The organism is Actinomycetospora sp. 2LY8.5 (assembly GCF_057180585.1).
The window spans coordinates 1-113088 of the sequence record NZ_JBXUHE010000001.1 but is presented as its reverse complement, the minus strand read 5'-3'; the positions used below and the strand labels follow the sequence as shown (position 1 = coordinate 113088).

Sequence of the window (113088 nt, the reverse complement as noted above, 5' to 3'; positions counted from 1 at the left end):
GACGGCCCGGGAGCCGGTGCGCCGCAGGTGCGCCGCGCCGAGACGGATCGCGGCGTTGAGCCCGTCGCCGTCGTCGTGCACGACCTCGCGAGGCTCGCCGGCGTCGCCCAGGCGCTCGGCGGACTCGGTGGTGACGACCACCAGGCGCCCGACCCGCCGCGTCGCCCGCGCGGCGGCCAGCGTGTCCCGGGCCAGCGCCAGCGCCAGGGCGCGATGGGCCTGCTCACGGCCGGCGTCGTCACCGGGCAGGCCGGCGACGGCGGGGGCGAGGCGCGACTTCGCGCGGCGCAGCTCCTTGACCGGTACCACCAGGTCGACCGCGACGTCCACCACCCCATACTGCCCCCGTTCGGCCGAGCGGGGTGACGGTGGCGGGGTTCGCTGGACCGGTCGCCGGAGGCGGGAGAGACTGCGCCGGACCGAACGGATGTGCCCGGACCGAGGCGGAGGTGGCGACCCGGTGGCACCGGCGCGCGAGAAGGGCGGGCCGGCGGTGGCGCTCGCGGCCGTCGTCTTCTACCCCCTGACCCTGCTGCTGGCGAAGCGGCGGATGGAGGGGCTCGAGCACATCCCGGCGCAGGGGCCGGCGCTGCTGGTGTGCAACCACGTCTCCTACCTCGACCCCGTCTACACCGCGGTCTTCGTGCATCGGGCCCGGCGGGTGCCGCGGTTCCTCGCCAAGGCCTCGCTGTGGAACGTCCCGCTGTTCGGGCGCGTCCTGAAGGGCAGCCGGCAGATCCCGGTGAGCCGAGGGTCCGCCGAGGCGGGCGCGAGCCTGGAGGCCGCGCGCGCGTCGTTCGCGGACGACGGCGTCGTCGTGATCTACCCCGAGGGCACGATCACCCGCGACGAGACCGGGTGGCCGATGGCGGCCCGCTCGGGGGCGGCACGCCTCGCGCTCGACGTCGACGTGCCCGTGATCCCGGTCGTGCACTGGGGGACGAAGTCGGTGTACGACCACTACGAGCGCCGCTTCCGGCCGTCGCGGCGCACGACGATCACGGTGAAGGCCGGTCCGCCGATCCCGATGGACGACCTGCGCGCCCGCCTCGCCGACCGCGGCCCGCGGCCCCTGCTGCGCGAGACCACGGACCGGATGATGACCGCGGTGCGCGAGCTGCTCGGCGAGGTCCGCGGCGAGCCCGTGCCCGAGGTGACCCGCGGGACGCGGGGCGGCGAGAAGTGAGCGCGGTCCCCCCGGACGGCGTGCGCCCCCTCGAGCGGGTCGCGGTGCTCGGCGCGGGCTCGTGGGGCACGACGTTCGCCAAGGTCCTCGCCGACGCCGGGACGCCGGTGACCCTGTGGGCGCGCCGGGCCGAGGTCGCCGAGACCGTCGCCCGCGAGCACCGCAACCCCGAGTACCTGCCCGACGTGCCGCTGCCGGCCGAGCTCGCGGCGACCGCCGACGCCGACGAGGCCCTCGAGGGCGCCCAGGCCGTCGTGCTCGCGCTGCCCGCCCAGAAGCTGCGCGGGAACCTCGAGCACTGGCGCCCGCACCTGCCCGACGGCGTGACGCTCGTCAGCCTCGCCAAAGGCGTCGAGCGCGGCACGCTGCTGCGCATGAGCGAGGTGATCTGCGAGGTCACCGACGCCGCCCCCGACCGCGTCGCCGTGGTGTCCGGGCCGAACCTCGCGGGCGAGATCGCCGCCGAGCAGCCCACGGCGACGGTCGTGGCGTGCAGCGACCACGAGCGCGCGATCGCCGTGCAGCACGCCTGCTCGACCGGCTACTTCAAGCCCTACACCAACACCGATGTCATCGGCTGCGAGCTCGGCGGGGCGTGCAAGAACGTCATCGCGCTCGCCTGTGGCACGGCCGTCGGCCTGGGCTACGGCGACAACACGATGGCCTCGCTGATCACACGCGGGCTCGCCGAGATCTCCCGGCTCGCGGTGGCGCTGGGCGCCGAGCCGCTGACGCTCGCCGGGCTCGCCGGTATGGGCGACCTGGTGGCCACCTGCTCCTCGCCGCTGTCGCGCAACCGGCGCTTCGGCGAGGCCCTCGGCCGCGGGCTCACCGTCGCCGAGGCCGAGGAGGCGAACCACGGGCAGGTGGCCGAGGGCGTGAAGTCGTGCGACGCGATCAGCGAGCTGGCCCGGCGTCACGGCGTCGACACGCCCATCGTCGACGCCGTGCGGCGGGTGTGCGACGGCGAGGTGTCGGCCAAGGAAGTGGGCGACGAACTGATCAACCGCGAGCTGAAGGTCGAGTGAGTCGTCTCCACGGGTCGAGCTCCCCTCATCGGCGTGCTCGTCCGGGGCTGCTTGGTCTCCCGACTCTCACGTTTGCTCCGTCCGGCCCCGGGAACACTCCTCGCGATGGACGTGCTGCAGCGGATGGGCCCGAGGACGGCGCCGGCCACGGCGGTCGCGCCGCTCGAGCTGTGCGCTCTCGCCACCATCGAGAACGCCGCCGGCCTGCGCCGGCGCTTCCGCTGCTGGGTCGGTGAGATCACCGACGTCGACACCGCCGACGACCTGGCGCTCGCGGTCTACGAAGCCCTCGCCAACGTCGTCGACCACGCCTACGTCGAGCACGGCACCCCGGGGCTCATGACGCTCTGGGCCGCCGTGTCCTGCCCGCTGCTGACCGGTCGCGACCTGGTCGTCACCGTCGTCGACGAGGGGGCGTGGCGCACCAGCAGCAGCCCGGGCTGGCGTGGTCGCGGGCTGTCGCTGATGCGCGAGCTCATGCACGCCACCGCCGTCCTGCCCGGCGACACGGGCACCACGGTGCAGCTGCGCCGGCGGGTGCCGGTGACCGCCCGCCGGGAAGCAGCGCTGGTCTGAGGAGCCCGGTCGGGGAGGTCTAGGAGGCCGCTCGCGGGACGTGCGCCGGCACCGGCGTGTCCTCCGGCAACGCCGGGCAGGTCGTGACCTCGGCGACGCGGGTCTCCAGCCGGACCACTCCGGCCCACCGCTCGTCGCCGTCGGCGACCGCGTCGCCGTCGCCCGGCGGGCCGGTGCGGGCCTTGACGCTGGCCTCGGTGAGGTCGATCGCGACGACCGAGGTCGCGGCCATCTCCTTCGTGCTGGGCGCCGCCGCGTGGTCCTCCTGGCCGGGGGCGACGTGGGTGACGAGCGCGCGGAGAGCGGCCATCGCCTCGTCGGGATCGGTGACCTTGCGGGCGTGACCGCGCACGACCGCGCTGCGGTAGTTCGCGGAGTGGGTGAACCAGCGGCGCGCGTAGACCAGACCGTCGATCAGGGTGACGGTGACACAGACCGGCTCGCCGCCGCGCAGGCTCGCGGCGCCGCTCGACCCGTGCAGGTAGAGGACCTCGCCGATCCGGGCGTGCATGGTCGGCAGCACCACGGGCTCGCCGTCGACGACCCGGCCGAGGTGCGCGACGAGGGCCTCGTCGAGCACGGCGTGCAGCTCGGCCCGGTCGCTGCGCTGGCGGTCGCGGTGGCGGCGCACGCGGGAGCGGTCGGTGGGAGAGAGCTCCGTCGGCGAGGTGGCGGTCATGGCTCCCATGGTGGCCGTCGAAGTGGCATCCTCGAACGGCCACTTCCGGCCGAGTTCAGGAGGCCACTCGTGCGCGGTGTGTCCCCGGAGCTGGCGCTCCCGCTCGACCGCGCCGCGGTGACGCCGCTGGCGGTGCAGCTCGCCGAGGGCCTGCGCGCCGCCGTCTCGCGGGGCGCGTTGCGGGTGGGCGACCGTGTGCCGTCGACCCGGGCGCTCGCCGACGAGCTGGGCGTGAGCCGCACGGTCACCGCCGCCGCGTACGACCAGCTCGTCGCCGAGGGCTGGCTGGGCCCCCGCCGCGGCGCCGGCACGTACGTGCTGGCCACGGCCCAGGCGAGCGACCTTCCCGGCGACAGCCGGGAAGGCCGCGCCCCTACCCCCGAGATCGACCTGCGGCCCGGCTCGCCGTGCCTCGCGGTGCTCGACCGGTCGGCGTGGCGGCGCGCCTGGCGTCGTGCCGGCGACGTCGAGCCCGCCACCCGCCCCGAGCCCGCCGGTGTCCCCGCGTACCGCGACGCCGTCGCGCGCCTGCTGCTGCACCACCGCGGGCTGGCGGCCACGCCCGACGACGTGCTCGCGACCTCCGGGACCACCGACGGCTTCGCCGAGATCGTCGCCGTCCTGCGCGCGCGGACCGGCCGGGCGCCGCGCGTCGCGGTCGAGGAGCCGGGCTACGGGCGGGCCACCGCCCTGCTGCGCGACGCCGGGGCGGACGCCGTCGGGGTGCCCGTCGACGACGAGGGCCTGCGCGTGGAGGACGTACCGGCCGGGGTCGACGCGATCTACCTGACCCCCGCCCACCAGTACCCGCTCGGCGCGCGCCTGCCCGTCGCCCGCCGCGCGGTCCTCGTCGCCCGCGCCCGCGCCGAGGACCTGCTGCTCGTCGAGGACGACTACGACGGCGAGCTGCGCTACGACGTCGCCCCGCTGCCCCTGCTCGCCGGCCTGGCCCCGGACGTCACCGTGCACCTCGGCACGACGAGCAAGATCCTGAGCCCGGGGCTGGGCGCGGGCTGGATGGTCGCGCCGCCGCCCTGGCGCGAGGCGGTGCTCGCGCGCCGACGGGCCACGAGCGTGCGGCCGGGGCCGGCGGGCCAGCAGGTGGTCGCCGCCCTGCACGACGACGGCGCCCTGTCGCGCCACCTCGCCCGGCTGCGCCGCGAGCTCGCGGCCCGCCGCACCCGGGTCGTCGACGCCGTCACCGAGGTCGGGCACGTCGTGCGCGGCGACCGGGCCGGCGCGCACCTCGTCGTCCCGCTGCCCGACCGCACGGACGAGGACGCCGTCGTCGACGCCGCCGCCCGGGCGGGCGTGCGGGTCAGCGGCCTCGCCGGGTACCACCTCGACCCCGACGCGCCCACGGCGGCGCACGGGGTGATGGTCGGCTGGGCGGGCCCGGGCGCCGCGGAGCTCGACGGGGCGCTCGGACGCCTGAGGAGGATCCTGGCGTCATGACCGAGCCCCTGACCTACGGGCGCTACCTGCACCTCGACGCGCTGCTCACCGCGCAGGCACCGCTCTCGCGCCCCGAGGCCCACGACGAGCTGCTGTTCATCGTCCAGCACCAGACCTCGGAGCTGTGGCTCAAGCTCGCCCTCCACGAGCTCACCGGTGCGTGCGGCGACCTCGCCGACGACGACCTCCCGCTCGCCCTCAAGCGCCTGGCGCGGGTCAAGCACGTGCAGAAGCAGCTCATCGAGCAGTGGACGGTGCTGGCGACCCTGACGCCCACCGAGTACCAGCGCTTCCGCGGCTTCCTCGGGTCGTCGTCGGGATTCCAGAGCTACCAGTACCGCGCGGTCGAGTTCACCCTCGGCGCGAAGGACCCCGGGATGCTGGACGCCTTCGCCGACGACGAGGCCGCGCGCGCCCTGCTCACCGCCGCGCTGGACCGCCCGAGCCTCTACGACGAGTTCCTGCGCCTGCTCGCCCGCCGCGGCCACCCCGTCCCGTCCGAGGTGCTGGACCGCGACGTCCGTGCGTCCCACCGGGAGGACGCGCGCCTGGTCGAGGTCTTCCGGGCCATCTACGACGCGCCCGAGCAGCACTGGGACGTCTACGAGACCTGCGAGGAGCTCGTCGACATCGAGGACAACCTGCAGCTGTGGCGGTTCCGCCACCTGAAGACGGTCGAGCGCACCATCGGCCTGCGCACCGGCACGGGCGGGACGAGCGGGGCGTCGTTCCTGCGCCGGGTCCTCGACCTCACCTTCTTCCCGGAGCTGTACGCGGTCCGTACCGCCCTGTGACCGCCGCGTAGGCTCCGCCGGCATGACGGGCCCGGGAGACGGAGCGCAGCGGAGCTCGACCCCGCGGGGCTCCGCGCGCCCCCGTGTCGTCGTCCTCTTCGGGGGACGCAGCAGCGAGCACAAGATCTCTTGTCTGTCGGCGGGCAGCGTGCTCGCCCAGCTCGACCCGGCCCGCTACGACGTGCTCCCCGTCGGCATCACACCCGAGGGCTCCTGGGTGCTGGGCCCCACCGACCCGGGCGAGCTGCGGCTGAAGGGTCGCCAGCTGCCCGAGGTCACCGCCGGGCGCCCGGTCGCGCTGCCCGCCGACCCGACGCGCCGCGAGCTCGTCGCCCTCGACGACGGCAGCTCGCTGGGCCGTGTCGACGTCGTCGTGCCCGTCCTGCACGGCCCCGGCGGCGAGGACGGCACCGTGCAGGGCCTGCTCGAGACCGCCGGCGTGCCCTACGTCGGCGCCGGGGTGCTCGCCAGCGCGGCGTCGATGGACAAGGACGTCACCAAGCGCCTGCTGCGCGAGGCCGGCCTGGCCGTCGGCGACGTCGTCGTGCTCACCCGCGACCGCGCCACGCTCACCGAGGACGAACGCGAGCGCCTGGGCCTGCCGGTGTTCGTCAAACCCGCGCGCGCCGGGTCGTCGGTGGGCATCACCCGGGTCGCCGACTGGGCGGACCTGGACGCGGCGATCGCCACCGCCCGCGCCGAGGACCCGAAGGTGCTCGTCGAGGCGGCGATCGTCGGCCGCGAGATCGAGTGCGGGGTGCTCGAGCATCCCGACGGCCGCGTCGAGGCGAGCGTGCCGGCGGAGATCCGCGTGGTCGGCGGCGGTGCCGACGGGGCCGGCTGGTACGACTTCGACACCAAGTACCTCGACGGTTCGGCGAGCGGAGCGACGGGCGACGGAGGCGGCGCCTGCGAGCTCGACGTGCCCGCGAAGCTCGACGACGAGGTGGCCGAGGCGGTGCGCGCCACGGCGGTCGCGGTGTTCCGGGCGATGGACGTCGAGGGCCTCGCGCGCGTCGACTTCTTCCTCACCGGCGACGGCGGTGCGGAGCCGCAGCATGCGGGGGAGCGCGCCGACGGGGGAACTCGACCCGGGTGGAAGCTCGTCGTCAACGAGCTGAACACGATGCCCGGGTTCACGGCGACGTCGCTGTACCCGCGCATGTGGGCCACCGCGGGCGTCGACTACCCGACGCTGCTCGCGACGCTGGTCGAGACCGCCCTCGCGCGGCGGTCACACCTCACCGGCTGACCAGCGCGATCTTGACCCCGCGCGAGATGTCCTGAATGGGTCCGGTGCCGATGTCGTCGGGGACGGTCAGGCCGACGTAGACGGCGCGGTCGATGGTCACCCAGGTGCTGCTGCCCGGGACGCCGTCGTCGACCTCGATCCAGTCGACGCCGTTGACCACGGTCCGCGACCCGCCGCCGGCGAGCTCCGCGGGTCGGGGCAGGCCGCAGCGCATGACGACCGGCGTGGTGCCCTGCTCGCCGCCCCACGCGACGGTGCCGGGCGGCACCGGGTCGGCGAGCACGCGGCGCGGCAGCATCCCGCGCTCCGTGACCATCTCGCCGGGCAGGCCCGACAGGAGCCGCGAGCAGTCGGCGCTCGCCGCGGCCGGCGTGGGGACCGCCGAGACCTTCAGACGCACGGTGTCGACGTCGGGCACGGGCTCGCGGACCAGCACCACCGACGCCACCATCACGCCGCCGACCAGCAGCACGGGCACGGTCAGCGCGAGGGCCATCATCAGACGTGGGAGCACGCGAGGGAGCCGGCGCACCACCTGTGGCGCGCGGGAGTGGACCATCCGGGGCTACTCGGTGGAGACGACGGGACAGGTGAGCGTCCGGGTGATCCCCGGGACCTTCTGCACGGCGCCGACGACATCCCGCCCGAGCGTGTCGACGTCATCGGCCTCCGCGCAGACGATGACGTCGTAGGGTCCGGTCACGTCCTGGGATCGGGTCACGCCGTCGATACCGGCCACGTCCGAGGCGACCGCGGCGGCACGACCCACCTCGGTCTGGATCAGGATGTAGGCCTGGACCACGAACGTGCCTCCTCGGGGGAACGGGGCCGACGACGACGTCGGTCAGGGTGGCAGGGAAGGTACCGCAGGGAGTCGAGGGGTGAGCCGGACGGCGAACGGACGTGGGGGACACGGACGATCCGGAGGGTCCCTCCGAGGGAGCGTGGGCGCGCCGGGCGGGGGAGGATCCGCCCGGGCGGAGCCTGCTGCCGCGGAGACGGCCGCCGAGCTCGGTGAGTTCGGCGTCATCGAGCGCCTCACCGGTGAGCGCTTCCAGCCCGAGCCCACCCTGCTCGGACCCGGCGACGACGCGGCGATCGTCGCCGCCCCCGACGGTCGGGTCGTCGCGACCGTGGACACGCTGGTCGAGGGCGTGCACTTCCGTCTCGACTGGTCCGCGCCGGAGCAGGTGGGGCGCAAGGCCGTGGCGGCGAACCTGGCCGACGTCGCGGCGATGGGGGCGGTGCCGACGGCGCTGCTGCTCTCGCTCGCGTGCCCCGGATCGACGCCCACCGAGGTGCTCGACGGCCTCGCGGCGGGCGTGTGGGACGCCGCCGCGGACGCCGGCATCGGCGTCGTCGGCGGCGACACCGTGTCGTCCGACACCATCGTGGTCTCGATCACGGCGCTCGGTTCCCTGGAGGGGCGCGAGCCGGTCACGCGGTCGGGCGCGCGGCCCGGGGACGTCGTCGCGGTGCGGGGCGTGCTCGGGTGGTCGGCGGCCGGGATGGCGGTACTGCGCCGGGGGTTCCGCTCGCCGGTGGCGATGGTCGCGGCCCACCGGACCCCGCGCCCGCCGTGGCGCGAGGGGCCCGTGGCGGCGCTCGCCGGGGCGACATCGATGATCGACACCTCGGACGGGCTGCTCGCCGACCTGGGGCACGTCGCCGCCGCCTCGGGCGTGCACATCGACCTCTCGTCGCGGCTCGTGCCCGTCGCCGACAAGCTGCGCGACGTCGCCTCGGCCCTCGGCGGCGACCCGATGTCCTGGGCGCTCACCGGCGGCGAGGACCACTCGCTGGTCGCGACGTTCCCGGAGGAGGGCCGGGTGCCCGCCGGGTGGGTCGTGTGCGGCGAGGTCCGCGCCGGGACCGGCGTCACCGTCGACGCCGACCGCTGGGGCGGCGCCGGCGACCCGGGCTACCTGCACTGGCGCTGAACCCATGTGAGCACTTTCCGGGCCAATAGACCCGGAAAGTGCTCACAGAGACCGGTCAGCCCATCTCCGGCGGCCGGACGCCGCGGATGGAGGCGTCGACGAGCTGGATCGGGTGCAGCATCGGCAGCTCGCCGGAGAGGTACTTGCGGATCTGCAGCAGGCAGCCCGGGTTGGCGGTGACGAGGACGTCGGCGCCGGTGCCGCGGATGTTGTCGGCCTTGCGCCGCCCGAGATCGCCCGCCGCCTGCGGCTGCAGCATGTTGTAGATCCCCGCCGAGCCGCAGCAGATCTCCGCCTCGGGCAGCTCGGTGAGCTCGACGCCCGGGATCGACCGCAGAACCCTCCGCGGCTCCGACCGGATCTTCTGGGCGTGCCCCAGGTGGCAGGCGTCGTGGTAGACGACCTTCGCGTCGACGGGGTGCCTGCGGGCCCGCGGGTCGGCGAGGGTCTCGTCGACGACCTCGGAGATGTCGCGCACCTTGGCGGCGAAGGCCGTCGCGCGCTCCGCCCACGCCGGGTCGTCGGCCAGCAGCTCGCCGTACTCCTTCATCGACGACCCGCAGCCCGCGACGTTCGTGGCGATCGTGTCGACGTCGGCGGCCTCGAAGGTCGCGATGAGCTTCTTCGCCCGCTCGATCGCCTCCTCCTCGCGCCCCGCATGAAGCCCCAGTGCCCCGCAGCACGTCTGCTCGCGCGGCGCGATGACGTCCCAGCCCTCGGCGGCGAGCACGCGCACGGTCGCCTCGTTGACCGGATGGAAGAACACGTCCTGGACGCACCCGGTCAGCAGGCCGACGCGCCCGCGGCGTGCACCGATCGCGGGTGTGCGCGCAGGGATGCGGGCGAACGCCTCGCGGACCCGCACCGGCGGCAGCAGCGACTCCATGGCCACGAGGCGCTCGAGCCGCGCCGGCAGGCGGGCCATCAGCTTGTCCATGCTCTTCGGGCGCACCTTCTGGTACAGCGCACCGCCGATCGACGCCGCGCGCAGCCGCCGCCGGTAGGGGAAGAGCGCGAAGATCGCCTCGCGGAACAGCCGATCGGCCCGCGAGCGCGGCACGTTGCGCTCGATCTGCGGCCGGGTCGCCTCGAGGAGACGGTCGTACTGGACGCCCGACGGGCACGCCGTCACGCACGCCATGCAGCCCAGGCAGCGGTCGATGTGCGTGGTGAACGCGCCCTCGAGCGGGATCTCGCCCTTCTCGGCCATCTCCATGAGGTAGATGCGCCCGCGCGGGGAGTCCATCTCCTCGCCCCAGAGCGCGTACGTCGGGCACGTCGGCAGGCAGAAGCCGCAGTGCACGCAGTCGTCGAGCAGCTCCTGGGCCGGCGGGTGGTGGTCGTCGAACGAGCCGACCCCGGGCGACGTCGCGGCGCCCGACAGCAGGTCGGCGCGCTCGGGCGCGGGCGTCTCACCGCGCTCGGAGGAGAAGTCGGGCTGCCACAGGGGATCGGGGGGTCCGGTGGTGGGGTGGCTGGTCATGCGCTCACTCCGGTCGGCTCGTCGGTCGGCAGCGGCACCCAGGGCGCGAGTCGTCCGCGGCCCAGGCGCTGGTCGGGGTCGAGTGATGCGGCGACGGCGCGCAGCACGGCCGCCGACGCGGGCGCGGGCCCGAACGCGGGCAGCTCCACGCCGGGCGGGCGCTGGCGCAGCGTCGACGTCCCGCCGGCCTCGGCGACCCGGCGGTGCGCGGCGGCGACGACGTCGGCGTCGGCCGGGAGGGACACCGTCGCCACACCGGTGCGCGGCGAGGTGGTGACGTCACCGATCCCCGCGATCCCCGCGATCCCCTCGATCCCCTCGAGGACCCCGGTCAGCGCCGACGGGACCACGCCGAGGCGCAGCACGGCCCGGTCGGCGTGACGCCGGCGCACGGACGCCGCGTGCGCCTCCCAGGCGGTCTCGGCGTCGTCGGGGGCGAGGAGCTCGCCGGCCACCGCGTCGGCCAGCCGGCGGGCCCGGGCGTCGGCGCCGCTCTCGGAGCCCTCGACGACCGCGAGCAGGCGGTCGTCGTGCCACTGGACCGCCACGGCCTCGGCCGGGCTGTCCGCGATCCGGCGCGCGAGGTCGCCGGACGCGGCCCGATCGCACGTCACGGCGACGGTGGCGGTGGCCTGCGGGGTGGGGTGCAGGCGCAGCACCAGCCCCGCGATCACGCCGAGCGTCCCGTGGGCGCCGTGCAGCACCTTGGTGAGGTCGTAGCCCGCGACGTTCTTGATGACGTGACCGCCGGAGCGGGCGACGGTGCCGTCGGCGAGCACGATCGTCGCGCCGATGACGACGTCGCGCAGCGAGCCGTACTGCAGCGCGCGGGGCCCGGAGTCGGCGGTCGCGAACAGCCCGCCGAGCGTCGCGCCCTCGCCCGCGCGGGCAGGGTCGACGGCGACGCGCTGGTGGTGCTCGCCGAGCTCGGACTGCAAGGCGGCGAACGGCGTGCCGGCCCGGACCTCGACGGTCATGTCGCCGGGGTTGTGGGTGACGATCCCGGCGAGACCGGTGACGTCGAGGACCGCGTCGGCGGGGGCGGGCGTGCCCGCCCAGTCGGCGGCGGTGCCCGTGCCGGCGACGCGCAGGGTGCCGGGGCGGTCGAGGACGGCGTCGCGCAGCTCGTCGAGCGTGGTGGGCGCGAGGGTGGTGGTCACAGTCGCTCGATCACTCCGGCTTCCTCGAGGGGGTGGGGCTGGTACTTGCCCGGACGCTCGCCGCACAGCCGGGGCGTCGGGAAGAGCTTGCCGGGGTTGCACCGCGACTCCGGGTCGAACGCGAGCCGCACGCGGTGCATGACGCCGAGGTCGTCCTCGGAGAACATCGCCGGCATCGAGCACGCCTTGTCGGTGCCGATGCCGTGCTCGCCCGACAGCGACCCGCCCAGCTCGACGCAGAGCTCGGCGATGTCGGTGGACAGCTTCTCGGCGGCGTCGTGCTCGCCCGCGGCCTCCGAGTACAGCACCAGCGGGTGCAGGTTGCCGTCGCCCGCGTGGAAGACGTTGGCGACGCGCAGCCCGGCGTCGCGTCCCATCTCGGCGATGCGGGTGAGCACCTCGGCCAGCCGGGTCCGCGGGACGACGCCGTCCTGGACGATGTAGTCGGGGCTGATCCGCCCGACCGCGGCGAACGCGGCCTTACGGCCCTGCCACACCTTCCGGCGCTCCTCGGCCTCGGTCGGAACGTGCAGGCGCGTGGCGCCGTGGCGCTCGCAGATCGCGGTGAGGTGCTCGAACTGCGCCTCGACGTCGTCGGCGGGGCCGTCCAGCTCGACGATCAGCGCGGCGGGGGCGTCGACGGTGAGCCCGGCGCCGGTGGCGGCCTCGGAGGCCTCCATCGCCAGCGAGTCCATCATCTCCACCGCGGCCGGGATGATGGCCGCGTCGACGATGTCGCCGACGGTGTCGCCCGCGGCCTCGATCGACGGGAAGTCCGCGAGCACCGTGCGCACCGTCTCCGGGGTCTGCAGCAACCGCACGGTGACCTTGGTGGCAACGCCGAGGGTGCCCTCGGAGCCGATGAACAGCCCGCGCAGGTCCGGACCGGCCTGCTCCCCGGTCGGGCCGCCCAGCGTGACCACCGAGCCGTCGGCGAGCACGACCTCCATCTCCAGCACGTGGTTGGTGGTGAAGCCGTACTTCAGGCAGTGCGCGCCGCCGGAGTTCTCGGCGACGTTGCCGCCGATCGTGCACACCTGCTGGCTCGACGGGTCCGGCGCGTAGTACAGCCCGTAGGGCGCGGCCGCCTTGGAGATCTCGAGGTTGTAGACGCCCGGCTCGAGCACCGCGCGCCGGTTCTCGACGTCGATCTCGAGGATGCGGCGCAGCTTCTGCAGCGAGATCACCACGCCGTCGGCGACGGGCATCGCCCCACCCGACAGCCCGGTGCCCGCGCCCCGGGCGACGAACGGCATCCGGTACTTCGCGCAGAGCCGGACGGCACCGGCGACCTCCTCGGCGTCCCGCGGCAGCACGACCAGCGCGGGGATCTGGCGGAAGCCCGTGAGCCCGTCGCACTCGTAGCTGCGCAGGCCCACCCGGTCGGTGATGACCCCGTTCTCCGAGAGCAGGTCCGTGAACTCCCGGACCATCGCGGTATCCAGCATGGGTTACCTCCCCGGTTCCGCTGCGTGACGATCCTCGCGCGCCGACCGCACCACCGCCACCAGACGGCCGGGGTCGGCGAGGTCGTCGAAGACGTGCTCGGCGCCCGCGGCGTGCAGCTCCCGCACCGACGAGCGCCCCGTCGCGACCCCGACCGCGACCGCGCCGGCCCCGTGCGCGGCCACGACGTCGCGCGGGGTGTCGCCGACGACGACCATGAGCGGCGCCTCGCCGTACCGCTCGGCCAGCGCGTCGCGCGCCTGCTCGACCACCCGTACCCGTTCGCCCGGCCCTTCGCCGTACCCGCCGAGCCCGAGGTCGATCGGGCCGTCCGCGAGCCCGACCGCGGTCAGCTTCGCCGTCGCGCCGGCGCGTACGTTGCCGGTGGTCAGCGTCTGGACGACGTCCGGGTCGGCGGCGAGCGCGGCGACGGTCTCGCGGACGCCGGGCAAGGTGCGGGAGACGGCGACGAGGTCCCCGGCGCGGCGGTGCCAGCCGTCGGTGACCGCGGCGATCATCGCGTGGCCGAACGCGTCACCGCGCGCCGTGACCGCTTCGGCGTCGTCGGCGTCCAGCGCGTCGCGCAGCGCCTCGCCGATGAGCCAGTCGGTGTGCCCGCCCATCCGGATCGCCCCGAAGCGCGCGGCGTGGCCCGTGACCTGCGTGAACGCGTCGCCGAGCACCTCGACCCCGATCGAGCCGCCGAGCAGCAGCGTCCCGTCGACGTCCCAGCAGACGGCGACCTTCGGTGTGCGCGGCGTCATCGGTCGGCGTCCTCCTCGGGCAGTCCGGCGAGCTCGACGCCGAGCCGGGCGGCGGCAGCGACGACCGTCGGCCCGGCGTGCTCGGCGTCGGCGGGGGAGAAACGCGCGGCCGGCCCGGAGACCGACACCGCGCACGGGGTGGGCGCGCCGGGCACGGGCGCGGCGACGCAGCGCACGCCGACCTCCTGCTCGCCCTCGTCGAGCACCCAGCCGCGCTCGTGGGCGGTGACGAGCTCGGTGGCCAGGCGCGCGGGATCGGTGATCGTCGCCGGCGTCCGGGCGGGCATGCCGGTGCGCGCGAGCAGCGCGTCGACCTCGCCGGGCGGCATCGCGGCCAGCAGCGCCTTGCCGACGCCGGTCGCGTGCAGCGGCACGCGGCGCCCGACCTCGGTGAACATGCGCATCGGGTGCGGCGAGGCCGCCTGCGCGAGGTACACCGCCGCGTCGCCGTCGAGCCCGGCGAGGTTGGCGGTCTCGCCCGTCGCGGCGACGAGCTCGCGCAGCAGGGGGCCGACGCCCTCGCCGAGCACGTGGCCGGCGACGTCGCCGAGGCGCACCAGGCGCGGCCCCAGCGCGTAGCGCCGCCCGGCCTCGCGCCGCACGTGGCCCTGGGTGACGAGGGTGGCGAGCAGCCGGTGCACGCTCGCGGCGGGCAGGCCCGAGGCGGCGGCGAGGTGCGAGAGCGTCGCGCGCCCGCCGGCGTCGGCGAGGTGGTCGAGCAGGTCGAGCGCCCTGGTCAAAGACTGCACCGACGGCATCGGGGCCCTCCTCGACGGGGACGCCGGCAACACGAGCTGTGAGCCACTCCATCATTCCGCATTGCGGAAGTCAACTTCCATAATGTAGAAAGTTGCCAGCACCAGAGCAGTTCGTCGTGAGGAGCGCTTGACCATGAGCACCGGTGTCGAGGTGTCGGGTTACACCGTCGATCGCCAGGAGGAGGTGCTCACCGACGACGCGCTCGCGTTCCTGGCCGAGCTGCACCGGCACGCGCAGGGCACGCGGCTCGACCTGCTCGAGCGCCGCAAGCAGCGCCGCGTCGAGATCGCGCGCACGGGCACCCTCGACTTCCTCCCGGAGACGCAGCACGTGCGCGAGGGCGACTGGCAGGTCGCCGAGGCGCCCGCCGACCTGCGTGACCGCCGCGTCGAGATGACCGGCCCGACCGACCGCAAGATGACGATCAACGCGCTGAACTCGGGTGCGAAGGTCTGGCTGGCCGACTTCGAGGACTCGCACGCGCCGACGTGGGAGCTCGTGGTGGCCGGGCAGGTCAACCTCATCGACGCCCAGTCCGGCGACGGCAAGCTGACCTTCGACAGCCCCGAGGGCAAGCACTACGAGGTCTCCGCCGACGAGCAGCCGACCGTCGTGCTGCGCCCGCGCGGGTGGCACCTCGACGAGAAGCACATCACCGTCGACGGCGAGAAGATCGCCGGCGGGCTCGTCGACTTCGGCCTCTACTTCTTCCACAACGCCAAGAAGCTGGTCGAGCGCGGCAGCGGGCCGTACTTCTACCTGCCGAAGCTGGAGTCGCATCTCGAGGCGCGGCTCTGGAACTCGGTCTTCGTCAAGGCGCAGGACCTGCTCGGCATCCCGCAGGGCACCGTCCGGGCCACCGTCCTCATCGAGACGATCACCGCGGCGTTCGAGATGGAGGAGATCCTCTACGAGCTGCGCGACCACGCCTCGGGGCTCAACGCCGGGCGCTGGGACTACCTGTTCTCCATGATCAAGAACTTCCGCGAGCAGGGCCAGGACTTCGTCCTGCCCGACCGCAACTCGGTCGGCATGACGGTGCCGTTCATGCGCGCCTACTCCGAGCTGCTCGTGCGCACGTGCCACAAGCGCGGGGCGTTCGCGATCGGCGGCATGGCGGCGTTCATCCCGTCGCGCCAGGACCCCGAGGTCAACGAGAAGGCCATGCAGAAGGTCCACGACGACAAGGCGCGCGAGGCCGGCGACGGCTACGACGGCTCCTGGGTCGCGCACCCCGACCTCGTCGAGATCTGCCGCGAGGAGTTCACCGCCGTTCTCGGCGACCGGCCCAACCAGCTCGACGAGAAGCGCGAGGACGTGAAGGTCGGCGCGGCCGAGCTGCTCGACGTGCGCTCGACGCCGGGTGACGAGACCGAGGCGGGCCTGCGCAACGACGTCAGCGTCGGCCTGCAGTACCTCCAGTCCTGGCTCTCGGGCACCGGGGCGGCCGGCATCTTCAACATGATGGAGGACGCCGCCACCGCCGAGATCTCGCGCTCACAAGTCTGGCAGTGGATCCACAACGACATCGAGCTCGACAACGGCCGCCAGGTCACCGCCGACTACGTCCGCGCGATCGTCGACGAGGAGCTCGAGAAGATCAAGGACGCCCTCGGCGAGCAGGCCTTCGAGACGGGTCGCTGGCAGGAGGCGCGCGACGTCTTCGAGTCCGTGGCGCTCGCGGACGACTACGTCGAGTTCCTCACCCTGCCCGCCTACGAGCTCATCGACTAGAAAGGTCGCGTGTCGACCGAAGGGCCCCCTCGCTCGGAAGGATCGAGCGAGGGGTCCGTTCGCTCGGGACCGGCGGGTGTCGAGTTCCGCGTCGCCGCGTACGACGACCCCGAGAGCTTGCGGTTCGTCGACGCGGTGCAGGCGTTCTACGTCCAGCGCTACGGCGGCGCCGACCGCACGCCCGTCGATCCCGCCGACTTCGCGCCGCCGCGCGGGATCTTCCTGCTCGGCAGCCTGCCGGGCACCGGGCCCGTGTGCTGCGGTGGCTGGCGGCGTCACGACCGGTCGACGATCGACGCCGGCGACGAGGACGTCCTGCACCCGGGCGACGCCGAGATCAAGCGCATGTGGGTCGACCCCGCCCACCGGCGCCGGGGGCTGGCGACGTCGGTGCTCGACGCGCTCGAGCGGGCGGCCCGCGACGCGGGTTGCGCGCGCACGGTCCTCGAGACGGGCACCGAGCAGCCCGAGGCGGTCGCCTTCTACCGTGCCCGCGGCTACGCCCCGATCCCGCGCTTCGGCGTCTACCGCGACGATCCGTCGAGCCTGTGCTTCGCCCGCGAGTTGCCCGAAGCGTGATCAGGGCGACCTCACCCACGTCGGGCCGCGTGGCACGCGCGTGGCTCCCGTGATCTCTCCCCGTGATCTCTCCCCGTGCTTTCCCCCGGCGGCCGGGTGGGGTGCGGGACGACCGCCCTCGCGCGCTAACGTCGCCGTGTCCGACCGACGTCCCGTGGAGGATCGACCGTGGCCCGTCCCCTCAGCGAGTCGATCGAGGCCGGCTGGGCCGAGGCGCTGGAGCCGGTCGCGGACACGGTCGCGGCGATGGGCGACTTCCTGCGCGCCGAGGTGGCCGAGGGCCGCCGGTACCTGCCGGCCGGCGCGAACGTCCTGCGGGCCTTCCAGCAGCCGTTCGAGAGCGTGCGCGTGCTGGTCATGGGGCAGGACCCGTACCCGACGCCCGGGCACGCGGTCGGGCTGTCGTTCTCGGTGGCGCCGGACGTGCGCCCGCTGCCGAAGAGCCTGCAGAACATCTTCCGCGAGTACTCCAGCGACCTCGGCCACCCGCCGCCGAGCACCGGCGACCTCTCGCCGTGGGCGGCGCACGGTGTGCTGCTGCTCAACAGGGTGCTCACCGTGGGCCCGGGGGCGCCGGGCTCGCACCGCAACAAGGGCTGGGAGAAGGTCACCGAGGCCGCGGTCGCCGCGCTCGTCGCCCGCCCCGACCAGCCGCTGGTCGCCGTGCTGTGGGGCCGCGACGCGCAGACCGTCAAGCCGTTGCTCGGCGAGGACGTGCCGACCGTCGAGTCGGCGCACCCCAGTCCGATGTCCGCGGACCGCGGGTTCTTCGGCTCTCGACCGTTCAGCCGGGTCGACGAGTACCTGACCGAGCTCGGCGACGAGCCGGTCGACTGGCGGCTGCCCTAGGGGCTCAGAGCCGTCCCCACCGGCGGCGCCTGCGGCGCACCGGCGAGATCATGCCCCAGCTGTGGGGCGGGGTGGTCTCCGGACGGTGCCGCCCGGCGCGGCGGCGGGAGAACACGAGCCGCCAGATGTCGGACAACCGGCGACGGGGACGCGGGGCCACGACCGGCAGCGGGGGCCGGGGCGCGACGACCGGCGCGAGCGGGGATGCGGTCGGGGGTGCGGCCGTCGCGACCGACGTGCCGCTCGGCATCGCGGTCGAGGCGGGGCCCCAGCCGTCGCCGGCGGGCGTGACCGGCACCGGACCGGTGGGCGTCGCGGGAGGGGCCAGGGTTGCGTCGTTCGGGGGAGCCGATACGTCCGAACGGGCCTCGTCCTCGGTGAGTCGCTCGGAGACGACCCGGAGTGGCGCAGCAGTACGCCCCAGAGCCCCTGGGCGTCCCGGCTGGCTCACGTGGACCTCCGTTCGTCGCTCTCCCCGACGTCGGCGACGACGTCGATCCTGACCGACGTACTGTGCAGATGCAAGAACATCTGCACCGCCGAGAGCCGTTGCACGACCAGGGGGAGGTCGCATGAACGAGCCGACGGACGCCCGCGACGCGCCGAGAGACGACGTCGCGTGGCGCAAGAGTCGCCGCAGCAACCCCAAGGGGAACTGCGTGGAGGTCGCCCCGCTGCCCGACGGCGGGGTCGCCGTGCGCAACTCGCGTCACCGCGACGGGCCGGTCCTCGTCTACACGCGCGCGGAGATGACCGCCTTCCTGCTGGGCGCCAAGGACGGCGACTTCGACGACCTGCTCGCCGAAGGCGCCTGAGACAGGCTGCACCTCCCGTCCGGACCGGGACCGACTGTTAGGGTCGGTCCCGATCCGGGCGCGCTCCCACGCGCGCCGCGTTGCTGGTGGAGGTGCCGGCGTGGTCCCACCCGGGGAACCCGCAGGTGCGGCCGTGCCGCGCGACATCCGTGACGCCCCCGGCGGTGGCCCCACGGTCCTGCGCATCATGCTCGGCCAGCAGCTGCGGGCCCTGCGGGAGCGCGCGGGCGTGACGCGCGAGACCGCGGGCGACCGCATCCGCGGCTCCCACGCCAAGATCAGCCGGCTGGAGAACGGGCGCACCGGGTTCAAGGAGCGCGACGTCGGCGACCTGCTGTCGCTCTACGGCGTCGACCACCCCGACGAGCGCGACGCGATGCTCGGGCTCGCCCGCCAGGCCAACGCACCGGGGTGGTGGCACCAGTACTCCGACCTGCTGCCCTCGTGGTTCGAGACCTACGTCGGGCTCGAACAGGCCGCGACCCAGATCCGCACCTACGAGCCCCAGTTCGTGCCGGGGTTGCTGCAGACCGAGGCGATGGTGCGCCACGTGACCGCGCTCGGGCACGTGTCGATGTCCGACGACGAGGTCGAGCGGCGCGTCGAGCTGCGGCTGCGGCGCCAGGAGGTGCTCGACCGGGACGACGCGCCGACGGTGTGGGCCGTGCTCGACGAGGCGGCGCTGCGTCGGCTGACGGGCGGCCCCGCGGTGATGCGCGACCAGCTCGACCACCTGATCGACGCCTCGGAGCGTCGCGGCGTGGTGGTGCAGATGGTGCCGTTCCATCTCGGCGGGCACGCCGGGGCGGGCGGCCCGTTCAGCATCCTGCGGTTCCCGCGGGAGTCCGCGGTGCCCGACGTCATCTACCTCGAGCAGCTCACGAGCGCGCTGTACCTCGACAAGCGCGCCGACGTGGACGACTACCTCGCCACCATGGAGCTGCTGTGCGTCCAGGCGCTGGCGCCCGACGAGACGCGGGACGCCCTGCGGGCGCTGCGCGCCGAGCTCGGCTGAGCCCCGGCGGGCCTAGCGGGCGACCTTGCCGGCCTTGAGGCAGGAGGTGCAGACGTTCATCCGCTTGCGGTTGCCGTTGTCCAGCCGGGCGTGGACGACCTGCACGTTCGGGTTCCAGCGGCGGTTCGTCCGCACGTGCGAGTGCGACACCGACTTCCCGAACCCCGGGCCCTTCGCGCACACGTCACACACGGCACTCACGGCTGAACTCCTCGACACGCTGACGATTTCCGCGACGGCGCACCCACACCGTCTCCGGTGGCGCGCTCCTGGGCCCAGGGTAACGGAGTCGCGCGCCCGGCCCGTCCGGCGGGGTCCCGGCGAGGCGCGCACCGCCGCTGTCGGTGCGGGATGACATTCTCGAGGGCGTGGTCGGGATGGACACGGCGCTGCGCACGGCGCTGGGCGACAAGACCGCGCGGCCCCTCGCGCGACAGCTCGGGCTGGAGACCGTCGGCGACCTCCTGCGCCACTACCCGCGTCGCTACATCACGCACAACAGGCTCACCCACTCCACCGACCGCGAGGACCAGCGGTTCCGCGCCGGCCAGCACGTCACGCTGCTGGGCACGGTCGAGAACGTCAGCGGGCGCCGGATGCGCCACCGCAAGGGCCACGTCCTCGAGGTCACGGTGTCGGTGGGCGGCCAGCGTTTCACGTGCACGTTCTTCAACCAGCCCTACCGCGAGCGCGACCTGCAGCCGGGCACGACCGCGCTGTTCTCCGGGGACCTGGGCCGCTACCGGGACACGTGGCAGCTCACGGCGCCGGAGTTCATCGTGCTGGGCGAGGGCAACACCGACCTGCCGGGCCTCATCCCCGTCTACCCGGCCAAGCGCAAGCTCCGGTCCTGGGTGATCATGATGGCGGTCCGCCAGGTGCTCGACCTGCTCGACGACCCCGAGGACCCGCTGCCCGACACGCTCCGGGCCGCCCACGGCCTGGTCTCGCTCGGCGACGCCCTGCGCCGGGTGCACCTGGCCGACACCTGGGACGAGCAGGAGGCGGCCCGCCGGCGCCTGGTGTGGGACGAGGCGTTCGGCCTGCAGCTCGCCATGGCGGGCCGGCGCGCGAGCGCCACCACCCGGCCGGCGCCCGCGTGCCCCCACCGCGACGACGGCCTGGCGGCGGCGTTCGACGCGCGCCTGCCGTTCACGCTCACGGGCGCCCAGCAGAAGGTCGGCGATTCACTGGCCGAGGCCCTCGCGGGCGAGGAGCCGCTCAACCGCCTGCTGCAGGGCGACGTGGGCTCGGGCAAGACGATGGTCGCGCTGCGCGCGATGCTCCAGGTCGTCGACGCCGGGCGGCAGGCGGTGCTGCTCGCGCCCACCGAGGTGCTGGCGGCCCAGCACGCCCGCTCCCTGCAGGCGATGCTCGGGCCGCTGGGCCGGGCGGGCGAGCTGGACGCCGACCCGGATCACGCCACCCGGGTCACGCTGCTCACGGGCTCGCTGGGCGCCAAGGCCCGGCGCGAGGCGCTGCTCGACGCGCAGTCGGGCGCCGCGGGCATCGTCGTCGGCACCCACGCGGTGATCCAGCAGAGCGTCGGGTTCGCCGATCTCGGCCTCGTCGTCGTCGACGAGCAGCACCGCTTCGGGGTCCACCAGCGCGACGAGCTGCGATCCCGCCCGGGTCCGACGACGCCGCACGTGCTGGTGATGACCGCGACGCCGATCCCGCGCACGGTCGCGCTGACGCTCTACGGCGACCTCGACACGTCCGTGCTCGACGAGCTCCCGGCGGGCCGGCAGCCGATCGCCACCACGGCCGTGCCCGCGGGCGTCAAGCCCCGGTGGCTCGAGCGGGCGTGGGAGCGCGTGCACGAGGAGGTCGCCGCCGGGCACCAGGTGTACGTCGTGTGCCCGCGGATCGGCGAGGAGGGCGGCGAGCCCGGCGAGACCTGGCCCGAACCGCCGGCCGACGACCTGCTCGACCCGGAGGCGCCGGGGCCCGACGAGTTCGAGCAGGCCCTGCGCACGCTGCGCCCCCCGGACGAGGAGGAGACGCAGGAGGAGGCCGCCCGCCCGCCGCTCGCCGTCACCGAGATCGGCCCGATGCTCGCCGCGGGCCCGCTGGCGGGGCTGCGCCTCGAGATCCTGCACGGCCGCATGCCCACCGACGAGAAGGACGCCGTCATGCGGTCGTTCTCCGAGGGGACGGTCGACGTGCTGGTCGCCACCACCGTGATCGAGGTGGGCGTCGACGTCCCGAACGCCACGATGATGATCATCATGGACGCCGACCGGTTCGGCGTCTCGCAGTTGCACCAGCTGCGCGGGCGCGTCGGCCGCGGATCGGCGCCGTCGTCGTGCCTGCTCGTCACCGAGGCCGTCGGCGGCTCGCCGGCCCTCGAGCGCCTCGAACGACTGGCGGCGACCCCGGACGGGTTCGAGGTCTCCCGCATCGACCTCGAGGTGCGCGACGAGGGCGACGTGCTCGGTGCCGAGCAGTCGGGGCGGCGATCCGGGCTGCACATGCTCTCCGTGCTCAAGCACGGCGACCTCGTGGCCGAGGCGCGCGACGAGGCGCGGTCGGTGGTGGCGGGCGATCCGACGCTCGCGCATCACCCGGGCCTGGCCGGGCTCGTGCGCTCGGTGGTCGGAGAGGACGAGGCGGCGTTCCTCGATCGGCTGTAGGCCGGGGGCGGCCACCGCTCGTCCGCCCGCGCGTCGATGACCCGCGGTGAGCACAGCCGCTCGTCGTCACCGATTCGGGGGAACATCGCGGCGAGCGGTTCTCCGGCCACCGTCACCCTGCCGATGAGCGCGGTGCGACGACCGGCGAGCGCGCTGTGACGGCGTGGCGTGGCGCCCGATGGTCACGGATCGGTTACGTTCTGGTGGTCGCTCGGCATCAGCTTGGCGGCGCGCTCGGCCGCTTCGTCCGACTCCCCGTCCGGCGGCCTCCCCGGAGCGCACGACCTCCCAGGACGGGGCGGGTGACCGACGTCGCGCCGCAGCTCCCCAGCGGCTCGCCGTCCGCGGACCCGGACCGTCCCCACGGTCCAGGCCTGCTGCAGCGCCGCCCGACGGGCGTGGAGTTCACGCATGACCGCTGTGCTGCCCGAGATCGAGGTCCCGCCTCGCGCCGGTCAGGCGGGCCAGGCCCCGCGTCCGCAGGGCCGTCACCGTGCCCCCGAGGACGCGACGACCGGCTCGATGGGCGTCATCCCCGCGGACCGCCGCACGCGGTCCGGTCACGGGCGCCACGGCCGTCCGGAGGGTGCACCCCAGACGGCCCCGGCCCACCCCCTCTCGCGCGCCGCGAAGACCGCCGGGCTCTCGCTCGCGGCCCTCGGTGCCGTGGCGACCGCAGGCGGCGTGGCCACCCACGGCCTCGTCGGCGGCGACGAGCCGCAGGCCACCGGCGAGCACGCGATCGACCCGCAGCTCGCCTCGGCGAACCTCGCGATCGCGCCCGCCGCGCAGGACTCGGCCGCCACCTCGTCGGTGCTCCCGGTCGTCAACAACGCCGCGCCCGCCGCCTCGTCGATCAAGCACGACTCGCCGGACTCCCGCGCCGCGGCCGCCCGCACGGCGCAGCAGACGCAGGAGCGCCAGGCCGCCGCGTCCTCGCAGCGTTCGGAGAAGAAGGAGCCGCAGGCCTCCAGCGCCGGCTCGTCCGCAGCGCAGCAGGCCATCGCGGCCGCGCGCAGCCAGATCGGCGTGCCTTACGTCTGGGGCGGCACCAGCCCGGACGGGTTCGACTGCTCCGGCCTGACGCAGTACGCCTTCGAGAAGGCCGGCATCGAGCTTCCGCGCACCTCCCGCGCCCAGGCCCAGGAGGGCCAGGAGGTCAGCGAGAGCAGCATGCAGCCCGGCGACCTGATCTTCTTCAACAGCCCGGTCAGCCACGTCGGCATCTACATCGGCGGCGGCAAGATGATCGAGGCCCCGCAGACCGGCTCCGACGTCAAGATCTCCGACGTCGAGCGGCGCATGGACGACCTGAACACGATCCGGCGTCTCGGCTGAGCCGACACGCCCTCCACACGTGAAGGGCCCGGGCCCGTCGCCCCGAACGACAGGCCCGGGCCATGTGGTGCGCGGAGGCTCCCCAGCTCCCACTCACCAGGTCCGTGAGCTGTGGATAACCCCGTTGCCCGCGACACAAACCCGGATCCCGGGCCGATCGGTCGATGTCGTGCGCTCGCCGGTGGTCGGGCGGGTGATCAGGGGAGCGAGGTGGACCTCGCGCGGCCCGGTGAGGTGTTCGTGGCGCTCCTGATCTCCTGATCGGCCTCGCCACCGCGTGATCAACGGGGATGTCGTACGCGTAGAAGCAGCGAACCGCACGTTCGCTGCCATCCCGGGGGCCGCCTCCGTCAGGCGCGGAGGCGGTCGCGCAGGTCGCGCGCCCCGCGGACGGCGGCGCGGCGGACGGCGTCGGCGGCCTGGGTGTACTCCGACCCGGGCGAGTCGACGCGCGGGGGAGCGGGGTCGACGGCGCGGGTCTCGCGTGCCTCGGGGGCCCGCCGCGACTGGGCGAGCCCCTCGGCGACGCGCTGGGCGTCCTCCCACGCCGACGCGGCGCGGTCGACGGCGGCGGCGAACTCGGCGCGCCGGGGTCCCGAGGGCTCCTCGTCGGTGGCGAGGAACTCGGCGTCGCCCATGGCCTGCACGAACCGTGCGGTGGCCGGGACGGTGACGTCGGCGAGCGCCGGACGGGCGGCGACGGCGCGCTGGTCGGCCTCGAAGGCGGCGTACTCGGCCTGCAGCGCGGCGAACCGGTCGCGGGCGAGGTGCCAGCGCGCCGCGTCGTGCTCCGCGAGGCGCCCGACTCGGCCCCGCGGGTGACCGTGCACCACCGTGCGCACCCGGGTGACGCCGCGGCGCACCGCGATGACGGTGGCGACGACGGCGGCGATGATCGCCGCGACCAGGTCCGTGACGGCGGCCAGCAGCGCGACCCCGAGGCCCTCCATGTCGCCCGCGGCGACCCAGACGGCCAGGAAGATCACGGGGGAGAGGAGAGCGAGCAGCCCGGCGAGGCCGTACAGCCAGGGCGCGGCGGAACGTCGGGGTCGATCCACGGTGTCCTCCCGGCCTGTGTCGTCTCCCTCCTTGATACCGCACGACGCTGCCCGGCAGGAGGAGTACCGCGGTAGCCTCCGCCGGCCCGGGAGCCGGGTGGCGCAGGCAGGAGGGGTTCGCTCGATGTTCCGCAAGGTGCTCGTCGCCAACCGTGGCGAGATCGCGATCCGGGCCTTCCGGGCCGCCTACGAGCTGGGGGCGGCCACCGTGGCCGTGTTCCCGCACGAGGACCGCAACTCCGAGCACCGGCTCAAGGCCGACGAGGCCTACCGGATCGGCGAGGTCGGCCACCCGGTCCGGGCGTACCTCTCGATCGAGGAGATCATCTCCGCGGCGAAGCGCTCGGGCGCCGACGCGGTCTATCCCGGCTACGGCTTCCTCTCCGAGAACCCGGGCCTGGCCACCGCGTGCGCACAGGCCGGCATCACGTTCGTCGGCCCGCCCCCGCGCGTGCTCGCGATGGCCGGCAACAAGCACAAGGCCGTCGCCGCCGCGTGGGACGCGGGCGTTCCGGTGCTCGATTCGTCGGACCCGTCCGACGACCTCGAGACGCTCCTCGCGGCGGCCGGGTCGATGACCTACCCGCTGTTCGTCAAGGCCGTCGCCGGCGGCGGCGGGCGCGGGATGCGCCTGGTGCGGGAGCACGGCGCCCTGCGCGACGCGCTGGCGGCCGCGATGAACGAGGCCTCGAGCGCGTTCGGCGACGCCACGGTGATCCTCGAGCAGGCCGTGGTCGACCCGCGCCACATCGAGGTGCAGATCCTCGCCGACGGCGACGGGCACGTCATGCACCTCTTCGAGCGCGACTGCTCGGTGCAGCGGCGCCACCAGAAGGTCGTCGAGATCGCGCCCGCGCCGCACCTGACCCCTGAGCTGCGCGAGCGGATCTGCGCGGACGCGGTGAAGTTCGCCGAGGCGATCGGCTACGTCAACGCCGGGACCGTCGAGTTCCTCCTCGACGCGGACGGCAACCACCACTTCATCGAGATGAACCCGCGCATCCAGGTGGAGCACACGGTCACCGAGGAGGTCGCCGACGTCGACCTGGTCGCCGCCCAGATGCGCATCGCGGCCGGCGCCACGCTCGCGGACCTCGAACTCTCGCAGGACTCGGTCGCGCTGCACGGGTTCGCGATCCAGTGCCGCATCACCACGGAGGACCCGGCCAACGAGTTCCGCCCCGACATCGGGATGATCTCGGCCTACCGGTCGGCGTCGGGGTCGGGCGTGCGGCTCGACGGCGGCACCGCGTACGCGGGCGCCGAGATCAGCGCGCACTTCGACTCGCTGCTGGTCAAGGTCACGTGCCGCGGCCGCGACTTCACCACCGCGGTGCGCCGCGCCCGCCGCGCGCTCGCCGAGTTCCGCGTCCGCGGCGTCGCCACCAACATCCCGTTCCTCATGGCCCTGCTCGACGAGCCCGACTTCCGCGAGGGCCGGGTGACGACGTCGTTCATCGCCGAACACCCGGAGCTGCTCGCGGCGCGGGCGCCGGCCGACCGCGGCACCCGCCTGATGACCTACCTCGCCGACGTCACCGTCAACAAGCCCTACGGCGAGCCCCCGCGCCTGGTCGACCCGCGCGAGAAGCTGCCCGCGGTCGACCTGACGACGGCCCCGCCGGACGGCTCGCGGCAGCGGCTCGGCGAGCTCGGCCCCGAGGGCTTCGCGGCGTGGCTGCGCGAGCAGACCAGCGTCCCGGTCACCGACACCACGTTCCGCGACGCCCACCAGTCGCTGCTCGCGACGCGCGTGCGCACCCGCGACCTCACCGACGTCGCGCCGCACGTCGCGCGCACCACCCCGGAGCTCCTCTCGCTCGAGGCCTGGGGCGGCGCGACCTACGACGTCGCGCTGCGCTTCCTCGCCGAGGACCCGTGGGAGCGCCTGGCGCGCCTGCGCCAGGCCGTCCCCAACCTGTGCCTGCAGATGCTGCTGCGCGGGCGCAACACCGTCGGCTACACGCCCTACCCGACCGAGGTCACCGACGCGTTCGTCGCCGAGGCCTCCCGCGTGGGCATCGACATCTTCCGGATGTTCGACGCCCTGAACGACGTCGGGCAGATGCGCCCGGCCATCGACGCCGTCCGCGCGTCCGGCGGCGCCGTGGCCGAGGTGGCGCTCTGCTACACCGGCGACCTCTCCGACCCGGGCGAGACGCTCTACACCCTCGACTACTACCTGCGCCTCGCCGAGCAGATCGTCGACGCGGGCGCCCACATCCTGGCGATCAAGGACATGGCGGGCCTGCTGCGCCCACCGGCCGCGCGCACGCTCGTCACCGCGCTGCGGGAGCGTTTCGACCTGCCCGTGCACCTGCACACCCACGACACGGCGGGCGGCCAGCTGGCGACGCTCACCGCCGCGATCGACGCCGGGGTGGACGCGGTCGACGCCGCCGTGGCGAGCATGGCGGGCACGACGTCGCAGCCCTCGCTGTCCGCGCTGGTCGCGGCCACCGACCACAGCGAGCGCACGACGGGCCTGAGCCTCGACGCCGTCAACGCGCTCGAGCCGTACTGGGAGCTCGTCCGCAAGGTGTACGCGCCGTTCGAGGCCGGGCTCGCGTCGCCGACCGGGCGCGTCTACACCCACGAGATCCCGGGCGGGCAGCTGTCGAACCTGCGCCAGCAGGCCGTCGCGCTGGGGCTGGGCGACCGCTTCGAGCAGGTCGAGGACGCGTACGCGGCCGCCGACCGGATGCTCGGCCACCTGGTGAAGGTGACGCCGTCGTCGAAGGTCGTCGGCGACCTCGCCCTGCACTTCGTCGGCGCCGGCGTCGACCCGGCGGCGTTCGAGGCGGAGCCCTCGAAGTTCGACATCCCCGACTCGGTGATCGGCTTCCTGCGCGGCGAGCTGGGCGACCCGCCCGGCGGCTGGCCCGAGCCGCTGCGCACGCGCGCGCTCGAGGGCCGCCCGGCAGAATCCAACTCCGGGCGCGCCGGCCTCGCCGAGCTCACCGACGACGACCGCAAGGGCCTCGAGGTCGACCGCTCCTCGACGCTCAACCAGCTGCTCTTCCCCGGCCCGACCGAGGACTTCCGCGAGCACCGCAGCGCCTATGGCGACACGTCGGTGCTGCGCAGCCAGGAGTTCTTCTACGGGCTGGAGTCCGAGCGGGAGTACGCGGTCGAGATCGACACCGGGGTGCAGCTGCTCATCGAGCTCCAGGCGATCTCGGAGCCCGACGAGCGCGGCATGCGCACCGTGCTGATGTCGCTGAACGGCCAGCTGCGCCCGCTGTCGGTGCGCGACCGGTCGGTCGACACCGACGTCAAGGCCGCCGAGAAGGCCGACCGCAGCGACCCGGGCCACGTGCCGGCGCCGTTCGCCGGGGTGGTCACGCTGCAGGTCGCAGAGGGTGACCGGGTCGAGGCAGGCGCCACCGTCGCGACGATCGAGGCGATGAAGATGGAGGCCTCGATCACGGCGCCGAAGGCCGGCACGGTCGAGCGTGTGGCGATCGGCTCGGTGCAGCAGGTCGAGGGCGGCGACCTGGTCGTGGTCCTGTCCTCGTGACCCGGATCATCGGCGGCTCGGCCGGTGGGCGGCAGATCGCCGTCCCGCCGACCGGCACCCGGCCGACGTCCGACCGGGTGCGCGAGGCCCTGTTCTCGGCGCTGGACGCGCGCGGGGTGATCGAGGACGCCGAGGTCCTCGACCTCTACGCAGGCTCGGGCGCGCTGGGGATCGAGGCGCTCTCGCGCGGCGCGTCCACCGCGGTCCTCGTCGAGCGCGACCCCCGGGCGTGCGCGGTGATCCAGAGCAACGTGGGCGTCGCGGGCGTGCACGGGGCGCTCGTGCGGCGCAGTGCGGTGGAGGCATACCTGAGGAAGACCCCTGGTCCCGTCGACCTCGTGTTCGTCGACCCGCCCTACACCGACGCCGTCGACGACGTCCTGGCGCGCCTGCCGCGGTGGACGCGGAAGAACGCCGTGGTGGTGGTCGAGCGCGACTCGCGGTCCCCCGCCCCGGCGTGGCCCGACGGCCTCGAGCCCGACGAACCCCGGACCTACGGCGAGACGACCCTCTACCTCGCGACCTCCGCGGGCTGAGGCGGCGTGTGAGCGATGCGGCATCGCTGGCGTCTGACGCCAGGATCGCCACACGCTCGCTGACGCGACACGCCGTGCCGGTGTCGTGTCAGTCCGCGTCGATCCAGGAGGCGATGACCTCGTCGATCCGGATGTCCTCGTAGGTCACGTGCGAGTCCACCTCGTCCGGGAGGTTCGTGCGCCGGCTCCCCGAGCGCGTGGCGTCGACGCTTGAGCAGGTTGAGGACCTCGGCCTGCAGGGAGACCTTCGCGCGCAGGTCCTTGGACCTGGAGGCCGAGGTGCTCGACCTCCAGCTTCGGCACGTCGAGGTAGACGTCGGGCCGCCCGCCCGCCGCCTGGCGTCCGCTCGCCGTCCCGGACGCGCGGCGCCGGCCGGCGGGGCGCTCGTCCTGCCGGCGGGCCGTGGTCTTCTCGGCGCGCCCGTCTCCGTCGCCGTCGGACGTGCTCGGTCGCCGGGTGCGGCGTGGGGGACCGTCAGCCATGCGTGCCTCCTGTTCGGTGCCGGGAGGGTGGCCGCACGAGACGGCGCCGGAAACGAGCCCGGTCGGCGCAGCCGGCCCCTCCCGACGGCGCAGAACGCCGGCGGTGACCGCTCTGACAGCATCGGCCGATGCGGCGGAACGCCCTCGTCGGGCTCCTGGTGGCCGGGCTCGCCGTGGGCGGCTGTACGCCCGGGGTCGAGCGCGCGCCGTCCGGACCGCCGACCGCCGAGCAGGTGGACCGGGCCCTGCGCTTCGCCGCGCTCGCGCGACTGCCCGCCGGCGGTGTCGTCACGCGCCTCGAGACCCAGAGCGGCATCGACACACGCGTCGTGCTGACCGTGCGCCTCGCCGACGTCGCGGCCTGGCGCGCGGCCTCGGGGATGGCGCCCGACGGCGCCCAGCAGCGGATCGTGAACCCCGACGGCGCGATCGTGTACCGATCCGCGACGTCGGTGCCGGGCGAGCTGACGGTCACGGCGTTCACCACCTGACGCGCGGCCCACCCGGCGCCGATCTCAGCCGCCGATCGCCGCCAGGAACGCGTCCGCGCCCTCGACGTCGACGTCGCGCAGGCGCTTCTTCCGCCACGCCGAGGCGGTCACCGCCGCGTGCACCTCGACGACGTTGTCGCTCCCGGTCTCGCGGTGGGTCTCGCGGTAGCCGCACGCGACGCTCACCCGGCGCGACGCGGCGTTCCCCTCGGCAGCGGCGGTGACCGCGCGCGTCATCCCGAGCGGACCGAACGCGAGCTCGAGCAGCATCAGCCGCACCCGCGTCCCCAGCCCGCGGCCCTGCTCGGCGCGCGCGAGCCACGACGAGGTGCGCGCCGTCCCCGCCGGGTCGTCGACCTCGTGCGCCAGGACCGCGAGCCCCAGCGCGCGGCCCCCGTCCAGCACCGCCAGCGGGACGCGCCAGCGTGCCGCCGACGGTGCCTCCCGCAGCCGCCACGCCCACTCGAGGAACCGGCGCGCGGCGGCCGCGCCCTCGTCCTCGGGCCAGCCCAGCAGCTCCCCGGCGCGCCCCGGCTCGACGATGCCGCCGGGCTCGGCGACGATCTCGGCGAGCTCGAGCAGCTCCTCGTCGGTGGGCCCGAGGAGCACCGTGCCCCGGTGCGCCACCCGCAGCCCGTACTGCGGGTAGAGCGTCGCCAGGTCGGCCCGGAGGAGGTCGGCGTCCACGCCGGGCATCGTGCCGCGTGGCCGGGTCGAGCTCGCGCTCCGCTTCGTCACCCGGATGACATGATCGGCCCATGGCGATCGCGGTCTGCCCCGGCTCGTTCGACCCGGTCACGCTCGGGCACGTCGACGTCGTCACCCGCGCCGCGGCGCTGTTCGACGAGGTGGTCGTCGCGGTCGCGGTGAACCCCGCGAAGCAGGGCATGTTCACCGTCGAGGAGCGCCGCGAGCTGCTGGCCACCGCGCTCGCGGACGTCCCCAACGTCCGCACCGACGCCTTCGAGGGCCTCGTCGTCGACTACTGCACCGCGATCGGCGCCGCCACGCTGGTCAAGGGCCTGCGCACGGCGGTCGACTACGGGTTCGAGGAGCCGATGGCCCAGATGAACCGCCACCAGACCGGCGTCGACTCGACCTTCCTCATCACCGACCCCCGGTACTCGTACGTCTCGAGCTCGCTGGTCAAGGAGGTCGCGCGTGGGGGCGGGGACGTCTCCGCGTTCCTGCACCCCGAGGTGCACCGGCGCCTGCTGGAGCGTCTCGCCTGAGTGCGGCGACACGCCGGTGGGGACGCGCAATCCGGGGACGCCGTGATCGGCGGCGGCACACTGACGCCCGTGTATCGCGTGTTCGAGGCGCTCGACGAGCTCGTGACCCTCTGCGAGGAGGCGCGCGGGCTCCCCATGACCACCAGCTGCGTCGTGCCGCGCGGCGACGTACTCGAGCTCCTGGACGACGTGCGCGAGGCGATCCCGGGTGAGCTCGACGACGCCCAGGACGTCCTCGACCACCGCGACAAGCTCGTCGCGGACGCGACCGAGGAGGCCGAGCGCACCCGGACCGAGGCGCAGACCGAGGCCGACCGCCTCCTCGCCGAGGCCCGGGAGCAGGCCCAGCAGATGATCGCCGAGGCCGAGCACGAGGCCGAGCGCACCGTGGGCCGCGGGCGCCGCGAGTACGCCGAGCTCACCGAGCGCGCCGAAGCCGAGGCCGAGCGCATGGTCGAGGCCGGTCGACAGAACTACGAGCACTCCGTCGCCGACGGGCGCGCCGAGCAGGCCCGGCTCGTCGAGGCGCACGAGGTCACGCGCGCCGCGCACGTCGAGGCCGAGCGTATCGTCGACGCCGCCACCGACGAGGCCGACCGCCGCCGCGCCGAGTGCGACCACTACGTCGACGGCACGCTCGCCGACTTCTCCGAGACCCTCGAGTCGGTGCTCGACACCGTCGGGCGCCACCGCCACGAGCTGCGCATGAGCGGCCCCGCCGGCCAGGGCGCCGCCGGGCCTCCGCGCAGCCGGGAGGACGACGAGACGGAGAACCGCGAGGCCGCCCCGCGCGAGGGCTGGCGCCGGTGGAGCGAGCGGCTCGGCGCCTGAGCGCCCTCGCGTAGACTCGCCCGTCGGGCCGCGGCGTGCGGCCGCGTGATTCCGGCTGACAGCCATACCCCGGCGGGACCAGCGAGATGACAGGCGAGAAGAAGTCCGAACCCATCCTCGACGCGGCCAGCCCCTGGGTGGTCGACGTCGCGCGCGAGCTGCTGCGCCGACCCGGCCAGATGAAGACGCTGCAGCGCGACATCCCCGCCCCCGAGGGTTTCGGGCTCGAGATGGTCGGCGTGCCGGTGGGCGAGCCGATCCACCTCGACCTGCGTCTCGAGTCGGTGATGGAGGGCGTGCTGGCGTCCGGCACGGTCGAGGCCGACGTGCGCGGTGAGTGCTCGCGCTGCCTCGAGCCGTTCACCGACCACGTCGACGTCGACCTCACCGAGCTCTACGCCTACCCCGACTCCGTCACCGACGACACGGCGGACTCCGACGAGGTCAGCCGGATCGTCGACGAACGCATCGACCTGGAGCCGGCCGTGCGCGACGCGGTCCTGCTCGAGCTGCCCGTCACGCCGCTGTGCCGCGAGGACTGCCCGGGCCCGGAGTCGCCCGACCCCGAGGCATGGGCCTTCGTCCCGGCCGGGCAGGCGCGTGAGACAATCGATCCTCGCTGGGCCGCGCTGCAGGAGAAGTACGGCGGCGCAAGCAGTCACGAGAACTGAGGAGAGCTGACCGAAGTGGCCGTCCCGAAGCGCCGGATGTCCCGCGCGAACACCCACGCCCGCCGCTCGCAGTGGAAGGCGTCCGTGCCGCAGCTCGTGGCGTGCCAGAACAAGGCCTGCGCGCAGCCGAAGCCGCCGCACGTCGCCTGCCCGCACTGCGGCCAGTACGCCGGCCGCCGGGCCGTCACCCCGGCCTGAGGGCCGCACCGGACACGCCCGCGGCATGACGGCGTCGAGCACCCGGTCGGCGGACAGCCCGGCGGAGCCCACACTCGGTGACGTGCTGGGGGTCGACCTCGACCCCGAGCTGGTCGAGCTCGCCCTGACCCACCGCTCCTACGCGTACGAGCACGGCGGACTGCCGACCAACGAGCGCCTCGAGTTCCTCGGTGACGCCGTGCTCGGCGTCGTCGTCACCGAGCGGCTCTACCGGGAGCACCCCGACCTGCCCGAGGGCCAGTTGGCCAAGCTGCGCGCCAGCGTCGTCAACATGCACGCGCTCGCAGGCGTCGCGCGCGAGCTCGATCTGGGCGACCGCCTGCACCTCGGCCGCGGTGAGGAGCTGACCGGCGGGCGCGACAAGCCGAGCATCCTCGGCGACGCCGTCGAGGCCGTGCTGGGCGCGGTGCACCTCCAGCACGGCATCGAGATCTCCCGCCAGGTCGTCGAGCGTCTCTTCGGCGAGTTGCTGCGCACCGCGCCCCTCCTCGGCGCCGGGCTCGACTGGAAGACCAGCCTCCAGGAGCTCACGGCCGCCTCCGATCTCGGCGTGCCCGAGTACCGGATGGCCGAGGAGGGCCCCGACCACCTCAAGGTGTTCACGGCCACGGTGGTCGTCGCGGGCGAGGAGCGGGGCACCGGGGTCGGGCGCACCAAGAAGGAAGCCGAGCAGAAGGCCGCCCGCACGGCATACCAGTTCCTCGAGGGGGACGACGGGTCGGGTGCCTGAGCTCCCCGAGGTCGAGGTCGTCCGGCGGGGACTCGCCGACCACGTGCTCGGCCGCCGGGTGAAGTCCGTCGAGGTCACCCACCCCCGCTCCGTGCGCCGCCAGGCAGGCGGCGCCGTCGAGCTCGGGGAACGGCTCTCCGGGCGGGTCCTGCGGGCCGCGCGCCGTCGCGGCAAGTACCTGTGGCTGGAGCTCGGCGAGCCGGACGGCGAGGTCGAGGCCGCCCTGCTCGCGCACCTCGGCATGAGCGGGCAGCTGCTCGTCCAGCCCGCCGACCGGCGCGACGAGGTGCACCTCCGCATCCGCCTACGCTTCGACGAATCAGACGAGCACGCCGAGAGGGGGTCCGAGCTGCGGTTCGTCGACCAGCGGACGTTCGGCGGGCTCACGGTCACCGACGTCACCGGCCCGGAGGCGCTCCCGGTGCCCGTGGCGCACATCGGCCGCGACCCCCTCGACCCGGCGTTCGACGCCGAGGTGGCCGTCGGCGCCCTGCGCCGCCGGCGGACCGGGCTCAAGCGCGCCCTGCTCGACCAGACCCTGGTGTCGGGGATCGGCAACATCTACGCCGACGAGTCGCTGTGGCGGGCGAAGCTGCACTACGAGCGCCCGACCGCGACGCTGACCCGTCCCGAGGGGCGGCGCCTGCTGGCGGCGGCGGGGGAGGTCATGGGCGAGGCACTCGCGGCGGGCGGCACGTCGTTCGACGCGCTGTACGTGGACGTCAACGGCGACTCGGGTTACTTCGACCGCGCGCTCGCCGTGTACGGGCAGCAGGACCGCCCCTGCCCGCGCTGCGGTACGCCGGTGCGGCGCGCGCCGTTCATGAACCGCTCGTCGTACTGGTGCCCGACCTGCCAGCCCCGCCCGCGGCGCCGGCACGTCTGACCGCTCCCGTCGCCTGGGGCGCCTCGCCGTCCCGCCGGCCCGAGAGTCAGCGCTCGCCGCGCACGGAGCGGCGGATCTCCTCGAGCTTGTCGCGGGCCGCGGCGTCGTGGTCGGCCTCGCGCTCGGCCCGCTCACGCCCCGCGGGGCTCTCGGCCACGAGCTCCTCGTAGCCCGCGGCGGTCGCGGAGCGGCGCTCGATCGTCTCGCGGACGTGCTCGAACGTGGGCACACCGTCCTCGGTGTACCCCGGCTCGTGCTCCGGCTCGGTCACACCTCGAGCCTAGACACGTCGGGCCCCGCACCGCGAGGGTGCGGAGCCCGTGACGCAGGGGCCGCTAGTCGCGGTTGCCCTCCATGAGCTGCTTGAACTCCTCGAGCGCCTTCTCGATCTTCTTCTGCGGGTCGTCGAAGAGCTTCGCGAGGGCGTCACCCGCGGCGCCACCCGGCGTGTTCACGTGGAGGCTGACCTCGACGCCGGTCGTGTCGCCGTGCGGGTCGAAGCGCACCGCGCCGCCGGTCTCGACGTGGTTGTTGCTCTCCTCGAGCGACTTCCACGCGATCTTCCGGTCGGTCTCCTCGTCGATGATCTTCGCGTCCCACTCGATCTGCTTGCCGAGCGGGCCGTCGACGACCCAGTGCGTGACGCCCGCGTCACCGCTCTTCGGCTCCACCGACTTCACGTCGTCCAAGATCTGCGGCAGGTGGGTGAGCGGTCGCCACCACTGGTAGCACTGCGCGGCCGGCGCGTTGACCTCGAGGTAGTGCGTTGCGGTAGCCATGCGGAGGGATTGGCGAGGGACCCGGGGTTCGAAACCGGCCGGGATCCGCCGCGACCGACGTTTCACGGCTCGCGTAGCGTTCCGCGGCACCCGGGCGGGGGAGGAGGACCGGGCGTGCACCTGAAGAGCCTCACGCTGAAGGGCTTCAAGTCCTTCGCGTCGTCGACGACGCTGCGCTTCGAGCCGGGCATCACCTGCGTGGTCGGGCCCAACGGCTCCGGCAAGTCCAACGTCGTCGACGCCATCAGCTGGGTGCTGGGCGAGCAGGGGGCCAAGGCCCTGCGCGGCGGCAAGATGGAGGACGTCATCTTCGCCGGCACGTCGGGGCGCGCCCCGCTGGGCCGCGCCGAGGTCACGCTGACCATCGACAACGCCGACGGCGCCCTGCCGATCGAGTACGCCGAGGTGTCGATCACCCGCCGCGTGTTCCGCTCCGGGGCGGGCGAGTACGAGATCAACGGGAGCAGCTGTCGTCTGCTCGACGTCCAGGAGCTGCTCTCCGATTCGGGTATCGGCCGCGAGCTGCACGTCCTCGTCGGCCAGGGCCAGCTCGACACCATCCTGCAGTCGCGGCCCGAGGAGCGCCGGGCGTTCATCGAGGAGGCCGCCGGCGTCCTCAAGCACCGCAAGCGCAAGGAGAAGGCGCTGCGCAAGCTCGAGGCGATGCAGGCGAACCTCACGCGCCTGTCCGACCTCACCACCGAGCTGCGCCGCCAGCTCAAGCCGCTCGGTCGCCAGGCCGAGATCGCCCGCCGCGCCCAGACCATCCAGGCCGACCTGCGCGACGCCCGGCTGCGTCTCGCCGCGGACGACCTGGTGACCCTGCGCACCACGATCTCCCGCGAGCAGGCCGACGAGGACGCCGCCCGGCAGCGCCGCGACGAGACCGAGCGGTCGCTCGCCGAGGTCGGCGAGCAGGTGACGACCCTGGAGGCGGCGGTCGAGGCCGCGACGCCGGCGCACACGCGGGCGCAGGAGGGCTGGTACCGGCTCTCGGCGCTGCAGGAGCGCCTGCGCGGCACGGTCGCGCTGGCCGCCGAGCGCCATCGGCACGTCGCGACCGCCGAGGACGCGCCCACCGGCCCCGACCCCGACGAGCTCGAGCGCCGTGCGGGCGAGGCGGCCGAGCACGAGGCCGCCCTCGAGGCGGAGGTCGCCGAGGCCCGCGCCACCCTCGAGGCGCACGCCGAGAGCCGCGAGCAGGCCGAGGACGCACTGACCGCGGCCGACCGACGTCTCGCCGCGGCCACCCGCGCCGCCGCCGACCGCCGGGAGGGCGTGGCGCGCCTCGCCGGCCAGGTGGAGACGCTGCGCGGGCGCCTGGCGTCGTCCACCGAGGAGCTCGAGCAGATCGCGGCCGCGCTGACCGAGGCCGACGAGCGTGCCGCCCTGGCCCGCGAGGAGCTGGCCGCGGTGGAGGAGGAGACGGGTCCTTCGCCGGTGACCGCCGAGCCGGCGGCGGAGCGGGTCGAGGAGCCCGACGACGACTCCCCGGACCCCGAGGCCGCCCTCGACGCCGCCGTCGAGCGCCACGAGGCCGCCCGGGCCGCCGTCGACACCGCCGGTGCCGCGCACCGCGACGCCGAGCGCGACCGCGCCCACTGGCAGGCCCGCACGGATGCGCTCGCCCTCGGCCTGACCCGCCGCGACGGCGCCGGCGCCCTGCTCGCCGCCGCGGACCCGGTGCCGGGGGTCCTCGGGTCGGTGGCCGCCCTGCTGCGGGTGAACGGCGGGGACGAGGACGCGGTCACCGCGGCGCTCGGCCCGGCCGCCGACGCGGTCGCCGTGCGCGGGCCGGACGCGGCCGCCGACGCGCTCGACCGGCTCCACGACACCGAGGGCGGACGCGCCGGGCTGCTGGTCGGCGGGAGAGCAAGCATCCACGGGGGCACGCCGACAGGGGAGCTCGACCATGGCCGCGGCGGTGACGGGGCGGCTTCGTCGCGGGGCGCGCCGCCGGCGGGCACCCGCTGGGCCGCCGACCTGGTCCGCGCCCCGGACGAGCTCGCCGGCGCCGTCGCGCGCGTGCTCGCCGGCGTCGTCGTCGTCGACGACCGCGCGGCTGCCCGCGCCGTCGTCCGCGACCACCCGCACCTGCGCGCCGTCACCCGCGACGGGGACCTCCTCGGCGCCGACTGGGCGGCCGGCGGCCCCTCGGGCAACCCGAGCCTGCTCGAGATGCAGGCCGCCGCCGACGAGGCGGGCGACCGGCTCGCCGCCGCCGAGCGCCACGTCCGCGAGGCCGACGCCGCGCTCGAGGCGGCGCGCGAGGCCGAGTCGGCCGCCCGCGCCGAGGTCGGGGTCGCCCGCCAGGTCCGCGACGACCGGCGCCGCGCCGACGCCGAGGCCCGCCGCGCCGCCGAGGCCCGCCGCGCGGCCGACGACGCCGCACGCGCCGAATCCGCGCGTCGCCACGGCCGCCTGTCCGAGACCGTGCGCGCCGCGGAAGCGGAGTCCCAGCGCCTCATCGAGCGGCGCGCGGCGGTGGAGCGCACCCGCGACGAGCGCCGCGACGAGCTCGAGGAGCTCACCGAGCGGCTCGCGATGGCCCAGGACGAGGCGGCCGAGCTGGCCGACGGGGCCGCGGGCGCCGATGCGGAGGACCACGCGGCGGAGCGCGACCGGGCGTCCGCGGCGCTGACGGCAGCCCGGGCCGCCGAGGTCGACGGCCGCCTGGCGCTGCGCACCGCCGAGGAGCGCCTGCGCGCCGTCGCCGGGCGCGCCGAGGGGATGCGCCGGCGGGCGGAGGGCGAGCGCGAGACCCGGGCTCGCGCCGAGGAGCGGGCCCGCGAGCGCGCGCGGGTCGCGGCGCTCACCGGGGAGGCCGTCCGCCACGGCGAGGACGCGCTGGCGCGCCTGCAGAGCTCGCTCGCCCGCGCCGCGGAGGCCCGCGACGCCGCCGGGGCCGTCCGCACGGCACGGGCCGGCGAGCTCGACACCGCCCGTGAGCGGCAGCGGGAGCTGCAGGCCTCGCTCGAGCGGTTGACCGACGCGGTGCACCGCGACGAGGTCGTGCGCGCCGAACAGCGCACGCGCCTACAACAGATGGAGGCCGGGATCGGCGAGCGGTTCGGGATCGGGCTCGAGGACCTCGTCACCGAGTACGGCCCCGACGTCCCGATCCCCCCGCCCGCCGGTGAGGTCGCCGAGGTCGAGGCGGCCCGGGAGCGCGGGGAGCAGGTCGTCATGCCCCCGCCCGAGCCGTTCGACCGCGCCACCCAGCAGCGCCGGGCGACGCGGGCGGAGAAGGAGCTCGGCCAGCTCGGCAAGGTCAACCCGCTCGCCCTCGAGGAGTACGCCGCGCTCGAGGAGCGCTACCGCTTCCTGTCGACGCAGCTCGAGGACGTCAAGAACAGCCGCAAGGACCTGCTCGAGGTGGTCTCGCAGGTCGACGCCACGATCCTCGAGGTCTTCGCGACGGCCTTCGCCGACGTCGCGCGGGAGTTCGAGGCGGTGTTCCCCGTGCTCTTCCCGGGTGGCGACGGCCGGCTCGTGCTCACCGACCCCGACGACCTGCTGGCCACCGGTGTCGAGGTCGAGGCGCGCCCGCCGGGCAAGAAGGTCAAGCGGCTCTCGCTGCTCTCCGGCGGCGAGAAGTCGCTGACGGCCGTGGCCATGCTCGTGGCGATCTTCCGGGCGCGCCCCTCGCCCTTCTACGTCATGGACGAGGTCGAGGCGGCGCTCGACGACGCCAACCTGCGGCGGCTCATCGGGCTGCTCGCCGAGCTCCGCCGCAACTCCCAGCTCGTGATCATCACCCATCAGAAGCCCACGATGGAGATCGCGGACGCGCTCTACGGCGTGAGCATGAGAGGCGACGGGATCACCGCTGTCATCTCGCAACGCCTGCGTGGCGCGGATGCGCCCGGACCGTATGCCGAGACCACTCCGTCGTGATCACTGTACGTGCTGTTACGTTGCTCTGAGTATCACCAGCCGCCTTGATCGGGGGTCGAGGACGACGCTGTCGTGGCCTCCCGGCTCGCGATCGGCGCCTCTATCGTGCTGGTGAGGCGCTGCGAGCGGGCTGAGGCTGATCGGGGGGCGACATGACGGCGGTACGATCGAGTCCCCCCACCGGCCGGCACGCCCGCCGGGAGACCGGGGCGCCGTCGGGTCCGCTGGTGCCGCTGCGGACCGTGGTCCGGGCGTCGGCTCCTGCCCCGAGTCCCTCCGGGGCCGTCGAGCTCGCGCCGGGACGCCTGGTGATCGACAGCTCCTACTCCCGGTTGAGCCCGCACCTCGGCGCGCGCCGTGTCGCGGTGAGCGTCGACGGCTACCCGTGGCGCTTCGCCTGGGGCCGCACGCCGATCGACCTGCCCGCGGGCCGGCACCTCGTGGAGATCGAGGTCGAGCACGGCCGCACCGGCCGGCGCTCCTGGGGCCACGTCGCCGACGCGGTGCCGGTGTGCGCGGGCAACACCGTCGAGGTCTTCTACCGCGCGCCCGCCCTGCCGCGCCTCGCCGGCTCGCTGGGCCCGGCTCGCCAGCGGACCGCCGGGTTCGCGATGTGCGCGGCGCTGCTGGCGCTCGGGGGCGTCGCCGTCCTCGCCGGGCTGGGACTGCTCGTGCTGGCGGTGGTCCTGCTCGCGGCGTGAGGGATCGCGCCGGAGACCACGGGCGTCGTGGTGCACGTGCGGGCGCCCGCGACATGCCCGGTGCGCTCCTGGTCCTCCGCGGCGGGAGCGGGTGGACGCCGGGCGAGGATGATCGTTGCGGCGGCTCCGTGCCCCGGACGACATCGGGTCGACCGAGCACCTGGAGCGATCACCGGTCTCACCCCGACGTCCGCCCACCCCGTCGTGTCCCGGAGCCCGTGAGTGCTTCGCTTCGCGATGCGGTCCACGAGAGCCGACAGGCCCGCTCGCAGTCCACCCGGCCGCGCGCCGCCACCGCGCGCGGCTGGGAGACTGACCGGCGTGTCGTTCCGGAGCTCGCCGCTGACCTCCCCGCTCGGCCTTCCCGCCGCCCCGCCGCCGCCCCCGCCCGCGCCCCTGCCGCCCGGGTTGATCGCCACGATCGTGGTGGTCGCGGTGGTCGTCGTCCTGCTCATCGTGCTGGGCGTCGGACTCGCCCTGCGCCGGCGCCGACAGGTCTCGCTCGCCGAGGAGCAGGAGGAGGCCAAGCCCACGAAGGGCTCGTACCAGGCGGGCGGCGGGTTCAGCTTCAGTGCGGGTAGCGGCGGCGCCACGCTCGCCCCGCCGCACCCCGAGCCCGGACCCACCCCGGAGCCCGCCGAGCCCGCCGAGCCCGACACCGCCGAGCGGCCCCAGCCCGACACCGCCGAGCCAGACGCCGCTGCCACGGGCCCCGGGCCGCTCGCCGAGCCGGAGGCCGCCGAGCCGGAGGCCCCTGAGCCGGAGGCCCCTGAGCCGGAGGCCGCCGAGCGTGAGACCCCTGAGCAGGAGACACGGGCGGGGCCGGAAGCGCCCGCGGCGCCGACGTCCACCGAGACCGTCGCCCCCTCAACCGGGGCGACCGTCGCTCCCGCCGCACCCGCCGAGGAGATCCCCTCCGCCGAGGGCCGCCTCGAGCGGCTGCGCGGCCGGTTGGGACGCTCGCGGTCGACACTCGGCCAGGGTCTGCTCGGTCTGCTCGGCGCCGGGGACCTCGACGAGGACTCGTGGGAGGAGGTCGAGGACACGCTGCTGCTGGCCGACCTCGGCTCGGCGACCACCCAGGAGATCGTCAGCAAGCTCCGCGAGCGCATCGCCTCGCGCGGCGTCCGCACGCCGGAGCAGGCTCGCGACCTGCTGCGGGAGGTGCTCGTCGAGGCGCTCGGACCGGACATGGAGCGGTCCGTGCGCGCGCTCGCGCACGACGGGCGTCCCGCGGTCGTGCTCGTCGCGGGGGTCAACGGCACCGGCAAGACCACGACCACCGGCAAGCTCGCCCGCGTCCTCGTCGGCGGTGGGCACGTCGTCATGCTCGGTGCCGCCGACACGTTCCGCGCCGCGGCCGCCGAGCAGCTCGCGACATGGGGCGAGCGCGCCGGTGCCGAGACGGTCCGCGGCAAGGAGGGCGCCGACCCCGCCAGCGTCGCGTTCGACGCCGTCAAGCGCGGCACCGACGCGGGCGTCGACGCGGTCCTGCTCGACACGGCGGGCCGCCTGCACACCAAGACGGGCCTGATGGACGAGCTCGGCAAGGTCAAGCGGGTCGTCGAGCGCCAGGCCGAGGTCGACGAGGTCCTCCTCGTCCTCGACGCCACCACGGGCCAGAACGGGCTGACCCAGGCGCGCGTGTTCAGCGAGGTCGTCGACGTCACCGGCGTCGTGCTCACCAAGCTCGACGGCACCGCCAAGGGCGGCATCGTCTTCCAGGTGCAGCGCGAGCTCGGCGTGCCGGTGAAGCTCGTGGGGCTCGGCGAGGGCCCCGACGACCTCGCGCCGTTCGAGCCCGGCGCGTTCGTGGACGCGCTGCTGACGTAGCCCTGTCGGGGCGCGCCTCTACCGTGCAGCCCATGCCCGGCATCGCTCGCCTCCAGGTCACCGCCTTCGACACCCCCGACCCGCACGCGCTCGCCCGCTTCTACTCCACGATCCTCGGCCTCCCGGTCGCCGACCCGACCGAGGACGACTGGGTTGAGCTCGACGCCGGGGGTGCGCCCACGCTCGCCTTCCAGCTCGCGCCGGCCCGGCGCGCCCCGGCGTGGCCGCAGGAGGGCGCGCTCCAGGCCCACCTCGACCTCGAGGTCGAGGACCTCGACGACGGCGAGGCGGCGGTACTCGCGGCCGGGGCGACCAGGTCCGAGACGCAGCCGGGGACGACGTTCCGGGTCTACCTCGACCCCGACGGCAACCCCTTCTGCCTCGTCCTCCAGAGTGGTGGCGGCGCGGGCGCGTGAGTCGGCCGGTGCTCCGATCGGGCAGCCGATGCTCGCGCAGCGTCATGGCCGGCGTCTCACGCCGACGATGACGCTCCGGATTGCCCGGCTGCGAAACATGATGGTGACACCGGTCGCCCGGCTGTTAACTGCCACGAAACACCACGCGCTCTCATCCGAAACACGACCTGCGCATCCTCGCTCAGCGAAATCGGTTCCCCCGCGACGAAGGGAAGCTGCTGGCCGTGGAACTCGACAGCGGAACGATCGCCTGGATGTTGACCAGCACCGCGCTGGTCCTGCTCATGACGCCGGGCCTGGCGCTGTTCTACGGCGGCCAGGCGCGCTCGAAGAGCGTCCTCAACATGATGATGATGGTCTTCAGCACCTTCGCCACGGTGGGCGTGCTGTGGGTCATCTTCGGTTACTCGCTGTCGTTCGGTGACGACGTAGGCGGTGGCCTGCTCGGCAACCCGGGCCAGTACTTCATGCTCTCGAGCCTGCTCTCCGAGACGGTGCAGACCGACGGGCTGCCGGACATCGCCTTCGTGGCCTTCCAGGCCATGTTCGCGATCCTCACGGTCGGTCTCATCGCCGGCGCCGCCGCGGACCGCATGAAGTTCAACTCGTGGATGGTCTTCTCCCTCCTGTGGGCCACGCTGGTCTACTTCCCGATCGCCCACTGGGTGTTCGACCTCGACGCCGGCTGGATCGCCAACGGCATCGGGGCGGTCGACTTCGCCGGTGGTACGGCGGTCCACATCAACGCCGGTACGGCCGCGCTCGTGCTGTGCATGATCCTGGGCAAGCGCCGCGGGTGGCCGCGTGAGGCCATGCGCCCGCACAACCTGACGCTGGTCATGCTCGGCGCCGGACTGCTCTGGTTCGGCTGGTTCGGCTTCAACGCCGGTTCGGCCGCGGTCGCGGGCTACGCCGCCTCGTACGCGTTCCTCAACACCGTCGTCGCCACCTGCACCGCGATCTGCGGCTGGCTGATCATCGAACAGATTCGTGACGGCAAGGCCACCTCGCTGGGTGCCGCCTCGGGCATCGTCGCCGGCCTCGTCGCCATCACCCCGGCCTGTGCCGCGGTGACCCCGCTCGGCGCCATGGCCATCGGCTTCATCTCCGGTGTCGCGTGCGCCTACGGCGTCGGCCTGAAGTACAAGCTGGGCTTCGACGACTCGTTCGACGTGGTCGGCGTCCACCTCGTCGGTGGTCTCGTCGGCACCCTGCTCATCGGCTTCTTCGCCTGGGACGGTGCGCCGGCCGAGGCCGCGGGCCTGTTCTACGGCGGCGGCTGGAGCCAGCTCGGCATCCAGGCCCTCGCGGCCGTCGCGGTGATCGCCTACTGCGGCATCGTCACGGCGATCATCGCCTTCGTCGTCAAGGCCGTCCTGGGCCTGCGGGTCGATGACGACAGCGAGGCCGCGGGTGTCGACGAGGGCGAGCACGCCGAGTCGGGCTACGACTTCTCGAGCCTGCGTACCGGTGGCGGTCTCGGGTCCTCGAAGTCGACGATGTCTGCTCCCACGCAGGTCACGGCGACCGCAGGCAAGGAGGGCTGAACGACATGAAGATGGTGACCGCGATCATCAAGCCGTTCGTGCTGGAGGACGTCAAGGGCGCCCTCGAGCAGCTCGGGGTCCTGGGCATGACCGTCAGCGAGGTCCAGGGCTACGGCCGCCAGAAGGGCCACACCGAGGTCTACCGGGGTGCGGAGTACTCCGTGGACTTCGTGCCGAAGGTCCGCATCGAGGTCGTCGCCGATGACACCTCCGCCGAGAAGGTCGTCGACGCGATCGCCGAGACCGCCCGCACCGGCAAGATCGGTGACGGGAAGGTCTGGGTGACCCCGGTCGAGACCGTGGTGCGCGTGCGCACCGGCGAGCGCGGGGCGGACGCCCTCTAGGAGCTCGGCATCACGACGGCGCCGGGTCCCCGCAGTCACGGGGGCCCGGCGCCGTCGTCCTGGCACCACCACGGGAGAGGGGACGCGGCGGATGGCCGTGGCGGACGCGGGGCGGGACGGCGACGGTGACGGGCCGTCGAGCCTCGACGACGAGCGGGGGACGACGAACGGCGACGCCGTCGATCTCGTCCGGGCCCGCGCCGCGCTGCTCGACCCGCCCGCGGGGGCGCGCCGGCTCGGGCCGGCCGCGCTGCGCGAGGCGCTGGTCGAGCTGCACGACTTCTGGCTGTCGTCGCGCGCCGCGGCGGTCGGGGTGGGGGAGGGGTCCGCGCTCGTCGCGGTCGGCGCGCTCGGTCGCAAGGAGCTCGCGCCGTACTCGGACCTCGACCTCGTGCTCGTCCACGACGGCCGCGGCCGTAGGGGCGGTCGCGAGCAGATCTCGCGGGTGGCGGACGCGCTCTGGTACCCGCTGTGGGACGCCGGCATCGGACTGGACCACTCGGTTCGCACGGTCGGCGAGGCCATCGAGGTCGCCACCACCGACCTGCGGGTGGCCCTGGGCCTGCTCGAGGTCCGCCACCTCGCGGGCGACCCGGAGCTCGCCGAGCGACTGGCCGCCACCGCCCGCCAGGCGTGGCGCGCGGGCATCCGCAACCGTTTCGACGACCTCGTCGCAGCCACCGAGGCGCGGTGGTCGCGCTCCGGCGAGGTCGCCCACCGGATCGAGCCCGACCTCAAGAACGGCCACGGCGGGCTGCGCGACGTCCAGCTGCTCGACGCGCTCGCCGCGGCCCAGCTCGTCGACCGGCCGACCGTCGACGTCCAGGACGCGCGCCGTCTGATGCTCGACCTGCGCGTCGAGCTGCACCGCCGCGCGGGGCGTGCACGCGACGTGATGCAGGCCGAGGACGCGCACGAGGTCGTCGCCGCCGCGGCGGGCGAGCTCGGCGTCACCGACCGGTTCGACCTCGCGCGGGCCCTCTCCGGTGCGGCGCGCACCGTCGTGTTCGCCACCGACACCGCCGTGCGCTCGGCGCGCGCCGCGCTGCCGCGCCGGGGCCTGGCCGCGCTGCGCCGCGCCCCGGCCCGTCGCCCGCTCGACGACGGCGTGGTGGAGCACGGCGGCGAGGTGGTCCTCGCCCGTGACGCCCAGGTCGCCCGGGATCCCGCGCTCGTGCTGCGCCTGGCCGCGACGGCGGCGCGCACCCAGCTGCCGATCTCGGCGAGCACCCTGCACCGCCTGGCCGACGCGGCGCCCGAGCTGCGCGAGCCGTGGCCCCGGGCGGCCCTGTCCGAGCTGCTGGCGTTGCTCGGCGCGGGCGAGGGCATGGTCGACGTCATCGAGGCGCTCGACCGCACGGGCCTGTGGGGTCGGCTCTTCCCCGAGTGGGGCGCGGTGCGCGACCTGCCCCCGCGCGACCGTCAGCACGTCTGGACCGTCGACCGCCACCTCGTCGAGGTCACCCGCCGCGCCGCGGAGCTGACGACGCGCGTCTCGCGGCCCGACCTGCTGCTGCTCGGCGCGCTCGTGCACGACATCGGCAAGGGCCGCGACGAGGACCACTCCGTGGTCGGCGAGCGCCTCGCCGCCAACCTCGGCCGGCGCCTCGGGCTCTGGCCCGCCGACGTGGACCTGCTCGCGGCGATGGTGCGTCACCACCTGCTGCTGCCCCACACCGCGTCCCGGCGCGACCCGGAGGACCCCGCGACGGTCGAGCGCGTCGTCGAGACGCTGAACGCCGACCCGGTGCTGCTCGAGCTGCTGCACGCCCTCGCCGAGGCCGACTCGCTGGGCACCGGGCCGGGCGTGTGGACGCCGTGGCGTGCGACGCTCATGGGCGACCTGGTGAAGCGCTGCCGCGTCGTCATGGCCGGGGAGCCGACGCCCGGGCCGTCGCCGTTGTCGGAGGAGGCGCTCGCGCTCGCCAGGAAGGTCGCGGACAGCGGCCGCCCCGAGGTGGCCGTCACCGGCGAGGGCGAGCTGACGACGATCACCATGACCGTCGCGGCCCCCGACCGGCCGGGCCTGCTCTCGCGCGCCGCCGGGATGCTGGCCCTGCACTCGCTGCAGGTGCACGCCGCCGACCTCGGTGAGCACGACGGCGTCGCCGTCGACGCGTTCACCGTCTCGCCGCGCTTCGGGCGGCTGCCCGAGGCGTCGCTGCTGCGCGAGGACCTCGTGCGAGTGCTGCGCGGCTCGCTCGACCTGCCGGCGCGCCTCGAGGCCAAGGAGCGCGACTACGACCGTCCCGGACCGGCCCCGGCGCCGAGCCGCGTCGTGTGGTTCGACGACGAGGCCACGGGGGCGGTGGTGCTCGAGCTGCGCACCAGCGACCGCATCGGCCTGCTCTACCGGGTCGCGGCGGCACTGGAGGGCGAGGGCCTCGACGTGCGGTGGGCGCGGGTCTCGACGCTCGGCAGCTCGGTGCTCGACGCGTTCTGCCTGGAGACCGCCGAGCACGAGGGCCTCGACCCGCAGCGGCGCCTCAAGGTGGAGGAGGCCGTGCTGGCCGCGGCGGCGAGCGGGCTCACGGCTCCGGAGCGGTCCTCCACGGCCTGAGGAGGCGCGACCAGTAGGCTGGGGGTTCGCCCTCGGTGACGTCGTGCCGGGGTCTGCCTTGCGCCGCCAGCGACACCTCGAGGAGTGCGAGCGCCGTGTTCGACGCCCTGTCCGACCGTCTCACGTCGGTCCTGTCCGACCTGCGCGGGAAGGGTCGGCTCTCCGAGACCGACATCGACACGACCTGTCGCGAGATCCGCATCGCGCTGCTCGAGGCCGACGTCGCCCTGCCCGTGGTGCGGGCCTTCGTCAAGCAGGTCAAGGAGCGGGCGCGCGGCGCCGAGGTCTCCGAGGCACTGAACCCGGCGCAGCAGGTCGTCAAGATCGTCAACGAGGAGCTCGTCGGCATCCTCGGCGGCGAGACCCGTCGCCTGCGCTTCGCGAAGACCCCGCCGACGGTGATCATGCTCGCCGGTCTGCAGGGGTCGGGGAAGACGACGCTCGCCGGCAAGCTCGCGTTCTGGCTCAAGAGCCAGGGCCACACCCCGATGCTCGCGGCCTGCGACCTCCAGCGACCCAACGCGGTCAACCAGCTCCAGATCGTCGGCGAGCGCGCCGGGGTCGAGGTGTTCGCGCCCGAGCCCGGCAACGGCGTCGGCGACCCGGTCGACGTCGCCCGCCGCGCCGTCAGCGACGCCCGCAGTCGCCAGTACGACGTGCTCGTCGTCGACACCGCAGGCCGGCTCGGTGTCGACGAGGAGCTGATGCGCCAGGCCGCGGACATCCGCGACGCCGTGACGCCCGACGAGACCCTCTTCGTCCTCGACGCCATGGTCGGTCAGGACGCCGTCACCACCGCCGAGGCGTTCCGCGACGGCGTCGGCTTCTCCGGCGTCGTGCTGACCAAGCTCGACGGCGACGCCCGCGGCGGCGCCGCGCTGTCGGTCCGCGACGTCACCGGCGAGCCGATCCTCTTCGCGTCCAACGGCGAGAAGCTCGACGAGTTCGACGTCTTCCACCCCGACCGGATGGCCTCGCGCATCCTCGGTATGGGCGACGTCCTCACCCTCATCGAGCAGGCCGAGCAGGCCTTCGAGGAGGGCCAGGCCGAGGCCGCCGCGGCCAAGATGGGCACCGGCGAGCTGACGCTCGAGGACTTCCTCGAGCAGATGATGGCCGTGCGCAAGATGGGCCCGATCGCGAACGTGCTGGGCATGCTGCCCGGCGCGAACCAGATGAAGGACCAGCTCTCCGGGCTCGACGAGAAGCACCTCGACCGCGTCCAGGCGATCATCCGCGGCATGACGCCGGCCGAGCGTGCTGATCCGAAGATCATCAACGGGTCGCGCCGGCTGCGCATCGCGAACGGCTCCGGTGTCGGCGTCAGCGACGTGAACCAGCTGGTCGAGCGGTTCTTCGAGGCCCGCAAGATGATGAAGAACATGGCGGGCCAGTTCGGCCTGCCGGGCACGGGCGGTGGCCGCAAGGGTAAGCGCCAGGCGGCGAAGGCGGCGGTCAAGGGCCGGAAGGGTCCCAAGCAGATGCCGGCGATCGCGGGCATCGCCCAGGAGAGCGCCGGACAGCGCGACAGCACCGAGCGTTCGGTCGGCAGCTACCAGACCCCGGGCCTCAACCAGCTCCCACCGGCGCTGGCGGGCATGAACGAGCTGCCCGCGGGCTTCGACCCGGGCTCGCTGACCTTCCCCGGCAACAGCGGCGGTGGCGGCGGGCGCGGCAACGGCGGCGGCGGCAAGAAGGGCAACAAGAAGAAGCGCAAGTAGTCAGGGTGCCTGCTCGGCGAGCCAACGCTCCCGGCGGCGGTTCGAGGCCCGCGACAGCCACGCGTCCTGCACGATCTCGGCGAGCTCCTCGCGGGAGAGTCGCTCGAGGTGCGTCGCGCGCAGCAGCACCGACAGGTGCCCGTCGAAGCGCGGTGTGGTGAAGAACGGCGTCGACGCGTCGTGCACGAGCGCGTCCTTGTCCTCCTCGGACTCGACCCAGAACATGATCACGTCGGGGTACTTCTCGCCGGTCTCCGGGTCACGCGCGTCCGGCTGGGGCGTCCGGAAGAACACGAACGACTTCCCGCCGACCTGGTAGACCGTGTTGCCCTTCGGTCCCTGGAGGGCGGTGACGTGCGGCATCGCCGTGGCGAGCGCGTGCACGTCCTCGACGCGGGCGGGGGTCACGAGAGCGCAGCGTAGGCCGACGGTCTCACGTCATCGGCCGGCCGCCGTTGCGTCGACCGGTGGCAAGAGGCCCGGCCTCGTTACCCTCCCCGGCATGTCGTCGCTTCCCCTGGCATCCCCGCTGCACCTGCGCGGCGTCGTCCTCGACGGCACGGCGGAGGGGGAGCGGGCCGGCGAGCTGTGGGTCACCGCGGAGGGGCGTATCAGCCTCGACCCGGTCCCGGATGCCGAGACCGTCACCGACGGCATCTGGATCCTCCCCGGCCTGGTCGACGCGCACTGCCACGTCGGCATCGGCACCGACGGCCCGGTCGAGCTGGAGGAGGCCCGCGCGCAGGGCCACGTCGACGCCGCCTCCGGGGCCCTGCTGCTGCGCGACTGCGGGTCCCCGATCGACACGAGCCCGCTCGACGACGACCCGCGGATGCCGGAGATCCTCCGCGCCGGGCGCCACCTCGCCCGTCCCAAGCGCTACATCCGCGGGCTGCCGATCGACGTCGAGCCCGACGAGCTCCCCGCTGCGGTCGCCGAGACCGCGCGGGCGAACCCCTGGGTGAAGCTCGTCGGCGACTGGATCGAGCGCGAGGTGGGCGACCTCGCGCCCCTGTGGCCCGAGGACGTCCTGCGGGCGGCGATCGACGCCGCGCACGCCGAGGGCGCGCGGGTCACCGCCCACGTCTTCGGCGAGGACGCGCTGCCGGGGCTCATCGGTGCCGGCATCGACGGCATCGAGCACGGCACCGGGCTCACCGACGACACGATCGCGATGATGGTCGAGCGGGGCACGGTGCTGGTCCCGACGATGATCAACGTCGAGAACTTCCCGGGCTTCGCCGACGCGGCGGGCGAGAAGTTCCCTCGCTACGGCGCCCACATGCGCGACCTCTACCAGCGCGCGCCGGGCCGGATCGCCGCCGCGATCGAGGCCGGCGTGCCGGTGTTCGCGGGCACCGACGCCGGGGGCGGCGTCGGGCACGGGCAGATCGTCGACGAGATCGTGGCCCTGTCCGAGGTCGGGCTGGGGCCGGCGCGGGCGTTCGCGGCGGCGTGCGGCGACGCGCGCACGTGGCTGGGCCGTCCCGGGATCGTCGACGGCGCGCCGGCGGACCTGGTCGTCGCCACCGACGACCCGCGCGCGGACCCGAACGTCCTGCGCGCGCCGACGCTGGTGCTGCGGGCGGGGACGTCGCTGCGCTGACCCGAGCGGAGCGAGGGGCGTCCCGGCTGCGTGGGACGCGGCGAAGGAGTCCCTCGCTCTTCTAGGTGCGCGCGGGCAGTCGCCGCGACAGCGCGATCGCCGCGACGAGCACGACGGCGATCACCAGCAGCGCGTCGGAGAACGCGGCGCCCGCGCCGTCGTGCAACGGGTTCCACGAGCCGGCACCGCCGGCCGTGCGGGCCGCGAGCACCGTCCCGAGCACCGCCGCGCCCGTCCCGCCGCCGAGGAAGAACGCGCCCTGGTAGATGCCGAGGCCGACCCCGGCGTGCTCGGCAGGGACCGCGGCGGCCACGGCGTTGATCAGCGGCGAGGTGATCGACGCGAGCCCGAGCCCGACCACGAACGTCACCCCGGACAGCAGCACCGCCGATCCGCCGGCCGCGGTCGACAGCGTCGCGACGGCCACGAGCAGCAGCGTCAGGCCGATCCCGACGAGCCGGCGCGGGCCGAGGCGGTCCGAGAGCCGGCCCGCCGGCGACGACAGGGCGGCGACCGCGAGTGCGCCGGGCAGCAGCACCAGGCCCACGTGGCCGACGCCCAGCCCGTTGACGTTCGCGACGAGCAGCGGCACGAGCAGGATCGTGCCGAGGTAGCAGAACATCGCGAGGAACCCGACCGCGACGGCGGTGAGGAACGGGCCGTGGGCGAGCAGGGACGGCGGCACGAACGGCCGCGGGGTGCGCCGGATCCGCAGCGCGAACCCGCCCGCGAGGACCGCCGCGAGGAGCACCGCGCCCCACGTCGACGGCGCGAGGACGCCGACCTGCTGCGCGCGCGTGAGGCCGAAGAGCCCCAGGCCCACGGCGCCGCCGAGCAGCGCACCGCCCACGAGGTCGACCCGGCGCCACGACGGGTCGGCGCTCTGCCGGCCGTCGGGGAGCACGCGCGGCGCGATGACGAGCAGCGGCGCGACCAGCAGAGCGGCCCCGATGAACGGCCAGCGCCACCCGGCGAGCTCGGCGACGAACCCGGCGAGCGGCGGGCCCAGCGCCTGACCGGCGCCGACGCCCGTACCGACGATCCCGAAGCCGAACCCCCGCCGGCCCGGCGGCAGCGACCGCGCCACCGCGACCGAGCCGAGCGAGGGCACCGCGGCGCTCCCGAGGCCCTGCAGCACCCGCCCGACGAGGTGGACGCCGATGCTCGGCGCCAGCCCCGCGAGCACCGAGCCGACCAGGAAGATCGCGATCCCGGCGGCGAACACCCGGCGCACGCCGAAGACGTCCGCGATCCGTCCGTAGAGGGGCGTGGCGACCGCGAAGCTCAGCGAGAACGCGGTGACGACCCACGCCAGGCCGCCGGGGGAGGCGGCGTAGTCCCGGCCGATCTCGGGGACCAGGACGAGCACCATGCTGTTGGCGAGCACCGCCACGGCCACCGCGACCAGCAGCACCCCGAGCAGCAGGCCGACGCGGACCGGAGGGCCCTGTTCCGCGTGCTCGACGTGTTCGGCGGTCTCGACCATCGGGGGCCGCGGATCACTCACTCGTACAGACTGCGCCCTGGAGTGCACTCGAGGTCAAGATGGGGACTCCTAGGGTGGCCCCTGTGAGCACCCCGCCCCTCGACCTCAACGCCGACCTCGCCGAGGGCTTCGGCATCTGGTCGCTGACCGACGACGACGCGCTGCTCGAGGTGATCACGTCCGCGAACGTGGCGTGCGGTTTCCATGCGGGCGATCCGCTGACCATGCAGCGGGTCGCCGCGGCGGCGGTCGGGCGCGGCGTGGCGGTCGGAGCGCAGGTGTCCTACCGCGACCTCGCGGGCTTCGGCAGGCGGTTCGTCGACGTGGACCCCGCCGAGCTCACCGCCGACCTCGTCTACCAGGTCGGTGCGCTGCGGGAGTTCACGCGCGCGGCCGGCGGGGAGATCGCCTACCTCAAGCCGCACGGCGCGCTCTACAACACGGTCGTGCACCACGACGCGCAGGCCCGCGCCGTGGTCGCGGCCGCGCAGCACACCGGTTTGCCGGTGCTCGGGCTGCCGGGCTCGCGGTTCCTCGCCCGCGCCGCCGAGGAGGGCCTGACCACGTACGCCGAGGCGTTCGGCGACCGCGGCTACACCCCCGAGGGCACCCTGGTGCCCCGCCGCGAGCCCGGCGCGCTGCTGCCCGACGCGGACGCCGTCGTCGAGCGCGCCCGCCGCCTGGCCACCGACGGCGTCATCGTCGCCGTCGACGGCACCGAGATCCCCACCGAGGCCGCGTCGCTCTGCCTGCACGGCGACACCCCGGGGGCCGTGACGGCGGCCCGGCGGGTCGCGGACGCCCTGCGTGACGCCGGTATCGCCCTCGCGCCGTTCGCGTCGGGGGGAGCACGTCGATAGGGGGCCGTCTGGCACAATCGACGAGCTGTCGTGGCCGTGCTCCTCGAGGGTGGGCCGCGACCGCGCACGAGCGGGCACGCCGCCCCGGAGGTCCTCCTCGGCAGGGCGGCCCCGAACACACCGACCGAGGAGTACCCCAGCAGTGGCAGTCAAGATCAAGCTCGCTCGCATCGGCAAGATTCGCGAGCCGCACTACCGGGTCGTCATCGCCGACGCGAAGAACCGCCGCGACGGCCGCGTCATCGAGACGATCGGCGAGTACCACCCGAAGAGCCAGCCGAGCGTCATCAAGATCGACTCGGAGCGCGCGCAGTACTGGCTGGGCGTCGGCGCCATCCCGACCGAGCCGGTCCACGGCCTGCTCAAGGTCACCGGCGACTGGCAGAAGTTCAAGGGCCTCCCCGGCGCCGAGGGCAAGCTCCAGCCGCAGCCGGAGAAGGTCGACAAGCAGGCCCGCTTCAACGAGGAGCTGGCCAAGGTCACCGGCTCCGCCGAGTGAGCGAGCTCGCCGAGGCGCTCGAGCACCTCGTGCGCGGCATCGTCGCCCACCCCGACGAGGTGGCGGTCGACCTCGTCACCAACCGGCGCGGCCGCACCCTCGAGGTCCGGGTCCACCCCGACGACCTCGGGAAGGTGATCGGCCGCAACGGCCGCACGGCCACCGCCCTGCGCACGGTCGTGGGCGGTATCGGCGGTCGTGGCGTGCGTGTCGACGTGGTCGACACCGACCGCTGAGGTGACCTCTCCCGACGAGCGCGTCGTCGGCCGGGTCGTCAAGGCCCACGGCCTGCGCGGAGAGCTCGTCGTCGAGCCCCGTACCGACAACGTCGAGGTCCGGTTCGCGCCGGGCGCGGTGCTGGCGGTGCGGGGCTCGCGCGCGTCACGGGTCTCGTCGCTCACGATCGTCGGGGCGCGCCGGCACGCCGACCGCCTGCTCGTCACCGTCGAGGAGGTCGGCGACCGCGACGCGGCCGAGGCCCTGCGCACGGCGGAACTGACCGCGCCGGCGCTCGCCGGGGCGCCCGACGACCCCGACGAGTTCCACGATCACCAGCTCGAGGGACTGGCGGTGGTCCTCGGTGACGGCACGGCCGTCGGCACGGTCACCGCGGTCCTGCACGGCGCGGGTGGGGAGCTGCTCGCGGTCGACCGCACGGCCGGCGGCGAGCTGCTGGTGCCGTTCGTGGCCGCGATCGTCACCGAGGTCGACGTCGCGGGCGGCCGGCTGGTGCTCGACCCCCCGGACGGGCTGCTCGACCCCGCCGACTGAGTGCGGTGGGAGAATCAGCCGGAGGTCGTCGACCCCCAGGGCGGGCGGGACCTCCCCGGGGGCCAGCGGCAGCGGCCGGCGGTGGCCCGCGGGCTCGCCGGCTCACTCGATCTGGCTGCGGGTGGTCAGTCCTCCTCGGCGGGCACCCCCACGGCGAGCACCCCGGGCAGTTCCGAGAGCTCGCCGGACAGGGGTGCGAGCGACCCGCGGCCGGTGAGCGAGAGCGTCACCGAGGCCACGCGCTGGGTCCCCTCGACGGCGTCGGTCGCGTCCTCGCGGTCGACGTGCATGCCGGCCACCGCGAAGCCGCGCTCGGTGCAGACCGAAATGACCGCGCGCAGCACCCCGCGCCCGTCGGCGTAGGAGAGGTTGACGTCGCGCGGCACCGTCGACGAGCGCGTGACCCGGCGGGCGAGCGGGCGATAGCCCCGCGTCACGAGGTAGTGCACGGCGGTGCCGCCGATGGCGAGCAACGGTAGGCCCGCACCGCACGCCGTCCCCACCGCCGCCGCGGTCCAGACCGTCGCCGCGGTCGTGAGCCCGCGGACGGCGTCGCGGCGCACGAAGATCAGCCCGCCGCCGATGAACCCGATGCCGGACACGATCTGGGCCGCGACGCGCGAGGGGTCCAGCGCGATGTCGGGGGAGGAGAGCAGGTCGTTGAACCCGTACTTCGAGATCAGCATGAACGCCGCCGAGCCCACGCCGACGAGCGTGTGCGTCCGGAGGCCGGCGCTCTTCGCCGCGAGCTCGCGCTCGAGGCCGATGAGCGTGCACAGCACCACCGCCAGCCCGAGCGGCGCGAGCAGGCGCCACTCCTGCGGGTAGGACAGGAACTGCTCCACCCCTCGCCACCTCCTCTGCGCGTGCGGTCTCGTCCGGGCAGGGCAGGATCGTGCCCGATGCGCATCGACGTCGTCACGATCTTCCCGGGTTACCTCGCCCCGCTCGACGAGGCCATCGTCGGCCGGGCGCGGCGGGCCGGCCTGCTCGACGTCCGCGTCCACGACCTGCGCGGTTGGGCGTCCGGCGTGCACAAGGCGGTCGACGACTCGCCCTACGGCGGCGGCCCCGGGATGCTGATGACCGCACCGGTGTGGGGTGCGGCACTCGACGAGGTGGCCGGCTCGGGGGACGCCGTGCCCCGCCTGCTCGTCCCCACCCCGGCCGGCGCGCCGCTGACCCAGGAGCGCGTGGCGGGATGGGCGCGCGAGCCGTGGCTCGTGCTCGCCTGCGGACGCTACGAGGGCATCGACGCCCGTGTGCTGTCCGACGCCCGCCGGCGGATGCCCGTCGAGGAGGTCTCGCTCGGCGACTACGTGCTCGCGGGCGGGGAGGTCGCCGCCCTGGTGGTCGTCGAGGCCGTGTCCCGGCTCGTCCCGGGCGTGCTGGGCAACCCGGCGTCGGCGGAGCTGGACAGCTTCTCCGACGGCTTGTTGGAGGCCCCGGCCTACACGCGCCCCGAGACCTGGCGGGACCTCGACGTGCCCGACGTCCTGCGCGGCGGCAACCACGCCCTCGTCGACCGGTGGCGCCGCGACCGCTCGCTCGAGCGCACCGCCGCCCTGCGCCCCGACCTGCTCGACGCGCTGCTCGCGCGGTACGGCGCCGACGCCTTCGACGCCCGCGACCGCGAGGTGCTGGTCGCGTGCGGGTACGACCCGCTCCACGGGGCGCGACCGGCGGCATGGCAGACTGGGGAGGTTGCCGCGGACGGCGCACGGCCCGATCAGGGTCGGTGAACGCCGCGCCGCGCCCGAGAACCGTTTCTCCTCGGCAGCCCAGGCCGCCCCTTCGGCGGGCCCTGGCACCGGGGCCGTGAGACCGCGAGGACGCTGACGATGAACGCCCTGGACGAGCTCGACGCCAAGTCGCTGCGCTCCGACATCCCCGACTTCCGTGCCGGGGACACCGTGAAGGTGCACGTCCGGGTAATCGAGGGTTCACGCTCTCGTGTACAGGTCTTCCAGGGTGTCGTGATCCGCCGGCACGGAGGTGGCCTGCGCGAGACGTTCACCGTCCGCAAGGTCTCCTTCGGCGTCGGGGTGGAGCGCACGTTCCCGGTCCACTCGCCCAACATCGCGGAGATCGAGGTCGTCACGCGCGGTGACGTCCGTCGCGCGAAGCTGTACTACCTCCGTGAGCGTCGGGGCAAGGCCGCGAAGATCCGCGAGAAGCGCGAGACCACGCCGGCGTCCTGAGCCGACGTGACCCGGTCTCCTAACCTGTAGCGCGTGCGTCCCCAGGAGCCAGGCGGGCCCCCGTTCCGCGTCCACGGAACGGGCGGCGAGACGACGCGTACGGACGCGTCCGGACGTCACGCCCACGCGCGGGACGACGACGATTCCGCGGTCGATCCCTACGGCGACGTCCCCGGCCCCGGACCGGCCGCAGCGGCACCCTACGGCTCGTCGGGCTGGAGCGGATCCGACCGTCCCGGGGGCGGCGACGCGGCGTACGGCGAGGTCCCGGGCTACGGCGACGCTCAGGGGAACGGGCGGGGGAACGGCCGGGGGAACGGGCACCGTGCCGACCACGGCGACGGGCTCCCGTCCGGCGACGACGACGTCCCGGCCAACGGCCGGTCGTCGGCCCCGGAGCCCGGCCACGCGGGCGACGGCCACGGGGCCACCGGGAACGGGTACGGGAACGCCTACGGTGACCCCGCGATCGGCATGAACGGCCGGTCGGCGCCGGGACCGTCCGACACCCTCGGCCGCGGCCATCCGGCTCCCTCCGGCTCCACCGCGCCGCCCGGAGGCCCGTGGGGGTCGGAGTGGGGCACAGGACGGCCGTCCGCGCCGGCCCAGGCCCCGCCGGACCGGCCCGGACCGGCGCATTTCCCGCCCGCCCCGTCCGCGCCCGCCCCGTCCGCGCCCGCCCCGTCCGCCCCACAGAGTGCGCCACAGGGTGCGCCCGGGGGCCCGCCCCCGTACGGTCCGCAACAGGGCAACGGTCACGCCGGTCACGCCGGTCACGCCGGTCGTCCCGTCTCCCCGCCCCCGCCCCCGGCCCCGCCCGGGCCGCCGCCGGGGCGGACACCGGGACCCACCTCGGGACCCACCTCGGGTCCGACCGCGGCGGCCGCCGGTGGTGGGGCGGGCACCGAGGCGGCGCCGAGCGCCGCCGACAGCAGCCTGGCCGGGGCCGACGGGTTCGCCTCGCGGGCCCCGCGACGCCGCGAGGACACGCCCTCGTCGTCGACGACGGCGACCACCACGGCGCTCACCGGCGGCGCCGGGGTCGGACCGGGGCGCCACCGCCGCGCCGGCACCGGGCCGGGACGTGACGACGAGGCCGTCGACGAGGCCGAGGAGGTCGGCCGCTCCGGACGTCACGGCGGCGACAAGGGCGGGCGCAAGGGCGGCAAGCAGAAGAAGAAGGGATCGTTCTGGCGCGAGCTCCCGCTGCTCATCGTCGTCGCGGTCGTCCTGACCTTCGTCATCCAGACGTTCCTCGCCCGGATCTACGTCATCCCGTCGGCGTCGATGGAGCAGACGCTCCACGGCTGCCACGGCTGCGCCAACGACCGCGTCGCCGTCGACAAGCTCACCTACCGGTTCTCCGACCCCTCGCCCGGTGACGTCGTCGTCTTCCGCGGGCCGCCGACGTGGGGGGACAACGGCGAGGTCGCCGGCGAGCAGCCGTCCGGGAACGTGCTGGTCCGCGGCCTGCAGAGCGGGCTGTCGCTGGTCGGGCTCGCGCCGCCCAACGAGAAGGACTTCGTCAAGCGCGTCATCGCCACCGGCGGCCAGACCGTCGCGTGCTGCGACCCGCAGAACCGCGTCACGGTGGACGGCCAGCCGCTCGACGAGCCCTACATCTACTACCAGCCCAACCTCGGTCGCACCCAGGCGGACTTCGCGCCGGTGCGTGTGCCCGAGGGCCAGCTGTGGGTGATGGGCGACAACCGCAACAACTCGGCCGACGCCCGCGTGCACGGCCCGATCGGTGTCACCGACGTCATCGGCAAGGCCCGGGTCATCGTGCTGCCGGTCGGCCGGTGGGGCGGCGTGCCCGACACCGACCCGCAGGCCCGCCCGTCCGCGCTCGGTGCTCCCGTGTGGACGTCCGGGGCGCCGCTCGCGGCCGGTGTGCTGGGTGCCGTCCCGCTCGTCGTGGTCACCCGGCGGCTGCGCAGCCGGTGGACGTCGCAGGGCGGCTGGACCTCCGCTCCTCCGTCCCCCGATCCCGGCCGGTGACCGCGGGAGACGCAGCGGAGCGGAGCTCGACCTCCGACTCCGGCTACGACGCGGGCCGGCGGCGCGGCGCCGGCCGCACCGGGCGGGGGCCCGCCCGTCGCCGCACGCCGCTGCCGCCGCGCACGGGCGTCCAGCCGCCGCGGGCGATCGTGCGGCGCAGCACCGAGAGCTGGGCGCTGCAGTCGGCCCTCGAGCGCCACGGCCTCGGACCGGTGGTCGGGGTCGACGAGGCCGGACGCGGTGCGTGCGCGGGCCCGCTCGCCGTGGCGGCCTGCATCCTGCGGCCCGGCGACGCCAAGCGGTTCGAGGGCCTCACCGACTCCAAGCTGCTCACCCTCGAGGAGCGCGAGCGCTTCGCCCGGCTCATCCAGCGGCGGGCGCTCGACTGGCGCGTCGTCCTCGTCGACCCCCCGGAGGTCGACCGCCGGGGGGTGCACATCGCGAACATCGACGGCATGCGCCGGGCCGTGGCGCGCCTCGACGTGCGCCCCGGCTACGTGCTCACCGACGGATTCCCGGTCACCGGCTTCGGCGTGCCCTCGCTCGCCGTGCCCAAGGGCGACCTGGCGGCGGCCTGCGTGGCCGCCGCGTCGGTGCTCGCGAAGGTCACGCGTGACCGGTTGATGACCGCGCTGCACGACCGGCATCCGGAGTACCGGTTCGACCTCCACAAGGGCTACTGCACACCGACGCACAACGCAGCGCTCACCGAGCACGGTCCGAGCGCGGACCACCGCTACAGCTTCGTCAACGTGGCCGCCGCCGCACGGGGCCGGAGCCCGGACGGACTCCCGGCGGGCGTGCGCCACAATGGTCCGGTGACCGTCCACGACGTGTCCGCCGAGAGCGGGGAGGCCGACGAGCTCGTGGCGCTCGAAGACGCGGTGTTCGACGAGCCCGAGGACATGGGGGGAGAGGCGCGATGAGCGCGGAGGATCTCGAGAAGTACGAGACCGACATGGAGCTCTCGCTCTACCGCGAGTACCGCGACATCGTCTCGCAGTTCTCCTACGTCGTGGAGACCGAGCGCCGGTTCTACCTGGCCAACTCGGTGGACGTGGCCGTGCGCAACGCCGACGGCGAGGTCTACTTCGAGGTCACCATGGCCGACGCCTGGGTCTGGGACATGTACCGGCCGGCCCGCTTCGTCAAGAACGTGCGCGTCGTGACGTTCAAGGACGTCAACGTCGAGGAGCTGGAGAAGCCCGACCTCCGCCTCGACGAAGGCCCCTTCAGCGGCTGACGCTGCTCCATCCGGCCCGATAGCGGGCCCACCACGACGCCGGTCCGTCCCCACCCCGCCCGGTTGTCCCCAGGCGCCGAAGCGGCACTGACGCTCGCCGCCCCGCGCCCGCCACGCTCGATCCCACCGCCGGACCGCCCGGCGAGGACGAGGGGGCCGGGTCATGACCACCACGCGCGCCGTCACCGGCGAGCCGCCACCCGACGACCGACGGACCCTGGGGCGCCGCGGCGAGGACGTGGCCGCCGAGCACCTCGCGGCCCGCGGACTGACGGTGCTCGACCGCAATTGGCGCTGTCGCGAGGGCGAACTGGATCTCGTGGCCGTCGACGGCGGCGTGCTCGTCGTCGCCGAGGTGAAGACGCGCTCGGGCACCGGGTTCGGACCGCCCGCCGAGGCCGTGACGCGAGTGAAGGCGGCCCGCATCCGGCGGCTCGCGCAGCGCTGGCTCGCCGAGCGCCACACCACCGGTGGGTCGGGCTTCGACGAGGTGCGGTTCGACGTGCTCGCCGTGCTCGTGCCCCCCGGAGCGTCCCCGCAGGTCGAGCACTACGAGGGGGCGTTCTGACGTGGCGCTCGCGTGCGCGTGGTCGATCGGGCTGCGCGGGGTCGACGGGGAGGTCGTCGAGATCGAGGCCGACATCGGCCAGGGCCTGCCCGCCGTGTCGCTGGTGGGGCTCCCGGACGCGGCGCTCGCGGAGTCGCGCGACCGGGTGCGGGCCGCGGTCGTCAACTCCGGGGAGACCTGGCCGGCCCGGCGCATCACGCTCGCCCTCTCCCCGGCGACGCTGCACAAGCAGGGGAGCGGGTACGACCTCGCGCTCGCGTGTTCGGTGCTCGCGGCGGCGCGGGCGGTGCCGCTGGCGGCGCTGCGCGGCGTGGTGCTCCTCGGCGAGCTGGCCCTCGACGGGCGGGTGCGCGGGGTCCGCGGCGTGCTGCCGGCGCTCCTGGCCGCCCGGCGGCTCGGGGTGGCGCAGGTCGTGGTGCCGGCGGCGGCCGCGGTGGAGGCGGGCCTGGTCGAGGGGCTCGAGGTGCTCGGCGCCGAGCACCTCTCCGACGTGCTGGCCTGGCTGCGGGGCGACCGCGGGCGCCTGCTCCCGGTGCGCGGCGGGGTACGCCTACAGGGCGGCGGTCCCCGCGAGGACCTCGCCGACGTCGTGGGGCAGCTCGCCGCCCGTCGCGCGGTGGAGGTGGCCGCGGCCGGCGGACACCACCTGCTGATGGTGGGCCCGCCGGGGTCGGGCAAGACGATGCTGGCACGCCGGATGACCGGCCTGCTGCCCGACCTCGACCTCGACTCGGCGCTGCAGGTGGCGACGGTCCGGTCGCTGGCGGGCGCGCTCGACCCGCAGGAGGCGCTCCCGGCGACGCCGCCGTTCGTGGCCCCGCACCACTCGGTGTCCTCGGCGGCCCTGATCGGCGGCGGCAGCGGGCTGGCCCGCCCGGGCGCGGCGTCGCTGGCGCACCGGGGCGTGCTCTTCCTCGACGAGATCTACGAGTTCGGTCCGCACGTGCTGGAGATGCTGCGCACGCCGCTGGAGGAGGGGGAGGTCCGGCTGGCCCGCACCGACGGGGCGGTGCGCTACCCGGCGCGGTTCCAGCTGGTGATGGCCGCGAACCCGTGTCCGTGCGCGCCGCCCAAGCCGACCGACTGCACGTGCTCGAGCCTCGAGAAGCGCCGCTACACCCAGCGCCTGTCCGGTCCGATGCTCGACCGCGTCGACCTGCAGGTCACGCTGCAGGCGGTCGAGGCCCTGTCGTGGGACGGCGTCTCGGCCCCGGTGCTCGAGGAGGCGCCCGAGACCACGGCGTCGGTGCGGACCCGGGTGCTCGCGGCCAGGGCGGCGGCGCGCGAGCGGTGGCGCGACGCCGGATGGCGCACCAACGCCGAGGTCCCTGGTCCCGAGCTGCGCCGGCGCGGGCGCCTGCCCCGGACGGCCACCGAGCTCCTCGAGCGCCAGCTGCGCTCGGGGACGATGACCGCACGCGGCGTCGACCGTGCCCTGCGGGTCGCGTGGACGGTGGCGGACCTCCGCGGCGCGCCGGGCCCCGAGCTGCCCGACATCGAGGAGGCCGTCGGGTTCAAGGGCTTCGTCGGCGCGGGCGGGTCCGGCGGTGGGCCCGGGGCACACGGCGAGGAGGTGGCGTGAGCACCCCGCGCGGGGACGCCCTGGCGGTCGATCCGGAGGTGCTGCTCGCTCGGGCGTACCTCTCGCGGGTCGCCGAGCCGCCCGCGGTGGCCCTGGCCGCCTTCGTCGACGAGATCGGGCCCGTCGTCGCCGCCCGGCGGATCCGCGACGGGGTCACCGACGGGCCGGGCGCGCTGCCGCCCGCGGTCGCCCGGGAGACCTCGGCGCGGCGGGGCACCGACCGGGCGGAGGCCGACCTCGCGCTGCTCGCCGCCCGGGGCGGGCGGCTGATCGTGCCCGAGGACCCGGAGTGGCCCGCCGCGGCGCTCGCCGGGCTCGGCGTCGTGGCGGGACCGGACGGGGCGCCGGGGCTCGACGGACCCGCGGCCCGCGACGGCCCGGCCGAGCCGCTGGCGCTGTGGGCCCGGGGCCCGCGGCGCCTCGACGCCGGGCCGTCCGGCTGGGTCGCCGTCGTCGGCGCGCGGGCTGCGAGCGAGTACGGCCTGTGGGTCGCGCGTGACTGGTCCGCGGAGCTCGCCGACCGGGGCGCCACCGTGGTGTCGGGCGCCGCGCTGGGGATCGACGGCGCGGCCCACCGCGGGGCGCTGGCGGTCGGGGGCGACACGGTGGCGGTGCTCGCCTGCGGGATCGACCGCACCTACCCGCCGAAGCACGCGACGCTGCTCGACCACATCAGCCGGCGCGGGCTGGTGCTCACCGAGTACCCGCCCGGGGCCACGCCCGCGCGCCACCGGTTCCTCGTGCGGAACCGGATCATCGCGGCGCTCACGGCGGGGACGCTGGTGGTCGAGGCGGCGGTCCGGTCGGGCGCCCTGCGGACCGCACTCGTGGCGGGCGCGCTGGGGCGCGCGGTGATGGTGGTGCCCGGCCCGGTCACGTCGGCGATGTCGCTGGGGTGTCACGAGCTCGCGCGCCGGCCGGAGGTGTCGGTCGTCGGCCGGGTGGAGCACGTCGTCGAGGAGGTGAGTCCAGTGGGGGACGGCCTCGCCCCTCCACCGTGTACCCCCACGCGTCCGACGGACGGTCTTGACCCCGGGGCCGTGCGTGTGCGTGAGGCGCTACCCCTCCACGCGGCGCGCACAGCGGTACGTCTGGCCCACGACGCCGGGGTCGACTTCGCGGAGGCGGACACCCACTTGAGGGATCTCGAGGCCCGCGGGCTCGTCGTGGAGGACGCTGGGCGGTGGCGTCGCCGACCCGGGTGAACAGGCACAGCGCGACGAACGGTTGCAGAGCGCGACGAGTGGAACCGCTCCCCGACCGTGGCCGACGGTCACCGAACGCGGTGCGGCGGTGCTTGACCGTGAGCGCTCGGCTCGGGAGTCTTCACGGCGATGACCGGCACGTTCTCTTCCGACGACGCACCTCGACGGCTGCCCGCGCCGTCGCGGTCACCCGGTCGAGGGGCCTCTCGTGAGTTCCCCTTCGACCCGGTCACGTCGTCACGCTCCGCGTTCGCCGCGTCGGGTGGAGCGGGGGCGTCGGGCGGGGAGCGGCCGGGAGAACCGACCGCCCCGGACGCTGCGTGTCATGTTGCGGACGACCGATCGCCGGCGCGCACCGCGGACGACCCGGCGGCCGCGGCCGCGGCCGTGCCGGCGCCGCGGCGGGGGAGCGGGTCCGGCAGCAGTTCCGCGCACCTCGCGGCCTTCGAGGCGCACCTGCGCTACGAGCGGGCGCTCTCGCCGCACACGGTCCGCGCCTACCTCGGTGACGTGACCTCCCTGCTCGGCCACCTGCGCGCAGGCAACGAGAACGACGAGAACGACGAGGACGAGGACGCGCCGCTCGACCTCGGCACGCTCGACCTCGCCGGCCTGCGCGCCTGGCTCGCCGCCGTCCGGGCCCGGGGCGCGAGCCGCACGACGCTCGCGCGTCGAGCGGCGGCGGCCCGCACGTTCACCGCCTGGGCCGCCCGCACCGGACGCGCGGCCACGGACGTGGGCGCCCGGCTCGCCTCGCCGCGGGCCCACCGGCGGCTGCCGGAGGTGCTGCGCGCCGACCAGGCGGCCGCGGCCCTGCAGGCGGCGGCCTCGGGGGCCGCGGAGGGCGATCCCGTCGCGCTGCGCGACCACCTGCTGCTGGAGCTGCTCTACGCGACCGGTGTCCGGGTCGCGGAGCTGTGCGGGCTGGACGTCGACGACGTCGACGACGGCCGCCGCACGCTGCGGGTGCTCGGCAAGGGCGGCAAGGAGCGCACCGTCGTCTACGGCGCCCCGGCGGCCACCGCGCTCGACGCCTGGCGCCGGGAGGGGCGCCCGGCGCTCGCCGTCCCGACGTCACCACCGGCGCTCCTGCTCGGGGCCCGCGGCGGCCGGCTCGACCAGCGCATCGCGCGCCGGGTCGTGCACGACGCCGCCGGTGCCGTCCCGGGGGCACCCGACATCGCGCCGCACGGGCTCCGGCACTCGGCGGCGACACACCTGCTCGAGGGGGGAGCGGACTTGAGGAGCGTCCAGGAGTTGCTGGGGCACGCGTCCCCGGCCACGACACAGCTGTACACGCACGTGTCCGCCGAGCGGCTGCGGGCCGTCCACGACACCGCCCACCCTCGTGCCTGAGGGGTGGAGCGGCGCCGCGGCGGGCACGATGTCCGCCGACGCGCCGCGGACCGGCTCTCAGAACGGACCGCAGACCGGCTCCCAGGACGGACCGCGGACCGGACCGCGGACCGGACCGCTGCCCGCCCTGCCCGGGTCCGACTCCGACGCCGCCGTGCGCGCCGCCGGGGCGGCCGCGCGCACCCCGCGCCGACGGGCTCCCGAGCGTGGCCGGCCGCCGGGCCCGGACACCGACGGCGCGACGGCCCTGGCGCCGGTGCCGGCCCCGGCCGACGGGTCGCGCGACCAGGGCCCCGCACCGGCCGAGCACGTGCTCCCGGCGACGCTCGGCGGCGCGACGCCGGGCGGCGCGGACGAGGAGGCGATGGTCGAGGCCGGTATCGCCGAGCTCTGGGCCGCGTACGCCGACGACCCGCGCAAGTCGACCAAGGACCGGCTGGTGCTGCACTACGCGCCGCTGGTCAAGTACGTCGCCGGCCGCGTGGGCACGGGTCTGCCCGCCCACGTGGACGTCGCCGACCTCATCCAGTGCGGGATCTTCGGTCTCGTCGACGCCATCGAGCGCTTCGAGCCGGACCGCGGCCGGAAGTTCGAGGTCTACGCGATGCAGCGCATCCGCGGCGCGATCCTCGACGAGCTGCGCTCCCAGGACTGGGTGCCGCGCTCGGTGCGGTCCCGCGCCCGCGAGATCGAGCGGGCCATCGAGCGCCTCGAAGGCCGCGAGCAGCGCTCGTGCAGCGACTCCGAGCTCGCCGCCGAGCTGGAGACCTCGACCGAGGACCTCCGCTCGACGTTCGGGCAGATCGCGATGACCAGCGTCGCCGCGCTCGACGAACTCGTCGCGGCCGGACGCGGCGGCGGCTCGGTGGACGGGGCGACGGCGCCGTCGCTGGCCGAGTCGCTGCCCGACACCGGCGCCGAGGACCCGCTCTCGGCCATGGAGGACCGGGAGACCCGCCGCCTGCTCGCCGAGGCGGTCGGGCAGCTCGCCGAGCGGGACCGCACCGTGGTCGGTCTCTACTACTTCGAGAACCTGACCCTCGCCGAGATCGGGCGGGTCCTCGGGGTCACCGAGTCGCGGGTCTGCCAGCTGCACACCCGCGCGGTGATGCGCCTGCGCGCCCGGCTCGCCGAGCTGCAGCACGCCTGACGCTCACGGGTCGGTCGGCAGCAGCCGCACCCGGCCGAGTCCGAGCAGCAGGAGCGGGTCGAGGTACTCGAGCGCGCCGGCGGAGCGGTCGGCCGACGGTCGCCGCAGGCCCCAGTGCAGGCAGGCGGCGGCGGGACAGCCACGGTGCCCGGGTTCCAGGGCGCCCAGGGCGTCGCCGCGCCGGACCGCCGCGCCCGGGGCGACCGTGACCGCCACCGGCTCGTAGGTCGTGCGCAGGCCGCCGGCGTGCTCCACCGAGACCACCCCGCGCCCGGCCACCCGCCCGGCGAACACCACCACGCCGTCGCCCGCGGCGATCACCGCCAGCCCGGGCCGGCCCGCCACGTCGGCGCCCCGGTGCCCGCGGCCGTAGTAGTGCGGCGGCGGGTCGAACAGCCGCGTCACCGCACCCGGGGTGCCGGACGACGCCGGGGCGCCGCGGCCGTCCACCCCGGCCAGCGGCCACCCGAAGGCGCCGGCCGGCACGACCGGCGGTGGTGCGGGCGCGGCCCGGGCCGGCGCGGCCAGCACCAGAGCGAGGGCGACGAGGGCGAGGAGACAACGTTTCACACGGACTTGGACGCAGCCGGCGCCCCCGCGGCTCCATCGGCGCCCGCGGGGAGGTGGGGGAGGGCTCGCGGGTACACTCGTGACCAGCGGTCCGTCGTCTCCGCGTCCGCGCGGGGGGCAACGGGCCGACTTCGCGTGCCCTCTCAAGCGTCGCCACGTGCAGCGCTGCCAGAGCCGCATCCGGGCGGTCCCGCGTCAGCGGGTTCCGGATCGGCCACGAGGGCACCAGGGCGGCGGCCCGACCGGGACCGTCGCGACAACCGCCAGGCCTGGTCACGAGCACCGGGCCGCTGAGAGAGGTAGTTCCACCGCATGGCCGTCGTCACGATGCGCCAGCTGCTGGACTCCGGTGTCCACTTCGGTCACCAGACCCGCCGCTGGAACCCCAAGATGCGCCGCTTCATCTTCACCGAGCGCAACGGCATCTACATCATCGACCTGCAGCAGACGCTGTCCTACGTCGATCGCGCCTACGAGTTCGTCAAGCAGACCGTCGCCCACGGCGGCACGGTGCTCTTCGTCGGCACGAAGAAGCAGGCCCAGGAGGCCATCGACGAGCAGGCGCGTCGCGTCGGCATGCCGTTCGTGAACCAGCGCTGGCTGGGCGGCATGCTCACCAACTTCACCACCGTGCACAAGCGCCTCCAGCGCCTCAAGGAGCTGGAGGCCATGGAGCAGAGCGGGGGGTTCGAGGGTCGCACCAAGAAGGAGATCCTCATGCTCACCCGCGAGCACGACAAGCTCGAGAAGACGCTCGGCGGTATCCGCGACATGGGCCGTGTGCCGAGCGCGGTGTGGGTGGTCGACACCAAGAAGGAGCACATCGCGGTCGGCGAGGCCCGGAAGCTCAACATCCCGGTCGTCGCCATCCTCGACACCAACTGCGACCCGGACGAGGTCGACTACCCGATCCCGGGCAACGACGACGCCATCCGTTCGGCGGCGCTGCTGACCCGGGTGGTCGCCCAGGCGTGCGCCGACGGGCTGCAGGCCCGCGGCCAGCGCGACGGCGGCGGCGAGCGCGGCGAGGACGAGCCGCTGGCCGAGTGGGAGCAGGAGCTCATGGCCCAGGGTGGTGACGGCGCCAGCGCGCCGACCGGCCTGGAGCAGGGCAGCACCAGCTCCGCGACGGACGCGCCCGGCGACGCACCGGTCGCCACGCCGGAGGCCGAGGAGACGACCAACGCGATCGGCGACGACACCACGCCGGTCAGCCGCCCCGAGCGCACCGGCGGCACCGTCGACGCGAACTCCGAGAGCGACGACAACGCCATCGCGGCGGCGCCCGAGGCCGGTCAGGTCAACGGCACCCCGCAGAGCTGACCCCCACAGAGCCGCAAGACAAGAGGACGGACGAGAGCCGCACCATGGCGAACTACACCGCTGCGGACGTGAAGGCACTCCGGGACCTCACCGGGTCCGGGATGATGGACTGCAAGAAGGCCCTCGAGGAGAACGAGGGCGACATGGACAAGGCCGTCGAGGCCCTGCGCATCAAGGGTGCGAAGGACGTCGGCAAGCGGGCCGGCCGCACCACCGCCAACGGCGTGGTGGCCGCCCGGGACGGCGCGATGATCGAGCTCAACTCCGAGACCGACTTCGTCGCCAAGAACGCCGACTTCGTCCAGCTCGCCGAGGACATCCTCGGGGTGGCCCTGTCGAGCGGCACCAAGGACCTCGAGTCCCTCAAGGCCGCCTCGCTCGGTGAGGGCACGGTCGAGGACAAGGTCCAGGAGCTCTCGGCGCGCATCGGCGAGAAGCTCGAGCTGCGCCGCGTCGCGCTGCTCGACGGCCCGACCGCGACCTACCTGCACCGCCGGTCCTCGGACCTGCCGCCGGCCATCGGCGTCGTCGTCGCCTACACCGGCGACGGCGACGAGGCGGCCGAGGGCGCCCGCGGGGCGGCCATGCAGGTCGCGGCCGCGCGTCCGCTCTACACCACCCGCGACGAGGTCCCCGCGGACGTGGTGGAGAACGAGAAGCGCATCGCCGAGGCCACCGCCCGCGAGGAGGGCAAGCCCGAGAAGATCCTCGAGAAGATCGTCGAGGGTCGCCTGGGCGGCTACTACAAGGACACCGTCCTGCTCGAGCAGGAATCGGTGTCGGTGGACAAGAAGACGGTCGGCAAGGTGCTGGAGGAGGCGGGCGTCACCGTCCGCACCTTCGCGCGCTTCGAGGTCGGCCAGCCCTGAGATGCGCGGGGCGGGGCCGGGCACGCGCCCGGCCCCCCCCCCCACGCTCGCCCCTACGCCCTGCCCTGCACGTCCCCGTCGGTGGGAGGAGAGCGCGTGGCCAGTCCCCAGACCGTGTCGGACGCCGGCCCCGAGGCCCGTTCCGGTCATCGCCGGGTCCTGCTCAAGCTCGGTGGCGAGATGTTCGGCGGCGGCGGGGTCGGCGTCGACCCGGTCGTCGTGCAGACCGTCGCCCGCCAGATCGCCGACGTCGTGGCCTCCGGCATCGAGATCGCCGTCGTCATCGGCGGCGGCAACTTCTTCCGCGGCGAGGAGCTGCACCGCTACGGCATGCAGCGCCAGCGCGCGGACTACATGGGCATGCTCGGCACGGTCATGAACTGCCTGGCCCTCCAGGACTTCCTCGAGCGCGAGCACCACATCGACACCCGGGTGCAGACCGCGATCACCATGGGCCAGGTCGCCGAGTCGTACATCCCGCGCCGGGCCATGCGCCACCTCGAGAAGGGCCGCGTGGTCATCTTCGGCGCCGGGGTGGGCATGCCCTACTTCTCCACCGACACGACCGCCGCGCAGCGCGCGCTGGAGATCGAGTGCGAGATCGTGCTGCTCGCCAAGGGCGTTGACGGGGTCTACACCGCCGACCCCAAGCTCGACCCCACGGCGACGATGTTCCACGAGATCTCCCACCGCGAGGTGCTGGAGAAGGGGCTCAAGGTCGCGGACGCGACCGCGTTCAGCCTCTGCATGGACAACAACATGCCGATCATGGTGTTCAACCTGCTGGTCGACGGGAACATCGCACGCGCGGTGCGGGGTGAGAGGATCGGCACGCTGGTCCACACACCCTCCGGCCCCTGAGGAGAGGCGACACATGATCGACGAGACGCTCCTCGACGCCGAGGAGAAGATGGAGAAGGCGGTCAGCGTCGCCAAGGAGGACCTCGGCGGCGTCCGCACCGGCCGCGCCAGCCCGGCGATGTTCAACCGCATCAACGTCGAGTACTACGGCGCCTGGACGCCGCTCAACCAGCTCGCGTCGGTGCAGGTCCCCGAGGCCCGCATGGCCGTCATCAAGCCCTACGACGCCAGCCAGCTGGGCAGCATGGAGCGCGCGATCCGCGACTCCGACCTCGGCGTCAACCCCAGCAACGACGGCCAGATCATCCGCGTCGTGTTCCCGCAGCTCTCCGAGGAGCGCCGCAAGGACATGGTCAAGGTGGCGCGCAGCAAGGGCGAGGACGCCAAGGTGTCCATCCGCAGCGTGCGCCGCAGCGCCATGACCGAGCTCCAGCGCATCGTCAAGGACGGCGAGGCGGGCGAAGACGAGACCGGCCGAGCGGGGAAGGAGCTCGAGACCGTCACGGCGAAGTACGTCGCCCAGGTCGACGAGCTCGTCAAGAACAAGGAAGCCGAGCTCCTCGAGGTCTGAGGTCACCATGCCCTCCTCCGCATCGCGGCCCCGGCGTCCGGCTCCAGCAGCCGGGCGCCCGGCGACCCCGGAGACGGCCCCGGGGATGACCCCGGAGCGGACCGGGGCCCCCGCGGCGGAGGAGTCGAAGCCCAGGACCTCCCGCGCCGGGCGCAACCTGCCCGTCGCGATCGGCGTCGGCCTCGCGATGGGCGCGGTCATCCTGGTCGCGCTGCTGACGGCGCGGCAGGCGTGGATCGGGATCGTCGCGATCTCGGCGGTGATCGGCACCTGGGAGCTGTTCGGCGCCCTGCACCGCGGCGCCGGCATCCGCCTGTCCCGCGTCCCCGTGCTGGTCGGCGGCCAGGCGATGATCTGGCTGGCCTGGCCGTTCGGCACCGAGGGCATCCTGGGTGCCCTGCTGGTCACGGTGCTCGGCTGCTTCCTGTGGCGCATGCGGCTCGGCGCGGCCGGCTTCGTGCGCGACGTCGGCGCCTCGATGCTGGTGCTGTGCTGGGTGCCGCTGTGCATGGCGTTCGGGACGATGCTCGTCGTCCCCGCCGACGGCACCGCGCGCGTGCTGACGTTCCTCATCGTCGTCATCTGCTCCGACACCGGCGGCTACGCGCTGGGCGCGCTGTTCGGCAAGCACCCGATGGCGCCGAAGGTCAGCCCCAAGAAGTCGTGGGAGGGCCTGGCCGGGTCGCTCCTCGCCGGCTCGACGGGCGCCTGCCTGTGCGTCGCGCTCCTGCTCGACGACCACTGGTGGTACGGCCTGATCGTCGGCCCGCTGCTGGTGGCCACGGCCGTCACCGGCGACCTCGTCGAGTCCCTCATCAAGCGCGACCTCGGCATCAAGGACATGGGCAACACCATCCCCGGCCACGGCGGGCTGATGGAGCGCCTCGACTCGCTGGTCACGTCGGCACCGATGGCCTGGCTGCTGCTCCTGGTCCTGGTGCCCGTCCCCACGTGACCAGGTTCAGGGACGAGTCGACGGGTCGAGCTCCCCTCTCGGCGTGCTCGTCTGATCGCTCCGCCTCCCGTGACGTCATCGAGTCCCCCAACATCTGGCGCTGGCCCGAGGTCTACGAGCGCGAGAACGAGGCGCAGGACGCCACCGGCGCGCTGTGGGACACCGTCGCCGAGCTCGCCCCGCACGACGGCGTGGACGTCGTGGACGTCGGGTGCGGCGACGGCTTCCACCTGCCGCGGTTCGCCGAACGCGCTCGCACCGTGGTCGGCGTCGAGCCCCACGCGCCGCTGGTCGCCCGCGCCCGCGAGCGGATCGACGGCCTGCCCGGGTGCCGTGCCGAGCAGGGGAGCGCCGCGGCCCTCCCGCTGCCCGACGACTCCGCCGACGTCGTGCACGCCCGCACCGCGTACTTCTTCGGGCCCGGCTGCGAGCCCGGGCTGACGGAGGCCTCGCGGGTGCTGCGACCGGGCGGCGTGCTCGTGGTCGTCGACCTCGACGCCACCCGCCATTCCTACGGCTCCTGGATGCGTGCCTCGGCCCCGCGCTACGACCCGGGTGCCGCCGAGCGCTTCTTCGCCGGGCAGGGCTTCGCGGTGCGCCGCGTCGACACCCTGTGGCGCTTCGCCGACCGCACGACGCTCGCCGACGTCCTGCGGATCGAGTTCACCCCGGGCGTCGCGCAGAAGGCGATCGACGGCACACCCGGCCTGACCCTCTCGGTCGGCTACCGGGTGCACACACGGCGTGAACCGGACGGACTCCTGCGGCCGTAGCCGGTTCGTCGCGTCGGACCCCTTGACGTGATCTCGGTCACGGTCGCATCGTAGTTGCGCCAAGGGAAACCGGTTGCACTCCTCGCAACCACCGTCCGAACACCGGCTCGGGGTCGCCGGATGCACGACGAGGTGAGGTGCTGATGACGGACGTTCTGCCCACGCGGGCGGCGGTGGAGCTCGTGCCGGAGCCGTCGTCGACGACGGTGACGAACCCGGGGATCCTGCTCTACCCCCGACTGCGGAAGTCGCCCTACTTCTGGAAGTCGCGGGCGCACGGCGTGGCGATGTACAGCGTCTACAACCACACGTACCACCCGCGCCACTACGGCGACCCGCTCGCGGAGTACTGGGCGCTGCTCGAGGACGTGACCCTCTGGGACGTCGGCGTCGAGCGCCAGGTCGAGATCGTCGGGCCCGACGCGTTCGCGTTCACCAACATGCTGGTGCCCCGCGACCTGAACAGGTGCGCCGTCGGTCAGTGCAAGTACGTGTTCGTCACCGCACCCGACGGTGGGATCATCAACGACCCGGTGCTGTTGCGCGTCGAGGAGGACCGCTTCTGGCTCTCGCTCGCCGACTCCGACGTCGGGCTGTGGGCCACCGGCCTGGCCCACGCCGGCGGCTGGGACGTCCAGGTCCGCGAGATCGACGTCGCCCCGGTGCAGGTCCAGGGGCCGAAGGCCAAGGCCGTCGTCACCGAGCTGTTCGGCTCCGACGTCGCCGGGATGCCGTACTACCACCTGCGCCACGCCGTGATCGACGGCATGGAGGTCGTCGTCAGCCGCACCGGCTACAGCGCCGAGATCGGCTACGAGATCTACCTGCGCGACGCCGTCCGCCAGGCGGGCAGGCTCTGGGACCGGGTGTGGGAGGCGGGGCGCCCGCACGGGATGCGCCCGATCGGCCCGTGCCACATGCGGCGCATCGAGGGCGGCATGCTCGCCTACGGCTGCGACATCACGCTCGACACCAACCCGCTCGAGGTCGGCTACGACTACACGTGGATGGTCGACCTGGACCAGGAGGCCGACTTCGTCGGCAAGGACGCGCTGATCCGCGCCAAGGCGCGCGGGCCGACGCGGTCGTTGGTCGGCGTCGAGATCGGCGGCTCGCGGCTGGGCACGTTCAACGACGGCTCCATGATCGAACCGTTCACGGTCCGCAACGAGGAGGGCGAGTTCGTCGGCACGGTGACGAGCGCCTGCTGGTCGCCGCGGCTCGAGCGCAACATCGGACTCGCGATGGTCGCGACGCCGTCCACGCCGCTGGGGACGACGCTGCAGGTCATCACCGGCCCGGGAGACGGAGCGCAGCGGAGCTCGACCCATCTGCCGGGAGACGGAGCGCAGCGGAGCTCGACCCATCTGCCGGGAGACGGAGCGCAGCGGAGCTCGACCCATCTGCCGGGAGACGGAGCGCAGCGGAGCTCGACCCGTGTGGTCGACGTGCGCGACGCCGTCGTCGTCGAGAAGCCGTTCGTCGATCCGCGCAAGCAGACCCCCAAGGGCTGAGCGGGACCGGTCATGGAGCACGTCTGGATCCCGAGGAGAGCCGTGACCCCGTTCCCGGACCGGGCCCAGGTCGTCGTCATCGGTGGCGGCATCGTCGGCAACTCCGTCGTGCACCACCTCGCGCGGCTGGGGTGGCGCGACATCCTGCTCGTCGACAAGGGGCCGTTGCCCGACCCGGGCGGCTCGACCGGGCACGCGTCGAACTTCATCTTCCCGGTCGACCACTCCCGCGAGATCACGCTGCTGACCGGCGACTCGATGCGCCAGTACACCGAGCTCGGCACGCTGACGACGTGTGGCGGCATCGAGGTGGCGCGCACCCCGGAGCGGGTCCAGGAGCTCGACCGGCGGATGTCGTCGGCGCGGGCGTGGGGGATCGACGCGGAGCTGATCACCCCGGCCGAGGTCGCCGAGAAGGTCCCGTTCCTCGACCCCGCGCCGGTCCTGCGCGGGTTCTGGACGCCGTCGGTGTCCGTGGTCGACCCGCTGCGCGCGGGCGAGCTGATGCGGGAGCGGGCGAGCGCCGCGGGCGCGCTCACCGTCTCCGCGCTCACCGAGGTGCTCGCGATCGACACCGAGCGCGGGCGGGTGCGCCGCGTGCGCACCGATCGCGGCGACGTCGAGACCGAGTCCGTCGTGGTCGCCGGCGGCGTGTGGAGCCCCCGGATCGCGCAGCTCGCCGGCGCGACGATCCCGCTGACGCCCGCCGTGCACCAGATGATCGACGTGGGCCCGATCGCGGAGCTCGCGGCCACCGGGCGGGAGATCGCGCTCCCGATCATCCGCGACATGGACCCGTTCATGTACGAGCGGCAGAGCGGCGCCGACCTCGAGATCGGGTCCTATGCGCACCGGCCGATCCTCTGCGATCCCGACGAGATCCCGTCGATCGCGGCCGCGGCGCTCTCACCGACCCAGCTGCCGTTCACCGCGGACGACTTCGACCCGCAGATGGAGGCGGCGCTGGAGCTGTTCGCGGGCATCCTCGACCGCCCCGACGCGGGCATCCGGCACGCGATCAACGGGCTGCTCTCGATGACCCCGGACGGTCACCCGCTGCTGGGCGAGACCCCGGAGGTCGCCGGGCTCTGGTCCGCGGCCGCCGTGTGGATCAAGGAGGGGCCCGGCGTCGGGCGGCTCGTCGCCGAGTGGATGACCGCGGGCGTCCCCGAGATCGACCCGCACGCCGCGGACGTCGCCCGCTTCGCGCCCCACGAGCGCACCCGCACCCACGTGCGTGCCCGCGCCGCGGAGGGCTACAACAAGACCTACGGGATCATCCACCCGCGCGAGCAGTGGGGCTCCGACCGCGGTGCCCGCCGCTCGCCGTTCTTCCCGCGCGAGGAGGCCCTCGGCGCCGAGTTCTTCGAGGTCGCGGGCTGGGAGCGTCCCCAGTGGTACCGGTGCAACGAGCCGCTCGTGAGCGAGTTCGGGGTCGTGGGCCGCCCGCACGAGTGGGACGCGCGCTGGTGGTCGCCGATCATCGTCGCCGAGCACCTGGCGATGCGCCGCGGCGTCGCGATGATCGACCTGAGTGCCTTCGCCCAGTTCGACGTCCGCGGCCCGGGGGCGCTCGCCTACCTCCAGCACTTGTGCGTCGCCCAGATGGACCGGCCCGTCGGGCGTGTGATCTACACGCCGCTGCTCGGTCCCGACGGCGGCTTCCGCAGCGACCTGACCGTCGTGCGTCTCGGCGAGTCGCACTTCCGGGTGGTCACCGGCGGGTCGGACGGGGCGCGGGACCTGCACTGGTTCGCGCGCCATCTCCCCGCCGACGGTTCCGTCGCGCTGGCCGACGTCACCTCGGCGGTGTGCACCCTCGGGCTCTGGGGCCCGCGGGCGCGCGACGTGCTCGCCGCGGCGACCGACGACCCCGGCGCCGATGAGCTCAGCGACGCCGCGTTCCCGTTCGCGTCCGGCCGCACGATCACGATCGGGTCGATCCCGGTGCTCGCGCTGCGCCTGTCCTACGTCGGCGAGCTCGGGTGGGAGCTGCACGCGCCGACCGAGTGCGGCCTGCGCCTCTGGGACACGATCGCCGAGGCGGGGGCGCCGCACGGGATCGTGCCGGCCGGCATCGGCGTCTACGGCGGCACCGCGCGGATCGAGAAGGGCTACCGGCTCATGGGCCACGAGCTCGACGGCGAGCACGGGCCGGTCGAGGCGGGGCTCGCGCCGCGGGGGCTCAAGGCGGCGGACTTCGTCGGGAAGGCCGCGTACACCAAGGCCCGCGAGGGCGAGCCCGAGGCGACGCTGTGCACGCTGACGCTGGACGCGGCGGTCGATCCCGAGGGGCACCGGCGCCACCCCCAGGGCGGCGAGCCGATCCTCACGACCGGCGGCGCGCGGATCACCGACCGGCGCGGGCGGCCGTCGTACGTCACCAGCGCGGACGCCGCCCCGTCGCTGGGGACGCACCTGCTCATGGCCTACCTGCCCCCCTGGCACGCCGTGGAGGGCACCGGGCTGCTCGTCGAGTACCTGGGGGAGCGGTACCCGGTGACGGTCGCACGGGCTGGCCGGAGGCCGCTGTTCGACCCCGACGACGCCCGGATGCGGTGACACGGTCATGAGGGAGCTGGACGTCCTGGCCTGCGTCAAGCGCGTCCCGGCGGTGGGCTCCGAGGTCCTGCTGACCGCCGACGCGACGGCGGTCGACACCCGCCACCTCGGCTTCACCATCGGCCCGCACGAGGAGTGCGCGGTCGAGGAGGCGGTGCGGATCGCCGAGCGCACCGGCGGATCCGTGGGTGTGCTCACCGTCGGCCCGCCCGAGGCCGACGAGCAGCTGCGCTACGCGATGTCGATGGGCGCCGACCACGCGGTGCGGGTCGAGGCGCCGGTGGCCGACCCCGACCCGGAGGCCACCGCCGTGGCGATCGTCGGGGCGCTGCGCGACCTGCGGCCCTACGACCTCGTGCTGTTCGGGGCGGCCTCGGCCGACGCCGGGCACGCGCAGGTCGGCTTCCGGGTGGCGGCAGCGCTCGGGCGCCCCGTGGTCGGCGGGGTGAAAGGGATCGATCCCGGGTCCGACACGGTGGCCCTTCGCCGCGACGCCGGTGACGGGACCGAGCTCCACGCGGCGCCGCTGCCCGCGGTCGCGGCCGTGCTCGAGGGGCTCAACCTGCCCCGCTACCCGACGATCACGGGCCGGCTGCGGGCCAAGAAGGCGCCGATCCGGGTGCTTCCCGGGCCGTCTGGCCCGTCGGCGACCGGCGGCCTGCGGACCCTGCGGCTGCGCCACCGCCCGGAGGCCCGCGCGGAGACCGTCGTGCTGGGACGCGGCGCCGCGGCGGCGGGCGCCGTCGTGGACGTCCTGGCCGAGCTCGGGATGGTGCGCTGATGGTGCTCGCCATGATCGAGCGCGACGGCGAGGGCGTCGCGACGGCCGCGGCCGCGGAGGTGCTCGCCGCGGCGCGGGACCTGGCCGACGAGCTGGGCGCCGCCGTCGGCGCGGTGGCCGTGGGGGACGCCGGTGACCTGCTCGACGACCTGCCCGACGACCTCGCCGAGCGCGGCGTCTCCACGCTGCACCTGCTGCGCCACGAGCTGCTGGCCGACGCCGGGCCCGCCGGCGTCGGCGAGGCGCTGGCCCAGCTCGTGGCCACCGAGACACCGAGCGCCGTACTCGCGGCGGCCACCGGCGCGAGCACCGAGGCCATGGCGTGGGCGGCGGCGCGGGTCGGGGTGCCGCTGGCGACGGCGTGCACCGAGATCCGGCCGGCGATCGGTCCCGGCGACCCCTGGGAGGTCACCCGGGAACGGTCCGGCGGCATCCTCCTCGAGGACGCCGAGCTGGACGCCCCGATCCGCTTCGCCACGCTCGGCACCGGCACCGGCACCGGCACGCCCACCGAGACGGCCGCGGCCGCCGAGGTGACGGTCCGCGTGTTCGTCCCGGAGCTCGACGCCACGGTGCCGCGCGCCCGCCTCGTCGAGCAGCGGGCGCGCGCGACCGGGATGACGCTCGCCACCGCGCCGGTCGTCGTGTCGGGCGGCCGCGGGGTCGGCAGCGCCGAGGGCTACGGGGTGCTCGAGGAGCTCGCGGGTCTCCTCGGCGGCGCGGTCGGGTGCTCGCGGGTCGCCACCAACAACGGGTGGCGCCCGCACGCCGACCAGGTCGGGCTCACCGGCACCCGCGTCAGCCCCGACCTCTACATCGCCTGCGGCATCAGCGGGGCCACGCAGCACTGGGTGGGGTGCATGAGCGCGCGCTCGATCCTCGCGGTCAACACCGACCCCGAGGCGCCGATGGTGTCGCGGGCCACGTGGGCGGTGATCGGCGACGTGCACGAGGTGCTACCCGCCGTGGTCGAGGAGATCCGGCGGCGATCCGGGGTCTGAGCGTCGCGCCGGCCGGGCGGGGCTGGCGTCCGGACCAGGGGCGCGGTCGCGTTACCGTGGATGTCGTGTCCGCGTACCCCCCTCCTCGTCCGCCGTCCGGGTATCCCGGTCGCGGTGGTCCCGGCGGTCCCTACAACCCCGGTGGTCACGGTGGCCCCGGCCGCCCCGGTGGTTTCAGCGGGTACGGCGGGCCGGGTGGTGGCCAGAGCTCGCCGCCACCGCGCCGGAGCTCCGGCGGGGGCGGCCGCAGCACCGGGCGCGGCGGGGGCGCCGTGCGCATCGACCCCGTGCTCGTCGAGATCGCGGCCGGCCTCGTGTGGCTGGCCGTGGGCACGCTCGGGCTCGGGGCCGACGGGGTGGGCACATTGATCCTCGCCGTCGGCATCGCGATCGCCATCGGCATCGGGGTCGAGAACCGCCGGCGCGGATCGCGCCCGTTCGACACGTCGCGCTCCACCGAGGTGCTGCGCCTGGGCGGCGGCGTGATCGTCGCGGTGATCGTCGCATCGATCGTGCTCGGGCTGCTCAGCGGCTCGGCGTTCCTGCCCGGCCTCGCGCTGTTGCTCACCGGCGGCGCGTTCTGGCTGCTCAGCCGCTCCACCGGCCAGCGTCCGACGGCCTGGCTCGGGATCGCGCTCGTCGCCGCCGGACTGCTGTCCGCCCTGATCACCCTGGGCACCGCGGGCGGCTTCGTGTCCCAGGGCCTGCTCGGCCTGCTCGCGGGCGTCCTGCTCCTGCTGTCCGCCGCCGACCGCGTCGGCCTCGTGGAGATGCTGCGCTCGCGATGACCGATCCCGTGGTCGATCCCGCCGGGGAGGCCGAGGCGACCGCCGGACCGGTCCTGTCCCTCTCGCCGCGCGGCACCCGGCGCAGCCGTCCCGCCCGCCACCTCGCCGACCTCGACCCGGCCGGGCGCCGGGAGGCGGTCGCCGAGCTCGGGCTCCCGGCCTTCCGCGCCGACCAGCTCTCGCGCCACTACTTCACGCGGCTCGAGTCCGACCCGGGCACGATGACCGACCTGCCCGCCGCGGCGCGCGAGACGCTCGGCCCGGCCCTGCTGCCCGAACTCCTCTCGCCCACCTCGGTGGTCGACTGCGACGGCGGCTCCACCCGCAAGACGCTCTGGCGCGCAGGCGACGGTGCGCTGGTCGAGAGCGTCCTCATGGGCTACCCGGACCGTGCCACCGTCTGCATCTCCAGCCAGGCCGGGTGCGGCATGGCCTGCCCGTTCTGCGCCACCGGCCAGAACGGCCTCGAGCGCAACCTGTCGACCGCCGAGATCGTCGAGCAGGTGCGCGCGGCGGCCGCGGCGGTGAAGGCCGGCGAGCTGGGCAGCGAGCTGCGGCGCCTGTCCAACGTCGTGTTCATGGGCATGGGCGAGCCGCTCGCCAACTACCGGCGCGTCGTCGACGCCGTGCACCGGCTCTGCGACGCCCCGCCCGCGGGCCTCGGGCTCTCGCAGCGCTCGGTGACCGTGTCGACGGTCGGGCTCGTGCCGGCGATCCACCGGCTCGCCGACGAGGGCCTGCAGGTCACCCTCGCCGTCTCGCTGCACACCCCCGACGACGAGCTGCGCGACACCCTGGTGCCGGTGAACACCCGCTGGCCCGTCGCCGAGGTGTTCGGCGCGGCGCGGCGCTACGCCGAGGTCACCGGGCGGCGGATCTCGATCGAGTACGCGCTGATCCGCGACGTCAACGACCAGCCCTGGCGCGCCGACCTGCTGGCCAAGCTGGCATCGAAGCACCTCGGCCGGCTCGTGCACGTCAACCTCATCCCGCTCAACCCGACGCCGGGCAGCACGTGGGACGCGAGTCCCGCCCCGGTGCAGGCGGAGTTCGTCCGGCGGGTGCGCGACGGCGGCGTCGCGTGCACCGTCCGCGACACCCGCGGCCGCGAGATCGCCGCGGCGTGCGGTCAGCTCGCGGCCACCGCACGGCAGTGATGGTTCGGCAGTGACGCACGAGGTCCGCCGGATCGTCCCGCACGCCACCGAGGGCGTGGCCGACGCGGACACCGTCACCTGGACCCGCGCGATGCTGGCGGCCTTCCTGCGCCCCCGGGTGGAGCCGGGGGATCTCGCGCGGGCGGCGGCGGACCTCGTCGGGTCGCGGCTGCGCGGGGTCTACGAGACCGCCGACCCCGCGCCCGTCGCGACCCTGCGTTCCTGGGACACGCGGATGTCGGTGCCCGGCGGCGAGGTGATCGTCGACGCCGTCACCGCGATCGGCGTCCGTTCCACCCACCGGCGTCGCGGGCTGCTGCGCGCGGTGCTCGTCGACGACCTCGCCGAGGCCGCCCGCGCCGGCACCCCGGTCGCCGCGCTCACGTCCACCCAGGGTGCGCTGTACGAGCGCTTCGGTTTCGGGCTCGCCAGCTGGAACCGCGCGCTGCGCCTCGACACGCGTGGCGCAGCGTTCCGCGAACCCGACCCGACCGGCCGCCTGCGCACCCTCGAGCCGGCGACGCTGCCCTCGGCGGCCGCCCCCGTGCAGGACCGCGCCCGGCGGCGGCACCCGGGGTCGATGGACCGCAGCGAGTCCTCGTGGACCGCGCTGATGACCGGGGCGAACCTCTTCGGGGGCCTGAGCGGCGACCCGGGCCGGCACGCGGTGCTGTGGTCGGACGGCACCGGCCGACCGGGTGGCTACGTCGTCTACCGCGTGGCCCAGGACTGGGTGGGCGGGGCCGGCGAGATCGCCGTGCTCGACCTGCAGGCGACCACACCCGAGTCGTACCGCGAGCTGTGGCGCCACCTGGCGTCGCTCGACCTCGTCGGCGCCGTGACCTGGACCGACGCGTCCACCGACGAGCCGCTGCCCTGGCTGCTCACCGATCCCCGGGCCGCCGCGCCCGGCGCGAGTCGCGAGATGCTCTGGCTGCGGATCCTCGACGTCCCGGGCGCGCTGGGCGCGCGCCGCTACCCCGTCACCGAGCAGATCGTGCTCGCGGTGGACGACCCGGCCGGGTACGCCGCGGGGACCTGGCTGCTCGACACCACCGACCCCGTCGAGCCGCGCGTCGTCACCACGACCGCCGCGCCGGACGTCGCCCTGGACGCGGCGGCGCTCGGCTCGCTCTACCTCGGCGGCGTGGACCCGCGGGTGCTCGCGCGGGCCGGGCGGCTCTCCGAGCGCACGCCGGGCGCCGCCGGGCGGCTCGCGCGACTGGTGGCCGCGCCGAGCGTGCCCTGGAACGGCGTCCGGTTCTGAGATCGACCGATCCGGCGCCGTCCGCCCGTCCCCCGGTGAGGCGCAGGTCCACGGTTGTCACCCGACCGGTACGCGGGTGAGGCTCACACCTCGGGCGGCTCGTCGGGCTCGTCGGGGACGCCGTCGTCGCGGTCGGCCCAATCGAGCAGGGCGCGCAGGTCGAAGACCTCGTCGTCGATGGTCGCGTGCAGCTCGCCGACCTCGGCGTAGCGCGCGGGCATCGTCGCGATCGTGAAGTCGCCCGGCTCGGCGTCGTCGATCTCGTCCCAGCGCAAGGGCGCCGACACCCGCGCCTCCGGGGTGCCGCGCACCGAGTAGGCGGACGCGATCGTGTGGTCGCGGGTGTTCTGGTTCCAGTCGAGGAAGACCGTGCCGGGCTCGCGGTCCTTGCGCCACCAGGCGGTGGTGACCAGATCGGGGGCGCGCCGCTCGACCTCGCGGGCGAACGCCAGCGCGGCCCGCCGCACCTCGGTGAACGAGTGCTCGGGACGGATGCGGACGTAGACGTGCAGTCCCTTGCCGCCCGAGGTCTTGGGGAAGCCGACGGCGCCGAGCTCGTCGAGCACCTCGTGCGCGACGGCCGCCACGCGCCGGATCGTCGGGAACTCCGTGCCGGGGGTGGGGCCGGGCATGGGGTCGAAGTCGATGCGCCACTCGTCGGGGGTCTCGACGTCGGCGGCCCGGGTGTTCCAGGGGTGGAACTCCACGGTGGACATCTGGACCGCCCAGATGACGTCGGCGGGGCTCGCGACGCACAGCTCGTCGGCGGTGCGGTTGTAGCGGGGGAAGTGCACGCGCACGGTCGGCACCCAGTCCGGAGCACCCTTGGGCAGCCGCTTCTGGTGGACCTTCTCGCCGTCGGTCCCGGTGGGGAAGCGATGCATCATGCAGGGCCGGTCGCGCAGGGCGCGCACGATGCCGTCCGCGACCGAGAGGTAGTAGTGCGCGAGGTCGAGTTTGGTTTCTCCCCGGGCCGAGAAGTACACCCTGCCCGGGTTGGTCAGACGCACCGTCCGGCCGTCGACCTCGATCTCCGCGGCCTCGGTCACGGCGGCACAGTACTCCCGGCCGACGCAGGGACGGAGATTCATGAGCAAGCGCATCGTCGTCGTCGGTGGCGACGCCACCGGCATGTCCGCCGCGTCGACCGCCCTGCGGCACGCGGACTCCGGCGAGCTCGAGGTGGTCGTGCTGGAGCGCGGGCACTACACGTCCTACTCGGCGTGCGGCACCCCCTACTGGATCTCCGGGCACGTCGGCGACCGCGACGAGCTGATCGCGCGCTCGCCCGAGCAGCACCGCGAGGCGGGCATCGACGTGCGGATGCGCACCGAGGCGACGGCGATCGACCTGGAGAAGCGGGCCGTCAGCGTCCGCGGCGTGGACGACGGGGACACCTACGACCTCGGGTTCGACGAGCTCGTCATCGCGACGGGCGCGGTGCCGACGGTGCCGCCGCTGCCCGGCGCGGCCGCCGAGGGCATCTTCGGCGTGCAGTCGCTGGAGCAGGGCGAGGAGATCGTCGAGGACCTCGCTCCGGGCCAGCCCGACGACGGGGAGGACCGAGCCGGCGATCGCCGGCGGGCCGTCGTCGTCGGGGCCGGCTACATCGGTGTCGAGATGGCCGAGGCGATGGTGGTGCGCGGGCTCGAGACGACGATCATCGACCAGGCGCCCGAGCCGTTCACGCAGGTCGACCCCGACATGGGCGCGCTGATCCGCGAGGCCATGGAGGGCATGGGCATGACGGTGCTCACGGGCACCGGTGTCGACGGCTTCGACGTCGGCGAGGACGGACGGGTCACCGCGGTGCGCGTGGGCGACACCGTGCTGCCCGCCGACATCGTCGTCATCGGCCTCGGCGTGAAGCCGAACGTCGCGCTCGCCGCGGACGCCGGACTGACGATCGGCGCGTCCGGCGGGATCGTCACCGACGTGCGCATGCAGGCCGCGCCGGGCGTGTGGGCCGGCGGCGACTGCGTCGAGGTCCACCACCGGCTCTCGGGGAAGGGCGTGCACATCGCGCTCGGCACCCACGCGAACAAGCACGGGCGGATCATCGGCACGAACATCGCCGGCGGCTACGGCGCGTTCCCGGGCGTGATCGGCACGGCGATCAGCAGGGTCTGCTCGCTGGAGATCGGGCGCACGGGGCTCTCGGAGTCCGAGGCGTCGGCGGCGGGCTTCGGCTACGTCACCGCCACCGTGGAGTCGACGACCACGGCGGGCTACTGGCCCGAGGCGGAACTGATGACGGTCAAGGTGCTCGCCGAGCAGCGCACGGGGCGGCTGCTGGGCGCGCAGATCGTGGGTCGGGCCGGCTCCGGCAAGCGGATCGACGTCTTCGCCACGGCGATCTGGAACGGCATGACCGTCGAGGAGATGACGTTCATGGATCTGTCCTACGCCCCGCCGTTCTCGCCGGTCTGGGACGCCGTCCTCGTGGCCGCCCGGAAGGCCGCCAAGGAGGTCCAGGCCGCGATCCCGGCCTCCCCCGTCTGAGCGATGTGAGCACTTTCCGGGCCGATAGGCCCGGAAAGTGCTCACATCAGCCGACGTGGACGGCGGGGCGGCGGGAGCGGTCGGGTTCGGCCTCGCGGAGCACCTCGCGGGTCACCGGGGCGACCTCGCCGACGCCGAAGAGCAGGTAGCGCGCGAGGTTGGTGGCCGGGCTGCCCTCGTCCCACTCGAAGTAGACGTGGGGCACGGTGCCGGTGACGTCGCGTAGGTGCAGCAGCAGCGCGGCGATGGCGTTCGGCACGGTCGAGCTGCGCGCGCGCAGGATGCGGTAGCCGTGGCGCTCCTCGCCCAGGACGTGCAGCTCGGACTCGAAGTTCGAGGGGTCGTCGACGGTGATCTCCACGAACACCACCGCGTCTCCGGACGGGATGTGGTGGTCGTAGCGCTCCTCGAGCTCCTTGTCCTGGTACTCGCGCTTGTCGCGGCGGTCCGGCTCGTTGGCCACCAGCCGGATCCTGGACTGCGGGTCCTTCTCGTGGGCCTCACGGACGATGCGTCGCGCGGTCTTGTCGAGGTGCACCGCGGTGATCCGCAGCTCGGTGCTGCGCAGCACCCGCGACAGGAACGAGACGACGAAGATCGCGGCCACGAACATCAGGCCGATCTTGAGGCCCTCCGGACGCTCGATCATGTTCGCGACCGTCGTGTAGACGAGGACGACGGCGATGATCCCGAAGCCGGTCATCGCGCCCCGCTGGCCCTTGGCGCGGGCCGAGAGCGTCACCGAGATCGACGCCGACGTGATGAGCACGAGCACGCCGGTGGCGTAGGCGCCGCTCTGCGCGTCGACGCTGGCGTCGAAGATGATCGTGATGAAGATCCCGAGCGTGGTGAACACCAGCACCATGGGCCGCACGGCCCGCGCCCAGTTCGGGGCCATCCCGTAGCGGGGCAGGTAGCGCGGCACGAGGTTGAGCAGGCCCGCCATCGCCGACGCCCCGGCGAACCAGAGGATCGTGATCGTCGACAGGTCGTAGACGGTGCCGAGCGCCGCCCCGAACTGCTCGTGCGCGAGGTAGGCCAGCGCGCGGCCGTTCGCCTGGCCGGTCGGGCCGAACTCGTCGAGCGGGATGAGCAGCGTCGTCACGAAACTCGAGGTGACGAGGAAGCCGCTCATGATCAGCGCGGCGGTCGTCAGGAGCTTGCGCGCCCCGGCGATCCGGCCGGCCGGGTTCTTCTCCGTGTCGCCCGGGGCGCCGCGCACCAGCGGCATCACCGCGACGCCGGTCTCGAAGCCCGACAGGCCGAGCGCCAGCTTGGGGAACACGACCAGCGCGATCGCCACGACCACCAGCGGGTTGCCGTGCTGGGTGAGCAGCGCGTCGCCCCAGTCGACGATGCGCACCGGCTCGGTGGCGACGCGGTAGAGCGCCCCGGCGACCACCACGAGGTTGAGCAGCAGGAACGTCGCCACGACGACCACCGCGATGCCGACGGCCTCGGCGAAGCCCATGAGGAACACGACGCCGAGCAGGATCACCAGCGCGCAGGTGAGCGGCACCTCCCATCCGTGCAGGGTCCCGCCGACCAGCGGGTTCTCGACGACGTGCGCGGTCGCGTCGGCGGTGGAGAGGGTGATCGTGATGAGGAAGTCGGTGACGGCGAAGCCGAGGAGCACGAGCACCAGCAGCTTCGACCACCAGTACGACAGCAGCTTCTCGAGCATCGCCACGGAACCCTCGCCGTGCGGGCTCTCGCGCGCCACGCGCCGGTAGATCGGCAGGGCGCCGGCGAGGGTCAGCACGACGAGGACCAGTGTCGCGATCGGCGAGATCAGCCCGGCGGCGACGACCGCCACGGCGGGCTGGTAGCCGAGCGTCGAGAAGTAGTCGACGCCGGTGAGGCACATGACGCGCCACCACGGCTTGCCCTCGCGCTCCGGTGCGGGGCGGGCGTGGGGGCCCGAGTACTGCGAGCCGCGATCGACGAGGCCCTCGAGGAGCCATCGGCGCAGGGCCGAGGGCCGGTCCCGCCGCTCGGTCGAGCCGGTCGGCGGGGCCGGCGGAGCGCTCACCGCCGCCAGGACGTCCGCGAACGGATGATCGCGCCGAGCGACAGCGCGAAGAACCCGATGGCCAGCGCGACCAGCCAGATCTCCTCCTGGCGGCCCTCGTGGTTGCCCCAGAGCATGATCAGCATGATCGCGGCGACGAGGAAGCCGGACAGGCGCGCGACCTTCGGGTAGTGGCCGTGCCAGCCCCACTCCACCGAGGGCTCGTCGTCCGACGAGACGCCGTTGACCACCACGGGGGCGCGGTGATGGCCGTCGTGGTGTGCGACGTCACCGCCGTGCTCCTGCCGAGCGGGGCTGTTGGTGGCCACGAGGTCTCCTGGTTCGCGCTGAGGGCCGGGGCCCGCCCAACCTACCGCGCGCCCACCTACCGCGCGCTGTACCGGCCGGTGATGATGAGCCGCGATGAGCACATCCCCACCACCCCGCCGGCTCGTCCTGCTCGGGTCGACCGGCTCGATCGGCACGCAGGCCCTCGACATCGTCCGCGCGCACCCCGACCGTTTCGTCGTGACGGGCCTCGCGGCCGGTGGCGGGCGCCCGGATCTGCTGGCCCAGCAGGCCGCCGAGTTCGGGGTGCCGATGCTGGCGGTCGCCGACCCGGCGGCCGCGCCGGACCTCGAGGGACGGACCGGCGCGGAGATCCTCGCCGGCCCGGACGCGGCGGCCCAGCTCGCCGGGTCGGGCGCGGACGTGGTGCTCAACGCGATGGACGGATCGCGGGGCCTCGCGCCGACCCTGGCCGCACTGGCCGCCGGCGCCACGCTCGCGCTGGCCAACAAGGAGTCGCTGGTCGCCGGCGGGCCGCTGGTGACCCGCGCGGCGGGGTCCGGGCAGATCGTGCCGGTGGACTCGGAGCACTCGGCGCTCGCGCAGAGCCTGCGCGGCGGCCGGCCCGAGGAGGTCGCGCGCCTGGTGCTCACCGCGTCCGGCGGCCCGTTCCGCGGACGCCCCCGCACCGAGCTCGCCGGCGTCACCGTCGAGCAGGCCCTGGCCCACCCGACGTGGGCGATGGGGCCCGTGGTGACGCTGAACTCGTCGACGCTGGTCAACAAGGGTCTCGAGCTGATCGAGGCGCACCTGCTGTTCGGGGTCCCCTACGAGCGCATCGACGTCGTCGTGCATCCCCAGTCGATGATCCACTCGATGGTGACCTTCGTCGACGGCGCCACGATCGCCCAGGTCAGCCCGCCGGACATGCACATGCCGATCGCGCTCGCGCTGGCCTGGCCCGAGCGTCTGGCGGGCGCGAGCAGGCCCGAGACCTTCGCCGCTCCGACCGCCTGGACCTTCGAGCCGGTCGACACCGTCGCCTTCCCGGCGCTCGAGCTCGCGCGGGCGGCGGGGTCGGCGGGGGGCTGTCTGCCGGCGGTCTACAACGCCGCCAACGAGGAGGCCGTCGCCGCCTTCCTCGCCGGGCGCTGCGCGTGGACCGGCATCGACGAGACCCTCGCCGCCGTCCTGGACGACGCGGGGGCGTGGGAACGCGACCCGCGCGACGTCGACGACGTGCACGCCGCCGAGCGGTGGGCGCGCCGCCGGGCCGGGGAGCTCCTGACGACACCGGTGGGTGAGGCCGCCCGCCCCGAGAGCACCACCCCACGCAGGGCACACCGCTCCCGGGGCTACCGTGTGACGCCGTGATGCTCGTCCTGGGGATCGTGCTCTTCGCGGTGGGGCTTCTCCTCTCCATCGCCTGGCACGAGCTCGGCCACTACACCGCGGCGCGGAAGTTCGGCATCCGCGTCCCCGAGTTCATGGTCGGCTTCGGTCCGACGGTGCTGTCGGTGAAGAAGGGCGAGACGCGCTTCGGCATCAAGGCGATCCCGCTCGGCGGCTACATCCGCATGATCGGGATGGTGCCGCCCGCGCCGGGCCAGCTCGTCGGGCGCAGCCGCCGCTCGGGCCCGTTCCAGGGCATGGTCGACGACGTCCGCGCCGACTCGGTCCGCGACTTCGAGCCCGGCGACGAGGACCGCCAGTTCTGGACCCGCAAGCCGTGGAAGCGGATCATCGTCATGCTGGCGGGTCCGTTCATGAACCTGATCCTCGCGATCGCCCTCTTCGCCATCACGCTGATGGCGATCGGTGTCCCCACGCCCCAGCCCGTGGTGAAGGCGGTCAGCGCCTGTGTCCTGCCGGCCTCGCAGGCGCAGACGACGCAGTGCCCGCCCGGCGCGCCGCCGACCCCGGCCGCGCAGGCGGGATTCCAGCCGGGTGACCGGATCGTCGAGTTCGACGGGCAGCCGTTCACGGACTGGTCCCCGCTCGTCATCGCCATCCGCGAGGCCCGGGGCACGGTGCCGGTGGTCGTCGAGCGCGAGACGCCGGCGGGTACGCAGCAGCTCACGCTCTTCCCGACTCTGATCGACAACCAGGTCGCCGACCTCAGTCCGGCACCCGAGGGGTCGCCGCCGGACGAACGGCGCTACGTCACGGCCTCGTTCCTGGGCATCGAGCCGACCAGCCCGCTCGTGCGCCAGGACGCCGGCGCCGTCGTCACGGCGGGCGGTGCCCTGCTCGGGCGCACCGTCGAGGCCGTCGCGCGCCTGCCCGAGAAGGTGCCCGGGCTGTTCGGTGCGGTGTTCCTCGGCGAGGAGCGGGACGTCGAGGGGCCGGTGAGCGTCGTGGGCGTGTCCGTGCTCGGCGGACAGGTGCTCGAGCGGGACCAGGCGATCCTCGAGGAGGTCGCCATGTTCCTCAACCTGCTGGCCGCGGTGAACCTGTCGTTGTTCCTGCTCAACCTCCTGCCGATCCTGCCGCTGGACGGCGGTCACGTGCTGCCCGCGGTGTGGGAGGCGATCAAGAAGCGGATCGCGCGCCTGCGCGGGCGGCCCGACCCGGGGCCGGTCGACCTGGCCCGTCTCATGCCGATCGGCGTCGGTTTCGCGGTGCTGATCATGGCCTACGGCGCGCTCGTCATCGCCGCGGACATCGTCAACCCGATCGAGCTGCCCCTCTGAGGGGCGTGGTCTGAGGGGCGTGGTCGGTGCCACCGGCGAGGTCGGTGACGCTGGGGCAGACTGGGTGACGACGCGTCCACTTCGTCGAGGAGAGAGATGACCGTCGACCTCGGCCTGCCCGAAGCCCTCCCGGTGCTCGCCCCGCGCCGCAAGACCCGCCAGCTGGATGTCGGCGGGGTCGGTGTGGGCAGCGACCACCGGGTGTCGGTGCAGTCGATGACCACCACGCTCACCGCCGACGTCAACGCCACCCTGCAGCAGATCGCCGAGCTCACTGCGGCGGGCTGCGACATCGTGCGCGTGGCGTGCCCGTCGGCCGACGACGCCGAGGCCCTCCCGGCGATCGCGAAGAAGGCGAACATCCCGGTGATCGCCGACATCCACTTCCAGCCGAAGTACGTGTTCGCCGCGATCGCCGCCGGGTGCGCCGCGGTGCGCGTCAACCCCGGCAACATCAAGAAGTTCGACGACAAGGTCGGCGAGATCGCCAAGGCGGCCAAGGACGCCGGCACGCCGATCCGCATCGGCGTCAACGCCGGTTCGCTCGAGCCCGGCATCTTCGCCAAGTACGGCAGGGCGACCCCCGAGGCGCTGGTCGAGTCGGCGCTGTGGGAGGCCTCACTCTTCGCCGAGCACGACTTCCACGACATCAAGATCTCGGTGAAGCACCACGACCCGGTGACGATGGTGCGCGCCTACGAGCTGCTCGCCGAGCAGTGCGACTACCCGCTGCACCTCGGCGTCACCGAGGCCGGGCCGACGTTCCAGGGCACCATCAAGTCGGCCACGGCGTTCGGCGCGCTGCTCGCGAAGGGCATCGGCGACACCATCCGCGTCTCGCTGTCGGCGCCGCCGATCGAGGAGGTCCGGGTGGGCCTGTCGATCCTGGAGTCGATGAACCTGCGCCCGCGCCAGCTCGAGATCGTCTCCTGCCCGTCCTGCGGGCGCGCGCAGGTGGACGTCTACAAGCTCGCCGACGAGGTCACCGCCGGCCTCGAGGGCATGGAGGTGCCGCTGCGCGTCGCCGTCATGGGCTGCGTCGTCAACGGTCCGGGCGAGGCCCGCGACGCCGACCTCGGCGTGGCGTCCGGCAACGGCAAGGGCCAGATCTTCGTCAAGGGCGAGGTCATCAAGACCGTACCCGAGGCGCAGATCGTCGAGACCCTCATCGAGGAGGCCATGCGCCTCGCCGAGGAGGCCGGCGAGCCGATCGACGGCGAGACGGGCGCCCCGCAGGTCACGGTGGGCTGACGCCCCGGTGAGCCGAGGCGCACCTCGTGATCGGATGGGCCCGTGAGCACGTTCGACGATCTCGACGCCTTCGCCGCCACCCGTCGTTGCGCGGGCCTCGCGCTGTCCCCGGACGGATCGCGGCTCGTCACCACGGTCTCGGAGCTCTCGGCCGACGGGAAGAAGTACGCCTCGTCGCTGTGGGAGCTCGACCCCGGCGGCGAGCGCGCCCCGCGGCGGCTGACGCGGTCGTCGACCGGCGAGTCGTCGGCCGCCTTCACCCCCGACGGCGACCTCCTGTTCACCTCGCGCCGCGCCGACCCGGTCGCCGAGAAGCCGAGCGAGGACCGCACCGCCCTGTGGCTGCTGCCCGCCGCGGGAGGGGAGGCGCGCCCGGTGGCCGAGCGTCCGGGCGGGGTCAGCGGGTTCGCGGTCGCGCGTGAGGCCGGCACGCTCGCCCTGGTCACCCCGATGCCGGTCGAGGGCAGCAACGAGACAGCGGAGGAGCAGCGCGAGGCGCGTGAGGCCGCGGCGGTCTCGGCGCGCCTGCACACCCACTTCCCGGTGCGCTTCTGGGACCACGACCTCGGGCCCGGCCGCGCGCACCTCCAGCGCTGCGCACCGCCCGACCCCACTGGTCCGTCGGGCCCCGACGCCGGCTACGGCGAGCCCGAGCACGTGGCGCCGGGGGAGGCCGAGCGCTTCGGCGGCAGCGCGATCAGCCCGGACGGGCGGACGGTCGCGGTGGTCGTCGAGGTCCCCGACCCCGCCGACCCCGCGTCGTGGCGGCGGCGCCTCGAGCTGCACGGTCCCGAGGGGCGCACGGTCGTCGGCGACGAGCCCGGGGCCGACCACGAGGCCCCGGTGATCACCCCCGACGGCCGATGGCTGCTCTGGGTCCGCGAGCGCCACCCCCGCCCGGGCCGCGGCATGGCGCACACGCTCAAGGCGCGCCCGCTGGTCGACACGCCCGGTGGGATCGACGCGGAGCGCGACGTCCTGCCCGAGGAGGCCCGGCACGTCCGCGGCATCACGGGTGCGCCCGGCGGCGACGTCGCGTACGTCGTCGTGGACGAGCTCGGGCACGGGCCGGTCCTGCGGGTGTCGATCACCGACGGGTCCGTCACGCGACTGACCGCGAGCGGCGCCTACACCGACGTCGTCGCCGCGGCGGACGGAACGGCGCTGTACGCGCTGCGGTCCGCGGTCGACGCGCCGCCGACGCCGGTCCGCCTCGACCCGACCAGCCCCGACCAGGAGCCGACCCCGCTGCGCGGGGTCACCGCGATCGACCCGCTGCCCGGCACGCTCACCGAGGTCCACGCGACCGCCGCCGACGGCACGGCCCTGCGCTCCTGGCTCGTCCTGCCCGGCGGAGCGTCGGCCGCCTCCCCGGCCCCGCTGGTGCTGTGGATCCACGGTGGGCCGTTGTCGAGCTGGAACGCGTGGTCGTGGCGCTGGAACCCGTGGCTGATGGCCGCGCGCGGCTGGGCGGTGCTCCTGCCCGACCCGCGTCTGTCCACCGGGTACGGCCAGCAGTTCCTCGACCCCGCCACCGGGGCGTGGGGCGACCTGCCCTACACCGACCTCATGACCGTCACGGACGTGGCCGTGGCCCGTGACGACGTCGACGCGACGCGCGTGGCGGCCATGGGCGGTTCGTTCGGCGGCTACATGGCCAACTGGATCGCCGGGCACACCGACCGCTTCGCCGCGATCGTCACCCACGCCAGCATCTGGCACCTCGACGGCTTCGTCGGCTCCACCGACGCGTCCTTCCACTGGCGCCGCGAGTGGGGCGACCCGCTCGACGAGCGTGACCGCTACGACGCCCACTCGCCGCACCGGCACATCAAGTCGATCACCACGCCGACGCTGGTGATCCACGGGGACAAGGACTACCGCGTCCCGATCTCCGAGGGCCTGCGGCTCTGGTACGACCTGCAGCGCACGGGCGTGGAGTCCCAGTTCCTCTACTTCCCCGACGAGAACCACTGGGTGCTCCAACCGGGTGACGCCAAGCTCTGGTACCGGACGGTGTGGGCGTTCCTCGACCACCACGTCCTCGGCCGACCCTGGGAACGCCCCGCACTCGTGTAGGGACACGGGTGTTCCGGGGGACTCCACTGGGAGTTCCGTCCCCGGACGTGGCAGGCTGAACGGGTGCTCCGTACCGCCGGTGCGCGGCTGCTCGACGACCGGGACCGGTCGAAGGTGCGAAGCGCCCTCGACGCCGACCCCGTCGCCACCTGCATGGTGGCCTCGCGGGTCGAGACGGTCGGAGTCGAACCCTGGCGTCTGGGCGGTGAGCTCTGGGGCGTCGGGGGCCGCCTCGACGGCCTGTGCTTCTCCGGGGCGAACCTCGTGCCGCTGCGCGGCGACCGCACCGAGGTGCGGCACTTCGCCGAGCGCGCCCGTCGCCGGCGCCGCAACTGCTCCTCGCTCGTCGGGCGCCGCGAGCTGGTGCTCCCGCTCTGGGAGGAGCTCAGCGACTCCTGGGACACCGCCCGCGAGGTCCGGCCCGACCAGCCGCTGATGGCCACCGCGGTGGCGCCGTCCGTCGCCCCCGACCCCGCCGTGCGCCAGGCCCGTCCCGACGAGCTCGAGCGCTACCTGCCCGCGGCGATCGCGATGTTCCTCGAGGAGGTCGGCGTCGATCCGCGCCTGGGCGACGGCGGCGCCGGCTACCGCGCCCGCGTGGCCGAGCTGATCGGCACGGGTCGGGCGTTCGTGCGCTTCGAGCACGGCGAGGTCGCGTTCAAGGCGGAGATCGGCGCGCTGTCCTCGCGCGTGGGCCAGATCCAGGGCGTGTGGGTGCACCCCGACTGGCGCGGGCGCGGGCTCGGTCAGGCCGGCACCGCGGCCGTCGTCGCCCACCTCGTGCGTGCGCGGAGGGTCGCGAGCCTCTACGTCAACGCGTTCAACACCCCGGCCCGGCGGGCCTACGAGCGCATCGGGTTCGAGCAGGTCGGGTCGTTCGCGACGGTGCTGTTCTGACCGCGACGACGCCGACCCGCCCTCGCGCCGGGTGGCTGGCGCTCGATGCCGTCGCCGTCGTGGCGTTCGCCGCCCTCGGGCGAGCGAGCCACGACGAGTCGATTGCCGCAACCCTCCTCACCGCCGCGCCGTTCGTGGCCGGCGCGGCGGTCGGCACACTCGCCGGGCGCACGTGGCGCGCTCCGCTGGGCTGGCGCTCGGGGCTCGCGGTGTGGGCGGGAGCGGCGATCGTCGGGCTGGTGTTGCGCGCAGCGTTCACGGGCCGCCTGCCGCTGTCGTTCGCGATCGTGGCCACGGTCTCGCTGGGCGTGCTGGTGCTCGGTTGGCGCGCGGTCGCGCGTCTCGTGCGCGCCCGCCGCACCTGAGCGTTCCGCGGCGGCGGCCGGGACGGCTCGGTCGGCCGGCGTGCGGCGCTCGACGGGTGAGGTGGACGGGCGCCCGGTCCCGCTCGCGGGGCGCCTACGCTGGAGCCATGCCGGTTCGCGCTCCGCTGCGGCCCGGGGAGCAGACGCCGCTGCGCCCGGTGCCACCGCACATCCCCCGCCCCGAGTACGTGGGCAAGCCCGCGCCCGCGCGCAGCACCGATCCCTGGGTGCAGACCCCCGAGATCCTGTCGGCCATGCGGGTGGCCGGGCGGATCGGCGCCCAGGCCCTGCAGGCGGGCGGCGAGGCGGTGAAGCCCGGCGCCACCACCGACGACGTCGACCGTGTGGTGCACGAGTTCCTGCTCGACCACGACGCGTACCCGTCGACGCTGCAGTACCGCGGCTTCCCGAAGTCGTGCTGCGTCTCGCTCAACGAGGTCATCTGCCACGGCATCCCCGACTCGACGGTCATCGAGGACGGCGACATCGTCAACATCGACGTCACCGCCTTCATCGGCGGCGTGCACGGCGACACCAATGCGACGTTCCTCGCCGGCGAGGTCGACGAGGCGGACCGCCTGCTCGTCGAGCGCACCCACGAGGCGACGATGCGGGCGATCAAGGCGGTGAAGCCGGGCCGCGAGCTCAACGTCGTCGGGCGCGTCATCGAGTCGTACACCAACCGCTTCGGCTACGGCGTCGTGCGCGACTTCACCGGCCACGGCATCGGCCGGGCGTTCCACTCGGGTCTCGTCGTCGTGCACTACGACGACCCGTCACGGCACGAGATGCTCGAGCCGGGCATGACCTTCACGATCGAGCCGATGATCACCCGCGGCTCGATCGACTACGACGTCTGGGACGACGGGTGGACGGTGACGACGAAGGACAAGTCGCGCACCGCCCAGTTCGAGCACACGATCCTCGTCACCGACACCGGCAGCGAGATCCTCACGCTGCCGTGAGCGGATGAAGCGCCCGCACGTGCTCGCCTCGGCGGCGGTGTCGATCGACGGGTTCCTCGACGACGCCTCGCCGCACCGGCTCGTGCTCTCCGGGCCCGCCGACCTCGACCGTGTCGACGCCGAGCGGGCCGGGGTGGACGCGATCCTCGTCGGCGCCGGCACCGTGCGCGCCGACGACCCCCGCCTGCTCGTGCGCTCGCCCGAGCGCCGCGCCGACCGGGTGGAGCGCGGCCTCGGTCCCTCCCCGTTGCGCGTGGTGCTCTCGTCGCGGGCCGTGGACCCCACCGCACGCGTGCTCACCGAGGGCCGCGACGTCACCGACACCGTGGTGCTCGCCGGCACGCCGCACGAGGTGCTCGACCAGCTGGCGGGCCACGGCGTCGTGCGCCTCATGGTGGAGGGCGGGGCGGGCGTGCACCGGGAGTTCCTCGGCGCCGGGGTGGTCGACGAGCTGCAGCTGGCGGTGGCACCGCGGCTGGTCGGCGACGGCCCGCGCTTCACCGGCGCGCCGGACGAGGCGCATCTCGTCGAGACCCGCCGTGTCGGCCCCGACGTGCTGCTGCGCTACCGCTTCGGCGACGCCGACGCCCGCTGGCTCGCGGAGGCCTGCTCGCTCGCCGAGCGCTGCCCGCCCTCGCCGTCGGCGTTCTCGGTGGGCTGTGTCGTGGTGGCCGCCGACGGCACGGTGCTCGCGACCGGGCACAGCCGCCGCGACGACGTCCTCGACCACGCCGAGGAGGTCGCCCTGCGCGACGTCGACCGCGACGACCCGCGCCTGCCCGGTGCCACGATCTACACCTCGCTGGAGCCGTGCGGGCAGCGGGCGTCGCGCCCGGTGACCTGTGCCCAGCACATCCTCGACGCCGGCATCGGCCGGGTCGTCATGGCCTGGCGCGAGCCGCCGCTGTTCGTCGGGACGCCGTCGGGCGCCGCCCGGCTCGAGGCCGCGGGGGTCGAGGTCGTCGAGTGCCCGGGGTTCGAGGACCTCGCCCGACGGCCCAACCGGCACCGCTGAGCTCATCAGGACGATCCGGCCGCTGTCGTTCATGGTGGAGCCGTGCGCTCGCTGCCGATCCTGCTGCCCGCCGCGGTGATCCGAGCCCGCGCCTGCCCGCTGGCGTCGATCCGCCAGATCCGCACCTGGCGGCTCCGGTTCGTCGAGCACCCGGCCGGTGCCGAGCGACTCCCGCGCCCCGCCGGCTGGTCCGACGTCGTCGACGCGCACGCCGTCCCGCGGGGCGGGCACGCCGTCGAGCTGACCGGGGACGGCTTCCGCGCCGTCTGGGACGCCCCGTACGCCGTCGAGGGGCCCGTCCGCCTCCACGGCGAGCTGGTCGTCGACCCGCTCGACGGCCTCGAGACCACCGGGCGCATCCACCGCGTCCGGCTGCTCACCGAGACGATCCGCGAGGACGTGGCGGGGGAGCGGGTGGTGGCGCTGACCGCGCGGGACCTCTCGGCGATCCCGAAGGCGGTGGACGACACCCAGGACCGGGGCGTGCTGCTGGACCTCGAGATCGGGGTCGCCTGAATCACCCTGCGTCCCGTCGCGCAGCCGTGCGAGTCTGCGGGCATGGCCAAGGTGTACGAGCGCATCGAGCCCCGCCTGGCCCGGTGGATCGGCGAGCAGCCGGTGTTCTTCGTGGGCACCGCGCCGCTGTCGGGCGACGGGCTGGTCAACGTCTCGCCGAAGGGGCTGCGCGGCACGTTCGGGGTGCTCGACGACCACACGTTCGCCTACGTCGACATGACCGCGAGCGGCGTGGAGACGATCGCCCACCTCCGCGAGAACGGCCGCGTGTGCGTGATGTTCTGTTCGTTCGACGGCACGCCCAACGTGGTGCGCCTGCACGGGCGCGGCCGGGTGGTGACGCACGGCGAAGCGGGGTTCGACGCCGCGCTCGAGCCGTTCGCCATGGGGCTGGCGTCCCGGCGCACCGAGGCCCGCGGGGTCGTCACCGTCGACGTCACCCGGGTCGCCGACGCGTGCGGGTACGCCGTGCCGCGGATGACGCTGGAGGGCGACCGCGAGCTGCTCGACTCCTGGGCCGAGCGGCGCAGCCCGGAATGGCTGCGGAACTACCGCACCGAGAAGAACCAGCACTCCCTCGACGGCCTGCCCGGGCTCGCCGGGCTCCCCGACTGGTGATGGCCGGGAGGATGAGCGGAGCGCTGCTCGTCGCCGGCACGACCTCGGACGCGGGCAAGAGCGTTCTCGTCGCCGGCATGTGCCGGTGGCTGCACCGCCGGGGCGTCGACGTGGCGCCGTTCAAGGCGCAGAACATGTCGAACAACAGCGTCGTGTGCGCCGACGGCGGCGAGATCGGCCGCGCGCAGGCGCTGCAGGCGGCGGCGTGCGGGCTCGCGCCGAGCGTGCGGTTCAACCCCGTGCTGCTCAAGCCGGGCAGCGAGCGCAGCGCGCAGGTCGTGGTGCGCGGCGTCGTCGACGGGACGGTGTCGGCCGCGAGCTACCGCGAGCGCAAGGCCGCGCTGCTCGAGGTCGTCGTCGAGACCCTGGCGGAGCTGCGCCGCGACCACGACGTCGTGATCTGCGAGGGCGCCGGCTCGCCCGCGGAGATCAACCTGCGGGCCACCGACATCGCCAACATGGGCCTCGCGCGCGCCGCCGACCTGCCCGTGGTCGTCGTCGGGGACATCGACCGCGGCGGCGTGCTGGCACACCTGTTCGGCACGCTCGCCGTGCTCGAACCCGCCGACCAGGCGCTCGTCGCGGGCTGGATCGTCAACAAGTTCCGCGGCGACCCGGCCCTGCTCGCCCCCGGGCTCGACCAGCTGCGGGTGCTGACGGGCCGTCGCACCCTGGGCGTGCTGCCGTGGAGCCCCGAGCTGTGGCTCGACGCCGAGGACTCGCTCGGGCACGTCGCCGACGGCGTCGTGGGGCGCCCGGCCCCGCCGCGCGGACGGGACTGGCTGCGGGTCGCGGTGGTGCGCCTGCCGCGGGTCTCCAACGGCACCGACGTCGACGCGCTGTCGAGCGAGCCCGGTGTTGCCGTCCGCTGGGTCACCGAGCCCTCGCGCCTCGCCGACGCCGACCTCGTCGTCCTGCCCGGGTCGAAGACGACCGTCGCGGACCTGGCCTGGCTGCGGTCCTCGGGGCTCGCCGACGCCGTCCTGGCCCACGCGGGCGCGGGCAAGCCCGTGCTCGGCGTCTGCGGCGGCTACCAGATGCTGGGCCGGCGCATCCACGACCCGCACGGCGTCGAGGCCGCACCCGGCACGGCCGACGGGCTGGGCCTGCTCGACGTGGAGGTGACCTTCGACGTCGCCAAGCACCTCGGCACCCCGAGCGGCACCGCGCTCGGGGAGCCGGTCGCGTTCTACGAGATCCACCACGGCCGGGAGCTGCGATCCTCTGCGCCCCCACTGGTGACCCTCGCCGACGGGACGCCCGAGGGTGTCGACGCCGGCCACGTGCTCGGCACCCACGCCCACGGCCTGCTCGAGAACGACGCCCTGCGCCGGCGCCTGCTCGCCCGCGCCGCGGCCGCCGCGGGCCGCGAGTTCGTGGCCGCGCCCGACACGTCCTACGCCGCGGTCCGCGCCGCCCAGCTCGACCTGCTCGGCGACCTCGTCGAGAAGAACCTCGACACCGACGCGCTGGAGCGCCTGATCGCCGACGGCCCGCCGACGGCCCTGCCGACGGTTCAGGCGCGGGCCACGTCGTAGACGTGCCCCGCGGTGCGCAGGCGCTCGACCAGCGCCGGGCCCATCGCCGTGGCGGGGGTCAGCGAGCCGGTGCGGTCGGGGAGCCGGTCGCCGTCGAGGGCGAGGCAGAGCCCGCTCTCGCCGAGCATGACCGCGGTGGCGGCGTAGCCCGGGTCGCCGGAGCCGGAGACGCGCCCGGTGTAGCGCGCGCCCGTGGTGGTCGTCGCGTCGATGTCGTGCCGGAACCACCCCGTCTCCTGCGTCCTCGTGCTCGGGCCCGTGCCGGGTTTGGGCAGGACGCGGTCGAGCACCCGACGCACGCCCGGCGTCGCGAACCCGGCGAGCATTCCGCCGAGACCCACCGTGACGGCACCGGCGGTGACCGCGCCGACCGGCCCGCTGCCGACGCCCATGACCTCGCCGTAGCGCAGCCCCTTGCCGTAGGCGTAGCCGGCGATCGCGTTGGAACGCCGCACGATCCGGGTGTTGTAGGACGCCATGACGAACGGGGCGACCCAGCGGCCGTCGACGCGGTGGGGTGCGGGGCTGTCGCTGGGCTGGCGGGTGTCGGGCTCGGCGTCGCGCTCGGGACTCAGCCCGAACGGGTCGCGCAGGAGCGCGACCACCGAGCGGTCGGCCTTGGCGGCGTCGGCGAGCCCGCGCATCGAGTCGATCGTGCCGCCCGAGACGCCGCCCCGGATGCGGGCGACGGCCGTGACGTCGGTGAGCTCGCCCTCCCCGTCGGCCTGGACGCGGCTGTGGAGCAGGAGGACCGCGAGGTCGGACGGGATCGAGTCGTAGCCGCAGGAGTGCACGATCCGGGCGCCGTTGGCGCGGGCGGTCTCGTCGAACCGGTCGATGGCCTCGCGGGCGAACTGCACCTCGCCGGTGAGGTCGGCGTAGTGGGTGCCGGCGGTCACGCAGGCCTCCACGACCGGGAGGCCGTACTTCGCGTAGGGCCCGACGGTGGTGACCAGGACGTCGGTGGAGGCGGCCATGCCCGCGAGCGCCGCGGCGTCGCCCGAGTCGGCGACCACCAGCGGCCAGTCGCCGCCGGGGGAGGGCAGCCGGTCGCGCACGGCCTCGAGGCGCTGCCGCGAGCGTCCGGCCAGCGCGATCCGTGTGCCCGCCGGGGCGTTCCGGGCGAGGTAGGCGGCCGTCAGCTCCCCGACGAAGCTCGTCGCGCCGAACAGGACCAGCTCGTGCTCACGATCACCGGACATGGCCGCACGATAGCGGCCCGCCCGGCGGCGCGAGTCGGTGGTTACTGGCCGGTATCGCTCGCCTGGCGAGGGTTACCAGCCAGTAACGACCCCTCGGTGCTCGCCGGCACCGGTCAGTGCCGAGGCGGCGGGTCGGTCACCGGCAGGCCGACCGCCCGCGCGAGACCGAGCATGCCCAGCAGCTCGGCGCAGTCCTCGACATCGGTCGCGTGCGCCGCCACGACCCGGGCCGCGACGCGCTGGTCGGCCTCGAAGGCGACCAGCGCCGACTCGTGGGCATCGGTGACGCGGTTGGTGGTGGGCTCGGGCTTCGGGCCGGCCCTCACGGCGTGCTCGCGATGGATGCGGCGAACGGGATGCGGGACATGACGACTCCCTCTCAGGGCCCCGCCGCGACCCCTGGGGATCGTCGGGCGACGGGGCACACCGGCACGGATCGCGCCGAGGAGCGCACTGCCCTTCCCTCGTCCCACGGGCGACGACCGGGGCGCCGCCCCGGGCCGGGTCGTGACCGAGGTTACCGCGTCGGCCGGGTCGTCCGGCGGTCAGGTCGTCGCGATCGCGAAGATCGGGTGGCGGTGAGCGATCGCGGCGAGCTCGTCGTCGCCGGAGTCGGCGCCGACGCCGTCGAAGAACGCGCCGACCTCCCAGGCCCACGCGCGCAGGTAGGCGCGCAGGACCGGGACCTTCTCGGTGTCGGCCAGCTCGGTCGCACGCACGGTCTCGGTGCGCCGCCCGACGGTCAGCTCGGCCTCGCCCGCCACGCGCAGGTTGCGGACCCACTGCGTCTCCCCCCGCGCGGCGACGAGGTAGCGACGGCCCTCGAAGGACAGCGGGTTGACCGGCGTCGTGCGGATCTCCCCGCTGCGGCGACCGCGGACCCCGAGGACCGCGGAGCCGGCCAGGGGCACGCCGAGGCGCGTCAGGCCGGCGACGAGCGGGTTCATCACGCGGCGGGTGAACGATCCGGGGGCCTGGTAGTGGGTGGCGGTCACGGGCCCTCCTCGACATGTGAGAGCGGTGCTCTCGCTTGACGTCGAGAGTGCTCCAGGTCGGACGACGTGTCAAGAGCACTGCTCTCGCTTTGTGGCACGATGCTCGCCATGCCGCACGGAATCCGCGCGCAGGCGCGGGCCGAGACCACGCGCGCGATCCTCGACGAGGCGCGCCGCCAGCTCGCCGAGCAGGGCGCGGCCGCGCTCTCGCTGCGGTCGGTCGCGCGCGAGGTCGGGATGGTGTCCTCGGCGGTCTACCGGTACGTCGCCGGTCGCGACGAGCTGCTGACCCGCCTGATCGTCGAGGCCTACGACGCCGTGGGCGAGCGGGCGGAGGCCGCGCGCGACCCGGGGGCGGCGCCCCGGGAGCAGTGGCGCGCGGTGTGGCGGGCCGTGCGGGCGTGGGCGCACGAGCACCCCGCCGAGTACGCGCTGATCTACGGCTCGCCGGTGCCCGGGTACGCCGCGCCTGCCGAGACGGTCCCGGCGGCCGGGCGCGTCGGTCTCGTGCTCGCCGCGATCGTCGCCGAGCACGGCGACCCGAGCGCGGCGGCGGGCTGGCCGAAGGTCCTGCGTTCCGACGTGCTGCCCGGCCTGGCGCCGTCCCTGGCGGTCCCCGCGGTGGTGGCGTGGACCCAGCTCTACGGCACCGTGGGGTTCGAGCTGTTCGGGCAGTACGAGAACGTCGTCGTCGATCGCGACGCCTACTTCGACGCGGTCGCGGACGCCGCGGCGACGTCCGTGGGGTTGCGGGAGAAGATCCGGCGCCGTCCGGGCGCTTGACGTCGTGGGTCCGACGCCGGACGGTGGCGAGGTCAACGGCGTCGAAGGGGGCTCGATGGCGGAGCACAGGCGGTCCGACACGGAGGGTGAGCCGTCGCTCCCCGAGGCCGTCGAACGCGAGCGCGCGGCCGAGGAGGTCGCCGACCTCGAGGCCGACTCGCTGCCCGTGGCCGAGCGCAGGTCTCGGCAGGCGGTGGACGAGAACGACACCTCGCTGCCCGGCACCGAGCGGCGCGAGCGGGCCGACGCCGAGCGCGCCGACGCCGAGGAGGCGCGTGAGAACCCGCGCCCGATCCCCGGCGAGGAGCACCTCGGGCGCGACTGAGGGCCCCTATCCGGTCCGCTATCCGGTCCGCGCCCCTATCCGGTCCGCGCCACCGCGCTCGCCTGCTGCACGCGCAGGCCGGCGATCATGAGGTCGAGGCCGTGGCGGAAGAGCGCGTCGTGGTCGGCGCCGTGCTCGGGGCGGTCGGCGAGCACGTCGGCGAGCGCGGCGTGCTGCGGGAACAGCACCGGGTCGTGGGCGGCGCCGTCGCCCGCCGACGCGTCCCGCTCCCGCTCCGCCTGGTACTCCAGTGCCGAGCCGATCACGAGGTTGCCGACGGCCTGGATCGCCGCGAACGCCGCCGCCGGCGCGAAGCCGGCACCGACGAGCGTGCCGAGCGTCTGCTCGACGGCCGGCATCGCCGCCTCGGTCGGTCGGTTGCCGGCGACGACGCGCGCCGCGTCGCGATGGGTCACGAGTGCGCGGTACTGGCGGGTCGCGCGCTCGCGCAACCACTCCGCCCAGTCCTCGCCCGGCGCCGGCGGCGTCACCTGCCACTGGTCGACGAGCAGGCGCTCGGCGACGTGGTCGAGCAGCGTGCGCTTGTCGGCGACGTGCCAGTACAGGGTCGGCGCGCTCACTCCCAGGTCGCGGGCGAGGCGGCGCAGGGACAAGCCCTCGAGGCCGACCTCGGCCAGGAGATCCACGGCGGCGTCGACGACGTCGTCGCGGGTGAGGGTCTTGCGCGCCACCGCGGGACCTCCTTGCCGTCTCGAACACCGTCAGAGTAGCGTCTCTAACACTGTTAGAGGAGGGGTGCGGATGGACACACCGGCGGTCGCGGTCCGCGGGCTGGTGAAACGGTACGGCGCGGTCGAGGCGGTCCGCGGGATCGACCTCGAGGTCGCGCGCGGGGAGACGTTCGGCTTCCTCGGGCCGAACGGGGCGGGCAAGTCCACCACGATCAACATCCTGTGCACCCTCGTCGAACCGACCGACGGGCACGCGGAGGTCGTGGGGCTCGACGTCGTGCGCGACCGCGCCGCGGTGCGCCGCCGGATCGGGCTGGTCTTCCAGGACCCGACGCTCGACGCCCCGATGTCGGGCGAGCAGAACCTGCGCTTCCACCAGGAGCTCTACGGGGTCGACCGCCGGCGCGCGCCCGCGCGCCGCGAGGCGGTCCTGCGCATGGTCGGGCTCTGGGACCGTCGGGCCGACGAGGTGCGTACCTACTCCGGCGGCATGCGGCGCCGCCTCGAGATCGCCCGCGGCCTGCTGCACTCGCCGCAGGTGCTCTTCCTCGACGAGCCGACGATCGGGCTCGACCCGCAGACCCGGGGCACGATCTGGGACTACGTGGCCGAGCTCCATCGCACAGAGGAGATCACGGTCTTCGTCACGACCCACTACATGGACGAGGCCGAGCACTGCGACCGTATCGCGATCATGAACGAGGGCCGGATCGTCGCCCTCGACACCCCGGACGCGCTCAAGGCGCAGGTCGGCGCCGATCGGATCGCGATCACGACCGACGACGACGAGGCGGCCCTGCGCGCGCTGCGCACCGAGCTCGGACTCGACCCGGCGATGCGCGAGGGCGCGGTGACGATCGCGGTGCCCGACGGCGCCGGGTTCGTGCCGCGGCTGTTCGACCGGCTCGGCGGCCACGGCGTCGCGATCCGTTCGGTGACCGTCACCCGGCCCAGCCTCGACGACGTGTTCCTCGCCCACACCGGCACCACCATCCGCGACGCGGAGGCCGGGCCAGGAGAATCGCGGGGCACGCATCCCATGGCGATGCGGATGAGGCGCTCATGACCACCGAGACACCCTCGGGGCTGACCACCGAGGCCGTCCGGGTCCCCGACAGCAGCCTGGTGACCGAGGCGCGCGCCGCGACCGTGGTCTGGCAGCGCGAGATGATCCGGTTCGTCAAGGACCGCTCGCGGATCCTGTCCTCGCTGGCCCAGCCGCTGCTCTTCCTCTTCGTGCTCGGCAGCGGGCTCGGGTCCCTGCTCGGCCAGGGGAACGGGCCGAGCAGCACGGGCGGAGCCGGTGGAACAGTGCCGTTCACGACCTTCCTGTTCCCGGGCGTCATGGCGATCTCGGTGCTGTTCACCGCGGCGTTCGCCGGCATCTCGATCGTCTGGGACCGCGAGTTCGGTTTCCTGCGCGAGATGCTCGTCGCGCCGGTGTCGTCGGCGGCGATCCTCGTCGGCAAGGCGACCGGCGGCGCCACCGTCGCCACCCTGCAGTGCCTCGTGCTGCTCGCGCTGGCCGGGCTCGTCGGCGTGCCCTACGACCCGCTGATGCTGCTGGCCATGGTCGGTCTGATCTTCCTGATGGGCTTCATGATCACGGCGCTGGGACTCGTGCTCGCGGCGCGGGTGCGGCAGATCCAGACGGCGATGCCGCTGGTCCAGCTCGTGATCACGCCGCTGATGTTCCTGTCCGGGGCGCTCTTCCCGCTCTCGGGTCTGCCGACGTGGCTCGCGGTGCTCACCCACGTCAACCCGATGACCTACGCCGTCGAGCCCCTGCGCTCGGTGGTGTTCGACCACCTCGACGTCGACGCCGCCACCCGCGCCCGGTTCGACCCGGGGATCGTCTGGGGGACCTGGCAGGTGCCCGTCGCCGTGCAGATCCTCATCACGGTCGCGTGCTGCGTGATCCTGCTGGCGCTGGCGGTGTGGCGGTTCCGACGAACCGAGTGATCACCAGTTCTCGGGGTCGAGCGGGAGCCCCAGCAGGGCGTTCTCGACGACCTCGGGCAGCGCCGGGTGGATCCAGTACTGCCTCTCGGCCATGGTCCGGGCGTCGAGGCCGAACGTGATCGCCTGGATGAGCGGCTGCACCAGCGAGGAGGCCTGCGGGCCCATGAGGTGGGCGCCGAGCAACGTCCCGTCGGGCGAGGCGACGATCTTGACGATGCCCGTCGTGTCCTCCATCGCCCAGCCGAACGCGACGTCGCCGTAGCGCTGCACCTTGCAGACGTAGGGGATCCCGCGGTCGCGGCAGTCCTGCTCGCGCAGGCCGATCGACGCGATCTGCGGCTCGGTGAACACCGCGGCCGGCACGTGCGCGTTGTTGGTGACGCGCGGGTCGTCGGGGTACAGCAGGTTGTGCCGCACGACCGCGGCCTCGTGGTTGGCGACGTGCTTGAGCTGGAACTCCGAGCTCACGTCGCCGAGCGCCCACACGCCCGGGACGCTGGTGCGCTGCTGCTCGTCGACGACGATCCGGCCGTCGGGGTGCAGCGCGAGCCCGCCGGCCGTGGCGTCGAGGCGGTCGCTGTTGGGGATGCGCCCGGTGGCCACGAGCAGCGCGTCGCCCTCGATCGCGCCCTGGTGGGTGTGCACGACGATCATGCCGTCGGCGCGTCGCTCGGGCGGCGCGGTGGGCGCGGCCTCGAGCAGCACGTTCCAGCGCTGGGCCGCGAGTTCGGTGAACCGTGACGAGATCTCCTCGTCCTGGTCGCGCAGGATCGCCGGCCCGCGCGTGGCGAGGGTGACCTCGGAACCGAGCGCGGAGAACACGTGCGCGAACTCGGCCGCGATGTAGCCGCCGCCGATGATCGTCAGGCGGCGCGGGACCTCGTCGAGGCGCATGACGTCGTCGGAGGTGTGGAACGGGACGCCACTCGAGGCGATGACCTCGGGGATCGCCGGTCGCGCGCCCGCGGCGACGACGATGCGGTCGCCGGTGACGGTGACCGGGTCGTCGTCGGCGACGGGGCCGTCGGTCGGCGTCACCGCCAGCGTGCGCTCGCCGGTGAACCGGGCGTGGCCCAGGTAGACCGTCGTGCCCTCCTGACCCTCGCGGTAGCGCTGCCCGCCCGCCGAGATCGGGTCGATGCGCCCGAACACGCGGTCGCGGATGTCGGCCCAGCGGATCTTGTCGACCGAGGCGTCGACACCGAGCCGGGCGGCGTGCCGGATGGTCTCGGCGACGTCGGCGGCGTAGACGTACATCTTGGTGGGGATGCACCCCACGTTGAGGCAGGTCCCGCCGTAGACGCCGTGCTCGATGATCGCCACGTCCAGGCCGGCGAACCGCTCGTCCGGGATCGTGTTGCCCGAGCCGGTGCCGATGATGACCAGGTCGTGGTGAGGCACGCTCCCACGGTAGTGCGCCATCGATGTCCGCGCGGTCCGGCCGGTCCACATCACCCACGCCGGGCGCCGCGCGACGAACGGTCACCGCTCCGTCCGCTCGTCGACAGCGACTGACCGTTCATCGGCCGACAGCCACTCGACCGTGTCGTTTACCGACGGAAATCGACCGTTCATCGTCGCTCGGCGGAGCGAACCTTCCCGTCGTCGCCTTGTCCGTCGACCGCTCGGCTGCTGTCGTCTGCCGCCGAAGGCAGCTCGCATCTGCGCCGAACGGCACAGGGAGCGCGCCGCCGAAGAGACCTGAGCGGGAGGGGCGGACCGGATGACGAACGGCGTGCGCGGTGGGTGGGCCACTCGAGGCACGGGACGAGCCCTCGTGCTCGCCGGGGTGGCCCTCCTGCTCGCGCTCGCCGGTGCCGGCGGTGCCTCGGCGGCCGCTGGAACCCCGCCCACCCTGCCGCCGCCCGACGACGGCACGGGTTCGGCCGGGGCCCTCGTCGTCGACGCGGGCGTCCGCGTCGTCGGTGGCGCGCGCACGACCACCGACGAGAACCCGTGGGCGGTCTACCTCACCGACCCCGGTGGGTTCCAGTTCTGCGGCGGCACGCTGGTCGCGCCGACCAAGGTGCTCACCGCGGCCCACTGCATGGCGGCCACGACCGCCGAGCAGACCCGCGTGGTCATCGGCCGCGACGACAAGCAGTCGACGGTCGGCGAGAGCTCGACGGTGCGCTCGGTGTGGGTCAGCCCGGAGTTCGAGGGCGTGGGCCGGGGCACCGACCTCGCGGTGCTGACGCTCGCGACCCCCAGCCCGCGCACGCCGCTGCCGCTGGCCGGCCCCGGCGACGAGGAGCTCTACCAGGACGGCCGCGCCGCTCAGATCTACGGCTGGGGCACGACCGCCGAGAGCGGCACGCCCTCGCGGTACCTGCTGACGGCCACCGTCCCGATGCGCGGCGACGACTACTGCCGCTCCGGTGACCGGACGTTCGACGCCCGCCGAATGACCTGCGCCGGGTTCGACCAGGGCGGTGTCGACTCATGCCAGGGCGACTCCGGGGGACCGCTCGTGGCCGCGGGCAAGCTCATCGGCGTCACGTCCTTCGGCGACGGCTGTGCCCGCGCCGGCAAGCCCGGCTACTACGTGCGGGTCGCGACGGCGAGCCCGGGCCTGGCCGCGCAGCTGACCTGACCGGGAAGACGTCCGGACCGGAGGGCAGCCCGGTCCGACGAAACGGAGACGGGACCCGGACCCACCTGCCCCCGGGGTCCGGGTCCCGCTCCGCGGAGTTCTCCATCGTCACGTTCACCTCAGCGGACGCTCAGATGTCGTGGGTTAGGGTCGGCCGTCTCCTCCCGTCCCCGTCCGATGGTCGAGCTCCGTCTCGCTCCGTCTCGCTCCGTCTCGAAGGACATTCCTTGGGCTTCCCGTTCTCGGCCGTCGTCGGCCACGAGGACCTGCGAACCGCCCTCATGCTCACCGCCGTGGACCCGGGCATCGGGGGCGTGCTGGTGCGTGGGGAGAAGGGCACGGCGAAGACGACGATCGTGCGCGCGCTCGCCACGCTGCTGCCGCCGGTCGAGGTCGTCACCGGCGACCGGTTCTCCGTCGACACCGACGCCGGCGAGGAGAGCCCCGACGGCCCCTTCGCCGCCGACGCCCCGCGCGAGCGCCGCCCCGTCCGCCTCGTCGAGCTGCCCGTCGGCGCGTCCGAGGACCGGGTCATCGGCTCGCTCGACCTCGAGGAGGTCCTCGCCCACGGCCGCGCGACCGTGCGGCCCGGCCTGCTCGCCGCCGCGCACCGGGGCGTGCTCTACGTCGACGAGGTCAACCTCCTGCACGACCACCTCGTCGACCTGCTCCTGGACGCGGCCGCCACCGGGCGCGCCACCGTCGAGCGCGACGGCGTCTCGCTGACCCACCCGGCCGCGTTCCTCCTGGTCGGGACCATGAACCCGGAGGAGGGCGAGCTGCGCCCGCAGCTGCTCGACCGCTTCGGGCTCACCGTGCACGTCACCGCCTCGCGCGACGTCGCCGAGCGCACCGAGGTCGTGCGGCGGCGGCTGGCCCACGACGCGGACCCCGACGCCTTCGCCGCCCGCTTCGCCGGCGACGAGGACGCGCTGCGCCTGCGCCTGGTGCAGGCCCGGGCGCGCCTGGCGGCCGTGGTGCTGCCGGACGCCGAGCTCGTGCGCATCTCGGCCCTGTGCGCGGAGGTCGGGGTCGACGGGATGCGCGCCGACGTCGTCCTCGCCCGTACCGCGGTCGCCCACGCCGCCTGGCGCGGCGCCGACGTCGTCGACGCGTCCGACGTCCGCGCGGCCGCCCGCCTCGCCCTGCCCCACCGGCGCCGCCGCGACCCGTTCGACGAGCCGCACCTCGGTGACGACGAGCTCGACGAGGCGATGGAGCGCGCGGACGAGGCGGCGTCCGACCCCGGCGAGCCCGAGCCTCCCGAGGGCGGACCGGACGACGACGGCGGCGGCCCCGATGACGGCGGCGGTCCCGACGACGACGGCGGCGGTCCGGGCGGTGGTCCGGGCGGTGGTCCGGGCGGTGGTGGTGACGGTGGTGGTGACGGTGGTGGCGCGCCGCCGCCGTCGAGCTCGGCGCCGCCGCGGGGGCCGTCGAACGGGGAGTCGCAACAGAGCTCGACGCCTGCGGAGCCCTCGGGGCCCTCGGGGCCCTCGGGGCCCTCGGGGCCCGAGCCCGCCGGCGTCCCGGTCGGCGCCCCCGCGCGGACGCGGCTGACGGCGCGCCGGTTCGAGGTCCGCGGCACGGGGGAGGGCGCGCCGGGCCGTCGCTCGCGAGCCCGGGGTCGTCGGGGCCGTGTGGTGCGGGCGGTCCCCGACGCGCGCGACGACACCACCCTGCACGTGCCCGCGACGGTGCTGGCGGCGGCGGGGCGGGGCGCACACATGGCGCGTGAGGATCTGCGCCACGCCGTGCGCGAGGGCCGCGAGGGCAACCTCGTCCTGTTCTGCGTCGACGCGTCCGGGTCGATGGCGGCGCGGCGGCGGATGTCGGCGGTGACCGGGGCCGTCGCCGCCCTGCTCCGCGACGCCTACCAGCGCCGCGACCGCGTGGGTGTCGTGACGTTCCGGGGCGGCGCGGCGAGCGTGACGCTCCCGCCGACGACCTCGGTGCACGCGGCTCACGCCCGCCTGCACGACCTGCGCACCGGCGGGCGGACCCCGCTCGCCGACGGGCTGCGCACCGCCCGGGCCGTGCTGCGCACCGAGCGCACCCGCGACCCTCGCCGGCGCGGGCTGCTCGTGGTGCTCACCGACGGGCGCGCCACCAGCTCCGGGGGCCTGGACGCCGCCCTCGACGCCGCGCGGGGTCTCGCGCGCGACGCCGGCGCCGCCGGGCGGGGTGCGAGCATGAGCACCGTCGTCGTCGACTGCGAGTCCGGTCCCGTGCGCCTCGGGCTCGCGGGCCGCGTGGCGCGCGTCGCCGGTGGCACCGTGGTCACCCTCGACGAGCTGACCGGCGAGTCGGTCGCCGGCGTCGTCGAGCAGTTCCGCGCCTCGTGAGCACTTTCCGGGCCTGTGGCCCCGGAAAGTGCTCACATGCCGACGAAGGAGGCTGACAGTGCCGCAGGGGGTCCCGAGCAGCGTCCCGAACGACGGGCTGACGACGCGCCAGCGCCGGCGCCGGCCGCTGCTCGTCGTCCACACCGGCGTGAACAAGGGCAAGTCCACCGCCGCGTTCGGGCTCGCGCTGCGGCAGTGGACCGCCGGGTCGTCGATCGCGGTGTTCCAGTTCGTCAAGTCCGCGAAGTGGCGCGTGGGCGAGGAGACCGCCCTGCGGGCCCTCGGCGACCTGCACCGCGACACCGGCCAGGGCGGGCCGGTCGAGTGGCACAAGATGGGCGAGGGCTGGTCCTGGTCGCGCAAGCAGGGCTCCGAGTCCGACCACGCCGCGGCCGCGCGCGAGGGCTGGGCGGAGATCCGACGCCGGCTCGAGGCCGGGGCGCACGACTTCTACGTGCTCGACGAGTTCACCTACCCGCTCAAGTGGGGGTGGATCGCGGTCGACGAGGTGGTCTCGGTACTGAACGACCGCTCCGGCCACCAGCACGTCGTCGTCACCGGTCGCGACGCGCCGCCCGCGCTGATCGACGCGGCGGACCTCGTCACCGAGATGACCAAGATCAAGCACCCGATGGACGCGGGGCAGAAGGGGCAGAGAGGTATCGAGTGGTAGCCCTCCCGCCCCGCGTGGTGATCGCCGCGCCGTCCTCGGGCAGCGGCAAGACCACCGTCACCACCGGCCTGCTCGGCGCCCTCGCCGCGCGCGGTACGGCCGTCGCCCCGTTCAAGGCCGGCCCCGACTACGTCGACCCCGGCTACCACGCCCTGGCCGCCGGCCGCCCCGGCCGCAACCTCGACCCCGTCCTCGTCGACGCCGCGACCCTGCCCGGGCTGGTCGTGCACGGGAGCCGGGGCGCCGAGCTGGCCGTGATCGAAGGGGTCATGGGGCTCTTCGACGGGCGCATCGACACCGACCGGACCGCGCGGGACGAGGCGGGCTCCGCAGGCTCCGCGGCCCGGGCCGACGGCTCCACCGCCCACGTCGCGCGCCTGCTCGACGCCCCGGTCGTGCTCGTGGTCGACGCGCGCGGGCAGTCGCGCTCGGTCGCCGCCCTGCTCGCCGGGTTCCGGGACTTCGACCCGCGGCTGCGCCTCGGCGGCGTGGTCCTCAATCGCGTCGGCTCGAACCGCCACGAGGAGATCCTGCGCGCGGCCTGCGCCGAGATCGGCCTGCCCGTGCTCGGCGTCCTGCCGCGGCACGCCGCGCTCGCCGTCCCGTCGCGCCACCTCGGGCTGGTCACCGCCGCGGAGCACGGGGCCGTGGCCCGCTCGGCGGTCGACGCGATGGCCGAGCTGGTCGCCGACCACGTCGACCTCGACGCCGTCGCCGCGCTCGCCCGCTCGGCACCCACGTCGCCGGCGGTCGCGTGGGACCCGGCGAGCGTGGTCGGGTCGGTCGTGCCCGGCGCCCCGGTGGTGGCCGTCGCCGGCGGTGCGGCGTTCACCTTCGGCTACCCCGAGCACGTCGAGCTGCTGGCCGCCGGCGGGGCGCAGGTCGTCACCGTCGACCCCGCCCACGACACCGCCCTGCCCGCGGGCACCGCCGGGCTCGTCCTGCCGGGCGGGTTCCCCGAGGAGCACGCCGAGGCACTGAGCGCCAACGCCGCCCTGCGCGCGGACGTCCGCGCGTTCGCGGCCGCGGGCGGTCCGGTGCACGCCGAGTGCGGCGGGCTGCTCTACCTCGCACGCTCGTTGGACGGTGCGCCGATGTGCGGGGTGCTCGACGCCGACGCCGCCATGGGCCCACGCCTGGCGCTCGGGTACCGCACCGCGACGGCGTGCGCCGACTCCCCGCTCGCCGCTGCGGGCGAGACCGTCACCGGGCACGAGTTCCACCGCACCGTGACCACCCCGCGCGCCGGCGGCTCACCGGCCTGGCGCTGGGACGGCGCGGAGCCGGAGGGCTTCGTCCTCGGCGGCGTGCACGCCTCCTACCTGCACACGCACCCGGCGGGTCGTCCCGAGGGTGTCGCCCGCTGGTTGCGCCACGTCACGATGTCCCGATGACCGGTCACCGCGTCACCGTCCACGGCCGCGCCGTCGCCCTCGCCGAGCACGGCGACCCGGCGGGCGCGCCGGTCTTCCTCTTCCACGGCACCCCCGACAGCCGTCTGGGCAAGGACTTCACCGACGGGCCGGCCCGGGAGCGCGGGCTGCGCATCCTCTGCCCGGACCGCGGCGGGATCGGCGGCTCCGACCCGGTGCCGGGGCGCACGATCGCGGGCTACGCGGGTGAGATCCTGGCTCTGGCCGACGCGCTCGGGATCGATCGCTTCGCGACCGTCGGCTACTCCGCCGGCGGGCCGTTCGCGCTGTCCTGCGCCGCCGGGTGCAACCCGCGGATCACCGGCACCGCGCTGATGGCCGGCGCCGGGCCGATCGACGACCGCCCGGGCGCCCGCGAGGGCCTCGCGAAGTCCGACCTCGACATGCTCGACCTCCTCCAGGACCACCCGCACCGCGAGGCCATGTCGCTGCGGTTCCAGAAGTGGGCGACACGGCTGATGCCGTCGGCCGCGGTCTCGCAGATCTCCGCCGAGCTGGCGCAGCCCGACAAGGACTTCATCGCCCGCCGCCCGGCCAAGGAGGAGATGTCCTTCTTCGTGGAGTCGCTGCGCCAGGGTCCGGCCGGGGTCATGGAGGAGTACCGGCTGTGGGCGGGCCCGTGGCACCTCGACTGGTCCGCGGTCACGTCGCCCGTCGAGATCTTCCAGGGCGAGGCCGACAGCATGGTGCCGATGCACCACGCCGAGGACATCGCGTCGCGGCTCCCGGCCGGCGTCGGGCGTCTCCACCGTCTGCCGGACACCGGGCACCTGTCGATCCAGGACCACGTCGCCGACGTGCTCGACGCGCTGGTGACACCGTAGATGGCGGTGGTGCTGGGTGTCGGGATCGAGCCCGGGACGGCCCTGGCCCGTCTGGAGGAGGCGGTCGACGCGCTGGGTCTGGACCGTGTCGACGTCGTCGCCACGATCGAGACCCGCGCGTCGGAGCCGGCGGTGCTGGCCCTCGCAGACGGCCGGACCCTGCGGACCTATCCCGCCGCCGAGCTCGACACCGTCGACGTCCCCAGCCCCTCCGCCGTCGTCCGCCGCCTCGTGGGCACCGGCAGCGTCGCCGAAGCGGCCGCGCTGCTGGCCGCCCGCGAGCTCGGTGGTGGTGAGCTCGTGACGCCCAAGCAGCGCGGCCGCGGTGTCACCGTGGCCGTGGCACGGTGACGATCAGGGCTGCGGATCAGGGCTGCGGATCAGGGCTGCGGATCAGGGCTGCGGATCAGGGCTGACGGTCACACCCGCCGTCCGCCCACCAGCCCAGGACGCCGGCCGGGGTGGGTGCCGGTCACGGCTGAGCGGCGTCCAGCAGGATGTCGCGCAGTTGCTCGGGGACGTCGCGCATGAGGTTGTGGGCGGCGTCGAGCTCGTGGACGGTCCAGGTCGGGTCGTCGCGGAGCCTCTCCAGCGTCGGACCGAACGGCGAGGGTAGGCCGAACCAGTTCTTCGCGTAGACGTAGACGCGCTTCCGGAGGTCCTCGAGGCCGTTCTCGAGGTGGGCCGGCTGCTCGAGGGTCGCGAGCGGGTGGTCGGTCGCGCGGGCGTCGAAGAACGGCAGCGTCGGGACGAGGCCGGTCGCGCGGCCCTCGTCGTACCAGGCGCGCTCCTCGTCGCCGGTCATCGTGCGGGCGGTCTCGCCGTGGCGGGGGACGAAGGCGTCGAGGAAGACGAGCGCATCGACCGTCCCGGGGCGGCGGTCGGCGGCGACGGTGATGGGGAGCCCGCCGTAGCTGTGGCCGGCGAGGACCACCGGGCCGTCGCTCGCGTCGAGGGCCCGCACGACGTCGGCGACGTGGGTCTCGAGGTCGACGGTCGGGTCGGGTGGGGTGTCGGGGTCACCGACGGAGGTCAGGGTGAGGGCCGCGACGTCGTGGCCGGCGGCGCGCAGCTCGGCGGCGAGGTCGTCGAAGCACCAGCCGCCGTGGCACATCCCGGGGACGAGGACGAAGGTCGTCATCAGCTCATCGTCGTCGGCGCCGGGCCATACGTCGAAGACATGCTTCGTCTGATCGACATCAGTGAGGCTTCTGATCGGCGTGGCGCTCGCCCAGGGGCTCACGTCGGGCGCCGGGACGCGCGAAGATGGCGGTCATGAGCGAAGAGCCCCGGTACGGCGCGCCGTCGCCCGCCGACGGGCCGACCAGGCCCGGCACGGCCGCGGTGACGCGGGCCGAGCTGGAGGCCTCTACCTCCGCCGGGGCCTCGACACCGCCGTCGGAGCGCCCGACCATTCCCGACGGCGCCGCCGCGGCCCGCCCCCGGGTGCGGACGTCGCCGGGCCGCACGCGGATCGGCGGCGCCTGGATCGGGCTGATCCTCGGCGCCGTCGTGCTCGTCTTCCTGCTGATCTTCATCCTCCAGAACCTCGACCCGGCGCGCGTCGTGTTCCTCGGGGTCGAGGCCACCCTGCCGCTCGGCATCTGGCTGCTGTTCGCCGCGATCGCCGGGATGCTGCTGCTCGCCATCCCCGGCCTCGGGCGGATGGTGCAGTGGCGCCGGGCGGCCAAGCGCACCGGAAGGACACGTTGATGAGCCCGTCGCTGCGCCTGGCCGGCGCACCGCTGCCGCTGGTGGGGCGCGCCCGCGCCTACGTCTGCGGCATCACGCCCTACGACACGACCCACCTCGGCCACGCGTCGACGTTCGTGTGGGCCGACGTCGCCGCGCGTGTGCTGCGTCGCGTCGGTATCGAGGTGATCAGCTGCCGCAACGTCACCGACGTCGACGACGTCCTCGACGCGGCCGCCGAGCGGGCCGGGGCGCGGTTCGACAGCTTCGCCGCGGTGGGTCAGTTCCGCTTCGACCACGACATGGCCGCCCTCGGCGTCCGCCCGCCGACCCACGAGCCGCGCGCCCACAACCACGTCGACGGCGTCGTCGCCCTGGCCTCGGCGCTGCTCGAGCGGGGCGCGGCGTACGAGCGGAACGGGGCGGTGCTGTTTCGGGCCGTCTCCCGGCCGACCGAGCTGGTGGGTGACGAGACGTCCAGCGAGGCGCCCTGGCCCGAGGCCGACGACCCCGCCGACGCCCTCGTCTGGCGTCCCGCCGCGCCGGGGGAGGCCGCCTGGCCCAGCCCGTGGGGCGACGGGCGCCCGGGCTGGCACGCCGAGTGCGCGGCGATGGCGCTGACCGTCCTGGGCCCCGCGGTGGACCTGCACATCGGGGGCGCCGACCTGCGCCACCCGCACCACACCACGCAGGCCGCGATGGTCGAGGCCGTCACCGGGGTCGCGCCGTTCGCGCGTGCGCGCCTGCACGTCGGCACCGTGCGGGTGGACGGCGAGAAGATGGCGAAGTCGGCGGGAAACCTGCTGCTCGTCGGCGAACTGCTCGAGACGCACCCGGCGGCCGCCGTGCGCCTGCTCCTGCTCGATCGGCCCTGGGCGCAGCCGTGGGACGTCACCACCGGCGCCCTCGACGACGCGGCCGCACGGCTCGAGCGGCTCTACGCGGCCGCCGCACGCCACCCCGGCGGCAACGGCCCCGCGACCGAGGCCGTGCTCGCGCGCCTGCTCGACGACCTCGACGTCCCCGGGGTTCTCGACCTCGCGGAAACCGAGGGCGGCGAGGCGGCCCGGACGACACTCGCCGTGCTCGGGCTGGCCTGACCCGCAGGGCTCCGACCGAAGGGCACCTCGGGTCGGGTAGATCGGCGAGGGGCCCCCTTCGCCGGAACGTGGTCGGCCGAGAGGTGCCTCCCGCATGATCATCGAGCTGGTTGAGCTGGGGGAGGTGCTTCTCGTGGGGGGTGCTGGGCCGGGGTCGGTGCAGCGACCCTCCGGTGACGCGGGTGTCGCCGCTGTCGCCGGTGGGTGGTAGGATCGAACACATGAGCGAACCGATGGGTGGCGTGGAGCGGGAGGTGTTCGACCGTGC

109 protein-coding genes and 2 pseudogenes (1 of these 111 only partly in view) are annotated in these 113088 nt (G+C 74.6%); 83 read left to right on the top strand and 28 right to left on the bottom strand.

All coding sequences use genetic code 11. The features are described from left to right. Positions 1 to 330 carry the 5' end (the start) of a 2-phospho-L-lactate guanylyltransferase gene (gene cofC / locus AC2A1K_RS00555; RefSeq protein WP_483894356.1) on the bottom strand. Its footprint begins 378 nt before the window's first position, so 330 of the gene's 708 nt are visible here — the first part of the coding sequence; the start codon lies at positions 328 to 330; the stop codon falls past the left edge of the window. A 130-nt stretch (positions 331 to 460) separates the two neighbouring features. Between cofC and AC2A1K_RS00550 the strand changes: the two genes are divergently transcribed. From AC2A1K_RS00550 to AC2A1K_RS00540, 3 genes are all read left to right on the top strand, one after another. Further along, positions 461 to 1186, top strand: a complete 726-nt coding sequence (locus AC2A1K_RS00550) for a lysophospholipid acyltransferase family protein (protein WP_483894355.1) — start codon at positions 461 to 463, stop codon at positions 1184 to 1186. Then, positions 1183 to 2214 (top strand): NAD(P)H-dependent glycerol-3-phosphate dehydrogenase, encoded by a 1032-nt coding sequence (locus AC2A1K_RS00545; protein ID WP_483894354.1) that lies wholly within the window; start codon positions 1183 to 1185, stop codon positions 2212 to 2214. The genes AC2A1K_RS00550 and AC2A1K_RS00545 overlap by 4 nt, the downstream gene beginning before the upstream one ends. A gap of 105 nt (positions 2215 to 2319) precedes the next feature. Further along, positions 2320 to 2790: an ATP-binding protein gene (locus tag AC2A1K_RS00540; protein ID WP_483894353.1), complete on the top strand. Its 471-nt coding sequence runs from the start codon at positions 2320 to 2322 to the stop codon at positions 2788 to 2790. Between the two features lie 19 nt (positions 2791 to 2809). Here AC2A1K_RS00540 and AC2A1K_RS00535 read toward each other — a convergent pair whose 3' ends face one another. Further along, entirely contained in the window at positions 2810 to 3469 is a 660-nt protein-coding gene (locus tag AC2A1K_RS00535; protein ID WP_483894352.1) for a pyridoxamine 5'-phosphate oxidase family protein, read from the bottom strand. Between the two features lie 69 nt (positions 3470 to 3538). Between AC2A1K_RS00535 and pdxR the strand changes: the two genes are divergently transcribed. Genes pdxR through AC2A1K_RS00520 form a run of 3 tightly spaced genes read left to right on the top strand, consistent with a single transcriptional unit; the run spans position 3539 to position 6970 of the window. Continuing rightward, positions 3539 to 4924, top strand: coding sequence for a MocR-like pyridoxine biosynthesis transcription factor PdxR (gene pdxR, locus AC2A1K_RS00530; protein ID WP_483894351.1), 1386 nt, complete (start codon positions 3539 to 3541; stop codon positions 4922 to 4924). Next, positions 4921 to 5718 carry a tryptophan 2,3-dioxygenase gene (locus tag AC2A1K_RS00525; RefSeq protein ID WP_483894350.1) on the top strand — a complete coding sequence of 266 codons (798 nt, stop codon included), beginning with the start codon at positions 4921 to 4923 and terminating at the stop codon, positions 5716 to 5718. The genes pdxR and AC2A1K_RS00525 overlap by 4 nt, the downstream gene beginning before the upstream one ends. Positions 5719 to 5740: 22 nt before the next feature. Further along, complete coding sequence (locus AC2A1K_RS00520) at positions 5741 to 6970, top strand: D-alanine--D-alanine ligase family protein (protein WP_483894349.1); 1230 nt, start codon at positions 5741 to 5743, stop codon at positions 6968 to 6970. Here AC2A1K_RS00520 and AC2A1K_RS00515 read toward each other — a convergent pair. Together AC2A1K_RS00515 and AC2A1K_RS00510 are read right to left on the bottom strand one after the other, a co-directional pair. Then, positions 6960 to 7484 (bottom strand): DUF3515 domain-containing protein, encoded by a 525-nt coding sequence (locus AC2A1K_RS00515; protein ID WP_483894348.1) that lies wholly within the window; start codon positions 7482 to 7484, stop codon positions 6960 to 6962. The genes AC2A1K_RS00520 and AC2A1K_RS00515 overlap by 11 nt on opposite strands. Positions 7485 to 7535: 51 nt before the next feature. Further along, the gene (locus tag AC2A1K_RS00510; RefSeq protein ID WP_483894347.1) at positions 7536 to 7772 is read right to left on the bottom strand and encodes an Lrp/AsnC ligand binding domain-containing protein; all 237 of its coding nucleotides are present in this window, start codon (positions 7770 to 7772) and stop codon (positions 7536 to 7538) included. Between the two features lie 142 nt (positions 7773 to 7914). Between AC2A1K_RS00510 and AC2A1K_RS00505 the strand changes: the two genes are divergently transcribed. Next, positions 7915 to 8910 carry a thiamine-phosphate kinase gene (locus AC2A1K_RS00505; protein ID WP_483894346.1) on the top strand — a complete coding sequence of 332 codons (996 nt, stop codon included), beginning with the start codon at positions 7915 to 7917 and terminating at the stop codon, positions 8908 to 8910. Between the two features lie 55 nt (positions 8911 to 8965). Here the strand turns inward: AC2A1K_RS00505 and AC2A1K_RS00500 are convergent, their stop codons facing one another. The 5 genes from AC2A1K_RS00500 to AC2A1K_RS00480 are packed head-to-tail and all read right to left on the bottom strand — an operon-like array spanning position 8966 to position 14521. Beyond that, positions 8966 to 10393 carry a (Fe-S)-binding protein gene (locus AC2A1K_RS00500; protein ID WP_483894345.1) on the bottom strand — a complete coding sequence of 476 codons (1428 nt, stop codon included), beginning with the start codon at positions 10391 to 10393 and terminating at the stop codon, positions 8966 to 8968. After that, positions 10390 to 11553 (bottom strand): FAD-binding oxidoreductase, encoded by a 1164-nt coding sequence (locus tag AC2A1K_RS00495; RefSeq protein WP_483894344.1) that lies wholly within the window; start codon positions 11551 to 11553, stop codon positions 10390 to 10392. Before AC2A1K_RS00495 ends, AC2A1K_RS00500 begins: the two co-directional genes overlap by 4 nt. After that, positions 11550 to 13001 carry an FAD-binding oxidoreductase gene (locus AC2A1K_RS00490; protein ID WP_483894343.1) on the bottom strand — a complete coding sequence of 484 codons (1452 nt, stop codon included), beginning with the start codon at positions 12999 to 13001 and terminating at the stop codon, positions 11550 to 11552. The genes AC2A1K_RS00495 and AC2A1K_RS00490 overlap by 4 nt, the downstream gene beginning before the upstream one ends. A gap of 3 nt (positions 13002 to 13004) precedes the next feature. Then, the gene (locus AC2A1K_RS00485; protein ID WP_483894342.1) at positions 13005 to 13763 is read right to left on the bottom strand and encodes an HAD family hydrolase; all 759 of its coding nucleotides are present in this window, start codon (positions 13761 to 13763) and stop codon (positions 13005 to 13007) included. Then, positions 13760 to 14521 (bottom strand): IclR family transcriptional regulator, encoded by a 762-nt coding sequence (locus tag AC2A1K_RS00480; RefSeq protein WP_483894341.1) that lies wholly within the window; start codon positions 14519 to 14521, stop codon positions 13760 to 13762. The genes AC2A1K_RS00485 and AC2A1K_RS00480 overlap by 4 nt, the downstream gene beginning before the upstream one ends. 133 nt (positions 14522 to 14654) lie before the next feature. Between AC2A1K_RS00480 and aceB the strand changes: the two genes are divergently transcribed. The 3 genes from aceB (at position 14655) to AC2A1K_RS00465 (ending at position 17684) form a co-directional block, all read left to right on the top strand. Continuing rightward, complete coding sequence (gene aceB, locus AC2A1K_RS00475; protein WP_483894340.1) at positions 14655 to 16256, top strand: malate synthase A; 1602 nt, start codon at positions 14655 to 14657, stop codon at positions 16254 to 16256. A gap of 9 nt (positions 16257 to 16265) precedes the next feature. Continuing rightward, a complete protein-coding gene (locus AC2A1K_RS00470; RefSeq protein ID WP_483894339.1) occupies positions 16266 to 16835 on the top strand; it encodes a GNAT family N-acetyltransferase in 570 nt (189 codons plus the stop codon). A 168-nt stretch (positions 16836 to 17003) separates the two neighbouring features. Then, the gene (locus AC2A1K_RS00465; protein ID WP_483894338.1) at positions 17004 to 17684 is read left to right on the top strand and encodes a uracil-DNA glycosylase; all 681 of its coding nucleotides are present in this window, start codon (positions 17004 to 17006) and stop codon (positions 17682 to 17684) included. 4 nt (positions 17685 to 17688) lie between these two features. On the opposite strand, the gene AC2A1K_RS00460 is transcribed toward AC2A1K_RS00465, so the two are convergent. Further along, the gene (locus tag AC2A1K_RS00460) at positions 17689 to 17982 is read right to left on the bottom strand and encodes a hypothetical protein (RefSeq protein WP_483894337.1); all 294 of its coding nucleotides are present in this window, start codon (positions 17980 to 17982) and stop codon (positions 17689 to 17691) included. A gap of 274 nt (positions 17983 to 18256) precedes the next feature. Between AC2A1K_RS00460 and AC2A1K_RS00455 the strand changes: the two genes are divergently transcribed. Both AC2A1K_RS00455 and AC2A1K_RS00450 read left to right on the top strand, forming a co-directional pair. Continuing rightward, positions 18257 to 18499 carry a DUF397 domain-containing protein gene (locus AC2A1K_RS00455; protein ID WP_483894336.1) on the top strand — a complete coding sequence of 81 codons (243 nt, stop codon included), beginning with the start codon at positions 18257 to 18259 and terminating at the stop codon, positions 18497 to 18499. Between the two features lie 133 nt (positions 18500 to 18632). Beyond that, a complete protein-coding gene (locus tag AC2A1K_RS00450; RefSeq protein WP_483894335.1) occupies positions 18633 to 19514 on the top strand; it encodes a helix-turn-helix domain-containing protein in 882 nt (293 codons plus the stop codon). Between the two features lie 12 nt (positions 19515 to 19526). Here the strand turns inward: AC2A1K_RS00450 and rpmB are convergent, their stop codons facing one another. Next, a complete protein-coding gene (gene rpmB / locus AC2A1K_RS00445; RefSeq protein WP_483894334.1) occupies positions 19527 to 19715 on the bottom strand; it encodes a 50S ribosomal protein L28 in 189 nt (62 codons plus the stop codon). Between the two features lie 167 nt (positions 19716 to 19882). Here rpmB and AC2A1K_RS00440 point away from each other — a divergent pair, with 167 nt between their 5' ends. After that, the gene (locus AC2A1K_RS00440; protein ID WP_483894333.1) at positions 19883 to 22150 is read left to right on the top strand and encodes an ATP-dependent DNA helicase RecG; all 2268 of its coding nucleotides are present in this window, start codon (positions 19883 to 19885) and stop codon (positions 22148 to 22150) included. Between the two features lie 411 nt (positions 22151 to 22561). Next, positions 22562 to 23488, top strand: a complete 927-nt coding sequence (locus tag AC2A1K_RS00435) for a C40 family peptidase (RefSeq protein ID WP_483894332.1) — start codon at positions 22562 to 22564, stop codon at positions 23486 to 23488. A gap of 350 nt (positions 23489 to 23838) precedes the next feature. Here the strand turns inward: AC2A1K_RS00435 and AC2A1K_RS00430 are convergent, their stop codons facing one another. Then, complete coding sequence (locus AC2A1K_RS00430) at positions 23839 to 24546, bottom strand: hypothetical protein (protein WP_483894331.1); 708 nt, start codon at positions 24544 to 24546, stop codon at positions 23839 to 23841. A gap of 124 nt (positions 24547 to 24670) precedes the next feature. Between AC2A1K_RS00430 and AC2A1K_RS00425 the strand changes: the two genes are divergently transcribed. The 3 genes from AC2A1K_RS00425 (at position 24671) to AC2A1K_RS00415 (ending at position 29576) form a co-directional block, all read left to right on the top strand. Next, on the top strand, positions 24671 to 28066 hold the full coding sequence (locus tag AC2A1K_RS00425) for a pyruvate carboxylase (RefSeq protein WP_483894330.1): 3396 nt from the start codon (positions 24671 to 24673) through the stop codon (positions 28064 to 28066). Next, positions 28063 to 28602: a 16S rRNA (guanine(966)-N(2))-methyltransferase RsmD gene (rsmD, locus tag AC2A1K_RS00420; protein WP_483894329.1), complete on the top strand. Its 540-nt coding sequence runs from the start codon at positions 28063 to 28065 to the stop codon at positions 28600 to 28602. Before AC2A1K_RS00425 ends, rsmD begins: the two co-directional genes overlap by 4 nt. 611 nt (positions 28603 to 29213) lie before the next feature. Beyond that, positions 29214 to 29576: a hypothetical protein gene (locus tag AC2A1K_RS00415; RefSeq protein WP_483894328.1), complete on the top strand. Its 363-nt coding sequence runs from the start codon at positions 29214 to 29216 to the stop codon at positions 29574 to 29576. A 24-nt stretch (positions 29577 to 29600) separates the two neighbouring features. Here the strand turns inward: AC2A1K_RS00415 and AC2A1K_RS00410 are convergent, their stop codons facing one another. Next, on the bottom strand, positions 29601 to 30263 hold the full coding sequence (locus AC2A1K_RS00410) for a GNAT family N-acetyltransferase (protein WP_483894327.1): 663 nt from the start codon (positions 30261 to 30263) through the stop codon (positions 29601 to 29603). Between the two features lie 71 nt (positions 30264 to 30334). Between AC2A1K_RS00410 and coaD the strand changes: the two genes are divergently transcribed. From coaD to mutM, 6 genes are all read left to right on the top strand, one after another. After that, the gene (gene coaD / locus AC2A1K_RS00405) at positions 30335 to 30808 is read left to right on the top strand and encodes a pantetheine-phosphate adenylyltransferase (RefSeq protein WP_483894326.1); all 474 of its coding nucleotides are present in this window, start codon (positions 30335 to 30337) and stop codon (positions 30806 to 30808) included. A gap of 69 nt (positions 30809 to 30877) precedes the next feature. Next, positions 30878 to 31639: an ATP synthase F0 subunit B gene (locus AC2A1K_RS00400; protein ID WP_483894325.1), complete on the top strand. Its 762-nt coding sequence runs from the start codon at positions 30878 to 30880 to the stop codon at positions 31637 to 31639. 86 nt (positions 31640 to 31725) lie between these two features. Continuing rightward, positions 31726 to 32310 (top strand): YceD family protein, encoded by a 585-nt coding sequence (locus AC2A1K_RS00395; RefSeq protein WP_483894324.1) that lies wholly within the window; start codon positions 31726 to 31728, stop codon positions 32308 to 32310. 15 nt (positions 32311 to 32325) lie between these two features. Next, positions 32326 to 32508 (top strand): 50S ribosomal protein L32, encoded by a 183-nt coding sequence (gene rpmF, locus AC2A1K_RS00390; RefSeq protein ID WP_133824893.1) that lies wholly within the window; start codon positions 32326 to 32328, stop codon positions 32506 to 32508. Between the two features lie 25 nt (positions 32509 to 32533). Then, the gene (rnc, locus tag AC2A1K_RS00385) at positions 32534 to 33259 is read left to right on the top strand and encodes a ribonuclease III (RefSeq protein ID WP_483894323.1); all 726 of its coding nucleotides are present in this window, start codon (positions 32534 to 32536) and stop codon (positions 33257 to 33259) included. Next, positions 33252 to 34145: a bifunctional DNA-formamidopyrimidine glycosylase/DNA-(apurinic or apyrimidinic site) lyase gene (gene mutM / locus AC2A1K_RS00380; RefSeq protein WP_483894322.1), complete on the top strand. Its 894-nt coding sequence runs from the start codon at positions 33252 to 33254 to the stop codon at positions 34143 to 34145. The genes rnc and mutM overlap by 8 nt, the downstream gene beginning before the upstream one ends. A 46-nt stretch (positions 34146 to 34191) precedes the next feature. On the opposite strand, the gene AC2A1K_RS00375 is transcribed toward mutM, so the two are convergent. Both AC2A1K_RS00375 and AC2A1K_RS00370 read right to left on the bottom strand, forming a co-directional pair. Further along, positions 34192 to 34416, bottom strand: coding sequence for a hypothetical protein (locus tag AC2A1K_RS00375; RefSeq protein WP_483894321.1), 225 nt, complete (start codon positions 34414 to 34416; stop codon positions 34192 to 34194). Between the two features lie 64 nt (positions 34417 to 34480). Beyond that, entirely contained in the window at positions 34481 to 34924 is a 444-nt protein-coding gene (locus AC2A1K_RS00370) for an SRPBCC family protein (RefSeq protein WP_483894320.1), read from the bottom strand. Between the two features lie 114 nt (positions 34925 to 35038). Between AC2A1K_RS00370 and smc the strand changes: the two genes are divergently transcribed. The 8 genes from smc (at position 35039) to ffh (ending at position 47943) form a co-directional block, all read left to right on the top strand. Then, positions 35039 to 38821 (top strand): chromosome segregation protein SMC, encoded by a 3783-nt coding sequence (gene smc / locus AC2A1K_RS00365; RefSeq protein ID WP_483894319.1) that lies wholly within the window; start codon positions 35039 to 35041, stop codon positions 38819 to 38821. Positions 38822 to 38973: 152 nt separating this feature from the next. Further along, positions 38974 to 39522 (top strand): hypothetical protein, encoded by a 549-nt coding sequence (locus AC2A1K_RS00360; RefSeq protein ID WP_483894318.1) that lies wholly within the window; start codon positions 38974 to 38976, stop codon positions 39520 to 39522. Positions 39523 to 39945: 423 nt separating this feature from the next. Continuing rightward, positions 39946 to 41355 (top strand): signal recognition particle-docking protein FtsY, encoded by a 1410-nt coding sequence (gene ftsY / locus AC2A1K_RS00355; RefSeq protein ID WP_483894679.1) that lies wholly within the window; start codon positions 39946 to 39948, stop codon positions 41353 to 41355. Positions 41356 to 41387: 32 nt separating this feature from the next. After that, positions 41388 to 41771 carry a VOC family protein gene (locus tag AC2A1K_RS00350; protein WP_483894317.1) on the top strand — a complete coding sequence of 128 codons (384 nt, stop codon included), beginning with the start codon at positions 41388 to 41390 and terminating at the stop codon, positions 41769 to 41771. A 254-nt stretch (positions 41772 to 42025) separates the two neighbouring features. Further along, positions 42026 to 43318 (top strand): ammonium transporter, encoded by a 1293-nt coding sequence (locus tag AC2A1K_RS00345; RefSeq protein WP_483894678.1) that lies wholly within the window; start codon positions 42026 to 42028, stop codon positions 43316 to 43318. Between the two features lie 5 nt (positions 43319 to 43323). After that, positions 43324 to 43662, top strand: coding sequence for a P-II family nitrogen regulator (locus AC2A1K_RS00340; protein WP_483894316.1), 339 nt, complete (start codon positions 43324 to 43326; stop codon positions 43660 to 43662). Positions 43663 to 43753: 91 nt separating this feature from the next. Next, a complete protein-coding gene (locus AC2A1K_RS00335) occupies positions 43754 to 46222 on the top strand; it encodes a [protein-PII] uridylyltransferase (protein ID WP_483894315.1) in 2469 nt (822 codons plus the stop codon). Positions 46223 to 46317: 95 nt separating this feature from the next. After that, complete coding sequence (ffh, locus tag AC2A1K_RS00330; RefSeq protein ID WP_483894314.1) at positions 46318 to 47943, top strand: signal recognition particle protein; 1626 nt, start codon at positions 46318 to 46320, stop codon at positions 47941 to 47943. Here ffh and AC2A1K_RS00325 read toward each other — a convergent pair whose 3' ends face one another. Next, entirely contained in the window at positions 47944 to 48351 is a 408-nt protein-coding gene (locus AC2A1K_RS00325) for an MmcQ/YjbR family DNA-binding protein (RefSeq protein WP_483894313.1), read from the bottom strand. Between the two features lie 94 nt (positions 48352 to 48445). Here AC2A1K_RS00325 and AC2A1K_RS00320 point away from each other — a divergent pair, with 94 nt between their 5' ends. Beyond that, positions 48446 to 49549, top strand: coding sequence for an amidohydrolase family protein (locus AC2A1K_RS00320; protein WP_483894312.1), 1104 nt, complete (start codon positions 48446 to 48448; stop codon positions 49547 to 49549). Positions 49550 to 49610: 61 nt separating this feature from the next. Here the strand turns inward: AC2A1K_RS00320 and AC2A1K_RS00315 are convergent, their stop codons facing one another. Further along, positions 49611 to 51056 (bottom strand): MFS transporter, encoded by a 1446-nt coding sequence (locus AC2A1K_RS00315; protein WP_483894311.1) that lies wholly within the window; start codon positions 51054 to 51056, stop codon positions 49611 to 49613. A gap of 38 nt (positions 51057 to 51094) precedes the next feature. Between AC2A1K_RS00315 and AC2A1K_RS00310 the strand changes: the two genes are divergently transcribed. The 4 genes and pseudogenes from AC2A1K_RS00310 to rimM all read left to right on the top strand — a co-directional run bounded on the left by AC2A1K_RS00310 (position 51095) and on the right by rimM (position 53165). Beyond that, entirely contained in the window at positions 51095 to 51895 is an 801-nt protein-coding gene (locus tag AC2A1K_RS00310) for a LamB/YcsF family protein (RefSeq protein WP_483894310.1), read from the top strand. A 142-nt stretch (positions 51896 to 52037) separates the two neighbouring features. Continuing rightward, a pseudogene (gene rpsP, locus AC2A1K_RS00305) lies at positions 52038 to 52370 on the top strand (30S ribosomal protein S16); the annotation flags it as partial. A gap of 20 nt (positions 52371 to 52390) precedes the next feature. Next, positions 52391 to 52630: an RNA-binding protein gene (locus AC2A1K_RS00300; RefSeq protein WP_133824910.1), complete on the top strand. Its 240-nt coding sequence runs from the start codon at positions 52391 to 52393 to the stop codon at positions 52628 to 52630. A 1-nt stretch (position 52631) separates the two neighbouring features. Beyond that, positions 52632 to 53165: a ribosome maturation factor RimM gene (gene rimM / locus AC2A1K_RS00295; RefSeq protein ID WP_483894309.1), complete on the top strand. Its 534-nt coding sequence runs from the start codon at positions 52632 to 52634 to the stop codon at positions 53163 to 53165. A gap of 125 nt (positions 53166 to 53290) precedes the next feature. On the opposite strand, the gene AC2A1K_RS00290 is transcribed toward rimM, so the two are convergent. Next, complete coding sequence (locus tag AC2A1K_RS00290; RefSeq protein WP_483894308.1) at positions 53291 to 54010, bottom strand: MgtC/SapB family protein; 720 nt, start codon at positions 54008 to 54010, stop codon at positions 53291 to 53293. 57 nt (positions 54011 to 54067) lie between these two features. Here AC2A1K_RS00290 and trmD point away from each other — a divergent pair, with 57 nt between their 5' ends. The 10 genes from trmD to AC2A1K_RS00240 all read left to right on the top strand — a co-directional run bounded on the left by trmD (position 54068) and on the right by AC2A1K_RS00240 (position 64471). Further along, positions 54068 to 54907 carry a tRNA (guanosine(37)-N1)-methyltransferase TrmD gene (gene trmD / locus AC2A1K_RS00285; RefSeq protein ID WP_483894307.1) on the top strand — a complete coding sequence of 280 codons (840 nt, stop codon included), beginning with the start codon at positions 54068 to 54070 and terminating at the stop codon, positions 54905 to 54907. Positions 54908 to 55006: 99 nt separating this feature from the next. Then, entirely contained in the window at positions 55007 to 55366 is a 360-nt protein-coding gene (gene rplS / locus AC2A1K_RS00280; protein ID WP_133824914.1) for a 50S ribosomal protein L19, read from the top strand. A 936-nt stretch (positions 55367 to 56302) separates the two neighbouring features. Next, positions 56303 to 57367 carry a signal peptidase I gene (gene lepB / locus AC2A1K_RS00275; RefSeq protein WP_483894677.1) on the top strand — a complete coding sequence of 355 codons (1065 nt, stop codon included), beginning with the start codon at positions 56303 to 56305 and terminating at the stop codon, positions 57365 to 57367. Positions 57368 to 57477: 110 nt separating this feature from the next. Beyond that, positions 57478 to 58293, top strand: a complete 816-nt coding sequence (locus tag AC2A1K_RS00270) for a ribonuclease HII (protein ID WP_483894676.1) — start codon at positions 57478 to 57480, stop codon at positions 58291 to 58293. Continuing rightward, positions 58290 to 58610, top strand: a complete 321-nt coding sequence (locus tag AC2A1K_RS00265; protein ID WP_483894306.1) for a DUF2469 domain-containing protein — start codon at positions 58290 to 58292, stop codon at positions 58608 to 58610. Before AC2A1K_RS00270 ends, AC2A1K_RS00265 begins: the two co-directional genes overlap by 4 nt. A gap of 163 nt (positions 58611 to 58773) precedes the next feature. Further along, positions 58774 to 59178 carry a YraN family protein gene (locus tag AC2A1K_RS00260; protein WP_483894305.1) on the top strand — a complete coding sequence of 135 codons (405 nt, stop codon included), beginning with the start codon at positions 58774 to 58776 and terminating at the stop codon, positions 59176 to 59178. Position 59179: 1 nt separating this feature from the next. Beyond that, the gene (locus tag AC2A1K_RS00255) at positions 59180 to 60760 is read left to right on the top strand and encodes a YifB family Mg chelatase-like AAA ATPase (protein WP_483894304.1); all 1581 of its coding nucleotides are present in this window, start codon (positions 59180 to 59182) and stop codon (positions 60758 to 60760) included. After that, a complete protein-coding gene (dprA, locus tag AC2A1K_RS00250; protein WP_483894303.1) occupies positions 60757 to 61965 on the top strand; it encodes a DNA-processing protein DprA in 1209 nt (402 codons plus the stop codon). The genes AC2A1K_RS00255 and dprA overlap by 4 nt, the downstream gene beginning before the upstream one ends. A 387-nt stretch (positions 61966 to 62352) precedes the next feature. Then, on the top strand, positions 62353 to 63321 hold the full coding sequence (locus AC2A1K_RS00245; RefSeq protein ID WP_483894302.1) for a tyrosine-type recombinase/integrase: 969 nt from the start codon (positions 62353 to 62355) through the stop codon (positions 63319 to 63321). Beyond that, on the top strand, positions 63314 to 64471 hold the full coding sequence (locus tag AC2A1K_RS00240; protein WP_483894301.1) for a FliA/WhiG family RNA polymerase sigma factor: 1158 nt from the start codon (positions 63314 to 63316) through the stop codon (positions 64469 to 64471). Before AC2A1K_RS00245 ends, AC2A1K_RS00240 begins: the two co-directional genes overlap by 8 nt. Before the next feature lie 3 nt (positions 64472 to 64474). On the opposite strand, the gene AC2A1K_RS00235 is transcribed toward AC2A1K_RS00240, so the two are convergent. After that, positions 64475 to 65041 (bottom strand): peptidoglycan DD-metalloendopeptidase family protein, encoded by a 567-nt coding sequence (locus tag AC2A1K_RS00235; RefSeq protein WP_483894300.1) that lies wholly within the window; start codon positions 65039 to 65041, stop codon positions 64475 to 64477. Between the two features lie 312 nt (positions 65042 to 65353). Between AC2A1K_RS00235 and rpsB the strand changes: the two are divergent. The 13 genes and pseudogenes from rpsB to AC2A1K_RS00170 all read left to right on the top strand — a co-directional run. Beyond that, positions 65354 to 66217, top strand: a pseudogene (gene rpsB / locus AC2A1K_RS00230) (30S ribosomal protein S2); the annotation flags it as partial. Positions 66218 to 66408: 191 nt separating this feature from the next. Continuing rightward, positions 66409 to 67233, top strand: coding sequence for a translation elongation factor Ts (gene tsf / locus AC2A1K_RS00225; protein ID WP_483894299.1), 825 nt, complete (start codon positions 66409 to 66411; stop codon positions 67231 to 67233). 114 nt (positions 67234 to 67347) lie between these two features. Beyond that, positions 67348 to 68094: a UMP kinase gene (pyrH, locus tag AC2A1K_RS00220; RefSeq protein WP_483894675.1), complete on the top strand. Its 747-nt coding sequence runs from the start codon at positions 67348 to 67350 to the stop codon at positions 68092 to 68094. 13 nt (positions 68095 to 68107) lie between these two features. Then, the gene (gene frr, locus AC2A1K_RS00215) at positions 68108 to 68665 is read left to right on the top strand and encodes a ribosome recycling factor (RefSeq protein WP_483894298.1); all 558 of its coding nucleotides are present in this window, start codon (positions 68108 to 68110) and stop codon (positions 68663 to 68665) included. Positions 68666 to 68750: 85 nt separating this feature from the next. Beyond that, complete coding sequence (locus AC2A1K_RS00210) at positions 68751 to 69620, top strand: phosphatidate cytidylyltransferase (RefSeq protein ID WP_483894297.1); 870 nt, start codon at positions 68751 to 68753, stop codon at positions 69618 to 69620. Between the two features lie 77 nt (positions 69621 to 69697). Further along, entirely contained in the window at positions 69698 to 70393 is a 696-nt protein-coding gene (locus AC2A1K_RS00205; protein WP_483894674.1) for a class I SAM-dependent methyltransferase, read from the top strand. A gap of 143 nt (positions 70394 to 70536) precedes the next feature. Further along, positions 70537 to 71907, top strand: a complete 1371-nt coding sequence (locus tag AC2A1K_RS00200) for a glycine cleavage T C-terminal barrel domain-containing protein (RefSeq protein ID WP_483894296.1) — start codon at positions 70537 to 70539, stop codon at positions 71905 to 71907. Between the two features lie 42 nt (positions 71908 to 71949). Further along, entirely contained in the window at positions 71950 to 74469 is a 2520-nt protein-coding gene (locus AC2A1K_RS00195) for a GcvT family protein (protein WP_483894295.1), read from the top strand. Positions 74470 to 74476: 7 nt separating this feature from the next. Continuing rightward, the gene (locus AC2A1K_RS00190) at positions 74477 to 75250 is read left to right on the top strand and encodes an electron transfer flavoprotein subunit beta/FixA family protein (protein ID WP_483894294.1); all 774 of its coding nucleotides are present in this window, start codon (positions 74477 to 74479) and stop codon (positions 75248 to 75250) included. Next, complete coding sequence (locus tag AC2A1K_RS00185; RefSeq protein ID WP_483894293.1) at positions 75250 to 76251, top strand: electron transfer flavoprotein subunit alpha/FixB family protein; 1002 nt, start codon at positions 75250 to 75252, stop codon at positions 76249 to 76251. The genes AC2A1K_RS00190 and AC2A1K_RS00185 overlap by 1 nt, the downstream gene beginning before the upstream one ends. Positions 76252 to 76316: 65 nt before the next feature. After that, the gene (locus tag AC2A1K_RS00180) at positions 76317 to 77039 is read left to right on the top strand and encodes a hypothetical protein (RefSeq protein ID WP_483894292.1); all 723 of its coding nucleotides are present in this window, start codon (positions 76317 to 76319) and stop codon (positions 77037 to 77039) included. Further along, entirely contained in the window at positions 77036 to 78196 is a 1161-nt protein-coding gene (rlmN, locus tag AC2A1K_RS00175) for a dual-specificity RNA methyltransferase RlmN (protein WP_483894291.1), read from the top strand. The genes AC2A1K_RS00180 and rlmN overlap by 4 nt, the downstream gene beginning before the upstream one ends. Positions 78197 to 78206: 10 nt before the next feature. Continuing rightward, the gene (locus AC2A1K_RS00170; protein ID WP_483894290.1) at positions 78207 to 79463 is read left to right on the top strand and encodes a GNAT family N-acetyltransferase; all 1257 of its coding nucleotides are present in this window, start codon (positions 78207 to 78209) and stop codon (positions 79461 to 79463) included. Between the two features lie 83 nt (positions 79464 to 79546). Here AC2A1K_RS00170 and ligD read toward each other — a convergent pair whose 3' ends face one another. Further along, a complete protein-coding gene (ligD, locus tag AC2A1K_RS00165; RefSeq protein ID WP_483894289.1) occupies positions 79547 to 80554 on the bottom strand; it encodes a non-homologous end-joining DNA ligase in 1008 nt (335 codons plus the stop codon). Between ligD and AC2A1K_RS00160 the strand changes: the two genes are divergently transcribed. Further along, the gene (locus AC2A1K_RS00160; protein WP_483894288.1) at positions 80553 to 81965 is read left to right on the top strand and encodes an FAD-dependent oxidoreductase; all 1413 of its coding nucleotides are present in this window, start codon (positions 80553 to 80555) and stop codon (positions 81963 to 81965) included. The genes ligD and AC2A1K_RS00160 overlap by 2 nt on opposite strands. Positions 81966 to 82011: 46 nt before the next feature. Here the strand turns inward: AC2A1K_RS00160 and AC2A1K_RS00155 are convergent, their stop codons facing one another. Together AC2A1K_RS00155 and AC2A1K_RS00150 are read right to left on the bottom strand one after the other, a co-directional pair. After that, positions 82012 to 83997, bottom strand: a complete 1986-nt coding sequence (locus AC2A1K_RS00155; protein ID WP_483894287.1) for an APC family permease — start codon at positions 83995 to 83997, stop codon at positions 82012 to 82014. Continuing rightward, positions 83994 to 84305, bottom strand: coding sequence for a DUF2631 domain-containing protein (locus AC2A1K_RS00150; protein ID WP_483894286.1), 312 nt, complete (start codon positions 84303 to 84305; stop codon positions 83994 to 83996). The genes AC2A1K_RS00155 and AC2A1K_RS00150 overlap by 4 nt, the downstream gene beginning before the upstream one ends. A 94-nt stretch (positions 84306 to 84399) precedes the next feature. Here AC2A1K_RS00150 and dxr point away from each other — a divergent pair, with 94 nt between their 5' ends. The 11 genes from dxr to AC2A1K_RS00095 all read left to right on the top strand — a co-directional run bounded on the left by dxr (position 84400) and on the right by AC2A1K_RS00095 (position 96201). Beyond that, positions 84400 to 85638 (top strand): 1-deoxy-D-xylulose-5-phosphate reductoisomerase, encoded by a 1239-nt coding sequence (dxr, locus tag AC2A1K_RS00145; RefSeq protein WP_483894285.1) that lies wholly within the window; start codon positions 84400 to 84402, stop codon positions 85636 to 85638. Next, on the top strand, positions 85638 to 86957 hold the full coding sequence (locus AC2A1K_RS00140) for a M50 family metallopeptidase (protein ID WP_483894673.1): 1320 nt from the start codon (positions 85638 to 85640) through the stop codon (positions 86955 to 86957). Before dxr ends, AC2A1K_RS00140 begins: the two co-directional genes overlap by 1 nt. 96 nt (positions 86958 to 87053) lie before the next feature. After that, positions 87054 to 88208 (top strand): flavodoxin-dependent (E)-4-hydroxy-3-methylbut-2-enyl-diphosphate synthase, encoded by a 1155-nt coding sequence (ispG, locus tag AC2A1K_RS00135; protein WP_483894284.1) that lies wholly within the window; start codon positions 87054 to 87056, stop codon positions 88206 to 88208. Between the two features lie 42 nt (positions 88209 to 88250). Further along, entirely contained in the window at positions 88251 to 90287 is a 2037-nt protein-coding gene (locus tag AC2A1K_RS00130; protein WP_483894283.1) for a S9 family peptidase, read from the top strand. A 63-nt stretch (positions 90288 to 90350) separates the two neighbouring features. Further along, entirely contained in the window at positions 90351 to 91184 is an 834-nt protein-coding gene (locus AC2A1K_RS00125) for a GNAT family N-acetyltransferase (protein ID WP_483894282.1), read from the top strand. Further along, the gene (locus AC2A1K_RS00120; RefSeq protein ID WP_483894672.1) at positions 91181 to 91549 is read left to right on the top strand and encodes a DUF3054 domain-containing protein; all 369 of its coding nucleotides are present in this window, start codon (positions 91181 to 91183) and stop codon (positions 91547 to 91549) included. Before AC2A1K_RS00125 ends, AC2A1K_RS00120 begins: the two co-directional genes overlap by 4 nt. A 107-nt stretch (positions 91550 to 91656) precedes the next feature. Next, positions 91657 to 92514: a type I methionyl aminopeptidase gene (map, locus tag AC2A1K_RS00115; protein WP_483894281.1), complete on the top strand. Its 858-nt coding sequence runs from the start codon at positions 91657 to 91659 to the stop codon at positions 92512 to 92514. A 4-nt stretch (positions 92515 to 92518) separates the two neighbouring features. Continuing rightward, entirely contained in the window at positions 92519 to 93529 is a 1011-nt protein-coding gene (locus tag AC2A1K_RS00110) for a dihydrofolate reductase family protein (protein ID WP_483894280.1), read from the top strand. 42 nt (positions 93530 to 93571) lie between these two features. Continuing rightward, on the top strand, positions 93572 to 94045 hold the full coding sequence (locus AC2A1K_RS00105) for a hypothetical protein (protein ID WP_483894279.1): 474 nt from the start codon (positions 93572 to 93574) through the stop codon (positions 94043 to 94045). Positions 94046 to 94087: 42 nt separating this feature from the next. Beyond that, entirely contained in the window at positions 94088 to 94663 is a 576-nt protein-coding gene (locus AC2A1K_RS00100) for a pyridoxamine 5'-phosphate oxidase family protein (RefSeq protein ID WP_483894278.1), read from the top strand. 11 nt (positions 94664 to 94674) lie between these two features. Further along, positions 94675 to 96201 (top strand): cobyric acid synthase, encoded by a 1527-nt coding sequence (locus AC2A1K_RS00095; RefSeq protein WP_483894277.1) that lies wholly within the window; start codon positions 94675 to 94677, stop codon positions 96199 to 96201. On the opposite strand, the gene AC2A1K_RS00090 is transcribed toward AC2A1K_RS00095, so the two are convergent. The 3 genes from AC2A1K_RS00090 to AC2A1K_RS00080 all read right to left on the bottom strand — a co-directional run bounded on the left by AC2A1K_RS00090 (position 96180) and on the right by AC2A1K_RS00080 (position 98398). Then, positions 96180 to 97403, bottom strand: coding sequence for a saccharopine dehydrogenase family protein (locus tag AC2A1K_RS00090; RefSeq protein WP_483894276.1), 1224 nt, complete (start codon positions 97401 to 97403; stop codon positions 96180 to 96182). The genes AC2A1K_RS00095 and AC2A1K_RS00090 overlap by 22 nt on opposite strands. Positions 97404 to 97516: 113 nt before the next feature. After that, on the bottom strand, positions 97517 to 97729 hold the full coding sequence (locus AC2A1K_RS00085; RefSeq protein WP_483894275.1) for a hypothetical protein: 213 nt from the start codon (positions 97727 to 97729) through the stop codon (positions 97517 to 97519). Between the two features lie 219 nt (positions 97730 to 97948). Beyond that, positions 97949 to 98398 (bottom strand): nitroreductase family deazaflavin-dependent oxidoreductase, encoded by a 450-nt coding sequence (locus AC2A1K_RS00080; protein WP_483894274.1) that lies wholly within the window; start codon positions 98396 to 98398, stop codon positions 97949 to 97951. Positions 98399 to 98506: 108 nt separating this feature from the next. On the opposite strand from AC2A1K_RS00080, the gene AC2A1K_RS00075 reads away from it, so the two are divergent. After that, complete coding sequence (locus tag AC2A1K_RS00075; protein ID WP_483894273.1) at positions 98507 to 99181, top strand: TetR/AcrR family transcriptional regulator; 675 nt, start codon at positions 98507 to 98509, stop codon at positions 99179 to 99181. A 55-nt stretch (positions 99182 to 99236) separates the two neighbouring features. Then, entirely contained in the window at positions 99237 to 99506 is a 270-nt protein-coding gene (locus tag AC2A1K_RS00070) for a hypothetical protein (RefSeq protein ID WP_483894272.1), read from the top strand. 35 nt (positions 99507 to 99541) lie between these two features. On the opposite strand, the gene AC2A1K_RS00065 is transcribed toward AC2A1K_RS00070, so the two are convergent. Next, positions 99542 to 100198, bottom strand: a complete 657-nt coding sequence (locus tag AC2A1K_RS00065) for a TetR/AcrR family transcriptional regulator C-terminal domain-containing protein (RefSeq protein ID WP_483894271.1) — start codon at positions 100196 to 100198, stop codon at positions 99542 to 99544. Positions 100199 to 100268: 70 nt separating this feature from the next. Here AC2A1K_RS00065 and AC2A1K_RS00060 point away from each other — a divergent pair, with 70 nt between their 5' ends. Continuing rightward, entirely contained in the window at positions 100269 to 101264 is a 996-nt protein-coding gene (locus AC2A1K_RS00060) for an ATP-binding cassette domain-containing protein (RefSeq protein ID WP_483894270.1), read from the top strand. Further along, positions 101261 to 102160 carry an ABC transporter permease gene (locus AC2A1K_RS00055; protein ID WP_483894269.1) on the top strand — a complete coding sequence of 300 codons (900 nt, stop codon included), beginning with the start codon at positions 101261 to 101263 and terminating at the stop codon, positions 102158 to 102160. The genes AC2A1K_RS00060 and AC2A1K_RS00055 overlap by 4 nt, the downstream gene beginning before the upstream one ends. Here AC2A1K_RS00055 and AC2A1K_RS00050 read toward each other — a convergent pair whose 3' ends face one another. Continuing rightward, complete coding sequence (locus AC2A1K_RS00050; RefSeq protein ID WP_483894268.1) at positions 102161 to 103561, bottom strand: mycothione reductase; 1401 nt, start codon at positions 103559 to 103561, stop codon at positions 102161 to 102163. 376 nt (positions 103562 to 103937) lie between these two features. Between AC2A1K_RS00050 and AC2A1K_RS00045 the strand changes: the two genes are divergently transcribed. The 6 genes from AC2A1K_RS00045 (at position 103938) to AC2A1K_RS00020 (ending at position 110379) form a co-directional block, all read left to right on the top strand. Continuing rightward, positions 103938 to 104753 carry a S1 family peptidase gene (locus tag AC2A1K_RS00045; RefSeq protein ID WP_483894267.1) on the top strand — a complete coding sequence of 272 codons (816 nt, stop codon included), beginning with the start codon at positions 103938 to 103940 and terminating at the stop codon, positions 104751 to 104753. 281 nt (positions 104754 to 105034) lie between these two features. After that, complete coding sequence (locus tag AC2A1K_RS00040; RefSeq protein WP_483894671.1) at positions 105035 to 107098, top strand: VWA domain-containing protein; 2064 nt, start codon at positions 105035 to 105037, stop codon at positions 107096 to 107098. Between the two features lie 58 nt (positions 107099 to 107156). Beyond that, entirely contained in the window at positions 107157 to 107771 is a 615-nt protein-coding gene (gene cobO / locus AC2A1K_RS00035; protein ID WP_483894266.1) for a cob(I)yrinic acid a,c-diamide adenosyltransferase, read from the top strand. Then, on the top strand, positions 107765 to 109165 hold the full coding sequence (locus AC2A1K_RS00030; protein WP_483894265.1) for a cobyrinic acid a,c-diamide synthase CobB: 1401 nt from the start codon (positions 107765 to 107767) through the stop codon (positions 109163 to 109165). The genes cobO and AC2A1K_RS00030 overlap by 7 nt, the downstream gene beginning before the upstream one ends. Then, positions 109162 to 110028: an alpha/beta fold hydrolase gene (locus AC2A1K_RS00025; RefSeq protein ID WP_483894264.1), complete on the top strand. Its 867-nt coding sequence runs from the start codon at positions 109162 to 109164 to the stop codon at positions 110026 to 110028. Before AC2A1K_RS00030 ends, AC2A1K_RS00025 begins: the two co-directional genes overlap by 4 nt. Further along, the gene (locus AC2A1K_RS00020; RefSeq protein ID WP_483894263.1) at positions 110029 to 110379 is read left to right on the top strand and encodes a cobalamin biosynthesis protein; all 351 of its coding nucleotides are present in this window, start codon (positions 110029 to 110031) and stop codon (positions 110377 to 110379) included. A gap of 121 nt (positions 110380 to 110500) precedes the next feature. Here the strand turns inward: AC2A1K_RS00020 and AC2A1K_RS00015 are convergent, their stop codons facing one another. After that, on the bottom strand, positions 110501 to 111169 hold the full coding sequence (locus AC2A1K_RS00015; protein WP_483894262.1) for an alpha/beta fold hydrolase: 669 nt from the start codon (positions 111167 to 111169) through the stop codon (positions 110501 to 110503). A 134-nt stretch (positions 111170 to 111303) separates the two neighbouring features. On the opposite strand from AC2A1K_RS00015, the gene AC2A1K_RS00010 reads away from it, so the two are divergent. Then, positions 111304 to 111741 (top strand): LapA family protein, encoded by a 438-nt coding sequence (locus tag AC2A1K_RS00010; RefSeq protein ID WP_483894261.1) that lies wholly within the window; start codon positions 111304 to 111306, stop codon positions 111739 to 111741. Further along, positions 111741 to 112820, top strand: a complete 1080-nt coding sequence (locus tag AC2A1K_RS00005; RefSeq protein WP_483894260.1) for a cysteine--tRNA ligase — start codon at positions 111741 to 111743, stop codon at positions 112818 to 112820. Before AC2A1K_RS00010 ends, AC2A1K_RS00005 begins: the two co-directional genes overlap by 1 nt. Positions 112821 to 113088: the final 268 nt, after the last annotated feature.

Excerpts from the sequence above, each read along its gene's own strand:
- AC2A1K_RS00540 (WP_483894353.1), top strand. The coding sequence starts at position 2,320 with ATGGACGTGCTGCAGCGGATGGGCCCGAGGACGGCGCCGGCCACGGCG.
- AC2A1K_RS00535 (WP_483894352.1), bottom strand. The coding sequence starts at position 3,469 with ATGACCGCCACCTCGCCGACGGAGCTCTCTCCCACCGACCGCTCCCGC.
- AC2A1K_RS00525 (WP_483894350.1), top strand. The coding sequence starts at position 4,921 with ATGACCGAGCCCCTGACCTACGGGCGCTACCTGCACCTCGACGCGCTG.
- AC2A1K_RS00520 (WP_483894349.1), top strand. The coding sequence starts at position 5,741 with ATGACGGGCCCGGGAGACGGAGCGCAGCGGAGCTCGACCCCGCGGGGC.
- AC2A1K_RS00500 (WP_483894345.1), bottom strand. The coding sequence starts at position 10,393 with ATGACCAGCCACCCCACCACCGGACCCCCCGATCCCCTGTGGCAGCCC.
- AC2A1K_RS00490 (WP_483894343.1), bottom strand. The coding sequence starts at position 13,001 with ATGCTGGATACCGCGATGGTCCGGGAGTTCACGGACCTGCTCTCGGAG.
- AC2A1K_RS00485 (WP_483894342.1), bottom strand. The coding sequence starts at position 13,763 with ATGACGCCGCGCACACCGAAGGTCGCCGTCTGCTGGGACGTCGACGGG.
- AC2A1K_RS00480 (WP_483894341.1), bottom strand. The coding sequence starts at position 14,521 with ATGCCGTCGGTGCAGTCTTTGACCAGGGCGCTCGACCTGCTCGACCAC.
- aceB (WP_483894340.1), top strand. The coding sequence starts at position 14,655 with ATGAGCACCGGTGTCGAGGTGTCGGGTTACACCGTCGATCGCCAGGAG.
- AC2A1K_RS00455 (WP_483894336.1), top strand. The coding sequence starts at position 18,257 with ATGAACGAGCCGACGGACGCCCGCGACGCGCCGAGAGACGACGTCGCG.
- AC2A1K_RS00435 (WP_483894332.1), top strand. The coding sequence starts at position 22,562 with ATGACCGCTGTGCTGCCCGAGATCGAGGTCCCGCCTCGCGCCGGTCAG.
- AC2A1K_RS00425 (WP_483894330.1), top strand. The coding sequence starts at position 24,671 with ATGTTCCGCAAGGTGCTCGTCGCCAACCGTGGCGAGATCGCGATCCGG.
- AC2A1K_RS00415 (WP_483894328.1), top strand. The coding sequence starts at position 29,214 with ATGCGGCGGAACGCCCTCGTCGGGCTCCTGGTGGCCGGGCTCGCCGTG.
- coaD (WP_483894326.1), top strand. The coding sequence starts at position 30,335 with ATGGCGATCGCGGTCTGCCCCGGCTCGTTCGACCCGGTCACGCTCGGG.
- AC2A1K_RS00395 (WP_483894324.1), top strand. The coding sequence starts at position 31,726 with ATGACAGGCGAGAAGAAGTCCGAACCCATCCTCGACGCGGCCAGCCCC.
- rnc (WP_483894323.1), top strand. The coding sequence starts at position 32,534 with ATGACGGCGTCGAGCACCCGGTCGGCGGACAGCCCGGCGGAGCCCACA.
- AC2A1K_RS00370 (WP_483894320.1), bottom strand. The coding sequence starts at position 34,924 with ATGGCTACCGCAACGCACTACCTCGAGGTCAACGCGCCGGCCGCGCAG.
- AC2A1K_RS00360 (WP_483894318.1), top strand. The coding sequence starts at position 38,974 with ATGACGGCGGTACGATCGAGTCCCCCCACCGGCCGGCACGCCCGCCGG.
- AC2A1K_RS00350 (WP_483894317.1), top strand. The coding sequence starts at position 41,388 with ATGCCCGGCATCGCTCGCCTCCAGGTCACCGCCTTCGACACCCCCGAC.
- AC2A1K_RS00345 (WP_483894678.1), top strand. The coding sequence starts at position 42,026 with ATGTTGACCAGCACCGCGCTGGTCCTGCTCATGACGCCGGGCCTGGCG.
- AC2A1K_RS00340 (WP_483894316.1), top strand. The coding sequence starts at position 43,324 with ATGAAGATGGTGACCGCGATCATCAAGCCGTTCGTGCTGGAGGACGTC.
- AC2A1K_RS00335 (WP_483894315.1), top strand. The coding sequence starts at position 43,754 with ATGGCCGTGGCGGACGCGGGGCGGGACGGCGACGGTGACGGGCCGTCG.
- AC2A1K_RS00320 (WP_483894312.1), top strand. The coding sequence starts at position 48,446 with ATGTCGTCGCTTCCCCTGGCATCCCCGCTGCACCTGCGCGGCGTCGTC.
- AC2A1K_RS00310 (WP_483894310.1), top strand. The coding sequence starts at position 51,095 with ATGGGGACTCCTAGGGTGGCCCCTGTGAGCACCCCGCCCCTCGACCTC.
- trmD (WP_483894307.1), top strand. The coding sequence starts at position 54,068 with ATGCGCATCGACGTCGTCACGATCTTCCCGGGTTACCTCGCCCCGCTC.
- rplS (WP_133824914.1), top strand. The coding sequence starts at position 55,007 with ATGAACGCCCTGGACGAGCTCGACGCCAAGTCGCTGCGCTCCGACATC.
- AC2A1K_RS00265 (WP_483894306.1), top strand. The coding sequence starts at position 58,290 with ATGAGCGCGGAGGATCTCGAGAAGTACGAGACCGACATGGAGCTCTCG.
- AC2A1K_RS00260 (WP_483894305.1), top strand. The coding sequence starts at position 58,774 with ATGACCACCACGCGCGCCGTCACCGGCGAGCCGCCACCCGACGACCGA.
- tsf (WP_483894299.1), top strand. The coding sequence starts at position 66,409 with ATGGCGAACTACACCGCTGCGGACGTGAAGGCACTCCGGGACCTCACC.
- frr (WP_483894298.1), top strand. The coding sequence starts at position 68,108 with ATGATCGACGAGACGCTCCTCGACGCCGAGGAGAAGATGGAGAAGGCG.
- AC2A1K_RS00210 (WP_483894297.1), top strand. The coding sequence starts at position 68,751 with ATGACCCCGGAGCGGACCGGGGCCCCCGCGGCGGAGGAGTCGAAGCCC.
- AC2A1K_RS00200 (WP_483894296.1), top strand. The coding sequence starts at position 70,537 with ATGACGGACGTTCTGCCCACGCGGGCGGCGGTGGAGCTCGTGCCGGAG.
- AC2A1K_RS00190 (WP_483894294.1), top strand. The coding sequence starts at position 74,477 with ATGAGGGAGCTGGACGTCCTGGCCTGCGTCAAGCGCGTCCCGGCGGTG.
- AC2A1K_RS00185 (WP_483894293.1), top strand. The coding sequence starts at position 75,250 with ATGGTGCTCGCCATGATCGAGCGCGACGGCGAGGGCGTCGCGACGGCC.
- rlmN (WP_483894291.1), top strand. The coding sequence starts at position 77,036 with ATGACCGATCCCGTGGTCGATCCCGCCGGGGAGGCCGAGGCGACCGCC.
- AC2A1K_RS00160 (WP_483894288.1), top strand. The coding sequence starts at position 80,553 with ATGAGCAAGCGCATCGTCGTCGTCGGTGGCGACGCCACCGGCATGTCC.
- ligD (WP_483894289.1), bottom strand. The coding sequence starts at position 80,554 with ATGAATCTCCGTCCCTGCGTCGGCCGGGAGTACTGTGCCGCCGTGACC.
- dxr (WP_483894285.1), top strand. The coding sequence starts at position 84,400 with ATGAGCACATCCCCACCACCCCGCCGGCTCGTCCTGCTCGGGTCGACC.
- AC2A1K_RS00140 (WP_483894673.1), top strand. The coding sequence starts at position 85,638 with ATGCTCGTCCTGGGGATCGTGCTCTTCGCGGTGGGGCTTCTCCTCTCC.
- ispG (WP_483894284.1), top strand. The coding sequence starts at position 87,054 with ATGACCGTCGACCTCGGCCTGCCCGAAGCCCTCCCGGTGCTCGCCCCG.
- map (WP_483894281.1), top strand. The coding sequence starts at position 91,657 with ATGCCGGTTCGCGCTCCGCTGCGGCCCGGGGAGCAGACGCCGCTGCGC.
- AC2A1K_RS00110 (WP_483894280.1), top strand. The coding sequence starts at position 92,519 with ATGAAGCGCCCGCACGTGCTCGCCTCGGCGGCGGTGTCGATCGACGGG.
- AC2A1K_RS00100 (WP_483894278.1), top strand. The coding sequence starts at position 94,088 with ATGGCCAAGGTGTACGAGCGCATCGAGCCCCGCCTGGCCCGGTGGATC.
- AC2A1K_RS00095 (WP_483894277.1), top strand. The coding sequence starts at position 94,675 with ATGAGCGGAGCGCTGCTCGTCGCCGGCACGACCTCGGACGCGGGCAAG.
- AC2A1K_RS00090 (WP_483894276.1), bottom strand. The coding sequence starts at position 97,403 with ATGTCCGGTGATCGTGAGCACGAGCTGGTCCTGTTCGGCGCGACGAGC.
- AC2A1K_RS00075 (WP_483894273.1), top strand. The coding sequence starts at position 98,507 with ATGCCGCACGGAATCCGCGCGCAGGCGCGGGCCGAGACCACGCGCGCG.
- AC2A1K_RS00070 (WP_483894272.1), top strand. The coding sequence starts at position 99,237 with ATGGCGGAGCACAGGCGGTCCGACACGGAGGGTGAGCCGTCGCTCCCC.
- AC2A1K_RS00060 (WP_483894270.1), top strand. The coding sequence starts at position 100,269 with ATGGACACACCGGCGGTCGCGGTCCGCGGGCTGGTGAAACGGTACGGC.
- AC2A1K_RS00055 (WP_483894269.1), top strand. The coding sequence starts at position 101,261 with ATGACCACCGAGACACCCTCGGGGCTGACCACCGAGGCCGTCCGGGTC.
- AC2A1K_RS00040 (WP_483894671.1), top strand. The coding sequence starts at position 105,035 with ATGCTCACCGCCGTGGACCCGGGCATCGGGGGCGTGCTGGTGCGTGGG.
- AC2A1K_RS00025 (WP_483894264.1), top strand. The coding sequence starts at position 109,162 with ATGACCGGTCACCGCGTCACCGTCCACGGCCGCGCCGTCGCCCTCGCC.
- AC2A1K_RS00020 (WP_483894263.1), top strand. The coding sequence starts at position 110,029 with ATGGCGGTGGTGCTGGGTGTCGGGATCGAGCCCGGGACGGCCCTGGCC.
- AC2A1K_RS00015 (WP_483894262.1), bottom strand. The coding sequence starts at position 111,169 with ATGACGACCTTCGTCCTCGTCCCCGGGATGTGCCACGGCGGCTGGTGC.
- AC2A1K_RS00010 (WP_483894261.1), top strand. The coding sequence starts at position 111,304 with ATGAGCGAAGAGCCCCGGTACGGCGCGCCGTCGCCCGCCGACGGGCCG.
- AC2A1K_RS00005 (WP_483894260.1), top strand. The coding sequence starts at position 111,741 with ATGAGCCCGTCGCTGCGCCTGGCCGGCGCACCGCTGCCGCTGGTGGGG.